Consider the following 115343-nt stretch of genomic DNA (forward strand, 5'->3'; position numbering starts at 1 on the left):
CATTTTTGCCATGATCGCAGCATTACATGATTTGTCGAATTTGTTGCAACCCAACCATGCTTAACAAACATTTTCCATTTATTTTTTAGATCATTATGATACGACTCTTTATTCATTATAAGAATATCCATTTAAGTCACTTTTAGAACTTGTATCAGAATGCTATGGCAATAAGATTGATCAAACGCAATAATATCAGGTCTACTTTGTTACAAAAACAGACTCTATCAACAATGTAATAACTCATCCATTAGAAAGAATAACCTTTAAAGCAATAAAAAACGAACGATACATTAGATAAATTTTAAAACTGCCAACAACATCTGAAATCTTTGTACTTGATATTTATAATTATCCAAACTGAAACAATATCATCATTAAAGCTGTTTCAGTGTGAAACAGTACAGCGAAAATTGTTCTGCCATTTCATTTCCTCAAAGATATTTCATCGTTAAATTCCAACATTGGCTGGCTATTCTAATCAGCGTAAATATCAGGAGAAATAATGTATGGCGAGGATGCGTGCAATCGAAGCTGCAGTAGAAATACTGAAAAAAGAAGGCATTAGCGTTGCTTTTGGTGTTCCCGGCGCAGCAATAAACCCACTCTATGCTGCGATGAAAAAATCAGGCGGTATCGATCACATTCTGGCCCGTCATGTTGAGGGCGCTTCGCATATGGCTGAAGGTTACACTCGCAGCCATAATGGCAATATTGGCGTGTGTATCGGCACATCTGGCCCTGCGGGTACTGATATGATCACCGGCCTTTATTCTGCCTCCGCGGATTCTATTCCTATTCTGTGCATTACTGGTCAGGCCCCTGTAGGAAAACTTCATAAAGAAGATTTTCAAGCCGTCGATATCGAGGCAATCGCCACGCCAGTGACTAAAATGGCACGCACTATTCTCGAAGCGGGTCAGTTACCGGGAATATTTCAAAAAGCCTTTTGGGAAATGCGTTCAGGCCGCCCTGGCCCGGTTCTTTTGGATCTCCCTTTTGATGTTCAGATGGCCGAAATTGAGTTTGATATCGATCTCTATCAGCCACTCACCCCCTGGCAACCCCAGGCAACGCTGGCCCAGGCAGTACGCGCATTAGAAATGCTAAACCGCGCCGAAAAACCGGTAATCATCGCTGGCGGTGGAATTATTAACGCCGAAGCAAGCGAACTGCTACGCGAGTTTGTCGAATTAACCGGCGTTCCCGTCATTCAAACCTTACGCGGCTGGGGTGCATTATCAGACGATCATCCGCTAATGATTGGCCGCATGGGATGTCAGGCGGGTCACCGCTATGGCAATGCCAGTTATCTGGCCTCAGATTTTGTTTTTGGTATCGGTAACCGTTGGGCAAACCGCCATACCGGAGCCCTTGAGACCTACACAGAAGGTCGCAAATTCATTCATGTTGATATCGAGCCTGCGCAAATTGGCCGAATATTTGCGCCAGATCTGGGTATTGTTTCAGATGCTGAAAGCGCCTTAACGCTATTTATTCAAGTTGCCCGTGATATGAAAGCACGCGGCGAGCTGAAAGAACGCAGTAATTGGGTTGCCGAATGTGCCGAGCGTAAACGTACAATGCTTCGTCGCTCAGACTTTGATTGTAATCCGATTAAACCGCAACGCGTTTACCATGAAATGAATAAGGTTTTCGGACCTGAAACGCGCTATATCTCGACAATTGGCCTGGCACAAATTGCTGCGAACCAATTTTTGCATGTTTACCGCCCGCGCCACTGGATTAATGCCTGCCAGGCAGGCCCGCTAGGCTGGACAATGCCCGCTGCACTGGGCGCGGTAAAAGCTGATCCAACGGTTCCCGTTGTGGCAATATCCGGTGACTACGATTTTCAATTCTTAATTGAGGAATTAGCCGTCGGCGCACAATTTAATCTTCCGTATATCCATGTATTACTTAACAACGCTTATCTTGGTTTGATTCGTCAATCACAACGCGCATTTGATATTGATTACTGCGTTCAATTGTCATTTGAAAATATTAATGCTCCAGAGATTGATGGTTATGGCGTTGATCATAAAGCGGTGGTAGAGGGATTAGGGTGTAAAGCTATTCGAGTTTTCGCACCACAGGATATTGAACCTGCACTGCAAGAAGCTCAGCGTTTGCGTGACGAATTTCACGTACCTGTGGTCGTAGAGATTATTACCGAGCGAGTGACTAATATCGCTATGGGGCCTGACATTAATAAAGTCACAGAATTTGAAGAAACTCTCGACTTATAGGGGAACGGAATTATGGCAAAATTTGCAGCAAATTTATCAATGCTTTTTACCGAGCATCCATTTATTGAACGTTTTGCGCAAGCAAGTCACGCAGGGTTCCAGGGTGTTGAATATCTTTTCCCCTATGACTTTTCCACTGACGAGTTGGCTTCGCAACTGCATCAACATAATCTGAGTCAGGTTCTGTTTAATCTTCCTGCGGGTAACTGGCAAGATGGCGAGCGAGGTATCGCATGTCATCCAGGCCGGGCAAAAGAATTTCAGGAGGGTGTTTCCAGGGCGATAATGTATGCACAAGCGCTTAACTGTTCACAAGTTAACTGTCTCGCAGGGAAACATCCCGGTGGTTATTCGCACGAACAATGCCATGAAACACTGGTCGAAAATTTACGTTATGCGGCAGATAAGCTGGCATCTCATGGGATAAAGCTGGTTCTGGAAGCCATTAATACAAAAGATATTCCCGGTTTTTTTGTTAACAACACCAGACAAGCACTCAATATTATTCATGCCGTAAATAATCCTAATTTGCGCTACCAATACGATATTTATCATATGCAAATTATGGAAGGGAATATTGCCATAACGCTCAAAAACAACCTGGAGAACATTGGACATATTCAATTAGCCGACAACCCAGGACGCCATGAGCCAGGTACGGGAGAAATTAATTATCCGTGGTTACTGAATTATATTGACCAGATAGGTTATCAGGGGTGGATTGGTTGCGAATATATTCCATCTACGACCACGGCGGAAAGTCTGGACTGGCTAAAAAATGAGACGCATATTTAAACTCTAAGGATATTTATCATGAATATTGGATTTATCGGTACAGGTATAATGGGTAAGCCGATGGCTTATAATTTACAACAAGCCGGACATACCCTTTATTTTTCAGCACATTTTGAACCCGCACCGCAAGAACTGATTGGTGAACGTGGCATTGTTTGCTCTACTCCCCGTGAAGTTGCGCAGGAATGTGAAATCATCATCACCATGCTCCCGGATACACCGCATGTTGAGGATGTTCTTTTTCATCCTCACTATGGCGTAATACACGGTTTAAGCCAGGGGAAGGTTGTGATTGATATGAGTTCAATTTCCCCGGTTGCCACCAAGGCGTTTGCGCAACGTATTATCGCGGCTGGCGCGGAATATATCGATGCGCCCGTCTCCGGAGGTGAAGTTGGTGCGAAAGCCGGGACGCTTTCCATTATGGTTGGCGGACGAGAAGAAGTTTATTTGCAGATCAAACCAATTCTGGAACTGATGGGTAAAAATATCACCCTGGTCGGCAATGCCGGTGATGGTCAAACGTGTAAAGTCGCTAACCAAATTATTGTTGCACTGAATATTGAAGCGGTGGCTGAAGCTCTGCTCTTTGCCAGTAAATCAGGTGCTGATCCCGCCCGTGTACGTGAAGCTCTGATGGGGGGGTTTGCTTCCTCTCGCGTGCTGGAAGTTCATGGCGAACGGATGATCAAAGGAACATTCGAACCCGGTTTTCGTATTAGTCTGCATCAAAAGGATCTGAATCTGGCACTGGAAAATGCCCGCCTGTTGAATACACCGCTACCTAACACGGCGCTGACACAACAATTATTTAGCGCCTGCGCTGCGCTCGGCGGCAAAGAGTGGGATCATTCTGCTTTAATTCGGGCGCTTGAAACACAAGCCAATTACACCATTCGTAAATAATGAACAAAGGGGACCACTGGTTCCCTTTGTTCACTCGTTGCCCTGCCCCATCCCCTTATTTTGAGAGACCTGCTATGAAGATAGTTATCTCCCCCGACTCCTTTAAAGAATGCCTTCCCGCATGGAAAGTAGCCGAAGCACTGGCAACTGGCTGGCGCAAGGTCCTGCCAGGCAGCCAACTGGTGTGTTTGCCCGTGGCTGACGGTGGCGAAGGCACGCTCGAAACACTCATTCATGCGACTGACGGTACGTTTTACACTAAAACCGTCACTGGACCGCTTGGCGAATCGATACATGCGCAATACGGTATTTTAGGCAACCAAACTACCGCAGTGATAGAACTGGCACAGGCTTCAGGGCTAGAGCTGGTTTCCCCAGTCCTGCGCTCGCCCCTTTATACGACGTCGTTCGGAACTGGCGAACTTATTCTCGCTGCACTGGAACACAATATTGATACCGTTATTCTGTGCCTGGGTGGTAGTGCTACTAATGATGGTGGCGTTGGATTAATGTCGGCACTGGGCGCGCTGTTCACTGATGCTGATGGAAATTCTGTTTCGGTTAATGGTATGGGGCTGTCAGCAATTCACCATATTGACTTACAACATCTCGATCCACGGTTGAAAAATGTGAAATTTATTGCGGCCTGTGATGTCACCAACCCACTAACCGGTGATAACGGCGCAACCCGGGTTTTCGGTCAGCAAAAAGGGGCCAGTGCTGATGATCTTGAGCAACTGGAGCAGGGAATGAAAAACTATGCCCATTGCATCCACCATTGCTGTGGTAAAGACGTCGACGCAATACCCGGAGCCGGGGCTGCAGGCGGCGTTGGCGCAGCGTTGATGGCGTTTCTTGATGCTCGTCTACAGCCCGGTATTTCGCTCGTGCTGGAAGCTATTCAATATACCCAGCATTTAAAATATGCGGCCCTGGCGATTGTCGGTGAAGGTAAATTAGATAGTCAGAGCCTGAATGGCAAAGCGCCTGTGGGTGCTGCCAAAATCGCCCAAATGATGGGGGTTCCGGTGATAGCAATCGCCGGGTATATCGACGATCAACTTGATCTGAATGAATTACGTCAGTGTGGAATAGAGGCCTGTTTTTCCGTCGTCAATGGCCCTTGTGATTTACCCACCGCGCTGAGTCAAGGGGAAGATAATTTAATTCGCCTTGGAGAAAATCTGGCGGGATATTTTCGTGCGGTTCTAAGTTAATTCCCGTTCGGTAAAATGCCCGATAATGCAAATTATCGGGCATTCCTGAACATCATATTCCAGCAATACTTACATTGTTTTTCTCATCAACTGCAAGTTGCGTCAAAAAACTCTTCAACAGGATAATCACGACACCGCAAAGCGGTAATCCGGCCAGAATAGAGACCGTTTGTAGCGGCTGCAAACTTTGCGCATCAAGAAGATAGAGAGTGATGGCGACGACTCCGGTCATAATCAACCAAAATGCCACATTCCAGAATGCAGGTTCACTATCACAATCTGCCCGTTTTTGCGTCGCAAAACCGAGGGCATAACCGACAGTACAGTGTCCGGTTATATATGAAATTAACGCTATAGCCCCAAAAGCAACCAAAAATATCTGACTTGCAGGTAGCTGTTCCAGCAAGCGAGAAACGACAACGCCTCGCCCTTGTTCATTCAGAATAGGAACAAAATCGATAAGATGAGTTGTCTGCAACGACAAGCCGAAATTAGCCAGTACCATATAGAAAACCATGCATCCCAATGAACCAGCGAGGGTTCCGCAAACAATCAATTGCCGGATCGTCCTTCCCTTTGAAATGCGGGCAATAAATAAACCAAATGGGATGGCATATACGACCCACCATGAAAAATAAAATACAGTCCACATTTGTGGGAATCCGCTACGGCCAATAGCATCGGTACTTAAACTCATTGCCACAAAGTTTTGTAGCATCAGGCCGAGACCATCAATTGACTGGTTAAGTATAAATGCCGTTGGTCCACAAATCAGGATTGCCATAAGCATCAAAATATCGGCACGTATATTCCAGTTACTGGCCCATGCAACACCTTTCTTAAGTCCAAAAAAGAGAATTAATAATGGCACCAGCGTCCAGATAAAAATAACCATGACATTGATAAACCGCCCTGCGGGATCCAGATTGAATACATGGCAAAATACGGCAGAAATCATCGGTGTTCCCAGCGCCAGAGACGTCACTGCGCCACCGAGTAAACCAAACATATAGAAAAAGTTTACACAATGCCCGCAAAAACCATCAGCGCGTGCCCCCAGACATCCACGACATAATTCACTGACTTTTAATGATTTGGTTTTCTTAACATGCATAAACCAGCCAATGGGAACGGCACAAATCAGATACCATGCCCATGCTGACGGTCCCCAATGAAACATGCCATAAGCAGAGGCCCAACGAGCAGCCTGAGAGCTTCCTGCTGCTGCACCAAAAGGAGGTTGTTGAATGATCCAAATCCACTCTACAGAGGCAAGATATAACAGGCTCCCCCCCGTTCCGGAGGTAAAAATAAGGCCAAGCCAGGTCAACAAGCTGAAGTCAGGTTTTTCTCCAGGCTGGCCTAACAAAATATTCCCATAACGTGAAAAGGCCAGCCACAGACAACAAAGCACAACCAAAAAAGTCATGACCAAAAAAATACCACCCATTTCCCAGGTTAGGAAATGATGCATTTCATTAATATATTTACTGGTATTTTGTGGGTATATCGTCAAACACAGAATGATTATCGCAATAAATATCATTGCTGGAATAAAAACATTCAGTTCAATCAAAGAGAAGCGTTTTTTGAAATATTGCATGTCAGTCTCCTGAATGTTTTCATTCAATGAGGACGAATATTTCGCCGTTCCTTTTTCATTTGTTGCAATTGTCGGGAAAGGCGTAAAGAAAAAAATGCGCAAATAAGTGAGAGCGCAGCAATACAATACAGGGAAAAACCACGCTGATGTTGTTGCAGCATAAACAGGAATATCCCCAAAAAGAGGCCGCAGAGAACTGTGGTTATCCAGTAATTGGCACTTAAGTGCTCCAGATCATCATCCCTCATGGTATTTCTCCTGCAAGGCGCAGAGAGACTTTTTCCCCTCTGCGCCTTGTTGTTATGCCAGACGCACACCCTGCTGTTTCAGCGTGTTTTGCAAATCAGGGATAGCAACCTGACGCACGGTGCAATGTTGCTGTAGCGATACTACCGCCGCAGTCCCTGCAGCCTCACCAGTTACAGCACAACACATCATGTTGCGCATGGAAGTATGCGCGACGACGCCTGCGGAAATACAGCGCCCGGCGACCAGCAAATTCTCCACTTTTTGCGGCACCAGGCAGCCGTAGGGAATCTGAAAGAAGCGACCGGTCGTTGGCAAAATGAGATAACCGGAACCATCAATAAATTCCGGGAAGATCCCTACGCTATCTGTGCATCGCCCCTGGTTAAGGACGTAATCGTCAGCAATACGGATTTTCCCCTCGATAAGCCGTGATTCACGTGTGCCCAGCGTGGCACCAAAATTGCGTAGCCGCACATTTTCAAAGCCCGGAACATAGTGGCGTAATGCGTCAATCGCCCATAATGCTTGCTGCCTTCCGGCGATCTCTGCTTTGGTTAAATCGAAGACATCAGTACAGTCAAAACCAAAGGCGTACACCATATTCATTTGAAAAGCTTCGCCGCTTTCAGAAAAGGTTGACCAGGTTCCGGCAATCGCCTGTGCGTCGCCTGGGATGACCCCATCCTGTTGCGCGCGGGTAAAAATATCCTCCATATACGGGCTAAACATCTGGTCTTCTTTACCCGTAGTTTGAATCGTCCAGTTTTTCCCCCAATCCGCGTAGGTTGGCTTAAGTTCTTCCTCAACAAAACGGTTAAAGCGGGCCACATCAACACCAGCGCAACTGAACATTACGGTGACGCCCATCAATTGGTCCTTGCTCCGTTTCGTCCAGGGCGCGCCAGCACGAGCGGCAATATCAGCATCCCCCGTGCAATCGACGATTCTTTTCGCCAGAATTGCCCCCCGGCCAGATTTATTCTCGACGATAACACCGCATAACGTATCCCCTTCCTTGATCACGTCCACAACCCAGGAGTGATATAACGGCTCAACGCCAGCTTCCGTTATCATCTGATCGGCAACAACTTTAAACCCCTCTGTATCTATAACTTCGCTAATTGACTGAGGTTCTGGTCGCGTAAAACCCAATGCTCGTGCGCGACCTTCATATTCACGACAGATCCCTTCACAATCTACCGTCCCCGGATGACGATACCAGGCAAAACTTTCCACACCGACCTGCGTCAATACGCCGCCAAGCGATCCGTAACGCTCAACAATCATGGTTCTGGCACCTAACCGCCCCGCGGCTATCGCCGCCGTTAAACCTGCCGGACCGCCACCGATAACCAGAACATCCGTTTGCGCAATGACTGGCGTTTGTCGCGCACTTTCGTTAATCATGTCCACTATTTATTCCCCCGTCGGACTCAGGATGCACAGTCCACATTGTTTTGAGTAATTTCATTACCTTGATTCTTACTTTTACGATTCACACGCTGGAGGACCAGCGCGGCGATAAGGCCGATGAATGCGCAAACCAGCATGAACAGGAAGACATCCTGGTAACCGGCAATACCCGGTTTACGGTCGACCATATTGCCCACCATCGTGTAGCAGTAGATTTCCGGGAAATAGGTCAGTAAAGAGATCAAGCCAGCAGCAGTCCCTGTAACTTTTGCCGGAATACGTACCTCATCAATAATTGAGAAGAACACTGCATTCGCGGAGTAAATAAACACGCCCAGGGCAACCATGTTCGCCAACGCGATGGTGACATAACGAGATTCACCAGGCAGGAAGAAATAAACGGTAGTAAAGACAATCATGCCGATGAAGGCGTAGATCATAAAACGCGTGCGTGACGCGCAGCGGTCAGCCAGTTGTCCGCCAATTAACCCGCCCATCGCAAATAACACATAGGCGCGAAGAATACTGGCAACTGCCACTTCCGATTCGCCCATATGCAGGATCTGCGTGAGATACGGCGTGACCATGCCAAAGCCGATATAAATTGACCACATACAAAAGGTCACAGCACCAGCCAGCCAAACCGTCGGCATTTTCAGCACGAATGCCATATCCGCCAGACGGAAATTGGCTTTATCTTCGCTGTGCGTTTCATCCTGACAAACAAACCAGGCTAAAACACCGGTCAGAATAGTCACTACGGAATAGAATATAATTGTCGCCCGTAAACCATCGACACCTTCACCAAATTTGGCAAATACCTGCACGGAAAGAAAACCTAGTACAATGGAGGTTAATCCCTTACCAAGAAACCAGTAACCATATAAGCGCCCTTGTTCTTCACTGGATCCCAGGGTACGAATAATACGCACACACACGGCCCAAAACGTAAATACGGTTGTCACAGCCCAAAGTGCATGTAACAGACAGATCATGGTATACGAGGGGAAAGTCGCATAATAAAAACCGCTAATTCCGGTTAATATTAATGAAAATGTCATTAATTTTCTTGCTGAAAATCTATCAGCGGCCCAACCGCCCGGTAAATATAATACAAAGTTCACCAGTCCATAGGCTGTCATTAAAAAACCAAGTTCAGCATTGGTTGCTCCGGTAGCCTGTTGCATGGCATCGTAATAGGTTTCCCGAAGATAAGGTAATTTATATATTGCACTTCCGGCAATACCGCATAACGCCAGCGTGATCCAACGTTTCCAGTTACTGGTCATATTTATTCCCGAATGAAGTATTTTAAACGTCACCAGCGGCCTGCTTTGTACAGGCCGTTTATTTTTTAAAGTCCTAAATTATGTGCGGTCAAAATTGCGGAAAGAACATCCTGCGCGGTCACCTCGAATGGCATATTATGGATAGTTTCTCCTTCAGCAGTAGCTGCTTCAGCAACTGCCAGTAATTTATCCTTGTTAATTTCTTTCACCCCCAACATATAGAGATTTGTTGGCAAGCCAACGCTACTACAGAAATTAAGTACGGTTTCAATTTCCTCCTGTGGTGCGTTTTCCAGTATGAGTTGAACCAGAACACCAAATGCCACTTTTTCACCGTGGTAGCAATGATGGCATTCCTCCAGTTGCGTCATACCATTATGGATAGCATGAGCTGCAGCCAGGCCGCTACTTTCAAATCCAATGCCACTAAGATAGGTATTAGCTTCGATAATATTCTCTACCGCTTTGGTGCTAACTCCCTGTTCAACCGCGACTTTTGCCTTAAAACCATCTTCCAACAGCGTGGTATAACAAAGCCGGGCAATAGCCAGCGCCGCCAGTGTGGACGCCCCGCCTGCCATTGTGGCTTTTCCTGATGCCTGATTGGCTCGCGCTTCAAACCAGGTTGACAGCGCATCTCCCATACCGGCTACCAACAGACGCACTGGCGCGGCTGAAATGATGCCTGTATCCATAATCACCATATCTGGATTTTTCGGGAAAAACAGATATTCACTAAACTGACCTTCCGGGGTATAAATTACCGCCAGCGAACTGGTTGGCGTATCCGTGGAAGCAATTGTCGGTACAACCACTACCGGAACTTTTTGGTAATATGCTACGGCTTTTGCTGTATCCAGCGTTTTACCACCGCCAATACCAATAACAACATTATATTTACGCTGGTTAAACTTATCACGAATTCGCGAAATTTCATTCTGCGAACATTCACCACAAAAAATATCAAAATCCGCAACGATATTTTCTTTTGCAAAGCTATTATTGACCCTGTCACCAACCAGACCGGTAACAAAATCATCTGCAATAATTAATGGTGCGGTTCCCAAACTTGCCGCATACATAGCAATATTATCCAAAGAACCATTTCCCTGAATATATTTAGCCGGACTTATAATAATCTTATCCATGTCATTCCTCGCGTAACTTGTTTTGCCTCACCGTTAACCTACTCGTTGCATCCAGTGGCGGCAAATGTTTCATTCACGAAAAATTATGTTTTATGATCATGCTGTAAAAAACATCATCCTTAGACAATAATAAAAAATATTTTTTAAGCTTTAATCACAATCCCCCAATTCCATCACAGGTTCCATTTCATTTTGAAACAACAGCATGAACTAACCGTTTCATTATGAATCTTATTATCCTTTAGTTTGTTTTGTTGCGTCTGGAGAATTAATCTCGCAAACATCCTTAGCGCGGTTTACGTAATTATCAGAACAGGAATGACTATGAAGAAATTAATTAACCAGATTGATTCTGTTGTGACAGAACAAATGGAAGGACTCATCGCCACCTGGCCACACCTGCAGGCAAATTATTCTCCCCGGTATGTGTGGTGCAAACAGAACGATAATGCGGTGGCGCTGGTTTCAGGCGGTGGCTCCGGCCACGAACCACTACATGCAGGTTTTGTTGGCATGGGTATGTTAACTGGCGCTTGCCCTGGCGAAGTCTTCACGTCACCAACACCAGATCAAATGATCGAATGTGCTAAAGCGGTTGATAATGGCTCTGGTGTTCTGTTTTTTATCAAAAATTACACTGGCGATATTCTTAATTTCGAAACCGCAGTCGAGATGCTACACGAAGAAGGCATCGCCGTTGGCACAGTCATTATTGATGATGACGTAGCGGTAAAAGACAGCTTGTACACAGCCGGGCGTCGCGGAGTTGCGGGGACGGTGTTTGTCGAAAAAATTGTCGGCGCGGCTGCGCTTCAGGGTTATGACCTTGGGCAATGCGAGCAACTTGGCAAAGATGTTAACAATGCCACCCGCTCCTTTGGCATCGCACTATCAGCCTGTACTGTTCCCGCTGCGGGAAAACCCTCATTTGAACTGGCAGATAATGAAATTGAATTTGGTGTTGGGATCCACGGTGAACCCGGTATTGAACGACGTCCCTTGCAAGACCTGAACTCTTTAATCGACGACGTGATAGCGCAGTTACTGGATAATACGCCCTGGCGACGCACATTACGCCATTGGGATCGCCATGCCGGTGGATGGATTGACGCGGCATCAATGAATGAATCATTCGATAAAAATGCTGAATATATTGTATTAATTAACGGACTTGGCAGCACACCTGAATCAGAATTATATGGTGTAACCAGGGTATTTATGCGCGCAGCACAGCGCCAGGGACTTAAGATTACACGCCAGTTGGTCGGTAATTATTGCACGTCATTAGACATGGCAGGATTTTCCATTAGCCTGCTGAAGTGTACCCCAGAGTTTTTGCAGCTTTGGGATGCCCCGGTAAATACACCGGCTCTTCGTTGGGGATGTTAATAAGGACATTATATGAAAATTCAAAACAAACATATTATCGCCTGGCTGGAGAGTTGTGCGACACATCTCACTGAACAACAAGACTTTTTAACTGCACTAGACAGAGATATTGGTGACGCCGACCACGGTCTCAATATGAATCGTGGTTTCAGTGCGGTCAAAGCGATCTTACCCGACATTGAACGTCAGCATATTGGCAACATCCTTAAAAATACCGGTATGAAACTGCTTTCCAGTGTAGGTGGAGCCAGTGGTCCCCTCTACGGCACATTATTTATTCGTGCTTCTGCGGCGGTCGGAGCCAGAACGGAGTTAAGTCTGGAAGAGTGGCTGGCGTGTCTGGAAGAAGGAATTGCCGGAGTCATCGCGCGAGGAAAAGCAGAACAAGGGGACAAAACACTGTGTGATGTCTGGGTTCCGGTACTCAACGAAGCCAAAAAAAACCTGCAAGACGGAATGTCGCATTCCCTCCTGCTGAATACGATGGTGCAAGATGCTGCAACCGCAGTTGATAACACCATCAATATGCAGGCGAAAAAAGGGCGAGCCAGCTATCTGGGCGCTCGCAGTGTGGGCCATCAGGATCCAGGCGCTACCTCCTCCTGGCTGATGATTAAGGCTATGCAGGAAGGATTCGCGGAATAAATTATGGTTGCTATTGTTATTGTTTCTCATAGCCTACGCCTCGCCCAGGGGATTGAGGAGTTAGCACTTCAAATGTCTGGTGGTGTCGTTCCTCTGGCTATTGCTGCAGGTATTGATGATCCGCAAAATCCGATTGGCACTGATGCCATAGCAATTATGTCTGCTATTGAATCGGTCTGGACGCCGGAAGGCGTTCTGGTTCTCATGGATATGGGCAGTGCATTGCTTAGTACAGAGATGGCTCTGGAATTGCTTTCTGAAGAACAGAGAAGTGCTATCTATCTTTTGGCGGCACCGATAGTGGAAGGTGCCATGTCTGCGGTGACGTCTGCGGCAGCAGGACTTTCGGCCGCGGAGATTATCGCTGAAGTGGATCTTGCCCTATGTGCCAAACAGCAGCAACTCACGCCTCATCTTGCAGACACTGCTGCACCTGCGATATCACAGGTCAATCATTCCGTCGAATGGCAAACCTTTTGCTGGACGATACGTAATCCCCACGGTATTCATGCGCGTCCGGCAGCAAGCATCCTGAAAGTATCAGCGCAATACTCTGCAAACATCATCGTCATCAAAGGGGATAAACGCGCCAGCACCAGAAGCCTCAACGAACTGGCAATGCTGGGTGTCCGCTGTGGCGATGAAATCATCTTCCAGGCCGAAGGCGTTGATGCCAGTGATGCTCTTAAGGCAATTGAAACGTTGGCGAAAGATCATTTTGGTGAGGCTCACCTGCTCGCCTCTTCTGAGATTCTGCCAACAACAATGCCGATAGTAAGCGCCCCTGTTGATGGCGCAATATCAGGCCTGTCGGTACAAAATGGTATCGCTATTGGCCCGGTAAAATGGTTTACCTGTGAACTACCGGAAATAACGCAGCGAACGGTCAATTCTCCGCAAGAAGAACTATCGCGAATTGAGTGTGCAATCGACGCTGTAGTTCGTGAACTTGCTGATAAAGCAGCAGGACCTGAAGGCGATATTTTTGCCGCCCATAAGATAATGCTTGAAGATCCCGAGATTAACCGGCAATTACAGCAAAATCTGGCAAAGGGCAAACAGGCGGAATTCGCATGGTTAGAAATCATGCAGGCATTGGCAGAACAATATTGTCAGGCAGAAACACTCTACTTACGTGAACGCGAGGCTGATATCCGTGATCTTACGCGTCAGGTACTGAACCAGCTTTGCGGGGTAAGTGAGCAACTCTTTATGACTACCGCACCCTGTATTTTGTTAGCCAACGATCTGTTGCCCTCGCAGATAACCAGCCTGAATAAAGAGCATATTCTTGGCATTTGTCTCCATCATGGGGGAACAACGTCGCATACTGCTATTCTTGCCAGAGCGATGGGTATTCCTGCGATTGTGAAGGCAGATATTACCCCGCAAAACGTCCGCGATAACGAAATGGTTATCCTTGATGGTGAAACCGGTCGCTTGTGGTTAAATCCGGATGAAATTACCCGCCTGGATTTGCTCCAACGATCTGAAGTCTGGCAGCAAAAAAGGGATCGTCAGTTAGCTGATGCTATGCTGCCCGCTATCACGCAAAGTGGTCGTAAAATTAGCGTACTGGCGAATATTGGTGACCTGCAAGACATTGAGGCAGCGCTATCTCACGGAGCTGAAGGCGTTGGTTTGCTACGCACAGAGTTTTTATTCCATGAGTCAGCGACATTACCCGATGAGGAAGAGCAATTTCGCGTGTATTGCTCTGTTGCCCGTGCTTTTGGCGATAAACCAGTAACTATCCGCACTCTGGATATTGGTGGCGATAAACCGTTGCCGTCGTACCCGCTGCCGTCAGAAGACAACCCATTCCTTGGTCTGCGCGGCATTCGGCTGTGCCTGGCGCATCCACAAATATTTATTCCTCAATTACGCGCACTTATCCGGGCGGGGAAAGAATATCCCACGCTGCAAATTATGCTGCCAATGGTTTCAACGCTTGAGGAAGTCAATGCTGTCAAAACATTGATACAAGAGCAGGCCAAATTGTTGAAGATCGCTACTGAAAATCTTCCGGCACTGGGAATTATGATTGAAGTTCCGGCCGCTGTAATGATTGCGGATAAATTAGCCAGCGAGGTTGATTTCTTCTCCATCGGCACTAACGATCTGACGCAATATATTATGGCGGCAGACAGGGGAAATAGTACCGTCGCAGAACTGGTCGATTATCGTAATGATGCGGTGATCAAAGCTATTGCTATGGTGTGTCAGGCCGGACGTAACAATGAAATTCCAGTCAGTATGTGTGGCGAAATGGCCGGAGATACCCAACAAACAACGCTTCTGCTCAACATGGGAATTGATAAACTCAGCGCCAGTTCATCCCGCCTTCCGGCCCTGAAAGCGGCAATCAGAGCTTCCCACTAATGCATACCCAATGCGATACGTCTTACACGTATCGCATTTTCCACTGTTTACTGCGGCATCAAGCAACACCAGCCATTACTCTGCCAGATCAATTCCAATGTTAGCGGTTCATCGTCGTGGTACAGCATCATCTCCAGACTGATTGCCAGATCGTGGCAATATACTTCTTTCAGACTCACCTGCAATGCTGCAATACGTGGTTCATGAAATAAAAGAGCGGAACGCAACTGGCGGCAATACCAACTCTGGAGACGTTTGTCGCACTTATTATGCCCTTGCCACTCAGGCATGCCAGAAACAAGTAATGTTGGTAGCGGTGAATGAGGAGAATTAAAAAGTTGAAAGAGATCCTGGCATACGGAATCACGCAGCAATGATGTATTGCTTCCTGTTTTTTCAGGTAATACGGTCTGAAGTAATTGGCGCATCATTTTGCGCACTCCTGACGTTTAGCGGCATCGATATCTTGCCCTGACGGCAGGATACCACTGAGTTGATGCTCATTTTCCATAGTCATTCCTTTTTGCTCATTACGTCCGTGACTGATACAGGCCTAATTCTTGCCCGCGAAGTATAAGACCCTGAACAGAAATGAAGATCCACTTACTTTTTATTTAAAAAGATATAATTTGATAAAAATCACTAAATCAGATAGAAACAAATCAATATATTTTGATTATTCCGAATGATTACTCAGATTTAAATAGAGATATAATATTTATAAAAGATATGTAATAAGTAATTATTAAATTACTCATAGTTTATTATTAATAATATATGTTATTACATGGCTACAAGACCCGGTGCAAAGCAGCTCAACTTTGCACCAGAAATAAGGGTTCAGGCGTCAACTTTATCCAATGGCCAGGAGTCAAAGAGATAACCATCAAAATAGATATCATCGACGTTGGAAAATTCCAGCAAACGCTGTTTCACATTTTCCAGATGCTGCCACATTGCCAGCTTCGCCGCACGGGCGTCTTTTTTGATTAACGCCGCGAGGATCTGTTTGTGATCGCCCAGCCACTCTTTGCGGTATAAGCTGTCATCCAGATGGCTGTGCAACTGGATCCACATCGGATTGTTTTCCCGCCACTGCCAGGACTGACGGAACAACTCCACCAGCATACTGTTATGGGTTGCTTCGGCAATGGCGAGGTGAAACTGCATGTCACCGCTTTCGCTGCTGCCCGGCGCACTGGAAGCCAGTTCGCGTTCTTCAAGCTGCAATGCCTGGCGCATTTTCACAATGTCTTCCCGTGTTGCCTGCAAGGCGGCAAACTCGGCTATGTTGCTCTCCAGCAACTGGCGCGCCTGTAACAGCTCAAAAGGACCAGCGTCGTTGCAGGCGTTAACATCTGCGCTGTCCGCACTCTTACTGGTGGAACTGTCAAGAACATAGATACCGGCACCACGGCGTACTTCTACCAGCCCTTTGATCTCCAGCATGATCAATGCTTCACGTACCACAGTACGCGTGACGTCGAGCATTTCTGCGATCTCACGCTCCGGCGGCAGCCGTTCGCCAGGATTGTACGGCGTCTTAATGATCAGATCGCGGATCATTGCCCCGACTTCCTGGTAAGGTCTTTGCGCAGAGGTGGCAGATTTCATGGTGTTGTGTCCGTTAGGTGCGGTTAATCAAATTTTTGCCGGATGCGGCATGAACGCCTTATCCGGCCTACAACGGGCAATTTTACGGCACCCGTTAATCTCAAACTATACCATTTGCACTGGAAGTTGGCACGTACAGGTGGGCAAAAAACGAAAACTGGTCAACCAAATATAAATTTGATTGACCAGTCAGTCTGTAGGGTAATCAGTCAGTTACAGAGCAGCCACGCACTCACGCGCACCACGTTCGCACAGTTGCTGATATGCAGTCGTCACCGCGCCAACAAAGTCCGCGTTCTGCGGCAGATCATCGGCAAAAATACCGCTCAGACCCAGCAGAGCTTTCACACGTTCCGCCCCCTGATATTGCGCGTTGATCTTCTGGAACTCCGCCAGCATCGGGTCGACCACGTCGATGGCGTTGCCTTGCTCATCAATCCCTTGGGTGTAACGCATCCAGCCCGCGACGCCGAGTGCCAGATGACGCCAGCTACCGCCGTTTTGCAAATGCAAGCGAACCGGATCCAGCAGACGCTGCGGCAACTTCTGGCTGCCGTCCATCGCAATCTGCCAGGTGCGATGACGCAGAGACGGGTTGCTGAAACGCTCGATCAGCAGCGTCGCATACGCGTTCAGGTCTGTACCTTCCGGCATCGACAGCGTCGGCGCTTGTTCCTGCATCATCAGAGCAAAGGCCGCTTTGCGATAATCCGCGTTGGTCATGGTATCAGCGATGGTTTCATAACCACCGAGGTAACCGAGGTACGCCAGGAAAGAGTGACTGCCGTTAAGCATACGCAGTTTCATCATTTCGAACGGAACAACGTCCGCAACGAACTGTGCGCCGACTTTATCCCAGTCCGGGCGACCATTGACGAAGTTATCTTCAATCACCCACTGACGGAACGGCTCGCAGGCAATGGCACACGAATCGTAAACGCCCAACTGGTCAGCAATTTCCTGCAATGTTTCAGGAGTAGCCGCCGGAACAATGCGGTCAACCATTGTGCACGGGAAAGTCACGTTCTCTTCAATCCATGCCGCCAGTTGCGGATCACGAGCCTGAGCCAGTCCCAGTACTGCGACTTTCGCCACATGACCGTTCTCACGCACGTTGTCGCAAGACATCACCGTAAAAGCTTTCAGCCCTTTTTCACGACGCAGACGCAGGGCTTCTACGATGTAACCAATTGCAGACTTCGGCGCGGTCGGGTTTTCCAGATCGTGCTTAATCAGCGGGTTATTGAGATCCAACTGACCGCTTGCCGCGTCGGCACAGTAGCCTTTTTCCGTGACCGTCAGGGAAACAATTGCCGTCTGCGGACGCGCCATCGCGTTCAGAATGCCTTCGCAACCGTCGATTTCCGGGTGCAGCGCTTCTTTCATCGAACCGATAATTTTCAGCTCGGTGCTTTCTGCGCCTTTTTCCGCCACGGTATACAACAGTTGCTGTTTTTTCAGGTTTTCGATCAGCACGCGGTCGTTACCTGGCATCAGGTTAACTTCGCAGATCCCCCAGTCGCTGTCGGTGCTTTCCAGCAAATGGTGGGTATACAGCGCCTGGTGCGCGCGGTGGAACGCCCCGCAACCGAGATGCACAATGCGTGATTCCAGACGAGAATGATCCCATGACGGGCGGGCAACCGGCAGATTGCTGTCAACAATAGTAGTCATCGTAAACTCCAGAATCCGTCTTCAGAGAGTGACGGCAAGGAAGAAGGAACCGGCACGGCGCGAAGCCATGCCGGTGAGTATTAACGGCTAAAGAAAGCGCGTTGGATCGCCAGTTCGACACCGCGAACTTCGGCCAGGCCTTTCAGACGACCAATAGCGGAGTAACCAGGGTTGGTTTTCTTCTTCAGGTCGTCCAGCATCTGGTGACCGTGGTCCGGACGCATCGGGATCAGGTCTTCTTTGCCTTCCGCTTTACGACGGTGCTCTTCTTCAACGATCGCTTTCACCACTTCGTACATATCAACGTCACCGTTCAGGTGCGCCGCTTCGTGGAAGGTTTTCGGGTTTTCTTCACGCATGGTGGAACGCAGATGGGTGAAGTAAATACGTGGACCGAACTGCTTGATCATATCAACCAGATCGTTGTCAGCACGCACGCCGTAAGAACCGGTACACATGGTGAAACCGTTCGCCATGCTGTTTACGGTGTCAACCATCCACTGCATATCTTCAATGGTGGAAACGATGCGCGGCAGGCCGAGGATCGGGCGCGGCGGATCGTCCGGGTGAACAGCCATGCGCACGCCAACTTCTTCCGCAACCGGAATGATCGCCTTCAGGAAGACAGCAAAGTTTTCGCGCAGTTTGGCTTTGTCGATATCGTTGTACAGTTCCAGGTGCTTACGGAACTGATCGAGGGTGTAGCCTTCTTCCGCGCCCGGCAGACCCGCAATGATGTTACGAGTCAGACGCGCTTTGTCTTCATCGCTCATGGTGGCGAAGCGTTCTGCTGCCTGAGCAATTTCTTCTTCGGTGTAATCCGCTTCTGCGCCTGGACGTTTCAGGATGTGCATTTCGAATGCAGCAAATTCGATCTGGTCGAAGCGCAGTGCTTTGGAGCCGTCCGGTAGCACATATTCGAGGTCAGTACGGGTCCAGTCGAGAACCGGCATGAAGTTGTAGCACACGGTGCGAATGCCGCACTGCGCCAGGTTGCGCAGGGTCTGCTGATAGTTAGCAATCCACTGCTCATAGTTGCCAGTGTGAGTTTTGATATCTTCGTGAATTGGCACGCTTTCCACGACAGACCACACCAGGCCCGCGTCTTCAATGATAGCCTTGCGTTTGAGGATTTCTTCAACGGACCATACTTCGCCGTTCGGGATATGGTGCAGCGCGGTAACCACGCCAGTTGCGCCCGCCTGACGGACATCAGCTAAAGAAACCGGATCGTTAGGGCCGTACCAGCGCCAGGTCTGTTCCATGATATTTCCTCTTTCACATAGCGGGTTCCACAGCGAAGAGACGCGGAACCCCGGAGTTGTTTAGGTATCCGGATGAACAACCAGACCGCAGCCGTGGCGTTGCATCGGATGAGATGGCGTATAAGTTCTACCTTTTGGTAAGACATGTCAACCCGAATTCTAAAATTGGTTAACCACATCACAAGAAATCCACTCTCACACAGGTTGATGCAAATTACAGCAAAGGGTATTCAGCGGTTATTGATCGGGGGATGTGATATTCATCGCAACAATGGTTGACCAATTTACATAACATGTCGCCCAAAATAGCAATGGTTCAACCAGGTAAGGTAAAACGTTATGCATGTGCTTAACATTCTTTGGGTGGTATTCGGCATCGGCCTGATGCTGGTACTGAATTTGAAGTTCAAGATCAACTCGATGGTGGCTTTGCTGGTGGCAGCGTTGTCCGTTGGGATGCTGGCGGGCATGGATCTGATGTCGCTGCTGCACACCATGAAAGCGGGCTTTGGCAACACGCTGGGGGAACTGGCGATCATCGTGGTGTTCGGTGCGGTCATCGGTAAGCTGATGGTTGACTCTGGTGCGGCTCACCAGATAGCGCACACGCTGCTGGCGCGTCTCGGCCTGCGCTATGTTCAGATATCGGTGATCATCATCGGCCTGATTTTCGGTCTGGCGATGTTCTATGAAGTGGCCTTTATCATGCTGGCACCGCTGGTGATCGTGATTGCCGCCGAAGCTAAAATTCCCTTCCTGAAACTGGCTATCCCGGCAGTAGCGGCTGCAACCACCGCACATTCACTGTTCCCACCGCAGCCGGGTCCGGTGGCGCTGGTCAATGCTTACGGCGCAGATATGGGGATGGTTTACATCTATGGCGTGCTGGTGACTATTCCCAGCGTTATCTGTGCGGGGCTGATCCTGCCGAAGTTTCTCGGTAATCTTGAGCGCCCAACGCCGTCATTCCTGAAAGCGGATCAACCGGTAGATATGAATAACCTGCCCTCTTTCGGCATTTCCATTCTTGTGCCGTTGATCCCGGCGATCATTATGATCTCCACCACCATCGCTAATATTTGGTTAGTAAAAGACACACCGGCATGGGAAGTGGTTAACTTTATTGGTTCCTCCCCAATTGCGATGTTTATCGCGATGGTGGTTGCGTTCGTACTCTTTGGCACCGCACGCGGCCACGACATGCAGTGGGTGATGAACGCCTTTGAAAGCGCGGTAAAAAGTATTGCGATGGTGATTCTGATCATCGGTGCAGGCGGCGTGCTGAAGCAAACCATTATCGACACAGGCATTGGTGACACCATCGGCATGCTGATGTCGCACGGCAACATTTCTCCATACATCATGGCGTGGCTGATCACCGTGCTGATTCGTCTGGCGACTGGTCAGGGTGTCGTTTCAGCGATGACCGCCGCCGGGATTATCAGTGCCGCAATTCTTGATCCGGCAACCGGTCAATTGGTTGGTGTAAATCCGGCGCTGCTGGTTCTGGCAACTGCCGCGGGTTCCAACACCCTCACCCACATTAACGATGCCTCTTTCTGGCTGTTCAAAGGTTATTTTGATCTGTCAGTAAAAGACACCCTGAAAACCTGGGGTCTGCTGGAGCTGGTCAACTCCGTGGTTGGGCTGATTATTGTGTTGATTATCAGTATGGTGGCGTAAAGGAATATCAGAGCCTGCCATTGGCAGGCTCAGTTCGGATGGTTGGCAACGTGCGCCTTGTTTATGCCAGATGCGGCGCTGGCGCGTCTTATCTGGCCTACAAAAAGCTAACATACAGGTTTTGTAAGCCTGATAGCCATCAGGCAAATATTGCGTACTCGCATTGGCAACCCCTGTGATTTCTTTATTGATAAACAAAAGTCACACCAATAATTGACTGCACATTACCTGCAGTCACCTGCCCTCCAGTACGTGCGTAATTTGCCGTTAACCCAAGACTTACCGCTGAAGTCCCTACTGCCCCTAATGACACAGTGCTATTCGCTGGAATAATCGTACCGTTGCGCGTCAACTGCACGCCGACGCCCTGTGCTGGCGAAAACGACGCCGTGTTGGTGAAAATCGAGTTGTCCGCATCTGCAGTTGTACCTGAAAGGTAATACCCCAGGTTTTGGCTTTTCGCACAATAAACGGTAAGAGGAATCGGCACCGAGCCGGGGTAGTCCGGCAGAGTGACGGTGACATCTCGCGCAGAAACATCACAACCACCGGTAGGCACCACCACATCGTTATTGGCATAAATATTCCAGACAAACTGGAAATCATCGCCGTTATAGTTGTTGGTCTGGCGCAAAATGAGCACGGCTATTAATGAACCAGCCTTAATCGCCACTCCGCCCGCACTGCTGACAGGCGTCAGATAAAGCGCCACTGGCCAGGGCTTATCCGTTCTCGAATTATAAACAACGCGTGGCGTTTCGCTGGTGGTAGGAAAAGGATAGCTACTGCCATTATATTTTACGGTTCCGGAAAAATTAGATAACACGCCGCCATAAGCTGAACCTCGTTGCAGTGTTACATAGTCTGTAATGGTTTCCGGGTAATCGTTATGGCAAAAGATCTGCGTCGAAAGATCCACAACTAGGTTTTGCCCCACATTCACTGCGGGCGCAAGGTTAACATAGACATTGGCGCTGCCGCCGCCAATAGGAATAGCCGTACCATTAGCGGTTTTACAGGCGAATGACCAGGCATTTACCGACCAGCCCATCAGCAGTACAGCAAACAAGGTAATAACGCGTTTCATTACAATCATCTCTTCGGGTTAGCTGTAGGTATAGGTGATGCTAATCACTGCCTGAATGGTTCCCTGGGTGGCACCACCATTTACCGTCAATGCTCTGACCTGCAACGGAAAGTGCGCAGATTGAGAGGAATCATCCACCTGAACAGTTTTGGTTGCGCCGGTGTTCAATGTGTTGCCGTTGTCATCCTGTAGCTCTAACTGGATGTTTTGCGCGGTTCCCTGGTTTTTATAATATCCGGTGCTGTCAGCCGCCCCGCTGAAACTGGCGGTGACTCTGGACGTTCCCACCGGACAATTTGTCAACTCAAGCGCAACATCATGCCAGGACGATGCCGCTCCGGCAGACATCAGGCTGAAAGAATAAAGATCGCCGAGATCAACCGTGGCATTGGTGGTGGAAACTGTGCACGGTTTGGCGACGACCTTACCATTCACCGTAATGGTGACATCGGCTGCCCGTACCGTCGCGCTTGCGAGCGCCAACATTGCCGCCAATAAATACCCACGTTTGCGCCATTTCATGAGCATCTCCAGTTACTGATATTCAAGAGTGAAGGTTGCCGTGGCATTGATATGCCCCGCAGTGACAGGCACCTGTGTCGCCATTAGCCGGGCGTAAAAATTCAGCGTATTTGGTTTACCCGGCGTCAGGGTCGTCCACGAAATCGCGGACGATGGGGCATTAAGTGGTATCTGATTTTGTTGCTCATTCAGAAGCTGTATTCCCAGTCCCGCAGCCGCTGACACAGTCTTTTCAAGTGCAAGCAGGTTGGAATTATGGCTATCTGCAACACCGGTAAATCCGATCTTTACAGCAGAGACGGCATTACCACAGGGTGACAGCAAAATACGAAAAGGAACGACCGGAGTCGTCGCCCCAATGTTGTTAAATTGCTTCGCCGCATTTTCCAGCAAATCAACGGTAAAATTGGTTGATTCAACTGCCACACTACAGCCGTTATCCCTGACATAGCCGCGGATAGTAATCGTGCTATCCGCAGCCAAAGCGTGACTGACAACCAGCCACAAAAAAGCGCACAGAAGATAAAAAGGTTTGCTTTTCATCACGCCCCCTTAACGACATTCAACTGATAGCTGGGTTAATAACTGCTGCTGACTCTCAGGTGGCAGTTTGTAATCTGCGACACAGTGAGCATTCTCCCCTTCTCCCCATTTCACCTGAACTTTTCCCGCTAAAGGCATCCCGCTGAGGTAAACCTGGCCATTATCCGCAACAATGCCGCTACTCTGGCTACTCTCTGATGTGACCATCGCACCAAACGGCAGCGGCTTATTATTGTGGGTCAGCGTCATGAGTAGTTTTATCCCAACGCGCGCTTTAAACTCTGCTCGCACGATTGCCCCACGGGTGGGAACAACGTTAGCGACCGCGTTATCTAAATCGACGTTATCAGCCAGGGTATTGGTATCCAGTGCCACTCTATTTTCCCGATATTCAGTGGCATAAGGCAGCACGGCATAACCGCGCCAGTCGGTACGAACACCTGTCTGGTTTTCGACTTTTACATCTTTTGCTCCAGGCGCTTTAATCAGCACAACCGTATCGTTTAACGGCTGCCCCAGCGTTACGCCATTGGCATGGGCCAATACCCCACCGCTGACTCCGTAATAGACCTGCTTAATATCATCGCTATGGCTGTAACCTATGTTGGCATTGCCATAACCGCCGCGATAATTCAGCGCTGCGTAGCCTGTACTTCCGCTATTCCCATCGCCACCTCCGGCATATCCGGTTTGTACGCTGTAGCTTAGGTTGTTGTCTTCCAGCAACGTACCGTATACACCGGCCAGGTTGGTCATCCGACCATTGAGATCGTGTGACATGCTGTAGCTGGCACTGGCATGTCGCCACTGAGATTTACTGTCAGAACGCAGCCAGTGGCTGAAAGGAATATTGACGTTAAGAGCCAACATCTGATCTCGTCCTTTTTGCCAGGCGTTTTTCGTCAGGCTATAGCTGAGCGTCCAGTTGATATCCTCGAATGCGGTATTTAATCCGGCCTGGAATTGCTCATCGACATTACTCGTTCCCCAATAAGTCTGATGGCTACCACTCAAATAAAGTGTTGATGTGCGCCCAACTTGCTGAGTGACAGTAAGTTGTAATTTTCCGCGTTTGTTATAAGCGAGGTTGTAATAGTCGGTGAATTTCGGCTTAACCTGAATAACACCATCCTGCGTTTCAATGTTGTAGCCATTCATTCGGCGGTATGTTGTATCAGCGAAATTGAAATATCCGCTGGTCGAATAGCGGTAACCCACTAACTGAATATTCGTGCCTGACTCATTGAGCGATTTGTTATAAAGAAAACGCACTGATTGTCCGTCATGCTGACTTTCATCGGGAAGTGTGGCATTAGCCTGCGTCATATCCACGGACAGAGCCCCCAATGTCCCCATGTTTTTCCCGACACCGAAATTAAAAGCACGATAACGATCCGCCAGTTGAGTACCGCCGTATATTGTCCAGCCAGCCGGGAGGCCGTGGAGTAACGTACTCTGGAAAAAGCGGGGGTTTTCCTGTTGCGCATTACCACTGCGGTACTCTCCAGCCGTAATGGAATAACGTGTATGTCCCTCACGCTGCAGGAGCGGTACTGACGAATAGGGTACGGTAAAGATCTGTGTGCTGCCGTCGGCCTCTTTAATCGTTACCTGCAAGTCACCACTATTACCTGCGGCATAGAGATCATTAATAGTAAAAGGCCCCGGTGGCACCGTACTATTATAAATGTCATACCCGTTCTGTTTAATAGATACTTGTGCAGTACCACGTGCAATACCGTGGATCACCGGGGCAAATCCTCTCTGGCTATCGGGTAACATATTGTCATCTGAGGCCAACTGTGCGCCGCGAAAGTTAATACCATCGAAAATATCGCCCTGGGTATAACCATCGCCCAACGTCAGGCGAGAACGTAACGGAATTATGTCTCGCTCAAGCCAGGTATTGATATGTTGCCATTTATTTTTGCTACCTGATGAACTGCCGCTACTGTTATAACTCCAGGTAGTATTGTCGCGTAAACGCCACGCACCAATATTTAATCCACTCTGCAGGTTTAAATATGCATAATGGCTGTTACCCCCAATCCGATTCTGCACACTATTTCCACTGAAGTTATAATTGAGTAATCCGGCATTAATACCTGAATCCCACAACTCTGGTGGAATATAGCCACGCGCACGCTGATTCATAAATGCCTGCGGGATCGTGAGGTTAAGCCGCTGCAGGCCAACATCTAAATGCGCAGTGGCTTCATTGATCATCGAAGTTAATGGTACGCAGGCATCAGCCGCCAGCAGATTCATACCGGAAACAGAGGCCGTATTCAGCCCCATACTGGCGAGTTGTGCGCGTGTCAGACAAGGGACAATCCCTTGTTCACTCTCCCCCGTATTAAACGTGACATCTCGTGTTGCCATATAACCATTATTCATATAGATATCGACACGATACGTTCCCGGCGGTAATTCTTGTCCATTTTCAAAACTCGATAAATCGGCAACAGCCTGAGGATCATCCGCTAAAAAGCGCGGGTTAAAATAGAGTTCGGCAGATGAAAAAGGTGCCTGTGCAGCAAATGCACAGGCAACAGAGAGCCGGATAAAAAAACCAGCCAGACAAGGCTTACGATTATGCAAGCATTGCGTGTTTCGCTGGTAAAATCTTAAATTCAGATATGACATTATTCCTCCGGTTTAAAATCACCCGGCAGTCAATTCTTTTTATTCAGGCGAAAAATTCCCCCTGCGTTATTCCATTACGCCCTTCATTTTTGGGGTAAGTGCACCATAATCATTTATTGTTCGATAAGTTATGCTGCTTCCGGCATCAGAAGGCAATTTAACCGTGCTTTCGCCCATTGGAGGCACCAATGCATTATCAAGAATCCGAGTTCCGGCATTAAGCTCTGTTACCGTCAGGTAATAGGGTGTCGGGTTAATCAGCGTCAGAGAATTTGTGCCGCGACGGAATCTTAATTTTTCTGCGGCCTGATCGGGTGGCAACGCTAATTTAGCCGGGCGGTAATAGAGTTTAATGCGGCTGATTATCGCGAGCTGTAACGTATTCTCGTTCAATTTTGATTTATCCATTGACGGAATCGCTTTTACATTCATCCAGAACAAACTTTCCCGATCCTGCGGCAATTGATTATTTGTGGCATCAAGAATACGCAGGGTATTCTCTTTTTTTCCCTTCATCGCAAACAGAGGTGGCGTCACAATAAAACGACCATCCTTTACACCATCAGCATTTTCTACCCATGATTGAATTAAATAAGTGCTATTTTCATCATTATTTGTCACGGCAAGTTGAACTTGTTTCTGCCCTGCCGGATAAATTACGCGAGTCGCACCTAATGCCACTCCCGCTTCAGCGCGTCCGGCAAGCATCATTGTTACGATCATCAGGATACCTGCCAGTAAGCAGAATGTTATTTCCTGCGATTTTCTTACATTGACGTTTTTATTACTCACTGTCCTGTTCCTGTTATCACAATATCTGCTGAACAATTACTGATAGGTTAAGGAGAACCAGGCCTGAGCATTAGCCATGCCGCCAGTAACCCAACGCCCTGTTGCGCGATATTTAGCAATGAAATGTAGCGAAGTCGCGCCTGAGTAAAGCCGTTTCCAGTGTATTGGTGGACGATTAATCGGTACGAGGTTTCCCTCGTCATCAAACAAGGCAATACCAACATTGGTTGCAATTCCCGGCCCCTCACCCACAGAAAGCACATCCGGATTTTTGCCATCAGCGACACCGTGAAACGCCACGCCCACACGTTCACTCACCACCGTGCTACATTCCCGTAAATGAATAACAAACGGCACCGGGGCGCTATCTTCCCCTACCGCATGAAACCGGTTACTACTGATTTGCCCCATATTGACCGTCATTTGTTTATCACCAGCTTCAATCCGGCAAGCTTCCGCAATAATGACGCCCTGAAATTGCATATTTCCACCGGGCAACGTGGTGTTCCATTTATTTCCGGCCAGTGCAAACATCGGCAGTAACGACGCTACTAGAAATAATTTCGTCCTTTTCATCGTTATTTTTATCGCGCAGGGGGCGGGCATCCTTGCCCATAATTATTTCCCTAAAACCTGAGTGGATTATTGATACTGAACCTTGAAGGTTGCATCCGCATTAGCAGCACCCGGGGTTGCCTCGCCGATTGCATAATAACGCGCCTGGAACGGAATGGTGTTAGTGCCATTATTCAGGGTTGTTTGTGCGCTAAATGTCGCACCGTCCAACGCCAGCGCAGTACCCGTTCTGTCCAGGATCTGCACACCAACATTTGTTGCGCTACCCGCGGCTGAACTCTGCAGAGCCAGTACTTTAGGATTAGTGCTGTTAATCGCTGTGCCCAAGAAGGCAACAGCGGCTGTGCTTGCAACAGAAGTATCGCAATCATTCAGTTGAATGTTAAAACCGACAGCAGAGCTGGTTGCTCCAGCCTGCTTCAGAGTAGCAGTACGAACCTGGCCCAACTGAACGGTTTGATCAACAGAACCAGCATCAACCGCACAAGCAGCATTAACGATTTCCCCTTTAAAGTGAACGGTCCCACCATTTACCGTCGTGGGAGTAGTATCGGCCAAAGCCGCTGTAGAACTGAGGGACAGCGCCGACAGAACAACAATTGCCAGAGTTTTAATTTTCATACTGCTTTCCTTTTTAAATCTACGTATAAATCGACATGGGCAGTCGTTCTGTACACTTTGTTCAGATAGATAGTTTGACTGCCAACACTGCACAGTTTTCCCCCAAAAAATGAAAAGTACCGCCTTCCATGCCGCTGACGCGGCATATGTCCTGGTTCCGTGACCAAGTTGAGGCAGGACGTCGGCAACTCGAGTGCGGTGATGTGCTTCCTCATGACATGGTCGAATTCTCTACTGCTGCATGGCGGGATAAGATGAGCAGGCCGGTAAATGATGGAGATATTCTGGACCATGCTGACCAGCCAGGACAGAAAACGCATTCGTGATTACATTGCGGAGCAGAACCTGATGGCTGCCATTGAACTGGACGAATGGATTAGTTATTCGGCCAGCAGTCTGACTGACCATATAAAGGCCGTTATGGCCGTGTGGAAGGAACCCGGGAACTGGTTATTCACCCGCATTTTGTTCTGATGTATGAAGTCGATAGCCAGTGGGGGAAAGTGTATATCTTGTGGGTTTTACATACTGCACAAAAGTAGCCATAGAGAGTTGACAAAAGAGGACAAAAATGGAGGATATAAAGTTTTATATGATTTATTGAGGTATTGTATGAATACTTTAGATGCAAAAATCGCGGGCTTAGGGATTCTTCAGTCTATTATATCCAGAATGGCATCTAATTCTTTTTATATTAAAGGCTGGGACTTGACTATATTTATAGGTGTTATTGCTTTAAAGAAAGATATCATCCATTATGGAAACGCTATTTTCTGGGCGTTAATGGTAACTTCAGTTTCTTTTTTTCTCCTTGATGCTTACTACTTACAGCAAGAAAGGATTTTTAGAAAAATTTATAATATTTTATCTGAAAAGAAAAGTGATGATGAAAATGTCAATTTTTTTAGAATTAACCCGATGCAATACGAAGAGTTAAAAGGTGTTGAAACATTAAAATATACGGAGTCACTATTTTCAAAAACAGTTATATTATTCCATGCGCCATTGTTTTTGATCATTATTGTTTTTTTTGCAATGTCTTCATAAAGGATATGTGATATGCTTTATGCGCTTAATTTTGATATTGACAACAGTTCATTTTTAATTACTAATCCTGAGTATAACCAAGGCTTAGACCCTAAACTGAAATTGGATAGTCCCGTATCAAAAATTATCAATACTACAACTAAAGAAAATGATAGTAAGTTGACTTATGAAGTGGATTATATTGATTTTGTTAATAATTGGTTTCCTGGAGTTGATGCTCATGTTTTTATATCACACAGTCATCAAGATAAACAAAAAGCCGTCGCCTTGGCAAATTTCTTATATAAGCGATTGGGGATAAAATCATTTATAGACTCAGAAGTGTGGGGGTATTTAGATGAAGCAATGTTAAAACTGAATAAGAGATTTAACGCAGTTGATGGTGAAAAAAACACCTATGTATATGAAGAGTGTAACAAGCTAGCTGGTTCCCTTAATTTGATATTATCATCTGCGTTAACAAAAATGATTGATTCTGCAGATTCTCTTTTCTTTATTAATACTGCAAATTCTGTTTATGATGGGGGTAAAACAAAATCGCCATGGATATTTACTGAAATATTGCTGAGTTCTATGTTGAGGAAAAAACCTCACGTCGACCGTCCAGATTTGAAGATGGAATCATTTGAGGGGATAGTCGGTACTGAGGTGAGAAAAAGTGTAGGTAGTGTAGGTTTTTCATTTCTGCTTGATATGAAGCATATGCATAAAGTAACATCAGAAATGTTGGAGAAAATACGAAATGATGCAGAATCTAAGATTGAAAATGGAGATTTAACTCCAAATTTTACCAATAATGATATATTCAAAAACCTTGATGCTATTTATAGCGTGGCTGCTGGCAAGTACTAACCAGGCTCGCTAACAGGTAATCAAATAATGATTACATTGGTATTGACGTGGTTTATTTTCCGAATACCAAGTGAACCCCCACGAGGTTTTCAAAATGATCGCATCAATTTCCGAAGTTTTTGGTCGTATTAATTCAGAAGGCAACGTCGATATCCTGTATGCAGACAGCGGAGAATCAGTAACGCGTCTTGACGCTGATGTTTTCCCGGTTGGTTCCGGGGTTGGCGCACGCTATGACCATCCTGAAGGGCTCGAGATTACCCTTGCTGATGCCAGGCGTATTGGAATAGAAATCGAATAATCATTAACGCCCCGGTTCGCCGGGGTATCAGGGGGCCGCTTGGAAAACGGAAATTTTCCCACGCTAAGAGAATTGAGTTGAACGAGGAGAGCATGAAAAACCTTGGGGCAGTAGCTATGCTGCCATAGCGGATAACGTCCCTCTACTCTGAGCGTCTATCGTACAACCGGGATACCAACTGGCGAATTTGTCCCGTAGTTCGTTATTCAGGACTGCAGTTCTGGTCTGTAACAAATAATGCGCGCCCTTTCTACTCCACTGCATCTGCTGCTTTTTGGCCATTCGTCGGGCGATCACTTCGTTGATTGTTGACTCGACAAACGCTGTTGAAACCGGCTCACCATACCGGCACATTTCTCCGTAGTTTGGGATCATCATCTGATTATTACGGATGTAGGTATACATCTCATCCAGCTGTTTTTGCAGGGCTTTCAGGTTTACATAGTTGAGTTCAGGGTCATCACAATACATAACGCAATCGTCAATGCGATCCAGTGCAGTGGCAACATTACCGTGCCAGAGATATCGTTTACTGCTTTCCAGAAGCGATAACACCTTACTGCCCGTCGCTGGCTCTGATGCCTGCAACCCCTTTGCATATTGCATTAACACCGTCAGCCTCATCGTTATATGAAACCAGTCAAGCACATGAATTGACTCAGGGTACATACCGAACTGCAGTTCTCTCAGATTATCCGCGCCGTCGGATAAAAAGAATATCTGCTGGTTAGCCTGCATTCCCTGAGCAGAGAGGTGTGCCATGAGCCGACGTTCCGGATGACAGTCGCTCTTCTGGACAAAACCAAAGCGACGTGCGTCGGCCGGTGCTCCGATTGAAAATGATTTACCGGCAATAATTTCAAAATTACGTTTCTTGTTATCCCGATCGCGGACATAACCGCCATCAATACCCACCACCAGAGGTTTTCCCGGTTTTGGCAGGTTTCCCCAGTCGCGGGGGCAACCTGAAATAAAGCCGGAATGTGATTCTGCCTCAGAATCAAGACGCTGTGCCACACGGCATAAATGATTCCTCACTGTTGAGGCATTCAGACTGTACCCTACCGGCAGGACATCTTTTAGTAAACGAACCGTCATTTCATACGAGATCAAAGAGGCCCAGCGGGTTTCTATATATTTCAGTGCAGGGTGAGTGTGATCTCCAGCCCAGTCACTGAGCAGACTGACTGTTTTTGTTGCACTTTCTTCACAGCGGCACCGATACACCCGAAGCCCTGATACAGGAATAACGCCAAACAACGTCCGGTATTGGATTTTTTGTTGGCCTTTGATTCTGCGCTTCGTAAGGCAGTGAGGACATCGGATATTCTGGTGAATATATTCGTCAGCCTGTTGCTGAACCAGCGACTTCTGGACTGCCCCCAACAACTGCTTCGATTCTGAAACTGATAATCCGATATCATTCAGGGCATCTCCTGATTTCTGCAGGTTCATCAGTTCTTCCGTTCGACTGGAGCCTGATTCATCGGTTATAACTATCTGAAATATCAGTTTCATTATTGCCTCCGGCGGTGGTGAGATTATCTCCTGGTTACTGGTTTTTCATCTGGTTGCGAAGCTTATAATATGTTGAAACGCCGAGACCAGCATGGTCGCAGGCGATCCTGAGTCTGACTCCACGACTTCTGAGCTCATCAATTTCCTGAACTTTTTTGATATCTGCGCAGGGACGCCCTGTTTTTTCTCCCCGCGCTTTTTTCGCTGCAATACCGTCAGCCTGCCTTTCTTTCAGTAAAGCACGTTCAAACTGACTGAATGCAGACATCATGTGCAACTGTAACTCCTGCATTGGATTGCTTATTCCTGCATTGAACGTAAGCTGTTCCTTCAGAAAAATAAGGGTAACGCCCATCTCCCGAAGCCTGGTTGTTACAGCACACATATCCATCATATTCCGACAAAGGCGATCGATGGAATGGACAAGAAGCGTATCTCCCGGGCGCAGTTGCTCAAGGAGCTTCTGCAACTCCGGTCGGTTTGTATCCTTAGCACTGGCATGTTCAACATAAATTTTATCTGGCTGAAAACCCGCCTTTAACAATGCCTCTTCCTGACGTGCTGTATTCTGGTCGGCTGAGCTCACCCTGATGTAGGCATATTGCATGTGAAACCTCCGGAATGTCTTTAAACATTATAGAGATTTAAAGAATAATTCATAAACACCGATTTATGGAGGTTTATAGATATTTTTCCGGGTAACTGAAGGACATATTGAAAACGTATACCTTTATAGAAGCAGTCAGCGACGACGCCCCAGCTAAATTACCTCAGGCTCCAGCGCTGGAGAGGCAAGGTTGAGTTTGCTTAGCCGCCGGTTGATTTTGTTGCGGTTAAACCGGACAGCGTCCAGGTCGTCAGCAAAAGGGCGAATCTCACCAATCGTTGTTTCATCATCTGCATTAACGATAGCTTCAAGAAACGCCAGGGTTTTATCAAACTCATCTGCAACTGTGGCTCCGGGCATACCATGACCACTTATACAAAATGGCGTTTTCAGCTCGGTGTTTTCATAAATGGCTTCAACGCGAATATCATGAATCCAGTGCTCAAAGAAATTGTATTCATAAGTAAAGCGATCGCCGACATCAAACTCAAAATCATCAATCACAACCTGGAACGGGTTATCTGGAAAACCAATTCCCCCCTCGTAAGTGATACCGTAATCTTTACCGTAAATATGAAACTGGTGCAGGTGGTCATCACCCCAGCCCTGAATGATCTGGATAATAAAATGAAGTGCAGCCAGTGATGTATCGGCTGCAATCCTCAGCCGACGCCAGACCATAGGACTGACACCACGAACAGCAATTTTAATGACGTAAACCTTCATAACTAACGGAGGCATCATTATAAAATTATGCCGGTTATTTTACCGCTGCTGGTCCCTCATTCAGTGACTGCCCCAGGGTTTTTCATGCCCTCCTTCCTGTGGCAAGCAGATTGCTATCAGGCCAAAAGGTTATTTCTGTACAGGATGTGAATTTAAAATCTGGAAGAACTTCTCTGGCAAGGCTCTTTCTGACAAGCAAGTAGAAACCTTACTAACAAAAGGTATTACAGGAGAGTTAAAAGGGTTTGTTAGTTCCAGGACGAATAAAGAATTTTCGGCTAAAGTTAAATTGATTGATAAAGCAACAGGAAAATTAGGGTTTGAATTTACCCCCAAAAAGTAGCAATAGTTGATTATCCCTTGTTCTCCATATTATAACATCCAATGGCACGTCTGAAGCATCCGATTAACCAGGGGTGGTTTGTCAGTCTTCAGATTGTGCCGTTAGCATGAAAAGGAGAATATGACAAAAATGAAACTTTTTGATGTGAGGAAATAAAGCTAAGGCTGAAAAGACAGCCTTAGCTTTTGTTGTATTAAATATCTTATCTGTTATACAGGTTGTACGATAACATCTGGCGATGGTTGCAATATAGCATTTACAGCATCAGTGATTGGGGTTTCTTTATTGCAAAGCGCAGTCAGATACATGACGGCTGCTGAAGCCTGATTCAAAGTTATTGCTGAATCTGGATTATCCATTCTTTTGACCATTTCCATGACAATATCTTTTTCGGTTAAACCGTTAGCTATTGCGCGTTGTAATGCCTTGCGTTCTTTACGAAATGCACCTTGTTGGGTTAATGTTTTTTTCATAAATCCCCCCTTTTATTGGTTGACATATGGGTGTGATTGTGATTTCGAGAAACAGGCTATCAGATGTTTTTGTGTAGCTCAATAGCTTGCTTTTTTATTTATCGCTATTGTCAATAAGAATAATGTAATTATTTGTATTTTTTTTGTAATTTTGTTTATGATCATTTAATGCGTTGATTACCAGAAAGTTTCGCCGGAAACGCGATGTGCGGCCGGGTTTGAGGCTAACTGATCTGATAAAATTTAGTGACTTACCACTGAATAATAGGGAGAGTTTAATATGTCTTGGAAACAAAAAGTTGCACGAGGATTTGGGGATATTGATTGTATTTTTGCCGTGCACCCGCTTGATCATAAGGATGCCCAGGAAGCCATGAGTGCGGCAAAGGCAGCAGGAGCAACCTTCCAAGATTTTGAAAAGGAAATGGTCTGGCACATTTACCAGAAAATGCCAAATTCGCCTGGGCTGCACAGCCATATCAAGGAACAGGTAGCTACAGCCAAACAAATGTGGCAGTGACATACAAGGCCGCATATGCGGCCTTTTTACTGCCTCTCATAATGTCAAAAAGGTTTTGTTTTTTATTGAAAAACCAGCATAATTCACAATGGAAGAAACATTGGAGCGAGAAGACCGATAGTTCGATCAGCCTGACGTATCAACAGATTCAGAAGACCGAAAGAACCGTCCGACAGTTGGGTGAGATTCCCTCTGACAACAAAAAACAACCGACCTTAATTGCCCAGAAAATCAAGGAAACGAGTATGAAGAAATCAACCTTCAATCTAAACTTTGTGGTTAGCTGGGCTGTTGTTCTGTCGGTTTTCGTTGGCGCTGGAGGCGCACAGTATATCTGTGCTCGATCCAATGTTTCTTCGTAGTGGTTCGCTGCTGATAGCACTTTTTGTTAAAAAAAACATAATGAATAGTGTACTATTCACCGTAACAACAGCTTCCTCCAGACTTTATGTCGTAAGAGTGGAAGCTTTTTTTTTGACTTTTTGATAGGGTTGTTGAATTGTCAGATCTCATTCCATACCAAAAACCTTACCAGTCAAGTACCGACTTGTGTCAGAAGCTGCAACGGGATGGTTTAGTTATCACTGATGTTGGTAATGCGCGGAAAGTGCTTGAGAGATGTAGCTACTATCGATTTAAAGCCTATCTGATTCCTTTTCGTGATGAAACTACTCGCAGATATTATTCGGATGCAACTTTTGATAAAGCGCATGAGCTATATCTGTTTGATCAGGATTTACGGCTGTTGGTTTTTAAGTTGATTCAAAAAATCGAAATTGCCGTGCGTAGTTCTTTTGATTATTGGGTTACTGGAATAAATAAAAACTCTTTCTGGTATCTGGATTCGTCATTATTTAATAATAGTGATAATCATATCAAAACTGTTTCTAATGTTAGTGCCTCATTCAGGAAATCAAAAGAAGAGTTCGCAAAACATTATAAAGAAAAGTATTTTAATGAATACTGTCCATTTCATCGTGGATTGCCTCCTGGTTGGGTGTCAATTGAGTTATTAACCTTCGGTAATTTAAAAAGTCTGTTAGAGGCCTTTAACTCTGAAGCTATTGAAAGTTTGAAACTGGACAGATATGCGTCCAGAATTGCAGGTGCAAAAGACTACGCAACGCTTTTAAACTGGTTAACTGTCATTCATACAGTGCGGAATGATTGCTGTCACCACACCCGACTATTTAACAGAAACAGGCTTGCACCGAAGTCGGTGAAGAATTTACTTAATCCTGAAATTTCGCTTGTGAAAATGAATGGCACAAACCAGGATCAGTGTAACCGTATATACACATCTCTTGCCGTTATTCAGAATATGTTAAGCGCATTCGGGTTTGAAAAGTTTGGAGAAGATATTCAGGCACTTTTCGACAAATATCCGGTATCTAAATTATTCTATGCATCAATGGGATTTCCTGAACGCTGGAATGAGGAACGGTTATTTTTTTAATATAAGTAGGTTTATTTACCATATGAGGCCGCTAATGCGGCCTTTTTTACGCTTCTCTCGTTTAATTCCCCGCCTCACCCTGGACGTTGCGGTCATTCTGTCCAGATAATCACAGAGGTGTGTGTGATGCCCCCAACGGAAGCGGAACTTCGTAACTATCATGTTCGCTTTCGTATCTACGGATGAAGACGTTTACCTGCCTTTCCAGTAGCTCAAACAGTGAGATAAGTTCGGTGATAAGCCCTGCCACATAGCCCTCATCAATGATAATTTTGTGTTTGTTCAGTCTGATATTTTCTTTCCTATTACAATAGATTTCTATATCAGCCAGTCGCTCCGCCCTGTGCTTTTCAATCTCTCCTTCGGAGTGAACCAGAACGTGCCGGATTTGCTCCACTTTAAGCATATCTTCCCACAGTTTCCACAAGGTGCTCCCCTGATTCATATCAAAACCGGCTTCGCGCCGAAGAAACCTGCGGTAACGCTTTATGCATATTTTCTTAAAGTATTTATCGCACCTATCCTGCGGAAGCAGTTTGTTTATTTCCTCGCACATTGTCTTTATCTGGTGTTCGAAAAAATTGTACAGTGCGATAACCATAGATTTTCGATGCATCGATGGGTAAATATCACCGAACTCCTGAAATTCCCGACTGTAACTGCAAATAATATCTTCGTGATGACTTTCATCATTATTTTTAAAATGTTTGGAAATTTCATCAGAGATCAGCTTATCACTTTGTTTTATATTGTTTTCTGTATATTGATTATATGCTGAGTAATCAAAAAGATCTGACTTAGTGAAATGACAAAGGTGAAAAAGGGTTGTGTCGAAGAAATCTATAACATTGGGGTGACGAAATTCAGTATCCAGTTCCATAAACATCCTTCATCGCATGACAGCCTTAAGCTGTTGCCAGTCGCACTGTTAAAGTAAGTATTTATCATAATTCGAGAACAGACTGAAGGTACAGCACTTTCTGTCCAGTAGACTAACGGTTACACTCAGTTTCGTGTATACTCGATATTAAAAGCATCATTCTAGATGCTTTTAATATCAATACCTATGATGCAGGAGTTTGTAATGAATAAAGAACTTGCAATGAAATTATCACAAGATATGGCATATGTTCTTCTCGAAAATCCTAAAATAAACAATAGTATTTGTGAGTGTGTTCGCGAGTTTGTTCAGTGTACAGGTATTAGCAATGACAGATTTTCAATCGAACCTTCTTCCCAAAGAATTACTATAAAATTAAATGGCAAAGAGTATGAATATGTAACTGAAGGCAAGTCATATATAGATGTATTAAAACAGGTGTTTTATGAGCTCTACTATCTTCCAGTCTTGTCCTAATTATATCCTACTATAATATTTATAATCTATAGCCGCGCTAGCGGCTTTTATACTCAGCCTTGTTAACTCCCGCATCCCTTGGACATCTCAGTAATTGGGGTCTGAAGTCCAATGGAACGAAAACGTACGTTAGTGAAGTAACTGTCTGATATATCAAAACATAATGGACATAGAAAAACGCCATCAAAACGGTGTCTTTTTAATCGAAAATTGGTACTTAACGGACGGCATTGTCTACTAATCGATTTTTAAGACGATAATTTTCCTCTTACCGTACGTTTTCGTACGGTTGGCCCTCAAACCCCTATATCACTGGCGCTGACATCGTTAGCGGCCCTGACGTCCCGCTAACGCGGAGATGTGCCCTGACTGCGGGTAAATCCTTGTCGGGACCACTCCGACCGCGCACAGAGGCATTTTCATCGCTGACAGGCCACATGGCCTCGCAGGGCCGGAGGGGGACTGGTGATATTCGGACGACCGTACCGGCTTACGCCGGGCTTCGGCGGTTTTACACCTGTGCTACATGTAACCTCCGTATGCCGCCTTACATGCGTTGACGCGCATTATTTGCCTTGTTCCGTCTGAAAGTAATCACTATGATTAAATATGATTAACAACTAATCGGATATGCAAATGAAAAACAATAGTGCACAAGCAACAAAAGTCATTACCGCGCATGTGCCATTACCTATGGCTGATAAAGTCGACCAGATGGCCGCCAGACTGGAACGCTCCCGGGGCTGGGTTATCAAACAGGCGCTTTCTGCATGGCTTGCCCAGGAGGAGGAGCGTAATCGCCTGACGCTGGAAGCCCTGGACGATGTGACATCCGGACAGGTTATCGACCATCAGGCTGTACAGGCCTGGGCGGACAGCCTCAGTACTGACAATCCTTTACCGGTGCCACGCTGATGGAACTGAAGTGGACCAGTAAGGCGCTTTCTGATTTGGCGCGGTTATATGATTTTCTGGTGCTGGCCAGTAAACCTGCTGCCGCCAGAACGGTGCAGTCCCTGACACAGGCACCGGTCATTCTGTTAACTCATCCACGTATGGGAGAACAGTTGTTTCAGTTTGAACCCAGAGAGGTCAGACGGATTTTTGCTGGCGAGTACGAAATCCGTTACGAACTTAATGGCCAGACTATTTATGTATTGCGCCTGTGGCACACACGAGAAAACAGGTAGATTGTGTGTCGGGACAACTTTAACATAGCCTGCAGGTATTAATTCTGGAGCATTATTATCAGGCCAGATATTTTGCATTCCATTAAATAATCTTGTAGGAGATAAAATGAATTACGATGAAATAACGAAAATCACTGCTGAACGTATTAGCGACTACATGACCGAAGCAGTTAATACAGACTCTAAAGCCGTTGCGGAAATGTTTCATAACGCTGCATGGGGAGTGCGAACATTGTGGTTTGAACTCGTCACAAAAATCGATATGGATATACATAAAAAGAACAGGTATGCGAGTTATGATCTTAGAAGGAAAATCGAAATGCAGCATGAAGAGTTTCAGAAAATGACAGAGCGCGAGCAAGTACCTTTATTGAAATCGCCAGAATGATGTTCAGCGGCTTCGCCCAGGTATTTTCTTTCGCCCCTTCTATGCCCTGCCGGACATTGTATAAATGTAACTCTGTCATACACGTTCATCGACAGGAATTTAAACCCTAAAAAGATTAAAAAACACCCCAAAACGGATGTTTATAAGCCGCAGCCGTCAGGCTTCCTGCTCGACCGGAACGATACACGATGCCGTTTTGCCGGACTCAGGAACCCGTAGTACAGCCGGCTGGTAGCTGGTACAAAGAGTTATTTTTCTGAGACCGAAAATCCACTGACGATGCGGGCAATAAAGACCAGTGAATAAATATAACCCGTGAGAATAACCAGAATAGTGGCATTACGAGCTGGCCAGCTGACGGCAACAATATCGCCATAGCCTACGGTCAGGATACTGATAAAAGAATAATAAAAAAGTTCATTCATCATCTGCAACTCATCATTTGACAGTCCACGGAACGCGCCAGGCATATGATTTTCTATCGCAGAAAACATGAAAAAACCTATATAGCCAATAAGCAGAAAACCACTCAGCGCAGCGCAGATGGACTCTGTGTTTACCCGGGTGGAGAAAATCACCTGGCGGAACACAATCACTGACAGAATGATGAAAAAGACCAGATAACTCCCGTAGTACAGCTGTATCATGGCATTGACGGGATGCAGCCAGTGTGTGGTGACAAACATTATCAGCAACACAATAAATGAAACGACCTGATAGCGACGCTGCAACAGATTAACGCCCGCCACAATCTGCAGCACGGTATTCAACTCGTACCCTGCAGCGCTCGGTGGAAACATATTGAGAAAGAAGGTGCTCAGCAGTGCTGTGAAAAGAAAAGCAAATTTGTGTTGTTTTATTATCTTTAACATAAAGGAAGCATTTCTGTTTGTTCAAATACCAAAGAGCAAAAGTTGTCTGTGAGTATGTGGAAAAATTGAGCAGAATTTCCCCCCCCGGGTGGCTCTCAGGTGCACCACCGCATCCGGGGCAGTGACTCATACATCTACCCCAGCTCTGCCAGACGGTAGCCCCGCCTAGGAAATAGTGTTAACAGGACGCATTAACGAACAATATAAAACAAATATATTTATAATTATTGATATTAGCAGAATTACTTGCTCTGCTAATAATGTCCAATCAAATGGCAATCTTATAATAAAAATGAAGATCATAAATTCAATAGCAATGCCTGAATATGTTATTGCAAGAACATAGAAATCTGTACGACTAACCTTGAGGTTTGCAGTAGTAATTATATTGTTATGTTTGAAATAAAAATAACATACATATGATGCCCAATAACTGTATATGATAGAAAAGAACCCACTTATGTAGATAATGTATGTGGTTGTTTCTTTGTGTTGTAAAAAGTAAGACATCATAATGGAAAATAAAGTTTTGATTCCGAAGGCAGCAAAAATAATAATCAATATGGAAAGTAATGTGCAGGCTGTAACTTTTGTGCCTTTTAGTAAACTCGTTGTTAAAATCTCTCGCTCGCGCTCCATGATTTTTTCTTTATGAAAATTCATTTTGTGTTTTTGGGAATTTTGCATTTCTTTGCTCTATCACTCTTAATTTTAATATTGCAATATTGTATGAATAACGACGGATTTGTCTATCGTTTTTTGATGATTACCCTAAAACGTTTTAAACACTTTTTTTGTTGTGAGCGTTTGTGATAATCTTTAAAAGATTATATGTCGTACATATGGTTTCAATAAAATTATTGGTAGATTTATCTATGAGCTGGTTTGAAAACATTTTTGGATTTGAAGAAACGTCATACTATGATACACAAGCTAAATTCTGCCAGCATGGTGCTGAATTATTTACGATGGATACACCATCGCGCTCCTTTCATTCTGGTTCACTTATTTTGCCAAGTCTTGCAGAACTACGAAAAGAAGTCTTAACCTTACCAGTTAAGCCTGTTGGAAAAATTAAACTGAGTGGGGTGCAGATTGATGCTTATGAACTGCATCGACGGCCTGAGGTGTGTGGTGCATTAATTCAGGTTGCCAGCCAGTTCAATCTACTGGAAATGCCAACCCAGTACACAACACCAGAGAAGGGTATCACCGGATATCAAAATGATAATACGCAAGGGCCTGCGTGCGCTATGGCTTGTGCTGCAGCAACTGTATACCGAAACTATCTGGTCAGAACGGGAGGGCAGATAGGGCAAACCAGTGATATCCAGCTTAATACCCTGGCTGACATGGATAAACTCATTGGCATTCCTGGAATCCGGATGCAAAATGGATATGCCATGATGTCACAAAAAACGTTGCTTGCTATTAGCCGTCATATTGAATCGCTGGATGAATCATTACTGGATAAATTAAGGCAATCCCTTCGTGTAGGGATGCATGTTAATACTGAAGTAACGATCCCCGGTGTCTCAAAGGAGCATCGGGTAACGCAAGTATTATGTTCTGCGTTACCAGTGGCATATCATCGTTACCCGGTTAATGACTGGAAACCTTTTGCATTATTGATACTTCAGGCATGTTATGAAGCAACCTTATTGGCCGGATTGATTAACTATCACTATACAGGAAACCCCAGAATATATTTAACCCTGGTTGGTGGTGGAGCTTTTGGCAACTCTCCAGAATGGATAACATCCGCACTCAGACGTGCTTTATGTCTTTTCAGAAATTACCCCCTGGATGTTTATCTGGTAAGCAATAGAAAATTACCTGTAGAGATATATGGATTTTTACATGAAATTGCTTGCCAATTATAAAAGATTTATATGGATTACACGATTGTAAATATATAGAGCAGGTGGTTAAATAAACCTGCTCTTTTTTTGTTATTTTTTTAACATAGAAAGATTGCGTCTGGTTTGTTCCTCGAAATCATCTTTCGGAGTGATGCTCTCTGATTTGTTTTCTGAAGATGCCTCTATAATGTTTTTTAGCGTACTTATATCAATCGATGTGGATTTGTATCCTGTTGTTTGCTCTATAAGTTTTACCAGATTTTCTGCAGTGATTTTCTCACTGAAAAAACCACTGATTAGCGTTAACAGTCGGGGGTCAACAGAATAAAGAGCTGCTCCACAAATAAGAGATTGTCTGTAGAAATCTCCCCGCATTTGTACTGGGAGAGAGTCAATTGTTTGTTGTGTCAGGCTGTCCTGCGGATAAAGTGTCGGGTGCAGGTATGCCACAACTTTCTTTCTTTTTTTCGGATCACTGCTTTCCATTACGCATGCACCATTGCTTTCACCAATGCAAACTGAGGTTCATCCACCTTGTTCACTTTCAGATTCGGGAAATATTGCTTTATGTGAGGGTAAATAAGTTCAGCTCCTCCGCCAGTGAGATAGATTCGGTTCATTCCTGAGAATGTTGAAATTTCCTGCCTGATGCTTTCTGCCAGAGATTTCACTTCACTGTCTATTACATGAGTTATGTTTTTTATTTCAGTTACATCATTTATTAATGTCTGGAGGTATTCATTATCATGTCTGTTTTTTATTAACTCATCAGCAATAAAATAATTACATGGTGTGGAGGCTTTCGTTAGCGCATTCATGACGGTATGAGTGATGCGGGATGTCCCAATTTCTGAATAACCACGGATTTCAGAAATGCCTTCAAATGCACCGAGAATTAAACCACAATCCAGAGTGGTTCCTCCAAGATCGATAATCAGGCTGCGTTCAAGTTTGTTTACTTTATCTTTCTTTAGTGATTCAAATGCAGCTGGCAAAGATTCAGGCATTACATTAACTTTTTTAATTTTAAATGTTTCCCCTTTATTCAGAGATATCTCACGGAGGACATTTGCCTTTTTCCTTTCTATTCTTTCTTCATTTGGTTGATTGTCATTATCAAAGAATTCGGTCACAGGTAATGTCACTGTCAGTTCTACATCCTGTGGCTGAAGGCCGGATGTCAGCAGTGCATGATGTATGGCAAGCAGATTGGTGGTGCTGTATTGATAACTGACATGTGTTGTACCTATGACAGCAGTGCTGCCCAAATCATAGGTGTATTTTTTCCCATCCACGACGTAATTGTAAACTTTGCCGGCATTAAACAGTCCCGGGTTCCAGCCTTCTTTAAAACTGTTTCCTGACAGACTGGTTCTTACCTCGCCATCTTCAAGCCAGGCCAGTTTTACGTTAGTTGAACCATCGTCGCATGATACTTTTAGCATTTTTCTTGCCTCATTTTGAGTTTGTATTTGGCTCAAATTGAGCATCTTTTATATCGATGCATCTTTTTGAGTTTTTGCTGTTCCTTATTGTGTCTCATTTTGGGCTTATGTCAAGCGGCGTGGCTCTTTTAGAGTCTCTACGCGTTCTTGTTGTGACTCAATTTGAGTTTTGTTGTTTTCTCATTTTGCGTCACGAACTGAGACGGAAACTACTTAACCAGGCCGTGCCGGCACGTTAACCGGGCTGCATCCGATGCAAGTGTGTCGCTGTCGCCGGCCTCCTCACCCGGTCACGTTTCGTCGTTCCTCCTCCACGCGCTGCGGCTTCGGGGCCGCACCTGCATTCGTATGCGGTCGCCCGGTTACAGGTGCGGCACGGCCTGATGGAGGCCGCATGTAAGAGGAGAATTCCCATGCCAAACTGGTGCAGTAACCGTATGTATTTTTCTGGTGAACCGGCAAAGATTGCTGAGATTAAACGACTGGCCAGCGGTGCAGTCACACCGCTTTATCGCCGCGCCACAAATGAAGGTATTCAGCTGTTTCTGGCCGGAAGTGCCGGACTTCTGCAGACTACTGAAGATATCCGGTTTGAACCGTGCCCCGGAGTGACGGCTGCCGGACGTGGTGTTGTATCGCCGGAGAATATCGCGTTCACCCGCTGGCTGACACACCTGCAGAACGGTGTGCTACTGGATGAACAAAACTGCCTGATGCTGCATGAACTCTGGCTGCAGAGTGGTACTGGCCAGCGTCGCTGGGAAGGATTACCGGATGAGGTCAGGGAAACCATCACCGTGCATTTCACCGCCAAAAGAGGTGACTGGTGTGGCTTCTGGAGTAACGAGGATGTATCGGTGTGGTGGAACCGTCTGTGTGACAACGTACTGCCGGAAAAAACCATGCCGTTTGACCTGCTGACGGTTTTGCCGACCCGCCTGGATGTTGAAGTGAATGGCTTTAACGGCGGTGTTCTGAACGGTGTTCCTTCTGCATATCACTGGTATACAGAACGGTATGGCGTGAAGTGGCCTTGTGGGTATGACCTGAATATCAGCAGTCAGGGGGAAAACTTCATTCAGGTGGATTTCGACACGCCGTGGTGTCAGCCGGAAAGCGACGTTGTTGCAGAATTAAGCCGCCGTTTCAGCTGCACGCTGGAGCACTGGTATGCCGAACAGGGCTGTGATTTCTGTGGCTGGCAGTTGTATGAGCGCGGAGAGCTCGTTGATGTGCTGTGGGGGGAACTGGAATGGTCTTCCCCGACAGATGACGATGAGCTGCCGGAAGTCACCGGACCTGCGTGGATAGTCGACAATGTGGCGCATTATGGCGGATGAAGTATGACGGAGACGGGCGGGCAACCGCCCGTTTCTTTTCCGACAAAGGATGTCGCTGTGCTCCCTTTTTACTGCGCCGGCTGACGCGGCGCGGCAGGAACGCTGCCTGTGGTCAGTGTCCCGCGTCCGGCCGGGCACGGGACGGGCGCTTTTACCGCTCCGGGCTGGCGTCGGTGACAGTGTACGCCAGCCCGTCGCCCTTTTCTGATGAACGCCCTTCAAGCCGCTTTCGCGGCATATTCTCGCCGTCAAACAGACGACGGCTGCGATATTCCACGGTCGGCCTGACCCGTTACCGGACGCGGTGAACAGCCCACAGGCAGCGGGGAACGGGCGCCACAGGGGTGCCCTCCCGGTGCCCTCTGTAAGAGGAGGAGTGCTGTTATGTCCCGTTTTATCCTGGGTGACTGCGTGCGTGTTATGGCCACGATTCCTGATAACGCCATTGATTTCATCTTAACCGACCCACCATATCTCGTCGGTTTTCGTGACCGTTCCGGGCGCACCATTGCCGGTGACGTTAACGATGACTGGCTGCAACCTGCCAGTAATGAGATGTACCGCGTACTCAAAAAAGACGCACTGATGGTCAGCTTCTATGGCTGGAACCGTATTGACCGCTTTATGGCAGCCTGGAAACGCGCCGGATTCAGCGTTGTAGGGCACCTTGTGTTCACCAAAAGCTACACATCCAAATCTGCGTATGTCGCGTACCGTCACGAATGCGCCTATATCCTGGCAAAAGGCCGTCCGGCGCTGCCTCAGAAGCCATTACCCGACGTGCTGGGCTGGAAATATTCGGGCAACCGCCATCACCCGACGGAAAAGCCTGTTACCAGCCTGCAACCGCTGATTGAGAGCTTCACACACCCGAACGCAATTGTGCTGGACCCGTTTGCAGGCAGCGGCTCAACCTGCGTGGCCGCCCTTCAGTCCGGACGCCGGTATATCGGTATCGAGCTGCTTGAACAGTATCACCGTGCCGGACAGCAACGACTGGCCGCCGTGCAACGGGCCATGCAGCAGGGGGCCGCGAATGATAACTGGTTTGAACCGGAGGCTGCGTAAATGAACTATGCCGGACACGAAAAACTGCGCGCCGAAGTGGCGGAGGTGGCCAATGCCATGTGCGACCTGCGTACAACCATGAATGAGATGGAGCAGCGGTACAGCTTTAATGCCGACACCCTGCCGGAACGTCTGGTGCGTCAGACGCTGTTTCGCGCAAACCGCCTCCTGATGGAGGCATATACCGAAATTCTTGAACTGGATGCGTGCTTCAAAGATTAAGGGGGAGACGAAATGTACGGAACATGCGAAACGCTCTGCCGTGAGCTGGCAGCAAAGTATCCGGGAGACACGCCGCTGATGCTGCTTATCTGGTCCCCGGAAGAGATTCAGGCACTGGCTGACGGTATGGAAATTTCTCTGACCGATCATGAAATCAGGACCGTCCTGGCGCGCCTGGAGGACATCCCGGAAGACCAGCGGACCGAATCCGGTATTTCTTCCGGCGTGGCGATGGAGATCATCAATAACGTGAGAGAAAACCGCCAGGTGACCGTCCCGGCTGAACTGCTGGCGTCCCTGATTCAGACCGCCGAACAGGCACTGTGGAAACGTGAATGGGCCGCCCGTGATTACGGCCTCGCCGTCCCGGAATGCGTCACCCGCCGTCAGGCGGTGGTTAATCAGGCCCGCATCCTGCTGAAAAACAACACACACGAAAACGACTGATGTTATCGCCGCCTCCGGGCGGCGATTCAGGGAGACCATGAATCATGAATAAAACGCTGAATGCACTGGTTTGTCGTCACGCCCGTAACCTGCTGCTGGCGCAGGGCTGGCCGGAAGAGACGGATATTGAACAACTGAACCCGCACTATCCGGGCTGGATCAGCATTTATGTGCGGCTGGATGCGCCCCGGCTGGCGACGTTACTTATCAACCGCCACGATGGCGTGCTGCTGCCGATCCTGGTATCTGCCGTGCAAAAAATGACCGGAACCGGGGCGGAAGTTGTACTGTCCGGTAGCCAGTGGCAGGCGCTGCCGGTACTTCCGGCAGACGGAACGCAGGTGTCTTTCCCGTATGCCGGTGAGTGGCTGGCAGAAGACGAAATCAGGGCTGTACTTGCGGCGGTGCGCGATGCAATACGAAGCATCTGTTACCAGGTGGCAGAAGATACGCGGCGTATCCGGGCGGCGCTGACCACCACCGGTCAGACGTTGCTGACCCGCCAGACGCGCCGCTTTCGTCTGGTCGTGAAGGAAAGCGATTACCCCTGCTGGCTTGATGAAGATGACGAAAATCTGCCCGAGGTGCTCAATGCCATCCTGAACCGTGGCGCACGTTTTTCGTCGGTGGAAATGTACCTGGTCAGTGAGTGTGTGGAACATATCCTGGCCAGTGGCCTGGTCTGCGATGTGCTGCGTATACCGGATGAACCGCCCCGCCGCTGGTTTGACAGGGATATTCTGCGGGAGGTGGTCCTGGAGGCACGGGATGAAATCCGCAGTATGGCGGATGCCCTGGCAAAAATCCGGAAATGATGACGTTGGCGGGGAAAATCCCCGCCTTTTTCCTGCCGGTCACCGGAAAGAGCACAAAGGAAGTCGCCGCCGGCTCCGCTTTACCCGGCCATGCGGGGCATGGCCTTGTGGATTTTCAGTTATGTGGCCGCCGTGTCGTGTGCGGGCTGTGCCGTGCCTCCATCTTAGCCGGGCTGGCGGGGATGCAAGGGTACGCTTCGCCGCTGCGGTCACCCGGTCCCTCCTTCCCGCCTGCCGTGATTTTCCGGTCGTTCGTCCGCTCAGGTTTCGCGGCCTCACCCTGCAACTCCCGTCAGCCGTGTGCGTCAGGCTGCGGCTTCCCTTGCGCCCTGTGCATCCCCGCCTTATCGCCCGGCTTTTATGGAGGCACGGCACCGCCCGGTGTCGCGGAATATGTGAACAACGGAGGAAAACATCATGCAGTATGCGAAAGCTGTCACCCTGAACGTTGAAGAGTGCGACCGCCTCTCCTTTCTGCCTTACCTGTTTGGCCAGGATTTTCTGTATGCCGAAGCGTCTGTGTACGCGCTGGCGAAAAAAATGATGCCGGAATATGAAGGCGGATTCTGGCACTTCATTCGCCTGCCGGACGGTGGCGGTTACATGATGCCGGATGGCAACCGTTTTCATCTGGTTAACGGTGAAAACTGGTTTGACCGCACGGTCAGTGCCGATGCCGCAGGCATCATTCTGACTTCCCTTGTGATTAACCGTCAGTTGTGGCTGTACCACGACAGCGGTAACGCAGGATTGACACATCTGTACCGGATGCGCGATGCGCAGTTGTGGAGCCACATCGAATTTCACCCCGAATGCAACGCGATTTACGCGGCACTGGACTGATTAACGGACGGGGCGGCAATGCCGCCCCTGTAAAGGAGACGAGAACATGTACTGTACTGTTAAAGAAATTATCCGCGATGTACTGGATACAGACGTGCCGGACAGTGAATGCGTTTTTGCCGTGGTGCTGACCCGTGGGGATGTGCGCCATATGGCTCAGGACTGGAACCTGTCAGACGATGAGCTGGAAACCGTCATGCAGCGACTGGACGATGCTTTTGTATATGGCGCATGTGACAGAGTTGTTTCCGATATTGTCAATGAACTGATGGATAATTCACAGCTCCCGATGAGGGCAACAAATGCCGCGTGGCCTGGAATTACTGATTGCACAAACAATTTTGCAGGGTTTCGATGCCCAGTATGGTCGATTCCTCGAAGTGACTTCCGGGGCGCAGCAGCGTTTCGAACAGGCCGACTGGCACGCTGTCCAGCAGGCGATGAAAAATCGTATCCATCTTTACGATCATCACGTGGGTCTGGTGGTGGAGCAGTTACGCTGCATTACTAACGGCCAAAGCACGAATGCGGCATTTTTACTGCACGTCAAAGAGCATTACACCCGGCTATTGCCGGACTACCCGCGCTTCGAGATTGCGGAGAGTTTTTTCAACTCCGTATACTGTCGGTTATTTGACCACCGCTCGCTTACTCCCGAGCGGCTTTTTATCTTTAGCTCCCAGCCGGAACGCCGCTTTCGTACCATTCCGCGCCCGCTGGCCAAAGACTTTTACCCCGATCACGGCTGGGAATCACTGCTGATGCGCGTTATTAGCGACTTGCCGCTACGCCTGTGCTGGCAGAATAAAAGCCGTGATATCAACTATATCATTCTTCATCTGACGGAAACGCTGGGGACAGATAACCTCGCTGAAAGTCATCTACAGGTGGCGAACGAACTGTTTTACCGTAATAAAGCCGCCTGGCTGGTGGGCAAACTGATAACGCCTTCCGGCACGTTGCCATTTTTGCTGCCGATCCACCAGACGGACGACGGCGAGTTGTTTATTGATACCTGCCTGACGACGACCGCCGAAGCGAGCATCGTCTTTGGCTTCGCGCGATCCTATTTTATGGTTTACGCGCCGCTGCCTGCCGCACTGGTCGAGTGGCTACGGGAGATTCTGCCGGGTAAAACTACCGCAGAACTGTATATGGCTATCGGTTGCCAGAAGCATGCCAAAACCGAAAGTTACCGTGAATATCTCGTTTATTTACAAGGATGTAATGAGCAGTTTATTGAAGCGCCGGGCATTCGTGGGATGGTCATGCTGGTGTTCACGCTGCCGGGCTTTGATCGGGTATTCAAAGTCATCAAAGACAAATTCGCCCCGCAGAAAGAGATGTCAGCGGCTCACGTCCGCGCCTGCTATCAACTGGTAAAAGAGCACGATCGCGTAGGAAGGATGGCGGATACCCAGGAGTTTGAAAACTTTGTACTGGAGAAGCGACATATTTCCCCGTCATTAATGGATTTGCTGCTTCAGGAAGCGCCAGAAAAAATCACCGATCTGGGCGAACAAATTGTGATTCGCCATCTCTATATCGAACGGCGGATGGTGCCTCTCAATATTTGGCTTGAACAGGTTGAGGGTCAGCAACTGCGTGATGCTATAGAAGAGTACGGCAACGCTATTCGCCAGCTTGCCGCCGCCAATATTTTCCCCGGTGATATGCTGTTTAAAAACTTTGGCGTCACCCGACACGGGCGCGTGGTGTTTTATGATTACGATGAAATTTGCTACATGACGGAAGTGAATTTCCGCGACATCCCACCGCCGCGCTACCCGGAAGACGAACTCGCCAGCGAACCGTGGTATAGCGTCTCGCCGGGCGATGTTTTCCCGGAAGAGTTCCGCCACTGGCTATGCGCCGACCCACGCATTGGTCCACTGTTCGAGGAAATGCACGCCGACCTGTTCCGCGCCGATTACTGGCGCGCTCTACAAAACCGCATCCGCGAAGGACATGTGGAAGATGTTTATGCATATCGGCGCAGACAGCGGTTTAGCGTGCGGTTTGTATAAATCAGAGGCGAAAAGTCACCGCATTCCACCATACGCCAGCGTTACTTCCTTCGCCGCTTTAATTACCATCGCGCCAAACTCAGTCACGCGGTCATCGGTAATACGTGAAATCGGCCCGGAAATTGAAATTGCGGCAAACGGTTCGCGGTGTTCATCGAAAATACACGCAGCCAGGCAACGCAGTCCCAGCGCATGTTCTTCATCATCAAATGAATAACCGCGTTTGCGTGTCTGCGCGAGGTCTTCTTTTAAATGCACAGGAGAAACCAGCGTCGCGTGGGTATAGGCATGTAACCCTTTGCGATGCAGCAGCTTTGTCACCTGTTCTTCACTCAGTTGAGCCAAAAAGGCTTTACCGGCACCGGAAGCATGCATCGGCAATTTACCGCCAATAGGGGCGGACATTCGCATCAGATGCGTACACTGCACCTGATCGATAATAATCGCCTCGTGATCGCTTTGATCGAGCACAGCCATATTGACCGTTTCGCCAGATTCTTCCATCAGATCGCGCAGTATAGGATGGACAATAGCTAACAAATTACGGCTCTGGAGAAAACTGCTACCGACCATAAATGCATGCGCGCCGATCGCCCAGTGACCCAGCTCACCGACCTGACGCACAAAGCCCTGTTGTTGCATAGTGGTTAGCAGACGGTGGGTGGTGGAATTGGGTAATCCGGCTTGCTGTGCCAGTTCGGTTAGTGCCACACTGCCATTGGATTCGGCAATCCACTCCAGTAATTTCAGGCCACGCGTTAAAGACTGAACCTGTCCAGTCGCGGGGGCGCTGGTTGCGGCAGGTTTTCTACCGCGTTTTGCGGGAATGGGTGCGACCATGACAGCCTCCTTTTTCTGTATCGTGGAAATCATTTTCATTTTTATTGTTAACTAATGCAACAGTTGCTGTACTGATCCGATGAGTTAATGTTGAACAAATCTCATGTTGCGTAGTGGTCGCTTTTACCACTGATGCGTTTGTGCCAGTATGGTTTGTTGAATTTTTATTAAATCTGGGTTGAGCGTGTCGGGAGCAAGTGTGAGCAGCAAAGTTGAACAACTGCGTGCGCAGTTAAATGAACGTATTCTGGTGCTGGACGGCGGTATGGGCACCATGATCCAGAATTATCGTCTGAACGAAGCCGATTTTCGCGGTGAGCGTTTTGCCGACTGGCCGTGCGATCTAAAAGGCAACAACGACCTGCTGGTACTCAGTAAACCTGATGTGATTGCCGCGATCCACAACGCTTACTTTGAAGCGGGCGCGGATATCATCGAAACCAACACCTTCAACTCCACGACTATTGCGATGGCGGATTACCAGATGGAATCCCTGTCAGCAGAAATCAACTTTGCAGCAGCGAAACTGGCACGTGCCTGCGCTGACGAGTGGACCGCCCGCACGCCGGGGAAACCACGCTACGTTGCTGGTGTTCTCGGCCCAACCAATCGCACAGCATCTATTTCTCCGGATGTAAACGATCCGGCATTTCGCAATATCACCTTTGACCAACTGGTGGCGGCTTATCGTGAATCCACCAAAGCGCTGGTGGAAGGCGGTGTAGACCTGATTCTGATTGAAACTGTTTTCGACACTCTTAACGCGAAAGCGGCGGTCTTTGCGGTGAAAACCGAGTTTGAAGCGCTGGGTGTGGAGTTGCCGATTATGATTTCCGGCACCATTACCGACGCCTCCGGGCGCACGCTCTCCGGTCAGACAACCGAGGCATTTTACAACTCCCTGCGGCATGCCGAAGCGCTGACCTTTGGCCTCAACTGCGCACTGGGGCCAGACGAACTGCGTCAGTACGTGCAGGAACTTTCGCGTATTGCCGAATGCTACGTCACCGCGCACCCGAATGCCGGACTGCCAAACGCCTTTGGTGAATACGATCTCGATGCTGACACAATGGCGAAACAGATTCGCGAATGGGCTGAATCGGGTTTCCTGAATATTGTCGGCGGCTGCTGTGGCACGACGCCACAACATATTGCTGCGATGAGCCGTGCAGTTGAAGGATTAGCACCGCGCAAACTGCCTGATATCCCCGTAGCCTGCCGTTTGTCCGGACTGGAGCCGCTGAACATTGGCGACGATAGTTTGTTTGTTAACGTTGGTGAACGAACTAACGTAACCGGTTCCGCTAAGTTCAAACGTCTGATCAAAGAAGAGAAATATAGCGAGGCGCTGGACGTGGCGCGTCAGCAGGTGGAAAACGGCGCGCAGATTATCGATATCAACATGGATGAAGGGATGCTCGACGCCGAAGCGGCGATGGTGCGTTTCCTCAGTCTGATTGCTGGCGAGCCGGATATCGCTCGCGTGCCGATTATGATCGATTCTTCGAAATGGGACGTCATCGAAAAAGGACTGAAGTGTATTCAGGGCAAAGGCATTGTTAACTCTATCTCGATGAAAGAGGGCGTTGAAACCTTTATCCATCATGCCAAATTATTACGCCGTTACGGTGCGGCGGTGGTGGTAATGGCCTTTGACGAACAGGGCCAGGCCGATACCCGCGCACGGAAAATCGAGATTTGCCGTCGGGCGTACAAAATCCTCACCGAGGAAGTCGGCTTCCCGCCGGAAGATATCATTTTCGACCCGAACATCTTCGCTGTCGCCACCGGGATTGAAGAGCATAACAATTACGCGCAGGATTTCATCGGCGCGTGCGAAGACATTAAACGCGAACTGCCGCACGCACTCATCTCCGGTGGCGTCTCCAACGTTTCCTTCTCGTTCCGTGGCAACGACCCGGTGCGCGAAGCTATTCACGCGGTGTTCCTCTACTACGCCATCCGTAACGGTATGGATATGGGGATCGTCAACGCCGGACAACTGGCGATTTACGACGATCTGCCTGCGGAACTGCGCGACGCGGTGGAAGATGTGATCCTTAACCGTCGCGACGATGGTACAGAGCGTTTACTGGAACTTGCCGAAAAATATCGCGGCAGTAAAACCGACGACACCGCCAACGCCCAACAGGCGGAGTGGCGCTCGTGGGACGTGAAGAAACGCCTGGAGTACTCGTTGGTCAAAGGCATTACTGAGTTTATCGAACAGGACACCGAAGAAGCTCGTCAACAAGCCGCTCGCCCGATTGAAGTGATTGAAGGGCCGCTGATGGACGGAATGAACGTCGTCGGTGACCTGTTTGGTGAAGGGAAAATGTTTTTGCCGCAGGTGGTGAAATCGGCACGCGTTATGAAGCAGGCGGTGGCGTATCTCGAACCGTATATTGAAGCCAGCAAAGAGCAGGGTAAAACCAACGGTAAGATGGTGATCGCCACCGTGAAGGGTGACGTGCACGATATCGGTAAAAATATTGTTGGTGTGGTGCTGCAATGTAACAACTATGAAATTGTTGATCTCGGCGTGATGGTGCCAGCGGAAAAAATCCTCCGCACTGCCAAAGAGGTGAATGCTGATTTGATTGGTCTTTCGGGGCTGATCACGCCGTCGCTGGACGAAATGGTCAACGTGGCGAAAGAGATGGAGCGTCAGGGCTTCACCATTCCGCTACTGATTGGCGGCGCGACTACCTCAAAAGCGCATACAGCGGTGAAAATCGAGCAAAACTACAGCGGCCCGACGGTTTACGTGCAAAACGCCTCGCGCACCGTTGGTGTTGTGGCGGCGCTGCTTTCCGACACTCAGCGTGACGACTTTGTCGCTCGTACCCGCAAAGAGTACGAAACCGTACGTATTCAGCACGGGCGCAAGAAACCGCGCACGCCACCGGTCACGCTGGAAGCGGCGCGCGATAACGATTTCGCTTTTGACTGGCAGGCCTATACGCCGCCTGTAGCGCACCGTCTCGGCGTGCAGGAAGTCGAAGCCAGCATCGAAACGCTGCGTAACTATATCGACTGGACGCCGTTCTTTATGACCTGGTCGCTGGCCGGAAAGTATCCGCGCATTCTGGAAGATGAAGTGGTGGGCGAAGAGGCAAAACGCCTGTTTAAAGACGCTAACGACATGCTGGATAAATTAAGCGCTGAAAAATCGCTGAATCCGCGCGGCGTGGTTGGCCTGTTCCCGGCAAACCGGGTGGGTGACGACATTGAAATCTATCGTGATGAAACACGCACGCATGTGATTAATATCAGCCACCATCTGCGCCAACAGACGGAAAAAACCGGCTTTGCTAACTACTGCCTCGCTGATTTTGTGGCACCGAAACTCTCCGGCAAAGCGGATTACATCGGTGCATTTGCCGTAACTGGCGGGCTGGAAGAGGACGCGCTGGCTGATGCCTTCGAAGCGCAGCACGATGATTACAATAAAATCATGGTGAAAGCGCTTGCCGACCGTTTAGCCGAAGCCTTTGCAGAATATCTTCATGAGCGCGTGCGTAAAGTCTACTGGGGCTACGCGCCGAATGAAAATCTCAGCAACGAAGACCTGATCCGCGAAAACTATCAGGGCATCCGCCCGGCACCAGGATATCCGGCCTGCCCGGAACATACGGAAAAAGCCACCATCTGGGAGCTGCTGGAAGTGGAAAAACACACCGGCATGAAACTCACGGAATCTTTCGCTATGTGGCCTGGCGCATCAGTTTCGGGTTGGTACTTCAGCCATCCGGACAGCAAGTACTACGCAGTGGCACAAATTCAGCGCGATCAGGTTGAAGACTATGCCCGCCGTAAAGGTATGAGCGTTTCTGATGTTGAACGCTGGCTGGCGCCGAATCTGGGGTATGACGCGGACTGATTCACAAATCTGTCACTTTTCTTTACAACAAACAGGGCACTCACGGAGTGCCCTGTCTCTTTATTGATAGTAAACACATATACTGGACTTATATCAGACCGGAAAAGCGCTTCCGGAACTGTTTCAGGCACATATAACGATAAGGAGAACCTGAACTCGTGTTAACACTGCTTCACCTGCTTTCTGCCGTCGCCCTGCTGGTCTGGGGGACGCATATTGTTCGAACAGGCGTAATGCGTGTCTTTGGCGCACGGCTGCGTACTGTCCTTAGCCGGAGCGTCGAAAAAAAGCCGCTCGCCTTCTGTGCGGGGATTGGCGTTACGGCACTGGTGCAGAGCAGTAATGCCACCACCATGCTGGTGACGTCGTTTGTTGCCCAGGATCTGGTTGCTCTCGCGCCTGCGCTGGTGATTGTGCTGGGGGCCGACGTCGGAACGGCGCTGATGGCGCGGGTTCTCACCTTCGATTTATCCTGGTTGTCGCCGCTACTTATTTTTATCGGCGTAATTTTTTCCTCGGACGCAAGCAGTCGCGCGCCGGGCAACTGGGCCGCGTCGGTATTGGCCTTGGGTTGATTTTGCTGGCACTGGAGTTGATTGTGCAGGCCGTAACGCCGATCACCCAGGCGAACGGTGTTCAGGTGATCTTTGCCTCGCTGACCGGCGATATTCTGCTGGATGCGCTGATTGGCGCGATGTTCGCCATTATCAGCTACTCCAGCCTTGCCGCGGTACTGCTGACTGCGACTCTGACTGCTGCGGGCATTATCTCTTTCCCGGTGGCGCTCTGCCTGGTTATTGGCGCTAACCTTGGTTCTGGCTTGCTGGCGATGCTCAACAATAGCGCCGCTAATGCTGCCGCACGTCGTGTCGCGTTGGGCAGCCTGCTTTTTAAGCTGGTGGGGAGCCTGATTATCCTGCCGTTTGTCCACGTTCTGGCAGAATCAATGGATAAACTGCCTTTGCCGAAAGCGGAACTGGTTATCTATTTCCACGTCTTCTATAACCTTGTGCGCTGTCTGGCGATGCTGCCATTTGTCGACCCGATGGCACGGTTTTGCAAAACCATTATTCGCGATGAACCCGAACTGGATGCCCATCTGAAACCAAAACATCTGGATGTCAGCGCGCTGGATACGCCGACCCTTGCTCTGGCGAATGCCGCCCGTGAAACACTGCGCATCGGTGACGCGATGGAACAGATGATGGAAGGGCTGAATAAAGTGATGCACGGCGAACCGCGTGAAGAGAAGGAGTTGCGCAAGCTGGCGGATGATATCAACGTCCTCTACACCGCGATTAAACTTTATCTGGCGCGGATGCCAAAAGAAGAGTTGGCGGAAGAAGAATCACGTCGCTGGGCGGAGATTATCGAAATGGCGCTCAACCTTGAGCAGGCTTCCGATATTGTCGAGCGCATGGGCAGCGAAATTGCCGACAAATCACTGGCAGCACGGCGGGCGTTTTCGCTTGATGGGTTGAAGGAACTGGATGCGCTCTATGAGCAATTGCTCAGCAATTTAAAACTGGCAATGTCGGTGTTCTTCTCTGGCGATGTCACCAGCGCTCGCCGTTTACGTCGCAGTAAGCATCGCTTTCGCATTCTTAATCGCCGCTATTCCCATGCCCACGTCGATCGCCTGCATCAGCAAAACGTGCAGAGTATTGAAACCAGTTCGCTACATTTAGGTTTATTGGGAGATATGCAGCGTCTGAACTCGCTGTTTTGTTCGGTGGCTTACAGCGTACTGGAACAGCCAGATGAAGATGAGGGACGGGACGAGTATTAATATTGTGAATCCTGTAGGCCTGATAAGACGCGTTAAGCGTCGCATCAGGCACTATGTACAAGATGCCGGATCATGCATCCGGCAATTCACTTAAAAACGGTGACCCGCTTCCAGCGGCACGGCTTCTTCACCGGCCTTAAACACATAAGTGGTATTCGGGCCGCCAAGCGTAGCGTGACCTTTACTTACGGTGATCCAGTTACCTTCCGGCAGACCAATAATCGTCAGTTCTGGCGCTACCACCAGTAATTCGCGAATACGCTGCTCGCGCGTTTCACCTTTGTGACCTTCCGGCAGCGCGTTGGTGAAGTGCGGGTTGATTTGCAGCGGGAACAGATTCAGCGCATCGAAGCCCTGCGGATCGACAATCGGCATATCGTTGGTCGTGCGAATGGTTGGGCAAGCGAGGTTAGCGCCTGCGCTCCAGCCAATATACAGCGCGCCGCGTTTCACTACGTCAACAATCGGTGCCAGCAGACCGCGCACACGGCATTCTTTCAGTAACTGGAAAGTGTTGCCACCGCCGACAATCACGATCTCCGCATTTTCAATCGCGGCAACAGGATCGGCAACGCTATGAATACCGGTGACAGAAATGCCAAGTGGGGCAAGAACTGCAGCCGTTTTGGCGGTGTAATCATCCCAGGTTTGCGTTACGCCAGCGAAAGGAATAAACACCGCGGAACGGCGACCCTGCAACTGTTCAGCAATCAGCGGCAGCGCATGTTCCAGCCAGGCTTTTCCCGGCAGCGTCGAGTTACTCAATAAAAGCAGTTCCATTACTTCTCCGGTTAGTAAGAAATCACGGAAGGCATGCTACCACTGTGAATTTAACCGCTTACTGACATGGCTCACGATGTCGCGTATTGCTTCTGGAAAGCGTCTCGCAAGTTTGAATGTTCAGGCGTGACAGGTATTCGCAACAGCGGTATTTTCCGACAAATTTCTAAGGACACTGGAGGAAAAATGCTCGCTAATTACGCTACTTTTAGACAGAGTATGCGCATCATGATGGAGGGAATTATGCGCACAATGTCGAAGGTGAAAAAATCTGTCAATGTTTCGCTGCCCCCCGAGATTCTGGAAGAGGCACGTAAATCCTGTCGCTGATGTATTAAAGCATGCCATTGTTGTCCGGCGGTCAGACTTGCTCAGCTATCTGGCGGTAAACCACCTGTAAAAGTTTGTCCGGTGGTTTCAATTGCTGGCCTGGACCACATGGTGATGACAGGAATACCGCTAAAAGAGTTGGGAGAACGTATAGCTGACCTTAGTCAACAGCGAATCGAACTGCGTGATGCTATCGATTTTCTATTAAACGGCTATTAATGCTGGTACGTAACTTATCGTATTCCGCATAAATCCTGTTTTTCCTCGCTAAGAGGTAAGGTATATTCCGTGTTTCAGAGGAGAATTTATGCTGCCCGACTCATCAGTCCGTTTAAATAAATACATCAGCGAAAGCGGAATTTGCTCACGCCGCGAAGCGGATCGCTATATCGAGCAAGGCAATGTGTTCCTTAATGGCAAGCGTGCCACTATTGGCGATCAGGTAAAGCCCGGTGACGTTGTAAAAGTAAACGGTCAGTTGATCGAGCCGCGGGAAGCCGAAGATTTAGTGCTTATCGCCCTGAATAAGCCCGTGGGCATTGTCAGCACTACGGAAGATGGCGAGCGCGATAACATCGTCGATTTCGTCAATCACAGCAAGCGCGTGTTCCCGATTGGTCGCCTGGATAAAGACTCCCAGGGGCTGATTTTCCTCACTAATCACGGCGATCTGGTCAATAAGATCCTTCGTGCTGGCAACGACCATGAAAAAGAATATCTGGTGACGGTCGATAAACCGATTACCGAGGAGTTTATTCGCAGCATGAGTGCGGGGGTGCCAATCCTCGGGACAGTGACCAAAAAGTGCAAAGTTAAAAAAGAAGCACCGTTTGTCTTTCGTATTACCCTGGTGCAAGGGTTGAACCGTCAGATCCGTCGTATGTGTGAACATTTTGGCTACGAAGTGAAAAAGCTGGAACGTACGCGCATTATGAACGTCAGCTTAAGCGGCATTCCGCTGGGTGAATGGCGTGATTTAACCGACGACGAGCTTATCGATCTCTTTAAACTCATTGAAAATTCCTCTTCCGAGGCGAAGCCCAAAGCGAAGGCCAAACCGAAAACGGCAGGCATCAAACGCTCGGTGGTGAAGGTGGAGAAAACAGCGGAAAAAGGTGGCCGCCCGGCATCAAACGGCAAGCGTTTCGCCTCGCCGGGGCGGAAGAAAAAAGGTCGTTAATCAGCGTTTGCCACGCGTCGACGTATTTGCCGACCAACTGAATGACGCTTCAGGATCCGGTTTATAAGCCTGCTTTTTCTTCAACTGGCGGGCTTTTTTCGCTTCAGCCTCACGCTCAACCATTAATTTATCGATGTACTCTTTCTTAATGCTGTTGGTTTCGGCGTTGGTCAGCACGCGGCCATGTGCAATACGCGCTCGATCCAGCAGCGTCTTCAGTTCGCGCTGTTCACGCTCAGTCATCTCTTTTTGAGTAATGCGGGGGAGTGCCATGATGGTGCCCTCTGTTAATCGGATAGCTCAGTGTACGGGAATTCATTTGCGAGCAGAACCGATAAGATTCATTTGCGTTCTCTTTTATTTTTATGTTTTTAGCTAATTAGCGATAAATACATATAAAAATTTAACGGAAATAATTCACTGGTAACTGTTCAAATTTAATTAATCTTTTATTATTCAAGGTGTTAAATCTTAGAGTCCATTTCTGGCTCGTTTCTCGCAATAACGCTATCGCATTGATAACATTTCTGTTTTCAGTGGTCTGGCGCGGGTTAGTTAATATCAAAGGATGAGTCAAATGCCATTAAATGGAGTCAGTGCTGCGATGCGTGAACGGGTATCGCAGCAGTTAAAGGAAATTGAATGGCGGTATGGCGTGAAAGTGCTGTACGCCTGCGAATCGGGGAGTCGCGGCTGGGGATTTGCCTCGCCAGACAGCGATTACGATGTGCGTTTTTTGTATGTTCACCCGCTGGAATGGTATCTGCGGGTAGAGTCACCACGCGATGTTATCGAACTGCCCATCGACGACGAGCTGGATGTTTCAGGTTGGGAGTGGCGCAAGGCGCTGGGATTATTGAAAGGCGCGAACCCGACGCTGATTGAATGGCTGGATTCGCCGGTGGTCTATCAGCAGGATGAAGAAACGATAACGGCGCTTAAGGCGATGGTGCCGAAGTGGTTTTCTCCGCTACGTGCGCGCTGGCATTACTATTCGATGGCGCAGAAAAACTTCCGCGGCTATTTGCAGGCCGACGAAGTTCGGCTGAAAAAATATTTTTACGTGCTGCGCCCGCTGCTGGCCGTGCGCTGGGTCGAAGCGGGTAAAGGCGTACCGCCAATGCGCTTTGCTGAGTTACTGGCGGGAAGTGAGTTGGATGCGGCCTTACGTGCAGAAATAGATGAATTGCTGGAACGTAAACAGCGCGCGGGAGAAGCGGAATATGGACCGCGCCGTCCATTGCTACATGCGTTTATTCGTGCGGAACTGGCGCGCGGGGAAATTCCACCAGTGTTACCGGACAGCAGGGAAGGCGATGTCAGGGAGTTGGATCGTCTGTTGATGACGACAGTGATGGGGAAATAAACACGGCCCGGGGCATATCATCCGGGCCGTACTGTTTTTACTCAAACAAATTACTATGCAGTTTCTGCACCACCTGATCGGCGTCTGCGCCTGGCACCAGGAAGCACAGGTTATGGCTGGAAGCGCCGTAGCAAATCATGCGGATGTTGAACGGTTCCAGTACGCCAAAGACCTCTTTGCCGACGCCGCAGGCTTTTGACAGGTCGTTACCAATCAGTGCCACCAGCGCCAGGCCTTCTTCCACTTCTACCCGGCACAGTGCCGAAAGCTCCATCAGTAAGGATTGCGTCAGCAACGTATCGCCGGTAGATGTTGATCCGGTAGTGTCGAGAGTTAACGCCACGCTTACTTCTGACGTCGTAATTAAATCCACCGAAATATTATGTCGCGCGAGGATGCCGAAAACCTCCGCGAGGAAGCCGCGGGAATGCAGCATATTCAGGCTATGTAGGGTTAATAGCGTTTGTTTACGGCGCAGGGCCAGTGCGCGAAATAGCGGTGGATTTTCGGTGGTATTACACACCAGCGTACCGCCAGCGCGCGGATCTTTGCTGGAGCCGACAAATACCGGAATATCGCTGCGTACTGCAGGCAACAACGTTGCCGGATGCAGCACTTTCGCGCCAAAGGTCGCCATTTCAGCGGCCTCTTCAAAAGCAATTTCATCTATGCGTTTTGCTGCGGGCACCACGCGCGGATCGGTGGTGTAGATGCCGGGGACGTCAGTCCAGATATCCACACGAGATGCGTGTAAAGCTTCCGCCAGCAAGGCTGCCGTATAATCGCTGCCGCCACGACCAAGTGTTGTGGTACGGCCTTTACTTTCTCTGCCAATAAATCCCTGAGTGATGATTAAACTTTCACTGAGTCGTGGGGCCAACTGCAACGCAGCCAGTTCCGACAGTGCAGTAACATCCGGCTCCGCACGGCCAAATCGGTCATTGGTACGCATCACTTTACGCACATCAAACCACTGTGCCTGAACATTGCGTTCGCGCAGGATCTCAACAAACAGCAGAGTAGACATCAGCTCGCCGTGGCTGACCAGTTCATCTGTTAACGCCGGAGAGGTTGCCAGTGCCGCTGCTTCGGCCAGAATGGTAATGTTCTCCAGTAGACGTTCAATCTCTTCACGGACGACGTTCGGGTAACGCAGGCGTTCCAGAATAGCGAACTGAATATTGCGAATGGCATCGAGTTTTTCGAAACGCTCAGCCGGTTCCAGACCTTCGGCTAGTGCTACCAGCAGATTGGTGATCCCTGCGGAAGCGGAAAGCACAACTAAACGCACATTCACATCAGAAAGCACAATGTCAGCGCTGCGGTTCATGGCGTCGAAATCAGCCACGCTAGTACCACCAAATTTGGAGACAACAATATCGGGCATAACAACCTCGTGTCAGGGAATGAAAGAAGCGACCATGGCACAAAGGCAAAACAGAAACCGGTGCAGGCGCAGACCGTATTTATAAATAAAAGGTGTAGCGGAGTGTGTCAACGCTGGGATTATGCGGATTATTCATGCAGCGCTGGTGGCCAGAAATTGTGCTTATAACAGCTATACTGTTTTATCCATTTCGGCGGTTGAACGAGCTAAAGACACTAAAACCATCACATTTTTCTGTGACTGGCGCTACAATCTTCCACAGTCACAATTCTCAATATCAGAAGAGTATTGCTAATGAAAAATATCAATCCAACGCAGACCGCTGCCTGGCAGGCACTACAGAAACACTTCGATGAAATGAAAGACGTTACGATCGCTGAGCTTTTTGCTAAAGACGGCGATCGTTTTTCTAAGTTCTCCGCAACCTTCGACGATCAGATGCTGGTGGATTACTCCAAAAACCGCATCACCGAAGAGACGCTGGCGAAATTACAGGATCTGGCGAAAGAGTGCGATCTGGCTGGCGCGATTAAGTCGATGTTCTCTGGCGAGAAGATCAACCGTACCGAAAACCGCGCTGTACTGCACGTGGCGCTGCGTAACCGTAGCAATACGCCGATTCTGGTTGATGGCAAAGACGTGATGCCGGAAGTCAACGCGGTGCTGGAGAAGATGAAAACCTTCTCGGAAGCGATTATTTCTGGTGAGTGGAAAGGTTATACCGGCAAGGCAATCACTGATGTGGTAAACATCGGTATCGGTGGTTCTGACCTTGGTCCGTACATGGTGACTGAAGCGCTGCGCCCGTACAAAAACCACCTGAACATGCACTTCGTTTCTAACGTCGATGGGACTCACATCGCAGAAGTACTGAAAAAAGTGAATCCGGAAACCACCCTGTTCCTGGTGGCGTCTAAAACCTTCACTACTCAGGAAACTATGACCAACGCCCACAGTGCGCGTGACTGGTTCCTGAAAGCGGCTGGCGATGAGAAGCACGTTGCGAAACACTTTGCGGCGCTCTCCACCAACGCGAAAGCTGTTGGCGAGTTTGGTATTGATACCGCTAACATGTTCGAGTTCTGGGATTGGGTCGGCGGTCGTTACTCTCTGTGGTCAGCGATTGGTCTGTCGATTGTTCTCTCCATCGGTTTTGATAACTTCGTTGAACTGCTTTCCGGTGCACACGCCATGGACAAGCATTTCTCCACTACTCCGGCAGAGAAAAACCTGCCTGTACTGCTGGCGCTGATCGGCATCTGGTACAACAATTTCTTTGGCGCGGAAACTGAAGCGATTCTGCCATACGACCAGTATATGCACCGTTTTGCGGCGTACTTCCAGCAGGGCAATATGGAATCCAACGGTAAGTACGTTGACCGTAACGGTAACGTGGTGGATTACCAGACTGGCCCGATTATTTGGGGTGAACCAGGTACGAACGGTCAGCACGCGTTCTACCAGTTGATTCACCAGGGAACCAAAATGGTGCCGTGCGATTTCATCGCCCCGGCTATCACCCATAACCCGCTCTCTGATCACCACCAGAAACTGCTGTCTAACTTCTTCGCTCAGACCGAAGCTCTGGCGTTTGGTAAATCCCGCGAAGTGGTTGAGCAGGAATACCGTGATCAGGGTAAAGATCCGGCGACGCTCGATTATGTTGTGCCGTTCAAAGTGTTCGAAGGCAACCGCCCGACCAACTCCATTCTGCTGCGCGAAATCACCCCGTTCAGTCTGGGTGCCTTGATTGCGCTGTATGAGCACAAAATCTTTACTCAGGGCGTGATCCTGAATATCTTCACCTTTGACCAGTGGGGCGTAGAGCTGGGTAAACAACTGGCGAACCGCATTCTGCCGGAGCTGAAAGATGATAAAGAAATCAGCAGCCACGATAGCTCGACCAATGGTCTGATTAACCGCTATAAAGCGTGGCGCGGTTAATCTTCGTGCATTTCTGATGCCGATATGTAGGCCGGATAAGGCGTTCACGCCGCATCCGGCAACCGGTGCCTGATGCGACGCGGTCGCGTCTTATCAGGCCTACAGGTCGATGCCGATATGTACATCGCATTCGGCAATTAATACATAGCTCGATTGACTAAATAGCCTTAAAAACAATGTCGACTATAAGTCGGCATTGTTTTATCAGATAAATCCCCTTGCCGGTGATTTAACGAAAATCATACCGTGAGGTTAATCCTAAAATATATTTTTAGTCTGTGTTAATTTCAGAAAATACGCAGGGAATTTATTTTTATATTTATTTTAACTGAATGATTTAACTGATTGTTTTCATATTATAAAAATATATAGTTGATATTCATTCCAATTATCCTAAAACCCCTTCACTAATTCCCCGCGGCGTAATTCGTATGCTTTAGTTGTGTATACTCGATCCCGCCCGAAATGTTTTTGGGTAAATCTCCATTCATTCAATGAAGGGAAATTATTATGAAAAAAGTTCTGTATGGCATTTTTGCCATATCTGCGCTTGCGGTGACTTCTGCGTGGGCTGCACCTGTACAGGTGGGCGAAGCGGCAGGGTCAGCAGCAACGTCGGTTTCAGCGGGTAGTTCCTCTGCGACCAGCGTCAGCACCGTAAGCTCGGCGGTGGGCGTCGCGCTCGCGGCAACCGGTGGCGGTGATGGTTCTAATACCGGGACCACAACAACCACGACCACCAGTACTCAGTAATAAAGTATGTATCCCCAGAATAATTCGAGTCATCGCATCTGTGGCTTGAGGTATGAAGGGATTTACCATAACCACACTCCGGTGTGGTTATTCTGCCCCTCTGGAGAAGAGTCGTGAAGCGACCTGCACTCATTCTTATCTGCCTGTTATTACAGGCCTGTTCAGCCACTACTCAAGAACTGGGCAACTCACTGTGGGACAGCCTGTTCGGTACGCCGGGCGTTCAGCTTACGGACGATGATATTCAAAATATGCCCTACGCCAGCCAGTATATGCAGCTTAATGGCGGTCCACAGTTATTTGTCGTTTTGGCCTTCGCTGAAGACGGACAACAAAAATGGGTTACTCAGGATCAGGCCACCCTCGTTACGCAACATGGTCGTCTGGTGAAAACCCTGCTCGGTGGCGACAACCTGATTGAAGTAAATAATCTTGCTGCCGATCCGCTGACCAAACCCGCACAAATCGTTGATGGCACAACCTGGACTCGCACGATGGGCTGGACCGAGTATCAGCAGGTGCGCTACGCCACAGCTCGTTCAGTCTTTAAATGGGATGGTACTGACACCGTCAAAGTCGGCAGCGATGAAACCCCGGTTCGCGTGCTGGATGAAGAAGTCTCCACCGATCAGGCGTGCTGGCATAACCGTTACTGGATCGACAGCGAAGGACAAATTCGCCAGTCGGAACAGTATCTCGGTGCAGATTATTTCCCGGTGAAAACCACGCTCATCAAGGCAGCAAAACAATGATTAAACAAACAATTGCAGCGTTGCTTTTGAGCGTAGGGATGTCATCGGTCTTGGCGGCGGGAACCGTCAAGGTGTTTAGCAATGGTAGTCGCGAGGCAAAAACGCTGACGGGCGCAGAGTATTTAATCGATCTGGTGGGGCAACCACGACTGGCAAATAGCTGGTGGCCCGGTGCGGTGATTAGCGAAGAGCTGGCAACGGCGGCGGCATTGCGTCAACAGCAGGCGTTGCTGGCACGACTGGCGGCGTTGGCCGCAGATTCCAGCGGTGATGATGCCGCCGCCATTAACACCTTACGCCAGCAAATTCAGGCGTTGAAAGTGACGGGCAGGCAAAAAATCAATCTTGATCCCGATATGGTGCGCGTTGCCGAACGCGGTAACCCGCCGTTGCAGGGCAACTACACGCTGTGGGTCGGATCTCCGCCGTCAACGGTCACGTTGTTTGGGCTTATTAGTCGTCCAGGCAATCAGCCATTTACCCTAGGTCGTGACGTGGCGAGTTACCTCTCCGGTCAGAACCTGCTTAGTGGTGCGGATCGCAGCTACGCATGGGTTATTTATCCAGACGGTCGCACGCAAAAAGCGCCGGTGGCTTACTGGAACAAGCGTCACGTAGAGCCGATGCCCGGCAGCATTATTTATGTTGGCCTGGCGGACTCCGTCTGGAGTAAGACGCCAGACGCCCTGAACGCCGACATTCTTCAGATTCTGACGCAGCGGATACCCCAATAATGAAAAAAAGACATCTGCTTAGCGTACTGGCGCTGGGCATTAGCGCGGCCTGCTACGGCGAAACGTATCCTGCGCCTATCGGGCCGTCGCAATCAGATTTCGGCGGCGTCGGTTTGTTGCAAACGCCCACCGCCCGTATGGCGCGGGAAGGGGAGCTTAGTCTCAACTACCGCGATAACGATCAGTACCGTTATTACTCAGCTTCAGTGCAACTCTTCCCGTGGCTGGAAACGACGTTGCGCTATACCGACGTGCGTACCAGACAGTACAGCAGCGTCGAAGCGTTCTCTGGCGACCAAACGTATAAAGATAAAGCCTTCGATCTTAAACTGCGTTTGTGGGAAGAGAGTTACTGGATGCCGCAGGTGGCTGTTGGCGCGCGGGATATCGGCGGTACGGGGCTGTTTGATGCGGAATATCTGGTCGCCAGCAAAGCCTGGGGGCCGTTCGATCTCACACTCGGCCTGGGTTGGGGATATCTGGGCACCAGCGGTAACGTGAAAAATCCGCTCTGTTCAGCCAGTGACAAATATTGCTATCGCGATAACAGCTATAAACAGGCGGGTTCTATCGACGGCAGCCAGATGTTCCACGGCCCGGCCTCGCTGTTTGGGGGAGTGGAATACCAGACGCCCTGGCAGCCGCTGCGCCTGAAACTGGAGTATGAAGGCAATAATTATCAGCAGGATTTTGCCGGGAAGCTGGAGCAAAAAAGTAAGTTTAACGTCGGGGCGATTTATCGCGTTACCGATTGGGCCGACGTTAACCTTAGCTATGAACGTGGCAACACCTTTATGTTTGGCGTCACGCTGCGCACCAACTTTAACGATCTGCGCCCGTCGTACAACGATAACGCCCGACCGCAATACCAGCCGCAGCCGCAGGATGCCATTTTGCAGCATTCGGTGGTGGCGAATCAGTTAACGCTGTTGAAATACAACGCCGGGCTTGCCGATCCGCAGATCCAGGTGAAAGGCGATACGCTGTATGTTACCGGCGAGCAGGTGAAATATCGCGATTCGCGCGAAGGGATCATTCGTGCCAATCGGATCGTGATGAACGATCTGCCGGATGGGATCCGCATGATCCGTATAACGGAAAATCGGCTTAATATGCCGCAGGTGACCACTGAAACGGATGTCGCCAGCCTGAAAAATCATCTTGCCGGAGAGCCGCTGGGTCATGAAACAACGTTGGCACAAAAACGCGTCGAACCGGTGGTGCCGAAGTCCACTGAACAAGGCTGGTATTTTGACAAATCGCGCTTTGATTTCCATATCGATCCAGTACTGAATCAGTCAGTTGGTGGCCCGGAAAATTTCTATATGTACCAGCTTGGCGTGATGGGGACGGCGGATTTGTGGCTAACGGATCATCTGCTGACTACCGGCAGCCTGTTTGCTAACCTGGCGAATAACTACGACAAGTTTAACTACACTAACCCGCCGCAGGACTCCCATCTGCCGCGTGTGCGTACTCATGTTCGTGAATATGTGCAGAACGATGTTTACGTCAATAACCTGCAAGCCAACTACTTCCAGCATCTGGGCAACGGCTTCTATGGCCAGGTCTACGGCGGCTATCTCGAAACCATGTTTGGCGGTGCGGGGGCAGAAGTGTTGTATCGTCCGCTGGATAGCAACTGGGCGTTTGGGCTGGATGCTAACTATGTGAAACAGCGCGACTGGCGTAGCGCGAAAGATATGATGAAGTTTACCGATTATAGCGTGAAAACCGGACATCTGACCGCGTACTGGACGCCATCTTTCGCCCAGGATGTGTTAGTCAAAGCGAGCGTCGGGCAGTATCTGGCAGGGGATAAAGGCGGTACGCTGGAGATTGCCAAACGTTTTGATAGCGGCGTGGTGGTGGGTGGCTATGCCACGATCACTAACGTTTCGAAAGAGGAGTACGGGGAAGGGGATTTCACCAAAGGCGTGTATGTCTCTGTACCGCTGGATCTCTTCTCGTCCGGCCCGACCCGCAGTCGTGCGGCAATTGGTTGGACACCGCTGACGCGCGACGGTGGTCAGCAACTTGGGCGTAAGTTCCAGTTGTATGATATGACCAGCGATCGTAGCGTAAATTTCCGTTAAGTCATGGGAAAGGTGCCAGCTTTCGCAATCACTGGCACCCTCATTCTTAATGGCCTGTCGAGCCATCAGGAACGCAGTTCACCCCCGGTTTACGATCTGGTGTGTAAAGGCGAAAACATTCTGTCTTCCTGTCCGTCGATATAGGTTGCAGGTCTGGTTGCCTGAGCGACTGAGCCATCATTGGACTGGAGACATTGCTTTGCGGAAGGTCGGCTTTATCAGCAGTACCGAGCGGACCGGCAAAAGCAGGAAGAACAGAGACTGATAACAACAAAGCAGCAAAATAAGGCTTCATTTTTACCACCTTTATCAGGTTAGGTTTCATTTGTTCCAGAGGAACATTGTCGATTTTTCGCGCTTTGTTGGTGGCTGGGAATCACCTGAATGGGTGATTTTTTGGGGGCGCGTGTCTTGCCGGAGGCACAGTCAGGCGCGGTTTATCCGGCCTACGGGGAGCCGCATCCGGCGCTGGCGGGAGGAGCCATCTAAATCCAGGTTGAACAAAACATACACAAAAAATATAGATCTCCGTCACATTTTTACGTTATACAGGAAGCTCGCCACTGAGTTGGAGGGCTGTTATGACGTCGCTATCTCGTCCCCGCGTGGAGTTTATCTCCACTATTTTGCAGACCGTACTCAATCTTGGCCTGTTGTGCCTGGGCTTGATTCTGGTTGTCTTTCTCGGCAAAGAAACGGTGCATCTGGCTGATGTGCTGTTCGCACCAGAACAAACCAGCAAATATGAGCTGGTGGAAGGGCTGGTGGTTTACTTTCTCTATTTCGAATTTATCGCCCTGATTGTGAAGTATTTTCAGTCCGGATTTCACTTTCCCTTACGTTACTTTGTCTATATCGGGATCACCGCCATTGTGCGCTTGATCATCGTCGATCATAAATCGCCACTGGATGTGTTGATCTACTCTGCAGCGATCCTGTTACTGGTGATCACTCTATGGCTGTGTAATTCGAAACGGCTGAAGCGGGAGTAAAAAAGAGGCGCTCCGAAGAGCGCCGAATAACAGTCACAAGTTAGGATAACGTAAGTTGAGGGTGCAGCGGCATAACATTGGCATAACAACATCTTTAACCTTTCACACCACCCGCCGTCAGGCCGTTGACCAGCCAGCGTTGAGCCAGCAAGAAGACGAGGGTGATCGGTAATGCAGACATCACAGCAGCGGCAGCAAAGTCACCCCACAGGTAGTTTTGTGGGTTGAGGTATTGCTGCATACCCACGGCCAGGGTGTAACTGTTCACATCACGCAGTAACAGCGACGCGACCGGAACTTCAGTAATAGCAGCGATAAATGACAGGATGAACACCACTGCCAGAATCGGTACTGACAGCGGCAGCAGGACGAGGCGGAAGGCCTGCCACGGCGTCGCGCCATCCAGCGCCGCCGCTTCTTCCAGCGAGCCATCGATAGTTTCGAAATAACCTTTGATCGTCCAGACGTGCAGCGCAATCCCCCCCAGGTAAGCAAAGATAACGCCGCCGTGGGTATTCAGGCCGATGAACGGAATGTACTCACCCAGGCGGTCAAATAACGCATACAACGCGACCAGTGAGAGTACCGCCGGGAACATCTGGAAAATCAGCATCCCTTTCAGCAGCGTCGCTTTGCCAGGGAAGCGCATACGGGCAAAGGCGTAGGCGCAGGTAGTGGAGAGCGCCACAATACCAATCGCAGAAATCCCCGCGACTTTCACCGAGTTCCACAGCCACAGCAGTACCGGGAACGGCGGTGGCGTAACGCGACCATCCGCCTGTTCAACGCTAAAACCTAACGCCAGTTTCCAGTGATCCCACGAGATTTGCTCCGGGATCAGGCTGCCGGTCGCGAAGTTCCCCTGGCGCAGCGAGATGGCGACGACCATTAGCAGCGGGAACATAATCGCCGCGATAAAAAGTAGCAGTAGCAGGTGAGTAATAAATAAACGTACTTTTTGCGATTTCGGTTGGACCATTGCCATTTTTGTTATCTCCCTTAATCAAACTTCATTCGCGTGGCTTTCAGGTTCACTATCGCCAACGCACCCACCAGCAGGAAGATCAGCGTGGCAATCGCTGCCGCCAGACCGAAGTCCTGACCACCGCCGCCTTCAAAGGCGATACGGTAGGTGTAGTTAACGAGCAGGTCGGTATAACCGGCTGGTGTGGTGGTGCCAAGACGATCCGGGCCGCCATTGGTCAACAGTTGAATTAGTACGAAGTTGTTAAAGTTAAAGGCGAAGCTGGCGATCATCAGCGGTGTTAGCGGCTTGATCAGCAGCGGCAGCGTGATTTTAAAGAAGTTCTGGAATGGGCCTGCGCCATCCATCGCAGAGGCTTCATACAGATCGTCTGGAATCGCTTTCAGCAAGCCCATGCAGAGGATCATCATGTACGGATAACCCAGCCAGGTGTTGACGATAATCAGCATCGTCCGCGCAGTGGTTGGATCGCTGAACCAGGCGGGCTTCACGCCAAACAGTGCGCTCAACATCATGTTGATTTCACCGAAGCTCTGGTTGAACAACCCTTTGAAAATCAAAATTGAAATAAATGAGGGGACGGCGTAGGGCAGAATCAGCAGTACGCGGTAGATAGCTTTGCCGCGCAACGCTTCCCATTGCACCAGACAAGCCAGCACCATGCCGACTGCCACCGTTAAAAAGACAGTGACCAGTGAGAACATCACGGTCCAGACGAAAATCGCGAGGAACGGTTTCTGAATGCCTTCGTCGGTGAAGACGCGGGTAAAGTTTTTCCAGCCGGTGGTTACGGTATAACCCGGACTTAACTTTTCGTCGCCCCAGTTGCCGTCGGCGGTAATGGACTGGTAAAAGCCTGTCTGGTCATTCGGGCGATACTTTACACCACTCTGGTTATTGGTCAGCGTACCATCATCGCCCAGCGTGTAGAGCGGCTGCGTACCGGAGAACTGGCGCAGGGAGCTCATCATCACTTTGTTGTCATCCGGGAGAATGGCGGTAATGTTGCTCAGTGCCTGACGATTTTGGGTAATCACGCGCAGATTTGCGCGCTCGCCTTCAGGCAGTGTGGCGCTTTCTTTCAACTGTAGCTTTTGCTCGCCGCCAAATTTAAAGGCGTCGGAGAGATAATTCTTGCCGGTTTCACCATCGGTAAGCGCCAGTTGCCACTCATCACCTGCCGGATAAAGACCGAAGTTATAGGTTTTTCCCGCTTGCCAGGAACGATCCAACAGAACTTCCTGGGCGCGTTCAAAAGTAAGCTGGTTGGTGCTGCTGTAGTTGGTGAAGGCGATGGCGATGGTGCAGACCAGAGGGAAGAGGACGAATAAGCCCATTCCGGCCATTCCCGGATAGACATAGCGCCAGGCATAGGCTTTACGGTTGGCGAAAATATACAGCCCCGCTGAACTCAAAATCAGCGTGGTAATGGCGAACAGGTATTCCCCTTGTGCGTACATTAAAACTACAAGGTAACCCACCAGCAGGCCAAGCAGACCTAACACTGACCATTTCAGCGCGTCGCTTTGCCACCAATGTTTCTTTTTAATGACATCCATGGGGTTCTTCCTCATTCCAGGACGGATAAATGATTACACCGCATCCGGCAACAACTGCCTGATGCGACGCTGGCGCGTCTTATCAGGCCTACATACGTTTCGTTTTTTCGGTCGGATAAGGCGTTTACGCCGCATCCGGCAACAACTGCCTGATGCGACGCTAAGGCGTCTTATCAGGCCTACATAGGTTTCGGTTTCGTAGGCCGGATAAGGCGTTCACGCCGCATCCGGCAACAACCGCCTGATGCGACGCTGGGCGTCTTATCAGGCCTACATACGCTTCGGCTTCGTAGGTCGGATAAGGCGTTTACGCCGCATCCGGCAACAACTGCCTGATGCGACGCTGGTGCGTCTTATCAGGCCTACATAGGTTTCGTTTTCCAGGCCGGATAAGGCGTTCACGCCGCATCCGGCATTTAACGGCATTACTTGGTGATACGACCCTGTGCATCTTTCAGCGCGGCATCAACAGTCTGGCGACCGCTGGCAGCGTTGATCACTGCGGTACGCACGGCATACCAGAAGGCGGACATCTGCGGGATGTTCGGCATGATTTCGCCGTTTTTGGCGTTATCCATGGTGGCGGCAATGCGTTGATCTTTCGCCAACTGATCCTGGTAAGACTTCAGCGCCACGGCACCCAGCGGTTTATCTTTATTTACCGCTTCCAGACCTTCGTCGGTCAGCAGGTAGTTTTCGAGGAACTCTTTCGCCAGTTCTTTGTTCGGGCTGGCAGCGTTAATGCCTGCACTCAGAACACCAACGAATGGTTTGGAAGGTTGTCCCTTGAAGGTCGGCAGCAGCGTCACGCCGTAGTTCACTTTGCTGGTATCGATGTTGGACCATGCCCACGGACCGTTGATGGTCATCGCAGTTTCACCTTTGTTAAAGGCTGCCTCTGCGATGGAGTAATCAGTATCCGCATTCATGTGTTTGTTTTTAACCAGATCAACCAGGAAGGTCAGACCCGCTTTCGCGCCAGCGTTATCCACACCAACGTCTTTCACGTTGTATTTATCGTTTTCATACTTGAACGCATAACCACCGTCGGCGGCAATCAGTGGCCAGGTGAAGTACGGTTCTTGCAGGTTGAACATCAGCGCGCTCTTACCTTTCGCTTTCAGTTCTTTATCCAGAGCCGGGATTTCTTCCCAGGTTTTCGGTGGGTTCGGCAGCAGGTCTTTGTTATAAATCAGCGATAACGCTTCAACTGCGATCGGATAAGCAATCAGTTTGCCGTTATAACGAACAGCATCCCAGGTGAAAGGATACAGTTTGTCCTGTAACGCTTTGTCTGGGGAGATTTCAGCCAACAGACCAGATTGGGCATAGCCGCCAAAGCGGTCGTGCGCCCAGAAAATAATGTCCGGACCATCGCCAGTTGCCGCAACCTGGGGGAATTTCTCTTCCAACTTATCTGGATGCTCAACGGTAACTTTAATTCCGGTATCTTTCTCGAATTTCTTACCCACTTCTGCGAGGCCGTTGTAGCCTTTATCGCCGTTGATCCAGATAACCAGTTTACCTTCTTCGATTTTGGCGAGAGCCGAGGCGGAAAACATCATCGTCGTTAAAACAGATAATGCGAGGATGCGTGCACCTGTTTTTATTTTCATAATCTCTGGTCCTTGTTGGTGAAGTGCTTGTGAAAACGCCTGAACGGACTCTAGTTTCTTTATACGGCAACCTCTTTCCATCCTCCTTGCCCCTACGCCCCACCCTCGCTTTGTGTGATCTGCGTCGCAGAAATAGCAGTATTGCGGGGAGGCGCACACAAAATTGCCATGTTTTTTGCAAGCAATATCACGAATTTCCTTACTTCTCCTCGGATTAGTATGCAGACACCATCTTCTCATCCTCCCGCCTCCTCCCCCATAAAAAAGCCAGGGGGTGGAGGATTTAAGCCATCTTCCGATGACGCATAGTCACTGCATCATGAATGTTGCTGTCGATGACAGGTTGTAACGAAGGGAGAAGGGCATGGCGAGCGTACAGCTACAAAATGTAACGAAGGCCTGGGGGGATGTGGTGGTATCGAAAGATATCAATCTCGACATCCACGAAGGTGAGTTCGTGGTGTTTGTCGGACCATCTGGCTGCGGTAAATCCACTTTACTGCGCATGATTGCCGGTCTTGAGACGATCACCAGCGGCGACCTGTTCATCGATGAAAAACGAATGAACGACACCCCGCCAGCAGAACGCGGCGTCGGCATGGTGTTCCAGTCCTATGCGCTCTATCCCCATCTGTCTGTGGCAGAAAATATGTCGTTTGGCCTGAAATTAGCAGGCGCAAAGAAAGAGGTCATCAACCAGCGTGTTAACCAGGTAGCGGAAGTGCTGCAACTGGCGCACTTGCTGGATCGCAAACCGAAGGCGCTCTCCGGTGGCCAGCGTCAACGTGTGGCGATTGGTCGTACGTTGGTGGCCGAGCCAAGCGTGTTTTTACTCGATGAACCACTTTCCAACCTCGATGCAGCGCTGCGCGTACAGATGCGTATCGAAATTTCCCGTCTGCATAAACGGTTGGGTCGCACAATGATTTACGTCACTCACGATCAGGTCGAAGCGATGACGCTGGCCGACAAAATCGTGGTGCTGGATGCCGGTCGCGTGGCGCAAGTCGGGAAGCCTCTTGAACTGTATCACTATCCGGCAGACCGCTTTGTCGCCGGTTTTATTGGTTCACCGAAGATGAACTTCCTGCCGGTGAAAGTAACCGCTACCGCAATCGATCAGGTCCAGGTTGAGCTGCCGATGCCAAACCTCCAGCAAGTCTGGCTTCCGGTTGAAAGCCGCGATGTTCAGGTCGGTGCCAACATGTCGCTGGGCATTCGCCCGGAACATTTACTGCCAAGCGATATCGCTGACGTCATCCTTGAGGGTGAGGTTCAGGTGGTCGAACAGCTTGGCAACGAAACGCAAATTCATATCCAGATCCCTTCTATTCGTCAAAACCTGGTGTACCGCCAGTCTGACGTGGTGTTGGTAGAAGAAGGTGCCACATTCGCTATCGGCCTGCCGCCAGAGCGTTGCCATCTGTTCCGTGAGGATGGCACTGCATGTCGTCGACTGCATCAGGAACCGGGCGTTTAAGCATCCTACAAAAGACACAGAGCCTGTGACAGGTGATGTGAAAAAAGAAAAGCAATGACTCAGGAGATAGAATGATGATTACTCTGCGCAAACTTCCTCTGGCGGTTGCCGTCGCAGCGGGCGTAATGTCTGCTCAGGCAATGGCTGTGGATTTCCACGGTTACGCTCGTTCCGGTATCGGCTGGACAGGGAGCGGCGGTGAACAACAGTGTTTCCAGACCACTGGCGCTCAAAGTAAATACCGTCTTGGCAACGAATGTGAAACTTATGCTGAATTAAAATTGGGTCAGGAAGTGTGGAAAGAGGGCGATAAGAGCTTCTATTTCGACACTAACGTGGCCTATTCCGTAGCACAACAGAATGACTGGGAGGCCACCGATCCGGCTTTCCGTGAAGCGAATGTGCAGGGGAAAAACCTGATTGAATGGCTGCCAGGTGCCACCATCTGGGCTGGTAAGCGTTTCTATCAGCGTCATGACGTTCATATGATCGACTTCTACTACTGGGATATTTCTGGTCCTGGTGCCGGTCTGGAAAACATCGACGTTGGTTTCGGTAAACTCTCTCTGGCAGCAACGCGTTCTTCTGAAGCGGGCGGTTCTTCCTCTTTCGCCAGCAACAATATTTATGACTATACCAACGAAACTGCGAACGACGTCTTTGACGTGCGTTTAGCGCAGATGGAAATTAACCCGGGCGGAACCTTAGAGCTGGGTGTCGACTACGGTCGTGCCAACCTGCGTGATAACTATCGTCTGGTTGATGGCGCATCGAAAGATGGCTGGATGTTCACTGCCGAGCATACCCAGAGCATCCTGAAAGGCTTTAACAAGTTTGTTGTTCAGTACGCAACAGACTCTATGACCTCACAGGGCAAAGGGCTGTCGCAAGGGTCTGGCGTCGCATTTGATAACGAACACTTTGCTTACAACATCAACAACAACGGTCACCTGCTGCGTATCCTGGATCACGGTGCGATTTCTATGGGTGACAATTGGGACATGATGTACGTGGGTATGTATCAGGACATCAACTGGGATAACGACAACGGCACCAAATGGTGGACCGTCGGTATTCGCCCGATGTACAAGTGGACGCCTATCATGAGTACCTTGTTGGAAGTGGGCTACGACAACGTCGAATCCCAGCGCACTGGCGACAAGAATAACCAGTATAAAATCACCCTCGCACAACAATGGCAGGCTGGCGACAGCATCTGGTCACGCCCGGCTATTCGTGTCTTCGCAACCTACGCCAAGTGGGATGAGAAATGGGGTTATGACTACAACGGTAGTTCCTCTTCTAACCCGAACTACGGCAAAGCTGTTCCGGCGAACTTCGAAGGCGGTAGTTTCGGTCGTGGCGATAGCGATGAGTGGACCTTCGGTGCCCAGATGGAAATCTGGTGGTAATAGCAAAACCTGGGCCGGATAAGGCGTTTACGCCGTATCCGGCAACCAACGCCTGATGCGACGCTGTCGCGTCTTATCAGGCCTACAACCGCTGCCGAATGTAGGCCGGATAAAGGCAGGAGAAATAATGGCATGGCAGAAAACACTGTAACGGCAGACGGCAAACTGACAAGTAGTGATACTCGTCGCCGCATTTGGGCAATTGTAGGGGCCTCATCAGGTAACCTGGTTGAGTGACTCATTTTGTTCCCTCTATTTCGCCCACATCTTCTTCCCTTCAGATAACACAACCACTCAACTACTACAAACTGCCGGTATTTTTGCCGCAGGATTTCTGATGCGTCCAATAGGCGGCTGGTTATTTGGTCGTATTGCTGACAAACATGGCCGCAAGAAATCGATGCTGCTATCGGTATGTATGATGTGTTTTGGATCACTGGTCATAGCCTGCTTGCCAGGCTATGAAACAATTGGCACCTGGGCTCCGGCGTTGTTACTTCTCGCGCGTTTATTCCAGGGATTATCTGTAGGTGGAGAATATGGCACCAGCGCCACCTATATGAGTGAAGTTGCAGTAGAAGGACGCAAAGGGTTTTACGCTTCATTTCAGTATGTCACGTTGATAGGCGGGCAACTTCTGGCATTGTTGGTTGTGGTGGTTTTACAGCATACAATGGAAGATATCGCGCTTAGAGAGTGGGGGTGGCGTATTCCCTTTGCATTAGGCGCGGTGTTAGCCGTTGTGGCGTTATGGCTACGTCGTCAGTTGGATGAAACTTCGCAACAAGAAACGCGAGCTCTAAAAGAAGCGGGTTCAATGAAGGGATTATGGCGCAATCGCCGTGCATTCATCATGGTTCTCGGCTTTACGGCTGCGGGTTCTCTTTGTTTCTATACCTTCACCACCTATATGCAGAAGTATCTGGTGAATACTGCGGGTATGCACGCCAACGTAGCAAGCGGTATTATGACGGCGGCGCTGTTTGTATTTATGCTCATCCAGCCGATAATTGGAGCATTGTCGGATAAGATTGGCCGTCGGACTTCAATGTTATGTTTCGGCTCTCTGGCCGCTATTTTTACCGTCCCCATTCTTTCGGCATTGCAGAACGTCTCCTCACCTTATGCGGCTTTTGGTTTGGTGATGTGTGCCCTGCTGATTGTGAGTTTTTACACTTCAATTAGTGGGATCCTGAAGGCGGAAATGTTCCCGGCACAGGTTCGCGCATTAGGTGTTGGTCTGTCATATGCGGTCGCGAATGCCATATTTGGTGGCTCAGCGGAGTATGTGGCGTTGTCGCTAAAATCGATAGGAATGGAAACGGCATTCTTCTGGTATGTGACATTGATGGCCGTAGTCGCGTTTCTGGTTTCTTTGATGCTACATCATAAAGGGAAGGGGATGCGTCTTTAGTGATGAGCCATTTGCCAGACCGTATAACCGGTGGTGGCACCGGCTACGTCCCAGGCAAAATCTTTCCAGCTCCAGCCGCTCCCTTCGGGGCGGCTATCCCACAGCTCTTTTGACACGCCCAGACTTACAGAGAACATCAACCCGAACATGGCGCTGCGGTCGCGGCTCATCTCCCGATGCTGTGCATATTCATTTCCTGCCGCTGAAAGCATTGCCGAGGCGATAAAGTGTTGCGCTTTATCCTGTCCGCTCCAGCCATCGTTAGCCCTATGGCTGCAACCAGAAAGCAACAATAGCGAACAGGCAAAAAGAATACGCAACGTGGCCTCCAAAAAACAAACCCCGTACAGGACGGGGTTCAGATTACAGGATACGGCTAATTAATCGGTCGATACGGATACGACGCAAGCGACGGATAAGCTTGCGAACCTTCACCGGATAATCGGCAATACTTTGCAGATCGCGGTAGTGCTTAACGATAGTGGTATGCTCGCGGATCAGATCCAACTCTTTCTCACGCTGCGGCGCAAGCTCCAGTTGCGGATCGTGGATCAAAATGGCGTTTTCCAGATCCAGACGCCAGGCGCGAGGGTTCAGGTTATTACCGGTGATCAGCATCCACTTATCATCAACCCACATCCCTTTCAGGTGATAGGTATTGTCGTCATCTTTCCATAACCGGACCACTAACTGGTCAGTATTGACGTAATACTGCAAACGGCTCAGGAAACGACGCAGATTAATCTCGTAGAGATACGGCAGTGCGCCGATAATCTTGAAAGGTTCATCTTCCGGAATGTAGAAGTCATTTGCGGTTTTATCACCGACAATAATTTCGACTTTTTTCCCTTCGCGCAGCAATTGGATGATATTGCGCACGAGGATGGCCGGTAGGTTGAAGTATGGTGTGCAGATGGTCAGTTTTTGCTCGGCACACGGCATAAGATGGAAAATAGTCTTGTTCAACAGACTCGATTTTCCCAGACCCACTAATGGCGTTACGGAGAGTTGATCGTTATCGGCATCGCCCTGGAAATGATAAGCAGCATCACGCAACTCCTGGCGGAACAGGCGGATATCGTTTTTGATTTCCGGGCTTTTCGGACGGTGAATATCATCCAGACGGTTAACACCGCGACCATTCATAATATTCTGTGTAACCCATTCAAACATAATGTCTGACATTTTACGGTTACGGATCAGATGATAGCGGTCGTAGCGGTATTTATCATGCTGATGCAGGTAAACATCGTTCAGGCTGGCACCGCTATAAAGTACGCTATCGTCGATGATAAAGCCTTTAAAGTGCAGAACGCCCAGGGCTTCACGGGTATTGATCGGAACGCCATAAACCGGAACATCTACGCCCGGGTTTTCCTGCGCCATGCGGCAGTACCAGTCAGCATTGGTATTAGATGCCGCAGCGCCAATGCGCCCACGTTGTGCACGATGCCAGTCGACCAGCACCCGCACATCCAGTTCCGGACGCTGCCGTTTAGCCTCATACAACGCGTTCAGAATGCCTTTGCCACCGTCATCCTGCTCAAGATACAGGGCGACAATGCAAATGCGCTGCTTCGCGCTGGCTATTTTTTCCAGCAGTGTCTCCCGGAAGTCGGCGGGAGCGTAAAAAAAATCGACATCATCAACTGATTGAGAAATCTTGGGTAGTTGGGCAAGGTGTTGTTGATGTTTATTACGCTTAAATTTTGACAACATCACAGTGCATTTCTTCTCTGTTCATTGAAGGGTCCTCTGTGCAATGCAGACGACATAAGCGGGCAATGATAACACCAGTCCCGATTAAGTGGTCAACATTTCCAGTACCTTACTCATGATTCCTCGCGCTGGGCAAGATTTAGCGTCAGCCCAACGATCCCCTCTTCGAGCTGGATATCGACGTTAAACCCGAGCTTGCGGGCCAGCGCCACCATGCCACGATTGTTTGGCATCGTAATACCATTCAGACGTTGCAGTCCGTGATCTCGCGTATAGGTAATCAACTTTTCCATTAAGCGTCGACCTAAGCCTAACCCTTTGAGATCCGAGCGCACCAGTACGGCAAATTCGGCATCAATGTTATCAGGATCGGAGATCGCCCGAGTGACGCCAAGGATCTCTTCTTTTTGATCAATACGCCGTACAGCCACAAACGCCATTTCCCGATCGTAGTCGATCTGCGTCATGTTAGCTAAATCTTCATGGGTGAATTCGTTGATCTCGCTAAAGTAACGGTAATAAAGATCTTCTTTGGTGACTCGCGAAATGAATTGCTGAAGTTGTGGCTCATCTTCCGGCAAGATCGGGCGGAACAAGCAACGTTCGCCGTTTTTTAATTCTACCCACTCTTCTAACTGATGTGGGTACGGGCGCACAGCAAGGCGACTTTCGTTATTGCCTTCGAACGGTGCAATATCCACCGTGACATCCAGCGCGGTAAATTCACTGCCGGAAGCCAGTAAAGGGTGAATATCCAGCCGCTGAATTTCTGGGCAATCGACAATCAGGTTGGAAACCTGCACCAGTAACTGGCTTAAGCCCGCGATGTCGAGTGGACGCAGTGCGCTGCGTGCACGAATTTTTTTACTTTTGATTCCCTGAATGACCAGATAGCGAGCCAGATTCATGTTCAGCGGTGGCAGCGCCACGACAGCTTGATCTTCAGGACGCCACTCCACACCGCCCTCACCAAGCATGATCAACGGCCCGAAAACCGGATCGTGTTCCACGACTACACGCAGCTCCTGAGCGCCAGCACGATTAGCCATACTTTGCACCAACAGGCCGTGGATCCGTGCCTGCGGCCAGGCCATTTTTACCCGATCGAAAATAGCGTTCGCGGCTTGCTGGACTTCATTAGCCGTACGTAAATAGAGCATCACGCCCTGAACTTCCGATTTATGCGGAATATCCGGCGAGCGCAATTTCAGCGCCACCGGATAACCAATCTGTTCTGCAATATGCACAGCTTCGGTGCTGTCAGTGGCAATCCAGGTGGGAAGCGTGTTCATGCCATATGCTTGCAGGATTGGCTGAACCTCATGGGTATCGAGCGATGTCGCTCCTTCGGCAATGGCCTGCTGTAGCAGAATATGCGCTTCTGCGGTATTGGAGGTCAGATTGCTGGGTAACGCCGGTGTTTCGCGTAACTGCTTCTGGTTTCGACGGTACTCAACCATATGCATAAAAGCGGTGATAGTTCCTTCCGGTGTGCGATAGGTCGGAAGCCCGGCTTCACTGAATAAACGTCGCGCCTCTTGCGAGGAGTGTTCGCCGCACCAGTTAGTCAGCAGAGAGACATACTTGCTGCGAGGATGATGTTTTACTGCTTCAATTAATGCCTGTGCGCTTTCTGTGGCAGGCGCAGCGGCGCTGGGGGAATGGATAACCATCAGCGCATCAAAATCCTGGCTGTGGAGCAGAATATCCAGCGTTTTGACATAGTGCTCGCTGCTGGCGTCATCGCGTAGATCAAGCGGGTTAGAGATTGCTACATGTTCTGGCAGGGCATCGCGTAGTTTCTGGCAGGCCTCTTCACTTAACGTTGCCAGTTTACCATTGCGCGACCATAAGGCATCCAGCGCCAGTGCGGCAGGAGCAGCACCGTTGCTGATAATCATCAGCCGGTCGCCACGCAACGGACGCATGTGGCTAAGGGTTTCCACCGCCGAAAACAGTTCGTGGGTGTCCTGCACTCGCAACAAACCGGCACGCTGAATAGCTGCATCCCACGCCGGATCCATACCCGCTGTGGTGTTCAGCAATCTTTGCGCCGCCGGACTACGTCCGCTTTTAATCACCAGAATCGGCTTATTTCGCGAGGCACTACGGGCAGCCGACACAAAGCGTCGTGCGTCGCTTAATTGTTCGAGATAGAGCAAGATGGCGCTGGTTTTGCTGTCGCGTGCCAGGTAGTCGAGCAATTCATCAACGTCGATATCCAGGCTGTCACCGAGCGCAATAAAGTATGAAAACCCCATTTCACGCTGTTGCGCCCAGTCGAGGATGGTGTTGGAGACAGCAGCCGATTGTGAAATAAACGCCAGCTTGCCGCGCTTAATTGGCACTGGCGAAAAGCTGGCATTCAGCCCTTGCCAGGGAGCGAGTAATCCCAGACTGTTTGGTCCAAGCAGGCGCATGTTATGGCGCAGAGCGCAGGCGCGTAGGTCTTCGTGTTGTGATGTCGGTGAAGAAAGAATAATGCAGGTTTTACAGCCTTTCTCTCCAAGCTCTTCCAGAAGAGCAAGATTGCGGCTGGCATTAGTACATAGCACTGCGAGGTCAGGAGTAAAAGGCAAACTGGCGATGTCTGGCCATGCCAGCACGCCCTGTACCGCCTTCCAGGCTGGCGTCACCGGCAGCACCGGTCCGTTAAAGCCTCCAGCCAGCAGGTTACGCATCATCAGGTAACCTGCGCGATTGGGTTTCATCGACGCGCCAATTACCGCAATCGATTTTGGTCGCAGTAGTGCTTCCAGTCCTCGCTGACTCATACCGGTCTCCCGCAGAAGTGACCGAATGATTTTAAACGATTTCTAACTGTTCTGCTGTGATACTACCCAGATGTTGCGTTTTTCCTGCCAGATAGCGCGTTTTAAAGCGAGTGAAATGCTCGCCTAAGCCCGTTGCGGCTTTGGTGTCACCCGCCATATCTAAAAGTGCGATGGCTACCTCAGCGGTGCAATATTGGCCTTCACTCTGAGCTTCACGCAGGCGATAGGCAGACAAACGCGAAAGATCGACGGAAATGACGGGAAGATTATCCAGATACGGACTTTTACGAAACATCTTCCGCGCTTCCGGCCAGGTGCCATCGAGCATGATAAATAGCGGTGGCTTACCAGGAGGAGGCGTAAAGATCACTTCTCGTTGCTCATCCGCATATGAGGCAGGAAAAACCACCATTGGCTGATAATACGGGTTTTGCACCAGATCCAGCAGTTCTTGCGATGGTTCGGTACGTGACCATTGAAACGCGACGGTATCTGGCAAGATATCGGCAATCAAACGTCCAGTATTGCTGGGTTTCATTGGCTCGGTGTCAAACATCAGCAAACAAAAGCGGCTTTTTGCTTCCGTTGGGGTGATGGTTGAACAGAGGCATAATTTCTCTGGCAAAAGGCAGCGTTGGCAACGACGAACGCGATTACCACGGGCAAGAAAAGGACGTGTTGCGCGCGCAATACGCTCGGCGCGTAACTGGAGAACAGCGTTTTCGGTCATAAGAGAGCGTCGAAAAAATGCCATTGTCGCAGAGGAGAAAACGGGGCACAAGATGCGCCCCGATAAGATTAAAGAGATTCGTTCAGCCAGCTATCAAACGGTGCTTTCGGCACTGCGCCGTTAAGCATGTCGACAACCTGACCATTTTTGAAAATCATGATCGTCGGAATACTGCGAATACCAAAGCGACTGCTTAATTCACGTTCAGCTTCGGTATTCACTTTTACAAAACGCACTTTACCGCTACGCTCTTGTGCAACATCTTCAAAAATCGGTGCGAAGTTACGGCAAGGGCCGCACCACGGTGCCCAGAAGTCGATCACCACAGGCAGATCGTCTTTCAGCAATTTGTCGAGTGTTTCACCGGTCGCATTAATCACCTCTCCGTCAAACAGGTCGTGACCGCAGCGTCCGCATTTTGCCGCATCGTCAATCCGTTCGTCGGGAATGCGGTTGATGGCCTGACAATGGGTACAAACGGTATTCATAACTAACCTCGGGATGAGTAAGGAGACTTATCGGCAACGACGCCGGTATGTTTCTAATATGTTACATATTATCGAGGGCATTGTTCCAGACAACAATCTGTTTTATTCAATGGGTATGATAGTCGCAGGCTTTGGAACGAAATCATGGCGAACCGCGCGCACTTCGGGTAATCTGCGCGCTTCGCGCAGCGCTGGTGGAGAAAAGCATGAACGATGAAATGAAAAGCAAAAGCGGCAAGGTCAAAGTGATGTATGTCCGCAGTGATGATGATTCTGATAAACGAACCCACAACCCGCGAACCGGGAAAGGGGGCGGGCGTCCAGGAAAATCTCGTGCCGACGGTGGCCGTCGCCCCGCCCGCGATGACAAACAGAGTCAGCCCCGTGACCGCAAGTGGGAAGAGTCGCCGTGGCGAACTGTTTCCCGCGCGCCGGGTGATGAGGCACCGGAAAAGGCCGATCACGGTGGCATCAGTGGTAAAAGTTTTATTGATCCGGAAGTGTTGCGTCGTCAGCGTGCGGAAGAAACCCGCGTCTACGGCGAAAACGCATGTCAGGCACTGTTCCAGAGCCGTCCGGAAGCGATTGTTCGCGCCTGGTTTATCCAGAGTGTAACGCCGCGTTTTAAAGAAGCATTGCGCTGGATGGCGGCAAACCGCAAAGCGTACCACGTGGTAGATGAAGCCGAGCTGGCAAAAGCGTCAGGCACGGAACATCACGGCGGCGTTTGCTTCCTGATCAAAAAGCGCAACGGCACAACCGTGCAGCAGTGGGTAAGCCAGGCAGGTGCACAGGATTGCGTACTGGCGTTGGAAAATGAATCTAACCCACATAATCTGGGCGGGATGATGCGTAGCTGTGCGCACTTCGGCGTGAAAGGTGTTGTTGTGCAGGATGCGGCGTTGCTGGAATCGGGTGCGGCTATCCGTACCGCAGAAGGTGGCGCAGAGCATGTGCAACCGATTACTGGCGACAACATTGTCAATGTGCTGGATGATTTCCGTCAGGCGGGTTACACCGTGGTGACCACTTCCAGCGAACAGGGCCAACCACTGTTCAAAACCAGTTTGCCAGCGAAAATGGTGTTGGTTTTGGGGCAGGAATATGAAGGGTTACCAGATGCTGCGCGTGATCCAAACGATCTGCGAGTGAAGATTGACGGTACTGGCAATGTTGCTGGTCTGAATATCTCTGTCGCAACGGGTGTTCTGCTTGGTGAATGGTGGCGTCAGAATAAAGCCTGATAAATCAGCCGGATGGCAGTTCTGCCATCCGGCATTTTCCCGCAAATTTACTCGCTCTCTGCCGGTAATACAGGTATCCAGTTAATCGGCTTCTCGCCACGTTGTTCCAGCCACTGATTTGCCAGTACAAAATGGTTACAGCCAAAGAATCCACGATGGGCCGATAACGGCGACGGATGCGGTGCTTTCAGTACGTGATGGCGTTGCTTATCTATAATTGCCCCTTTCTTTTGCGCATGCGACCCCCACAGTAAAAACACCACGCCTTCGCGATGCTGATTAATCAGGCTGATGACTTTATCGGTGAACGTCTCCCAGCCGAGGCTGGCGTGGGAATGCGCCTGACCTGCACGTACAGTCAATACGGTATTGAGCAGCAGCACGCCCTGGCGCGCCCAGCTTTCCAGGTAACCATGCGTCGGGCGGGTAAAGCCTGGGATGGTATTTTCCAGCTCTTTATACATATTCAGCAGTGACGGCGGTGTCGCAATACCGGGACGAACAGAAAATGCCAGACCATGTGCCTGTCCAGGTCCGTGGTAAGGATCCTGGCCGAGAATCACAACTTTGACATCGCTCAACTCAGTAAAACGGAAGGCATTAAAGACATCTTTTTGTGGCGGATAGATAGTGATGCCAGACTGCCGCTCACTGGCGACGGTCTGAAGGGTATTAAGAAAATAGGGTTGCTGCTTCTCTTCAGCCAGCACGTCATGCCAGGTTAATTCGTTAGCCATCTCGCTCTCCTGCGGATCTTCAATCCACCTAGCTTAACTGCTTCTTTCTACAGAACAAAATCAAGCTCATTTTTTAGACATAATCGAGTGCAAAAAAATGTAAATTGGTAAAATTTCGCACCCGCATAAGTTGATGTAAAACAATAAAATCTATTTGCGACCACGCTTAGTGTGTGTTTTTTATTGATTTAAATCAAAGAATCAAGGGTGTTTGAGGAGTATATATACACTCAAGCAACAATGGTTTTACCAATTGGCCGCGACAGGCTGACAAATCAAATAATTTTGCCGGGGAGGCATCACATGATTACAGGTATCCAGATTACTAAAGCCGCTAATGACGATCTGCTGAACTCTTTCTGGCTGCTGGACAGCGAAAAAGGCGAAGCGCGTTGCATCGTTGCGAAAGCAGGATTTGCAGAAGACGAAGTGGTTGCAGTAAGCAAACTGGGTGATATTGAATACCGTGAAGTTCCAGTAGAAGTTAAACCAGAAGTTCGCGTGGAAGGTGGTCAGCACCTGAACGTAAACGTTCTGCGTCGCGAAACTCTGGAAGATGCTGTTAAGCATCCGGAAAAATATCCGCAGTTGACTATCCGTGTATCCGGTTATGCAGTTCGCTTCAACTCTCTGACTCCGGAACAGCAGCGCGACGTTATCGCTCGTACCTTTACTGAAAGCCTGTAAGGCTTAAGTAGCAAGATATCGGATGCGACGCTGGCGCGTCTTATTCGACCTACGGGGAGCACATGTGTAGGCCGGATAAGGCGTTTACGCCGCATCCGGCAATGGTGTTCAAATGCAACACGTTTTATCCGTTCTGGACTTCTTCCACCAGCCAGCGAGCCGCAGCAATAACCCCCTGCCCCAGAGATAATCCACCATCACCCGCAGGTAAACTCTGCGGGAAAAGCAATGTGAAATCAGCGAGATAATGCGCCAGACGTGCACGCAGCAGGCGGTTATGAATAACCCCGCCGCTGAATACCAGCGTAGTGATACCGCGCATCGTAGCCTGCTCGCGCATCAACTCGGCAAACCCCTGCGCCAGCGCATCATGAAACGCCCACGCCCGTTGATTAACCGGAGCTTGCCAGTTCAGCCACTGCCGCCAGAAAATGGCGAGATCCAGGTGATTATTGACCAACGGCATTGTCACCGGATGCTTCACGCCGTGGCATGAAGACGCCAGCGCCTCCAGCGTACAAGCCGCTTCCCCTTCATAACTTAACGTGGCTGGCGCACAGCCCAGCGCCGCCGCCACGGCATCGAACAAACGCCCGCACGATGACGCCAGCGGCGCGTTAATGCCTCGTTCAATGGCCCGCGCCAGCACGCTCCAGTTTTGCTGTTGCACACTTACCGTTTCAGGATAATTCTGCCACTCCGGCACAAAGCGCAGGCACTGCGCCAGCAGGTTACGCCACGGCTGCTTTGCGGCAAGATCACCACCAGGAAGCGCCACTGCAGGCAAGCCGCCCAGGCGCTCGCATTCACGATAGTTCACCCGCAGGCACTCGCCGCCCCACAAAGCGCCGTTCTCGCCCATACCGATACCGTCAAGCGTCAAAGCAATGACATCACCGCCATCCAGCGGCCAGTTATGCTCCGCCAGACACGCCGCCGCATGAGCATGATGATGCAACACCGTTTGCGTCGGCAGATTCATTTCACTCGCCCACTGGCTGGAGACATAGCCCGGATGCGCGTCATGCACAACACATTGCGGGGTGAAATCGTAGATGTTGTGCATCAGGCGTAACGCTTCGCGCCACTGCATCTGGATACCATCGTCGCTTAAATCGCCCAGATGCTGACTCAACACGGCTTGTTCACCGCGCACCAGGCTGAAGGTGTTTTTCAGATCTGCGCCAAGACACAGCATCGGCGGCACATTTTTAAAACCCGGCGGCAAAGCCAGCGCATCCGGTACATAGCCACGCGAACGGCGCAACATTTCGCCACTTTCGCGCACTACCGAGTCATCCATCCGCTGCACAATATCGCGGTTATGCAACAAGAATCCGTCGGCAATGTCCTGCAAATCCTCCAGCGCCTGTTCATTGCTGATAGCCGGAGGTTTGCCACTCAGGTTGCCGGAGGTCATCACCAGCGGGCATTGCAGTTCCTGCAACAACAAATGTTGCAGTGGATTCGCAGGCAACATCACCCCAACTTCGTTAAGGCATGGGGCAATGTCGTCACAAAGTTCGGGAACGAATTTTTTATCCACCAGCACAATCGGCGCGGCAGGCGTGGTGAGCAACTGACGGACAGCCTCTGGTAGGTTTTCTACCGTTGGCAACATAACCGCCAGCGGTTTCGCCGGGCGATGTTTGCGCGCTCGTAGTGTTGCTATCGCGTCACTGTTACGTGCATCACAGGCGAGATGAAATCCGCCAATCCCTTTGATGGCGACGATTTTTCCCGCTTTTAACTGTGCTATAGCAGCCTGTAAAGCAGCCTCTTGTTTGGCATGTACATCATTACTTACCCATTCAAGATGCGGACCACATTCCGGGCAAGCCACCGGCTGGGCATGGAAGCGACGATCGAGCGGGTCGCGGTATTCTTTGTCACAGGCCGGACATAACGGAAACGCTGCCATCACGGTAAATGGGCGGTCATAAGGCATCGCGCGAATAATGGTGAAACGCGGGCCGCAGTGGGTACAGTTGATAAACGGATAACGATAACGCCGTTCGCCCAGGGTATTCATTTCAGCAAGACAGGCAGGGCACGTGGCGGCATCCGGAACAATTTGCGTATTCATGGTGCCGCCTGTGCTCTGGCGGATAGTGAACTCAGTGGGCAGTTGTGACCAGATAAACGGCTCACGATCAACGCTATCAATACGCGCCAGCGGCGGGCAGTGTTGATGCAATTGAACAAGAAACGTTTGCGGATCTTCCAGCAGCCGGACTTCCACGCCATCGCCGTCATTACAGACATCGCCGTGAAGATTTAATTGCTGTGCCAGTTGCCAGACAAACGGACGAAAACCAACGCCCTGCACTTTGCCACGAATACGCAGTTGAACACCGCAAGATGTGTTTTTTGCCATTGAGTTATTCCCGCCATCATGAATCCATAACCCACCCTACCGGATGCGACAGCATCGCATCCGGTAGTCACAGGTCAGCAATATCGCCCGCTCCGTATTCTACGAATATTTCGGGGAATTCCTTTGATGCCAGAATAGTTATGTAAGATTTTTAGAACATCATCGCCGTGCGGCGGCGTTTTTCTGCGCTCAGTTGCTCAAGTTTATTACGATCGACACAAATCAGCGCATGCGTCGGGCACGCAGCCATACACGCAGGGCCGTCTTCACGGTGGTTACACAGATCGCATTTATTGGCTTCGGCTTTATCGGCACGTACATTCAGCCCCGCGCCGCTGTTGCGAATCACCGGACGCACCACCACTTCCATCGCGCCGTACGGGCAAGCCACAACGCAGGTTTTGCAACCAATGCAGCGTTCCTGCATGACATGAACAAACCCTTTATCACGGCTGATAGCACCATTCGGGCAGACATTAGCGCACGGAGCATCTTCACACTGACGACAAACAGTAGCAGTGGAAATGTTCACACCTTTAATGACATGGATACGCGGTAAAAAAGTTTCCGGAGTCAGCGAAGCGCAATCCTGATTTTCCTGATGAGAAACCACGCACGCTACTTCACAGGTACGGCAACCAATACATTTACTCGCGTCAGCAATGATGAAACGGTTCATCAAATTCTCCAGCAATGACAGTTAATGCGCCGATACATTCATAAATCATGCCAGTTTTTAATTTGCTGTTATATAAGGAAAATAATTTTCTGGGGCCGACAAAAACACTGTCATCGACACTAGTGACGATGACATGTGATGACGGTAAGGCAATGAGAGAATCGCAGTGAATCAATTTTCTGATGAATGTTTTATCGTCGCCAGTATAAAAAAGTGATTGCCAGTAATGGTGAAGATTTAGATTAGGCAACCCTGCCGGATGCAGCTTACACGTCGCACGAACCATCCAGGCCCGATAAACGTAGCGCATCAGGCAATTTAGCGTTTGCTGTCAGAGCTGATTCACCCCATCAAGCACATCCCCCTTTATCAAACAACGCTGCGTCAGCGCCAGATCTTCCGTTTGCGGGTCGCGCCCGGCGATGGGTTTGATGATGAGTTTACGGTTGGGGGTATAAGCAAAACGCGTGAGAGCGGGATAGCTTAACTTGCCAAACCAGCCGTGAACGCGCTGCCATTTGGCGTCTTTTACCTGATACAGACTGGTTATCCAGTAACCAGAATCAAACTGCATATCCAGCAATTGCGTGTGACCATTGCCTTGCAAATCCAGCAAATCATCTACGCCAGTTTTGCTTGCGGTGTAAAAACCATCGACCTGGAAAACACACGGGCGACCTTGCTGATTAAAGGTCATCAGGATCAAAAACGAGGAAGGCGCCAGCCCGTTTCCCGAAACGCCTCGCCAGATAACCAAATCCTGAATGCCATTACGATCGAGGTCAGCACGGTAAAATTGCGCATTACCCGCCATATTTTGCAGCACACCCACAGGCACAAACCAGGATTTACCAGCACGGTCTTTAGCGGTTAATTGCCAGTAATCCTCTTCATTTGGCATCTTCTCAAGCGTCACGCCAGCAACGCCCACTTTTCTAAAATGCCAGTTTTGATCGGTAAAATAAGGCATGGTCAGGAGAGATTTCAGCGCACGCTTTTGCGCGTATTCGCTGTCACTCATCGGCAGATATTCGGTAAAGCTGGTGGCCTGCGCAGGCAGCACAAAGCCCAATAAAAAAGCGCACATCCCTGTCCTGATTTTCAATTCCCTGAACTCCTTAACGAAGAACTACTCTTCTTCCGCCGCTAACTGCGCAAATCCGCCGTTTCCTTCCCAGCCTTCCAGCCGTTGATAAACGGTTTCCACCGCATCTTTAATCGGCTGGGTCATCGGGTAGTAAAAGCCGACGATATCCGGCTGGATGCCGAGGAAAATCACTTCGCCAATATCTTCTTTCAATTGGTCGATAAGGTAATTCAACGGCATGTTATGGGTCGTCATCATAAACATCTCAGCGATGTCATCCGGGTCGATGATGCGGATCTCGCCGGGGTTTAGCCCCATATCAGTGGCGTCGACAATCAGCAGTCGTGTCGGGCGCAGCTCGCGGATGGCGACAATGTCGTTTTCCGGTGCGCTACCGCCGTCAATCACCACCCAGTTACCTTTCGGCGCGGCGGCGCACTTTTCTGCCAGCAACGGGCCCGCGCCATCATCGCCCATCATGCTATTGCCAACACAAAGTAAAACGTCAGTCACGCAATCTCCTCACCATCAAATAGATGGCGTTTTCCTGATGAATATCATGCAGCATACTTAACAGCATTGTACTCCATTCCTTCTGCTGCGAAGTTTGCGCTGCCCGGGCTTTATCGAATGCATTGGCCAGCATCGGCACATGGTTAATGTCGATGACGATCTCACCGTATTTCGGCACGCCTTCCATTTTTCGGCGGGCTTCGCTGCCCGCCTCCAGTGTCGCAATCCATGCCAGGTATTCATCCCACGGGCAGGTAAGCGCCGCTTCCAGGCAATCGATAACCCCAAGGTGGTGACCAATCGCCAGGCTGTAATAGACCACCTGCTGCGCCTCAGAAGGCGTGGCATCGTTCTCATCAATAAATTTACGGCTCAGTTGACTGAACACCACCTTTTCACTCATCGGATACGCGCCTCTTCAACAACATGATTCAGATGGCTGACAATCTCGTTCAGACGCGGATCGTTTTCCGCCTCCAGCCAGCGTGCAACCTGCTCTTCGCCCTGCCCTAACTGCGTCAGGAAATCATCAGCAATCTGGCGACCGTAACGGTAACCCGCCAGGCGGCGCGCTTCGCGATCCACTTTTACGCGCAGCGGCTGCACCATTTCCGGGTGCAGGATTTCTGCCGGTTGTTCATCCAGTTCGCCGGGGCCACGGGCGTGGATTTTCTGTTCCAGCAAACCGAGCGCCATCGCAAAGCCGTACAGCGTGGCGGCAGGCGTTGGCGGGCAACCCGGAATGTAGACATCCACCGGGACGATTTTATCTGTACCGCCCCACACGCAGTAGAGATCGTGAAAAATGCCGCCGCTGTTACCGCAGGCACCGTAGGAGATACAGATTTTCGGGTCCGGCGCGGACTGCCACGCACGCAGCGCAGGGGATCGCATTGCACGGGTGACCGCGCCGGTAAATAGCAAAATATCCGCATGACGCGGGGACGGAACGACTTTAATGCCGAAGCGTTCTGCATCGAACAGCGGCGAAAGCGTGGCGAAAATTTCGATTTCACAGCCGTTACAGCCGCCACAGTCCACGCGGTAAACGTAGGCAGAACGTTTGATTTTTTTCAGTAACGACGCCTTCATGCTGGCGATGGATTCATCCACCGTCATCGGGACCGGAATGCCGTTGGCGTCACGGGGGCCTAATAAATTGCTCATCAGATGGCCTCTTTCATATGGCGAGTCAGTTCAATACGGTCGGACGGCACCAGGCATTTCTGGCGCTTACATTCCGGGCAAGTCTCAAAGCTTTCGCGGTGGTTTTCCGCGCGGCTGTCGCCGTTGTGCTTAAGCAGCGCAATGGCGTAGTCGATCTCTTTCTGTACGGCGAAAGGACGATTGCAGACGCGGCAGTTGCACAGCGCGAAACGGGACTGTTGCAGGAAGTCTTCTTTCTTCCACACTGCCAGTTCGTACTCTTGCGACAGTTTAATCGCCGCTGTCGGGCAGACTTCTTCGCAGCGGCCACAGAAGATGCAACGACCAAGATTGAACTGCCACGCCAGCTCACCAGTGGCGAGGTCGGTTTCAACCGTTAAGGCGTTTGACGGGCAGGCATTGACACAGGCCGCACAGCCGATGCACTGCTGCGGGTTCTGCTCTGGCTTACCACGGAAGTTTTTATCAACCGCAATCGGCTCCAGCGGATAAGACGAGGTCGCCGTGCCGGTTTTGATGACTTTTTTGATAAAGGTAAACATGGCGATTCCTTATTTCAGCGGCGAGTTTTTACGCTCAATGCTGTAGCGCTCAAGTTCTTTGTACGGCACCACTTTGCTCTTCTTCTTACGCACATCGACCACGGTCATGCGGTCGGTACAGGAGTAGCAAGGGTCGAGGCTACCGATAATCAGCGGTGCATCAGAAACGGTGTTGCCACGCAGCATATAGCGTAGAGTCGGCCAGTTAGCGTAGGTTGCCGCGCGGCAGCGCCAGCGGTACAGCTTCTGGTTGTCGCCGGTCATGCTCCAGTGAATATCATCACCACGCGGCGCTTCGGCAAAGCCCAACGCAAAACGGTGTGGAATATAGGTGAATCCTTCCACCGCCAGCGGGCCACCTGGCAAGTTATCCAGGCCGTAGTCGATCATATTGAGCGAAGTAAAGACTTCGTTGATACGCACTTTCAGGCGCGAAATAACGTCACAACCCTGTTCGCTGTGTACTTCCATCGGCAGCAAGCCATAACCAACAAACGGGTGATCGGCACGGGTATCACGAGCGTGGCCGCTGGCGCGAACCATCGGCCCAACGTTACTGAAGTCGCGGGCGATTTCTGGATCAAGACGACCAATTCCGACGGTGCGCTGTTCCATGTTTGGCGTACTCAGCAGCACATCCACCAGTTCCCGCACTTCACGACGCATTTGCTGCGCCAGTTGGCGGGTCTGGATCATGTCATCTTTCAGTAGATCGCGACGAATCCCGCCGATCAAGTTCAGACCGTAAGTTTTACGCGCCCCGGTGAGGATCTCCGCCATTTTCATGGAGGATTCGCGCACGCGGAAGAACTGCATAAAGCCGGAGTCAAAGCCAGTAAAGTGGCAGGCAAGGCCGAGGTTGAGCAGATGCGAGTGCAGACGTTCCACTTCCAGCAGAATGGCGCGGATCATCTGCGCACGCTCTGGTACCTGAATGCCCATCGCGTTTTCTACCGACGTGGTGTAGGCGGTGCTGTGGGCGAAGCCGCAGATCCCGCAAACACGGTCAGAGAGGAACGTCACTTCGTTATAACCCATGCGGGTTTCCGCCAGTTTTTCCATGCCACGATGGACGTAGAACAGGCGGTAGTCGGCGTCGATAATGTTTTCACCATCGACGAACAGACGGAAGTGCCCCGGTTCGTCAGAAGTGACATGTAGCGGACCAATCGGTACAACGTTATTTTTCTTATCACCCAGTTCGTTGATGAACTCGTAGGTTTCAGCATCGGTGGTCGGTGCCGGACGCTGACGATAATCCATGCTGTCTTTACGCAGCGGGTAGAGTTCATCCGGCCAGTCATCCGGCAGCACCAGACGACGTTCATCCGGCAGGCCAACCGGAATCAAACCGTACATATCGCGCACTTCACGCTCGCCCCACACCGCCGCCGGAACGCGCGGCGTCACGGACGGATATTCTGGTTTGTTGGCGTCAACTTCGACACGCACGGTTATCCAGCACCTGGTGCCCTTCTCCATCGACAGCACGTAGTAAACGGCATAATGGCCATTCAGTTTGCGCTCGTCGTTACCAAACAGCACCGACAGCCAGCCACCCTGTTTGTAGTAGAGAAACTCCACCACTTCCGGCAGGTAGTTCACCTTTACGGTAACGGTAAGCTGATCTTTGGTCTGCCAGGCGTGGTCCAGCACGACGCCCGGAAATGCCTCATTCAGCGCGGCGAGATAATGTTGACCTAATTTTTCTTCAGACATGCTCAAACTCTCTTTAATCACGCCGCCAGCAAGGAGACGAACGCTAAAAATGCAAAGCCAAAACCAGCCCAGGTCATGCGCGGAGTAATATCAAGACGCAGACGGGCCATGCTGTTTTCGAATAGCGCGATAACCAGTACACCGACCACCAGTTTGACGATGGCAATCACCAATGCCAGCAGCAGCCCACCGGCGGTGAAGGTTTCCATTTGTCCCCACGGGATAAACACCCCGACGAACATCTGCAACACCACCAGTTGTTTCAGGCTGATACCCCATTTCATTACGCCAAAGCCGCTACCGCTGTATTCAGAGAGCGGCCCTTCCTGCAACTCCTGCTCTGCTTCCGCCAGGTCGAACGGCAGTTTGCCCATTTCGATAAAGGTGGCGAATGCACAGGCGCAGAGCGCCAGCACCAGTGGAATACTTTGGCTCAGTGGCCAGTGATAAACGGTGTCGGTGATGTTGCTGATGTTGGTGGAACCGGCAACCTGTGCGGCGACCCACAGCCCAAGCAGCAGCATCGGCTCAACCAGCACACCCAGCATCGCTTCACGGCTCGCGCCGATAGCGGTAAACGGGCTACCGGTATCCAGACCGGAAATGGCAAAGAAGAAACGCGCGATAGCGAAGAGATACAGTAAGGTGATCAAATCACCCAGTTGCGGCAGCGGAGAACCGACGGTCACTACCGGTAACGCAGTGGCGATAGTCAGCATGACGCCCACCATCACATACGGCGTCAGGCGAAACCCCCAGCCAGAGGCATCCGGGCCAACGCTCTGGCGACCCAGCAGTTTGATAATGTCGCGATACTCCTGCAGCACGCCTGGTCCGCGACGGTTATGCAGACGGGCGCGCGCCACGCGGGTAATACCGGAGAGCAGCGGCGCAACGGCAAATAACACCAGCGCCTGAATTAACGGATACAAAACACTCATTCTCAGGCTCCTCGTGAAACAATAATCACCACCAGTACCGCCAGTTCAACCAGCGCCATCCGGCGGAACAGCAACGCACTTCCCTCGCTCTGCCAGCCCGGCACCAGCGACACCGGATTCAGCACTTTGCGCAGTTTCAGCACCGGCGCAAACGCCTGTTTCACCGGCATGGCAAAACCGTGAGCAGTAATCACCATTGATTTTTCGTGGTCATAGCCACACACCCATGCCGCGCCACGGGAACGTGACGGCAGACGGTCGCCTTTGCAAATCGCCATAATGATGAATGGCAGCAGCGGGCAGGCAATCAGCAGCAACGTGATCATCGGTTGAGAAACGGTGGTGTTAGCAGGCTCCAGCGGCAGAGGTACAGCAGCAGACAGCATCGGCAGCAGCCACGGCGCAGCAACACCGCCAATCACGCAGCAAATCGCCAGTGCCACCACACTTACGCTCATCAGGATCGGCGCACAGGTGGCGTTTTCGGCTTCTTTGGTACGCGGTGCGCCGAGGAAGGTTACGCCATAGACTTTCGCCATACACATCACCGCCAGCGCACCGGTAATTGCCAGACCCACAGCGAGCAGCGGCCCCAGCAGACGGGCAACAAACGCGCCGCTATTGCTCAGTTTGAAGAAGGATTGATAGATAACCCATTCACCGGCAAACCCGTTCAGCGGCGGCAGCGCCGCCATTGCCATCAGCCCGACTAACATGGCGATGGAGATAACCGGCATTTTCTTGCCAATTCCGCCCAGTTTTTCGATATCGCGATGACCAGTACGGAACCAGACGCTACCCGCGCCGAGGAACAGTACGCTTTTGAACAGGCTATGGTTAAGCAGATGGTACAGACCACCGACCAGGCCAAGGGCAATCAGCGCCGGTTGTTCAAGCGCGATACCCGTTACACCAGCGCCCAGCCCCAGCAGGATAATGCCGATATTTTCCAGCGTGTGGTAAGCCAGCAGACGCTGGATATTGTGCTCCATCAGTGCATACAGACCGCCGACGAACGCGGTGATCATGCCGAGCACCAGCAGCGCAATCCCCCACCACAGCGGTGCGTTACCCCCCAGCAGCGACAGAGTTAAAATACCCAGCAGGCCAATTTTCATCACTACTGTGGAAAACAGCGCTGCCGCTGGCGCAGAGGCGTTGGCATGAGCCTGCGGCACCCAACCATGCAGTGGGATAATCCCGGCCAGCAGGCCAAAGCCAATCACGCCAAGCAGCCAGATATCGGAACCGAGCGGCAGTTGTTGCACGCGCATATCCAACAGGCGCAAATCCAGCGTGCCATAACGCTGCCACACCAGCCAGCAAGCGATCGCCAGCAGCAAAGTGCCAAGACGCCCCAGCGCAAACCACAGTTTGCCCTCTTTGCTATTACTGGTGAGGAACACCGCGCACAGGGCCATGATTTCAGCCATTACCACGAACATGCCCAGGTTACTGGCGATGACAGCGCACACGGCGGCAGCCATCAACATATTGATCTGCAAGCCGTTGCATTTCACCTGCGCATGGCGATGCCAGTCAATGTTGTAGAGGCTGACAAACAGGCCGCACAGACCAAGGGTAATCAGCCAAATCGCGTTAAGCGGGGAAATTTGGATATCAAAACTCACCAGCGACAGCGCACCGCTCACGCCGACCGCGCCCGTCAGCACGGTGAACCCTGCAGCAGCCGTGTACAGGCTACCGACCGCGCCGCCAATCCCGGCAATCCAGCCACTTAGCGCCTTATGAAAAGAAAAGAGAAATGCCAGAACAGCGGCGGCGGCAAACCACGCCACGCCGCTATTGATCAGTGAAATTGCGCTCATTTAGCCTCTCCACTTTGAGCCTGCTGAAACAAGGTGAGATCGCCAAAGTCCGTGTTAAAAGTCAGCTCACGCTTACGCTTGCTGACGCGGGCGATATCGGTGTTATCCACCAGATGCAGGGCTTTGGTCGGGCACATCCGCACGCAGGCCGGACCTTGTTCATCAAAACTACAGAGGTCACATTTGACGGCGATTGCGCGAATACCCGGCACCCAGTCAAGCAACGTGCTGACACGCGCCGGAGCAGGCGGTGCCGGTGGCGCTTTCGCGGTATTGGCGTTTGCCGGAATATCCAGCGGACGGCTGCCGGAAAATTCGATTGCGCCAAACGGACAGGCAATGCCGCACAGTTTGCAGCTTACGCACAGACTTTCATTAAGCTGGACTGCGCCATCAACGCGGGTGATGGCGTTAACCGGGCAGACCACCGCACAGGGCGCATCTTCGCAGTGATGGCAAAGCTGCGGTGCAGATTCTTTATCATTCAGCATCACTCGCAGGCGCGGCATAGATTGCAGGCCGTGCTGGCGATGCGTCTCTGAACAGGCTGCTTCACAGGTGTGGCAGCCGATACAGAGCGTGGAGTCAGCAATTACAAAACGATTCACCAGGCATTCCTCAGGTGATTGTCATTTTTGACGAAAACATGCCGATGAAATGTCATTTTCGACACTCATCGACACGCCCATCCCCAAACAGGCATGACGCCTGCAACACAGGCAAAGCCTCAGCTCATGCTGCCGAGCTTTGTCCCTTTACCAGTTGGCTTAAATTCACCGGGGTATTGTTTTCAATGGCGGTGTATAAGCTGTCGTAAACGCCAGCGATTTTTTCGAGATAGTGTTCCAGCACTTGTTCGCGATTGCGGATGTTGACCTTGCCATCAATCATGCCGTCAATGCCCAACTGAGCCTGTGCAATCTGCTGTTTATCTTCGCCGTCTTTCGTTTCAACGTAGTACTCGATGGTGTGGCTGTTAAAACCATCCCCGAGGGTGACGTAAATTCGAAAATGCTCAAAAAGAACGAAACAGAGTTCTTTATCTGGCGCGCAGCTCATAGCGTGATGCAAACGCGCTTTTGATAACGTGATCCCCTGAACCAGCGAATTGCAGTAAATATGCCACTGGTCCTGTAGGCGACGATGCCGCTGTGCGATGTAATCGGCTTTCTCGCTTATTTCCCAAATAGTCATTGTCAGGTTACCCGTTTAACAGAGATGCCTGCCCTCAAGCATTTTTTGTGCCAATTTTTAATCTATTGTTATTTAAGTATTTTTTATGATTCCACTGAATTTCGACGCCGTGTCGACGTGTCATTTCGACATCATCGACATTATTCACCGCAGCGATAATCAACGCTGGCACAATTATTGCTTATAGCTGGCAATAGTTAATGGGAGGCGATATGCACGAAATAACCCTCTGCCAACGGGCACTGGAATTGATCGAACAGCAGGCCGCAAAGCATGGCGCAAAACGCGTAACTGGGGTCTGGCTCAAAATTGGCGCATTTTCTTGTGTCGAAACCAGCTCTCTTGCCTTTTGTTTTGATCTGGTTTGCCGCGGCAGCGTGGCGGAAGGTTGTAAACTGCACCTCGAAGAACAAGAGGCCGAATGCTGGTGTGAAACATGCCAACAGTATGTGACGCTACTGACCCAGCGCGTCCGCCGCTGTCCACAGTGTCATGGCGACATGCTGCGTATTGTGGCAGACGACGGTTTACAGATTCGGCGGATAGAAATAGACCAGGAGTGAGCGATGTGTACAACATGCGGTTGCGGTGAAGGCAACCTGTATATCGAGGGTGATGAACATAACCCTCATTCCGCGTTTCGTAGCGCGCCTTTTGCCCCGGCAGCACGCCCGAAAATGAAAATCACCGGCATTAAAGCGCCTGAATTTACCCCCAGCCAGACTGAAGAAGGCGACCTGCATTACGGTCACGGAGAAGCTGGCACTCACGCGCCGGGCATGAGCCAGCGCCGGATGCTGGAGGTGGAAATTGACGTGCTGGACAAAAATAACCGTCTGGCTGAACGCAATCGCGCACGCTTTGCTGCCCGCAACCAACTGGTGCTCAACCTGGTTTCCAGCCCTGGTTCCGGTAAAACCACGCTGCTGACCGAAACCTTAATGCGCCTGAAAGATAGCGTTCCGTGTGCGGTTATCGAAGGTGACCAGCAGACAGTTAACGACGCCGCGCGCATTCGCGCTACCGGCACACCGGCAATTCAGGTAAACACCGGTAAAGGCTGCCATCTCGACGCACAGATGATTGCCGACGCCGCACCGCGTCTGCCATTAGACGATAACGGTATTCTGTTTATCGAAAACGTTGGCAATCTTGTATGCCCGGCCAGCTTCGATCTCGGTGAAAAACACAAAGTGGCGGTGCTCTCGGTCACTGAGGGTGAAGATAAGCCTCTGAAATATCCGCATATGTTTGCCGCTGCCTCGCTGATGTTGCTCAACAAAGTTGATCTGCTGCCGTATCTCAATTTCGACGTTGAGAAATGCATCGCCTGCGCCCGCGAAGTCAATCCAGAAATTGAAATCATCCTGATTTCCGCCACCAGCGGCGAAGGGATGGACCAGTGGTTGAACTGGCTGGAGACACAGCGATGTGCATAGGCGTTCCCGGCCAGATTCGCACCATTGACGGCAACCAGGCGAAGGTCGACATCTGCGGCATTCAACGCGATGTCGATTTAACGTTAGTCGGCAGTTGCGATGAAAACGGTCAGCCACGCGTGGGTCAGTGGGTACTGGTTCACGTTGGCTTTGCCATGAGCGTAATTAATGAAGCCGAAGCGCGCGACACCCTCGACGCCTTACAAAATATGTTTGACGTTGAGCCGGATGTCGGCGCGCTGTTGTATGGCGAGGAAAAATAATGCGTTTTGTTGATGAATATCGCGCGCCGGAACAGGTGATGCAGTTAATTGAACATCTGCGCGAACGTGCTTCACATCTCTCTTACACCGCCGAGCGCCCACTGCGCATTATGGAAGTATGCGGCGGCCATACCCACGCCATCTTTAAATTCGGTCTCGACCAGTTGCTGCCGGAAAACGTTGAGTTTATCCACGGCCCGGGTTGCCCGGTGTGCGTACTGCCGATGGGCAGAATCGACACTTGCGTAGAAATTGCCAGCCATCCGGAAGTCATCTTCTGTACCTTTGGTGACGCCATGCGCGTACCCGGTAAACAGGGGTCGCTGCTACAGGCAAAAGCGCGCGGTGCCGATGTGCGTATTGTCTACTCACCAATGGATGCGTTGAAACTGGCGCAGGAGAACCCAACCCGCAAAGTGGTGTTCTTCGGCTTAGGGTTTGAAACCACCATGCCGACCACCGCCATCACTCTGCAACAGGCGAAAGCCCGCGATGTGCAGAACTTTTACTTCTTCTGCCAGCACATTACGCTGATCCCGACTCTGCGCAGTTTGCTGGAACAACCCGACAATGGCATTGATGCGTTCCTCGCGCCGGGCCACGTCAGTATGGTTATCGGCACCGACGCCTATAATTTTATCGCCAGCGATTTTCATCGTCCGCTGGTGGTCGCTGGATTCGAACCACTTGATCTACTACAAGGCGTAGTGATGCTGGTAGAGCAGAAAATAGCGGCTCACAGCAAGGTAGAGAATCAGTATCGCCGGGTAGTACCTGATGCCGGTAATCTGCTGGCGCAACAGGCGATTGCTGATGTGTTCTGCGTTAACGGTGACAGCGAATGGCGCGGACTGGGCGTGATTGAATCTTCTGGCGTGCACCTGACGCCGGACTATCAGCGGTTTGACGCTGAAGCGCATTTCCGCCCGGCTCCGCAGCAGGTTTGCGATGATCCGCGCGCGCGCTGTGGCGAAGTATTGACGGGCAAATGTAAGCCGCATCAATGCCCGTTATTTGGGAACACCTGTAATCCTCAAACCGCGTTCGGTGCGCTGATGGTTTCCTCCGAAGGAGCCTGTGCAGCGTGGTATCAGTATCGTCAGCAGGAGAGTGAAGCGTGAATAATATCCAACTCGCCCACGGCAGCGGCGGCCAGGCGATGCAGCAATTAATCAATAGCCTGTTTATGGAAGCTTTTGCCAATCCGTGGCTGGCGGAACAGGAAGATCAGGCACGTCTTGACCTGGCGCAACTGGTGGCGGAAGGCGACCGTCTGGCCTTCTCCACCGACAGCTACGTCATTGACCCGCTATTCTTCCCTGGTGGCAATATTGGCAAGCTGGCGATTTGTGGTACGGCGAATGACGTTGCGGTCAGCGGCGCAATTCCACGTTATCTCTCCTGTGGTTTTATCCTTGAAGAAGGGTTGCCGATGGAGACGCTAAAAGCGGTCGTCACCAGCATGGCAGAAACCGCCCGCGCGGCTGGCATTGCCATTGTGACTGGCGATACCAAAGTGGTACAACGCGGTGCTGCAGACAAATTGTTTATCAACACCGCAGGAATGGGCGCAATCCCGGCGAATATTCACTGGGGCGCACAAACTCTGACCGCAGGCGATGTATTGCTGGTTAGCGGTACGCTCGGTGACCACGGTGCAACTATCCTTAACCTGCGTGAGCAACTGGGGCTGGATGGCGAACTGGTCAGCGACTGTGCAGTGCTGACGCCTCTGATTCAGACACTGCGTGACATTCCCGGCGTGAAGGCGCTGCGCGATGCCACCCGCGGTGGAGTGAACGCGGTGGTTCATGAATTCGCGGCAGCCTGCGGTTGCGGTATTGAACTTTCAGAAGCTGCACTGCCGGTTAAACCTGCCGTGCGCGGCGTTTGCGAACTGCTGGGACTGGATGCCCTCAACTTTGCCAACGAAGGCAAGCTGGTGATCGCCGTAGAGCGTAACGCGGCAGAGCAAGTGTTGGCGGCGCTGCATTCCCATCCACTGGGACAGGATGCTGCGTTAATTGGCGAAGTGGTGGAACGTAAAGGTGTTCGTCTTGCAGGGCTTTATGGTGTGAAACGAACTCTCGATCTACCACACGCCGAACCGCTGCCTCGTATATGCTAATAAAAATCTAAAGCTCCTTTAATTTGTCATTTACCTTTTGCACCGCTTAGCGGTGCTTTCCTGGAAGAACAACATGTCGTATACACCGATGAGTGATCTCGGGCAACAAGGGTTGTTCGACATCACTCGGACACTATTGCAGCAGCCCGATCTGGCCTCGCTGTGTGAGGCTCTTTCGCAACTGGTAAAGCGTTCTGCGCTCGCTGACAACGCGGCGATTGTGTTGTGGCAAGCGCAGACTCAACGTGCGACTTATTACGCGTCGCGTGACAAAGAACCCCCAATAAAATACGAAGACGAAACCGTTCTGGCGCATGGGCCGGTGCGCAGCATTTTGTCGCGTCCTGATACGCTGCATTGCAGCTACGAAGAATTTTGTGAAACCTGGCCACAACTGGCCACAAGCGGTTTATATCCCAAATTTGGTCACTATTGCCTGATGCCACAGGCAGCGGAAGGGCATATTTTTGGTGGCTGTGAATTTATTCGTTATGACGATCGCCCGTGGAGCGAAAAAGAGTTCAATCGCCTGCAAACATTTACGCAGATTGTTTCTGTTGTCACCGAGCAAATTCAGAGCCGCGTCATCAACAACGTCGACTACGAACTGTTATGTCGGGAACGGGATAACTTCCGCATTCTGGTCGCCATCACCAATGCGGTACTCTCCCGCCTGGACATGGACGAACTGGTCAGCGAAGTGGCGAAAGAGATCCACTACTACTTCGATATCGACGATATCAGTATCGTCTTACGCAGTCATCGTAAAAACAAACTCAACGTTTACTCCACTCATTATCTTGATAAACAGCATCCCACTCACGAACAGAGTGAAGTTGATGAGGCCGGAACCCTCACCGAGCGCGTATTTAAAAGCAAAGAGATGCTGCTGATTAATCTCCACGAACGAGATGATTTAGCCCCCTACGAACGCATGCTGTTCGACACCTGGGGAAACCAGATCCAGACGTTGTGCCTGCTACCATTGATGTCTGGTAATACCATGCTGGGCGTATTGAAACTGGCACAGTGTGAAGAGAAAACCTTTACCACCACCAACCTGAGTTTACTGCGCCAGATTGCCGAACGTGTGGCGATTGCCGTGGATAATGCTCTTGCCTACCAGGAAATCCACCGTCTGAAAGAGCGGCTGGTTGATGAAAACCTCGCCCTGACAGAACAACTCAACAATGTGGATAGTGAATTTGGCGAGATTATTGGTCGCAGCGAAGCCATGTATAGCGTGCTCAAACAGGTTGAGATGGTGGCGCAAAGCGACAGCACCGTACTCATTCTTGGTGAAACTGGCACAGGAAAAGAGCTGATAGCCCGCGTAATTCACAATCTGAGTGAGCGTAACGGTCGTCGAATGGTGAAAATGAACTGCGCCGCCATGCCTGCCGGATTGCTGGAAAGCGATCTGTTTGGTCATGAGCGTGGCGCCTTTACTGGTGCCAGCACCCAGCGCATCGGTCGTTTTGAACTGGCGGATAAAAGCTCGCTGTTCCTCGATGAAGTGGGTGATATGCCGCTGGAGTTACAGCCGAAGCTACTGCGCGTGTTGCAGGAACAGGAGTTTGAACGCCTCGGCAGCAACAAAATTATTCAGACGGACGTGCGTTTAATCGCCGCGACTAACCGCGATCTGAAAAAAATGGTCGCTGACCGTGAGTTCCGTAGCGATCTCTATTACCGCCTGAATGTCTTCCCGATTCATCTGCCACCGCTACGCGAGCGTCCGGAAGATATTCCGCTGTTGGCGAAAGCCTTCACCTTCAAAATAGCCCGCCGTCTGGGGCGCAATATTGACAGTATTCCAGCCGAGACTCTGCGCATATTGAGCAACATGGAATGGCCGGGTAACGTCCGCGAACTGGAAAATGTCATTGAGCGCGCGGTGCTGCTGACTCGCGGTAACGTTCTACAACTCTCTTTACCCGATATCTCACTACCGGAACCTGAAACGCCGCCTGCCGCGACGGTCGTCGCCCAGGAAGGTGAAGATGAATATCAACTGATTGTCCGTGTACTGAAAGAGACCAATGGTGTAGTCGCGGGGCCGAAAGGAGCTGCACAACGTCTGGGGCTAAAACGCACCACCCTGCTGTCACGGATGAAACGGCTGGGAATTGATAAAGCGGCATTGGTTTGACAGATTTAGTTATACTCAGTCAACATTCAATGAAAGGAGGCAGTATGGCAGTTTCAGCAAGAAATCAATTAACCGGAACCGTTAGCGCAGTAGCAATGGGCGCGGTGAATGATGAAGTAGAACTGACGCTGGCAGGTGGCGCTAAGCTGGTGGCGATTGTGACCCACAGCAGTCAGCAAGCCCTGGGGCTGGCAAAAGGGAAAGAAGCGATTGCCCTGATTAAAGCCCCGTGGGTAACGCTGGCAACGGAAGACTGTGGACTGAAATTCTCCGCTCGCAACCAGTTTGCTGGCAGCGTGTCGAAAATCACCGAAGGCGCAGTGAATGCCACTGTCCATATCAAAACGGATGCGGGTTTTGAAATTGTGGCGGTGGTAACAAATGAAAGCCAGGATGAGATGAAACTCACCGCTGGCTCGCGCGTTATTGCGTTGATCAAGGCATCAGCAATCCTGATTGCGACCAAAGCGTAAGCGCCGTATTTGCCGGAGAATATAAACTCCTCCGGCAAATTTATTTCTTCGGGCGATATTTTTCTGGCAGTTCCGGCACCGGACGCTTGTCATCAATCAGATGACGCACGGTTAAGATCGGATGACGCCACAGCATTCGCGGCCCCGCCCAACGCATAATCTGCTTCATCTCTTCACGTTTCGCAGGCTGATAACAGTGCACCGGACACTGCTTACAGGCCGGTTTCTCTTCGCCAAACACACATTTATCCAGCCGTTTTTGCGCATAAGCAAACAACGCCTCGTAATGCTCCGGCTCCGCTGACGCCTGCGGGCATTTCGCTTGATAAAGATCGATCATTTTTTTAATCGTCAGTTTTTCACGAGAGATACGCTTGCCGGACATGCTGCCTCCACACTCTTAAGGTGCATTTATATTACAACTTAATTTTAAAGGGGACTATGGCTCTGAAGGAGGAGGTTTCTTCAACCAACGCAATGTTTTCATAATCAACACGCAAAAGCTGCAAAACAGCATCTTTCCCGGAACCAGCATCAAGAACTCACCGTTCGCGTCTTCCCCTGAAATGATTAACTCCGGTATCATGTGCGCCTTATGTGATTACAACGAAAATAAAAACCATCACACCACATTTAACATCAGGGAACCGGACCTAACTCCATGAGTGTAATAGAAAATTTCGAAGCCCATACGCCTATGATGCAGCAGTATCTCAAGCTGAAAGCACAGCATCCGGAGATCCTGCTGTTCTACCGGATGGGTGACTTTTACGAGCTGTTTTATGACGACGCGAAACGGGCGTCGCAACTGCTGGATATTTCGCTGACTAAACGTGGCGCTTCCGCGGGTGAGCCAATCCCGATGGCAGGTATCCCCTATCACGCGGTAGAAAACTATCTTGCCAAACTGGTAAATCAGGGCGAATCCGTCGCTATTTGTGAACAGATTGGCGATCCGGCGACCAGCAAAGGGCCCGTTGAGCGCAAAGTTGTCCGTATCGTCACGCCGGGTACTATCAGCGATGAAGCCCTGTTGCAGGAGCGCCAGGACAACCTGCTGGCGGCTATCTGGCAGGACAGTAAAGGTTTCGGTTACGCGACGCTGGATATCAGTTCCGGGCGTTTTCGTCTGAGCGAACCGGCTGACCGCGAAACGATGGCAGCAGAACTGCAACGCACCAATCCGGCGGAACTGCTGTACGCAGAAGATTTTGCTGAAATGTCGTTAATTGAAGGTCGTCGCGGCCTGCGCCGTCGCCCGCTGTGGGAGTTTGAAATCGACACCGCGCGCCAGCAGTTAAACCTGCAATTTGGCACGCGCGATCTGGTAGGTTTTGGTGTTGAAAATGCGTCACGCGGTCTTTGTGCCGCTGGTTGCCTGTTGCAGTATGCAAAAGATACCCAGCGCACAACCTTGCCACATATCCGCTCTATCACGATGGAACGCGAGCAGGACAGCATCATTATGGATGCTGCGACGCGCCGTAATCTGGAAATCACCCAGAATCTGGCGGGTGGCGCGGAAAATACGCTGGCTTCCGTGCTTGACTGCACCGTCACGCCGATGGGTAGCCGTATGCTGAAACGCTGGCTACATATGCCAGTGCGCGACACTCGCGTGTTGCTTGAGCGCCAGCAGACCATCGGCGCATTGCAGGATTTCACCGCCGAATTACAGCCGGTACTGCGGCAGGTGGGCGATCTGGAGCGTATTCTGGCACGACTGGCGTTACGTACCGCTCGCCCACGCGATCTTGCTCGCATGCGTCACGCCTTCCAGCAACTGCCGGAACTGCGCGCACAGTTAGAAACTGTCGATAGTGCACCGGTACAGGCGCTGCGTGAGAAAATGGGCGAATTTGCCGAACTGCGCGATCTGCTGGAGCGGGCAATCATCGACACGCCGCCGGTACTGGTGCGCGACGGGGGTGTTATCGCACCGGGCTATAACGAAGAGCTGGATGAGTGGCGCGCGCTGGCTGACGGCGCGACCGATTATCTGGAGCGTCTGGAAGTCCGCGAGCGTGAACGTACCGGCCTGGACACGCTGAAAGTTGGTTTTAACGCGGTGCACGGCTATTACATTCAAATCAGCCGTGGGCAAAGCCATCTGGCACCGATTAACTACATGCGCCGCCAGACGCTGAAAAACGCTGAACGCTACATTATTCCGGAGCTGAAAGAGTACGAAGACAAAGTCCTCACCTCAAAAGGCAAAGCACTGGCGCTGGAAAAACAGCTTTATGAAGAGTTGTTTGACCTGCTGCTGCCGCATCTGGAAGCGTTGCAACAGAGTGCGAGCGCACTGGCAGAACTCGACGTGCTGGTTAACCTGGCAGAACGTGCCTATACCCTGAACTACACCTGCCCGACCTTTATTGATAAACCCGGTATTCGCATTACCGAAGGTCGCCATCCGGTGGTTGAACAGGTACTGAATGAGCCGTTTATCGCTAACCCGCTGAATCTGTCGCCACAGCGCCGCATGTTGATCATTACCGGTCCGAACATGGGCGGTAAAAGTACCTATATGCGCCAGACCGCGTTGATTGCGCTGATGGCCTATATCGGCAGTTATGTACCGGCACAAAGCGTGGAAATTGGTCCGATTGACCGTATCTTCACCCGCGTCGGCGCGGCGGATGATCTGGCTTCCGGGCGTTCAACCTTTATGGTGGAAATGACCGAAACCGCCAATATTCTGCATAATGCCACCGAGTACAGTCTGGTGTTGATGGATGAGATTGGTCGCGGGACGTCCACTTACGATGGTCTGTCGCTGGCGTGGGCGTGTGCGGAAAATCTGGCGAATAAGATTAAAGCGTTGACACTGTTTGCCACCCACTATTTCGAACTGACACAGCTACCAGAGAAAATGGAAGGCGTGGCGAACGTGCATCTTGATGCACTGGAGCACGGCGACACGATTGCCTTTATGCACAGTGTGCAGGACGGCGCGGCAAGTAAGAGCTACGGTCTGGCGGTTGCTGCGCTGGCGGGCGTACCAAAAGAGGTAATCAAGCGCGCGCGGCAGAAACTGCGTGAGCTGGAGAGCATTTCACCTAATGCGGCCGCTACGCAGGTTGATGGTACGCAGATGTCTTTGCTGTCATTACCGGAAGAAACCTCGCCAGCAGTCGAAGCACTGGAAAATCTCGATCCAGATTCACTGACCCCGCGTCAGGCGCTGGAGTGGATTTATCGGTTGAAGAGTCTGGTGTAAACCTGATATTCCCGACGGCACTATGCCGTCGGGTTGATTCACTACTTTTTCATTTGCACCCGGCAATACTGAGTCACCACATCTGAAATAGAGGGATATTTCACTTTCACCTGGTAATCAGGAAATGTCGTAAATGTGATATCTTCATGATCAATAAACACGGGGGCAGTTTTCCGTGCAGCTTCTGCTAAGATCGCTTCTTGCTCTGGTGCTAACGGATAAAATACCTTTACACTGTCAGGTACAATCTCTTCTTTTATCTTCGATTTTTCATGAGTAACAATGATATCCATCTCATGGCGGACAAAGGATATTGTGGAACCATTTAAATGATAATATTGTGTCGTGTGGTAGCGTTTTTCATTTTCTACCGAGTAAATGACTTTCATTATTCCCAAAATGCTAAGTTGATATTTTTCGTTATTCTCCGTCACACTGAAATCTGTTGTACACTTAACTACATCACCTTCAGTTATAAGTTTTTCAAAACGATTTATTTCTTCTATAGAAGCAGCTTGTACATTAGATGTAAAAAAACAGAAAGCTAACAGGAAAGCATAAAAATATCTAAGCATCTTAAAACATCCTTTTGTAATTTATTACTCCAAAGACTTCGACACTCTGGTCGGGTATAATAATACATTGCTATAATTTTGAGTCTATGCAAATGTCTACCACCCGCTATCAAAAAATTGATGCTCATAACTATCGCCATATATGGGCCGTTGGTGATATTCATGGTGACTATCAATTATTACAATCCCGCTTACATCAATTATCTTTTTGTCCCGAAACAGACTTACTTATTTCTACAGGCGATAATATTGATCGTGGGGCGGAGAGTCTTAACGTACTACGCCTGTTAAGGGCAACCACGAAGCGATGGCTCTTGATGCATTCGCGACTGGCGATGGCAATATGTGGCTGGCCAGTGGCGGTGACTGGTTTTTCGATTTAAATAAGACGGAACAAAAAGAGGCAATAGATCTGTTGCTTCGTTTTCATCATCTTCCCCATATTATTGAATTAGATAACGATAATATAAAATATATCATCGCACATGCGGATTACCCAGGAGATAAATATCAGTTTGGTAAAGAAATAGCGGAAAGTGAATTACTCTGGCCTGTTGATCGCGTGCAGAAATCGCTTAAAGGCGAATCACAAAAAATAAACGGTGCCGACCGCTTTATCTTTGGTCATATGATGTTTGATAACATTCAGACGTTCGCTAACCAGATTTATATTGATACCGGCTCACCGAAAAGCGGACGGTTATCGTTTTATAAAATAAAGTAATCTCATGCTTCCTCTGTGAAGCATGAGTATCCCGGTTTTATTTCAGGCCATTATTCGTTTTTCGCCACCAGCAAAGAGAGATCAAGCTTCGCCAGCGTGCGGCTGGCGCTTTCCGGCAGACCGCCGTCAGTAATGATCTGATCAAACTCACTTAACGGTAACGCCAGCCATGTCGCCACCTGACCATATTTCGTGGCATCACAGACCAGAATCCGCTGGCGACTGGCACTGGCAATCGCCCGTTTCACCGTGACTTTATCTTCCGCTGGCGTAGAGATCCCCCGCACACTCCATGACGATGCAGAAATAAAAGCCTGATCAATCATCAAGCTGCGCAGCATGGTCGCGGCGGCTTCTCCGACACAGGAACGGTTTTCCCGACAAACTGCACCACCAGTGTGAATAATTGTGCAATTACTGTTGTCGAGCAAGTAGTTTGCGATAACGAAATCGTTGGTGACTACAGTGAGTGGCTCCATGTGAATCAAATGCTGTGCAATCGCTAACGTGGTCGTTCCCGCATCCAGATAGATACAACTCCCCGGCTGAACGAGACTTGCCGCCAGCTTGCCAATAGCCGCTTTTTGCGTCATTGCCAGCGCAGTTTTTACCTGGTGAGAAGGTTCATGCGCCACACGTCCCGGCGACTGGACACCTCCGGACACCAACACAACAGCGCCCTGCTGCTCCAGTTTTTGCAAATCCCGACGAATGGTCATATGTGACACATTCATTCTGTCCGTCAGTTCAGCAATACTGACAATGCCTTTTTCAGCTACCATCTCAAGGATGATTTGGCGACGCTCTACGGGTATCAACTTTTGCTCCTTCCTTTGTCCTGCGGACATTCTACGCTATTTGCCTGCGAAACGTGCGCAACGCAACTATCGCTTAGTTCACATAAAATAACACACCATGTTAATTTTTGTGAATCAGCTCACCATATCGTTATCGCCTGGCGCTTATATTCACAACATCAAACAAAATATCACTTAAATTAACAAGGAGAGCAGATGAAAACGGGATCTGAGTTTCATGTCGGTATCGTTGGTTTAGGGTCAATGGGGATGGGAGCGGCGCTGTCGTGTGTCCGCGCGGGTCTTTCTACCTGGGGCGCAGACCTGAACGCCAATGCCTGCGCTACGCTGAAAGAGGCTGGCGCTTGCGGGGTTTCCGATAACGCCGCGACGTTTGCCGAAAAACTGGATGCTCTGCTGGTGCTGGTGGTAAATGCGGCCCAGGTCAAACAAGTACTGTTTGGTGATAAAGGCGTTGCACAGCATCTGAAACCCGGCACGGCTGTAATGGTTTCTTCCACTATCGCCAGTGCTGATGCGCAGGAAATTGCCACTGCTCTGGCTGCGTTCGATCTGGAAATGCTGGATGCGCCAGTTTCTGGTGGCGCGGTAAAAGCCGCTAACGGTGAAATGACCGTTATGGCCTCCGGTAGTGATCTTGCCTTTGAACGCCTGACCCCCGTGCTGGAAGCCGTCGCCGGAAAAGTTTATCGCATTGGTGCAGAGCCGGGTCTGGGTTCGACAGTAAAAATTATCCACCAGTTGTTAGCTGGCGTGCATATTGCTGCCGGGGCCGAAGCGATGGCGCTTGCTGCCCGTGCGGGGATCCCACTGGATGTAATGTATGACGTCGTAACCAATGCCGCCGGAAATTCGTGGATGTTCGAAAACCGGATGCGCCATGTGGTGGATGGCGATTACACCCCGCATTCTGCCGTAGATATTTTTGTGAAGGATCTCGGGCTGGTTGCTGATACCGCTAAAGCCCTGCACTTTCCGCTGCCGTTGGCCTCAACAGCGTTGAATATGTTCACCAGCGCCAGCAACGCAGGTTACGGAAAAGAAGACGACAGCGCAGTCATCAAGATTTTCTCTGGCATCACTCTACCGGGAGCGAAATCATGATCAAGATTGGCGTTATCGCTGATGATTTTACCGGCGCGACGGATATCGCCAGTTTTCTGGTGGAAAATAGTCTGCCAACGGTACAAATCAACGGTGTCCCGACAGGGGAAATGCCGGAAGCAATCGATGCCGTTGTGATCAGTCTGAAAACTCGCTCCTGCCCGGTGGCAGAAGCCACACAGCAATCGCTGGCGGCTCTGCGCTGGTTGCAACAACAAGGTTGCAAACAAGTCTACTTCAAATACTGCTCCACTTTCGACAGTACTGAGAAAGGCAATATCGGCCCGGTGACTGATGCATTAATGGATGCACTCGACACGCCGTTTACGGTCTTTTCCCCGGCTCTGCCAGTCAACGGGCGCACGGTTTATCAGGGTTATTTGTTCGTGATAAATCAACTGCTGGCCGAATCCGGGATGCGGCATCATCCAGTAAATCCTATGACTGACAGCTACCTTCCGCGTCTGGTTGAAGCACAATCCACAGGGCGCTGCGGCGTCGTTTCGGCGCATATTCTCGAAAAAGGTGTGGAAGCCATGCGTCAGGAACTGGCCCGTTTACAGCAAGAGGGCTATCGCTACGCGGTGCTTGATGCCCTGACCGAACGCCATCTGGAAATTCAGGGTGAAGCCTTGCGTGATGCCCCATTAGTAACCGGCGGTTCTGGCCTTGCGATAGGTCTGGCCCGGCAGTGGGCGCAAGAAAACGGTAACCAGGCACGCGAAGCAGGGCGTCCACTCGCAGGGCGCGGCGTAGTGCTCTCCGGTTCATGCTCACAAATGACCAATTGCCAGGTGGCACATTACCGTCAGATTGCGCCAGCCCGTGAAGTTGATGTGGCACGTTGTCTCACAACAGAAACACTGGTCGCTTATACACACGAACTGGCGAAATGGGTTCTGAGTCAGGAAAGTGAACTTGCTCCGCTGGTTTTTGCCACCGCCAGCACCGACGCGCTGGCCGCTATTCAACAGCAATATGGCGCACAAAAAGCCAGCCAGGCAGTGGAAGCGCTGTTTTCGCTACTGGCTGCCAGGTTAGCGGCGGAAGGTGTAACGCGTTTTATTGTCGCAGGCGGTGAAACTTCCGGAGTGGTCACGCAGAGTCTGGGCATAAAAGGGTTCCATATTGGCCCAACAATTTCCCCCGGTGTGCCGTGGGTTAACGCACTGGATAAACCTGTCTCACTGGCCCTTAAATCCGGCAATTTCGGTGACGAAGCCTTTTTTTCACGAGCCCAAAGAGAGTTTCTACCATGAGCGATTTCGCAAAAGCAGAGCAGTCTTTGCGAGAAGAGATGACGCGGATTGCCAGTTCGTTCTTTCAGCGCGGCTATGCCACCGGTTCGGCTGGCAATCTGTCGCTGCTTTTGCCTGACGGGAATTTACTGGCAACGCCGACAGGTTCATGCCTGGGTAATCTCGATCCGCAGCGGCTTTCCAAAGTCACCGCGGATGGCGAATGGCTAAGTGGTGACAAACCCTCAAAAGAAGTGCTCTTTCATCTGGCGCTGTATCGCAATAATCCGCGCTGTAAAGCTGTCGTGCATTTGCACAGTACGTGGTCGACGGCACTTTCCTGCCTTCAAGGGCTGGACAGCAGTAACGTTATTCGTCCGTTCACACCGTACGTGGTGATGCGGATGGGGAACGTCCCGTTGGTGCCCTATTATCGCCCGGGCGATAAACGCATCGCACAGGATCTGGCGGAACTGGCAGCAAATCATCAGGCCTTTTTGTTAGCAAATCATGGCCCAGTGGTTTGCGGTGAAAGCCTGCAAGAAGCTGCCAACAATATGGAAGAGCTGGAGGAAACGGCTAGGCTGATTTTTATTCTCAGCGACCGCCCGATCCGCTATCTGACCGCAGATGAAATTGCGGAATTAAGGAGTTAATGCAATGCCTCGTTTTGCAGCTAATTTATCCATGATGTTCACCGAAGTGCCTTTTATTGAACGCTTCGCCGCAGCGCGAAAAGCTGGTTTTGATGCCGTGGAATTTCTGTTTCCCTATGACTATTCCATCCAGCAAATCCAGCAACAACTGGCGCAAAACCATCTGACGCTGGCGCTGTTCAATACCGCTCCTGGGGATGTTAATGCGGGTGAATGGGGATTATCCGCCCTTCCCGGACGTGAGCACGAAGCTCGCGCGGACATCGATCTGGCTCTGGAATATGCGCTGGCGCTCAATTGCGAACAAGTTCATGTGATGGCAGGAGTAGTGCCCGCAGGCGAAGACGCTGAACGGTATCGGGCAGTGTTTATCGATAATCTCCGCTACGCTGCCGATAGCTTTGCGCCGCACGGCAAGCGAGTTTTGGTTGAAGCACTCAGCCCAGCCGTTAAACCTGGTTATCTCTTCTCCAGTCAGTATCAGGCACTGGCAATTGTTGAAGAGGTCGCTCGCGATAATGTGTTTATTCAGTTGGATACCTTCCATGCGCAAAAAGTAGATGGCGACCTGACGCATTTAATCCGCGATTACGCTGGGAAATATGCCCACGTGCAAATTGCCGGACTGCCTGACCGACATGAACCAGACGATGGCGAGATCAATTATCCGTGGCTGTTTCGCCTGTTCGATAAGGTGGGATATCAGGGTTGGATCGGTTGTGAATACAAACCCCGCGGCCTCACCGAAGAAGGGCTTGGCTGGTTTGACGCCTGGCGCTAATTCGCTAAATCCATAATTACAACGTACCCATACATCCCCCCATCTACGGATGGGGTAGGTTAACTATAACTTTCAGACAGGGTTTTCCATGTCCACAATTACATTGTTATGCATTGCGTTAGCTGGCGTAATCATGCTGTTGCTGCTGGTCATCAAGGCAAAGGTACAACCATTCGTCGCGCTGCTTCTCGTCAGCCTGTTAGTCGCACTTGCAGCGGGTATCCCGGCTGGCGAAGTAGGTAAAGTGATGATCGCCGGGATGGGTGGCGTGCTTGGCTCCGTCACCATTATCATCGGCCTTGGCGCTATGCTGGGACGCATGATCGAGCACTCTGGCGGCGCAGAATCACTGGCCAATTATTTCAGCCGCAAGTTAGGGGATAAACGAACAATCGCCGCACTGACTCTGGCAGCATTCTTCCTCGGCATCCCCGTCTTCTTTGATGTCGGCTTTATTATTCTTGCGCCAATCATTTATGGCTTTGCCAAGGTTGCAAAAATATCACCGCTTAAATTTGGTCTGCCTGTTGCTGGGATCATGCTGACCGTTCACGTAGCTGTGCCGCCACATCCTGGCCCCGTCGCCGCAGCGGGACTCCTTCACGCAGACATCGGCTGGCTGACCATAATCGGTATTGCGATTTCTATTCCAGTGGGCATTGTCGGCTATTTTGCAGCGAAAATAATCAATAAGCGCCAATATGCGATGTCGGTGGAAGTACTGGAGCAGATGCAACTGGCTCCAGCCAGTGAGGGAAACGCAACAAAATTAAGCGATAAAATAAATCCGCCAGGCGTAGCGCTGGTCACCTCGCTAATTGTTATCCCTATCGCGATTATTATGGCGGGTACGGTTTCGGCAACACTAATGCCAGCCTCGCATCCCCTGCTTGGTACGTTGCAACTGCTCGGCTCACCGATGGTAGCATTGATGATTGCGCTGGTACTGGCGTTCTGGTTATTGGCCTTACGTCGCGGCTGGAGCCTGCAACACACCAGCGATATTATGGGCTCAGCCCTTCCCACTGCGGCGGTAGTTATTCTGGTTACTGGAGCTGGTGGGGTGTTCGGCAAAGTGCTGGTGGAATCTGGCGTCGGTAAGGCTCTTGCCAACATGCTACAAATGATTGACCTGCCTCTGTTGCCTGCGGCATTTATTATTTCACTGGCGCTGCGTGCATCGCAGGGTTCGGCAACCGTAGCAATCCTGACAACAGGCGGACTGCTTTCAGAAGCGGTTGTGGGGCTGAATCCGATTCAGTGCGTACTGGTGACACTGGCGGCCTGCTTTGGTGGGCTTGGCGCATCGCACATTAACGACTCCGGTTTCTGGATCGTCACCAAATATCTGGGTTTATCGGTGGCAGATGGTCTGAAAACCTGGACAGTGTTAACGACCATCCTCGGTTTTACCGGATTCTTAATCACCTGGTGCGTGTGGGCAGTAATTTAACCTTAGCGAAAAGGTTCGATGGGTACTTGCTGCGGCGATCCCATTGGTAACCGCGTGGATGATGAATTTTTGGGGCGTTTGAGTAGAGAAGAGCAGGTGTTGTTTATGCGACTGGTGCGCAAGATGATGAACACATAGGGTGCTGATTGCCGGATGCGACGCTGTCGCATCTTATCCAGGCGACAAAATACCCCCCCCAAACAAAAGAAAAAGGCCAGCCTCATATGAGACTGGCCTTTCTGACAGATGCTTGCTTATTCGCGGAACAGCGCTTCGATATTCAGCCCCTGAGTCTGCAAAATCTCACGCAGACGGCGCAGGCCTTCAACCTGAATCTGGCGAACACGTTCTCGTGTGAGGCCTATTTCACGACCTACATCTTCCAGTGTTGCCGCTTCATACCCCAGCAAACCGAATCGACGTGCCAGCACTTCACGCTGCTTGGCGTTCAGTTCGAACAGCCATTTGACGATGCTCTGCTTCATATCGTCATCTTGCGTGGTGTCTTCCGGACCGTTCTCTTTTTCGTCGGCCAGGATGTCCAGCAACGCTTTTTCGGAATCACCACCC

At 50.1% G+C, this 115343-nt stretch carries 108 protein-coding genes and 9 pseudogenes (2 of these 117 only partly in view); 61 read left to right on the forward strand and 56 right to left on the reverse strand.

The features are described from left to right. Positions 1-116 carry the beginning of a dihydroxyacetone kinase operon transcriptional regulator DhaR gene (gene dhaR / locus ESM_RS0111780; protein ID WP_001031487.1) on the reverse strand. Its footprint begins 1819 nt before the window's first position, so only the first 116 of its 1935 coding nucleotides appear in the window; the start codon lies at positions 114-116; its stop codon lies off the left edge, out of view. A gap of 393 nt (positions 117-509) precedes the next feature. On the opposite strand from dhaR, the gene gcl reads away from it, so the two are divergent. The 4 genes from gcl to ESM_RS0111800 all read left to right on the forward strand — a co-directional run bounded on the left by gcl (position 510) and on the right by ESM_RS0111800 (position 5167). After that, on the forward strand, positions 510-2249 hold the full coding sequence (gene gcl / locus ESM_RS01000000124735) for a glyoxylate carboligase (RefSeq protein WP_010378325.1): 1740 nt from the start codon (positions 510-512) through the stop codon (positions 2247-2249). Between the two features lie 12 nt (positions 2250-2261). Further along, positions 2262-3044: a hydroxypyruvate isomerase gene (gene hyi, locus ESM_RS0111790; RefSeq protein ID WP_001051316.1), complete on the forward strand. Its 783-nt coding sequence runs from the start codon at positions 2262-2264 to the stop codon at positions 3042-3044. A gap of 18 nt (positions 3045-3062) precedes the next feature. Then, positions 3063-3950: a 2-hydroxy-3-oxopropionate reductase gene (locus ESM_RS0111795; RefSeq protein WP_001020470.1), complete on the forward strand. Its 888-nt coding sequence runs from the start codon at positions 3063-3065 to the stop codon at positions 3948-3950. 74 nt (positions 3951-4024) lie between these two features. Further along, positions 4025-5167: a glycerate kinase gene (locus tag ESM_RS0111800; protein WP_000706589.1), complete on the forward strand. Its 1143-nt coding sequence runs from the start codon at positions 4025-4027 to the stop codon at positions 5165-5167. A gap of 52 nt (positions 5168-5219) precedes the next feature. On the opposite strand, the gene ESM_RS0111805 is transcribed toward ESM_RS0111800, so the two are convergent. From ESM_RS0111805 to ESM_RS0111825, 4 genes are all read right to left on the reverse strand, one after another. Beyond that, positions 5220-6770, reverse strand: coding sequence for a BCCT family transporter (locus tag ESM_RS0111805; RefSeq protein WP_001199195.1), 1551 nt, complete (start codon positions 6768-6770; stop codon positions 5220-5222). 300 nt (positions 6771-7070) lie between these two features. Continuing rightward, positions 7071-8435, reverse strand: a complete 1365-nt coding sequence (locus ESM_RS0111815; RefSeq protein ID WP_024257680.1) for an FAD-dependent oxidoreductase — start codon at positions 8433-8435, stop codon at positions 7071-7073. A 17-nt stretch (positions 8436-8452) separates the two neighbouring features. After that, positions 8453-9721: an MFS transporter gene (locus ESM_RS0111820; RefSeq protein ID WP_000203405.1), complete on the reverse strand. Its 1269-nt coding sequence runs from the start codon at positions 9719-9721 to the stop codon at positions 8453-8455. 65 nt (positions 9722-9786) lie between these two features. Continuing rightward, complete coding sequence (locus ESM_RS0111825; protein ID WP_000357808.1) at positions 9787-10869, reverse strand: glycerol dehydrogenase; 1083 nt, start codon at positions 10867-10869, stop codon at positions 9787-9789. A gap of 324 nt (positions 10870-11193) precedes the next feature. On the opposite strand from ESM_RS0111825, the gene dhaK reads away from it, so the two are divergent. Genes dhaK through ptsP form a run of 3 tightly spaced genes read left to right on the forward strand, consistent with a single transcriptional unit; the run spans position 11194 to position 15285 of the window. Next, positions 11194-12258, forward strand: a complete 1065-nt coding sequence (gene dhaK, locus ESM_RS0111830; RefSeq protein ID WP_000733763.1) for a dihydroxyacetone kinase subunit DhaK — start codon at positions 11194-11196, stop codon at positions 12256-12258. Between the two features lie 12 nt (positions 12259-12270). Further along, on the forward strand, positions 12271-12903 hold the full coding sequence (dhaL, locus tag ESM_RS0111835; protein ID WP_000701649.1) for a dihydroxyacetone kinase subunit DhaL: 633 nt from the start codon (positions 12271-12273) through the stop codon (positions 12901-12903). A 3-nt stretch (positions 12904-12906) separates the two neighbouring features. Further along, positions 12907-15285, forward strand: coding sequence for a phosphoenolpyruvate--protein phosphotransferase (gene ptsP / locus ESM_RS0111840; protein ID WP_024257681.1), 2379 nt, complete (start codon positions 12907-12909; stop codon positions 15283-15285). Between the two features lie 47 nt (positions 15286-15332). Here the strand turns inward: ptsP and iraD are convergent, their stop codons facing one another. From iraD to uxuA, 4 genes are all read right to left on the reverse strand, one after another. Then, complete coding sequence (gene iraD / locus ESM_RS0111845) at positions 15333-15716, reverse strand: anti-adapter protein IraD (RefSeq protein ID WP_010378341.1); 384 nt, start codon at positions 15714-15716, stop codon at positions 15333-15335. A gap of 409 nt (positions 15717-16125) precedes the next feature. Then, a complete protein-coding gene (gene uxuR / locus ESM_RS0111855; RefSeq protein WP_000833695.1) occupies positions 16126-16899 on the reverse strand; it encodes a Uxu operon transcriptional regulator in 774 nt (257 codons plus the stop codon). Between the two features lie 213 nt (positions 16900-17112). Further along, positions 17113-18573, reverse strand: a complete 1461-nt coding sequence (locus ESM_RS0111860) for a fructuronate reductase (protein WP_000208207.1) — start codon at positions 18571-18573, stop codon at positions 17113-17115. 80 nt (positions 18574-18653) lie between these two features. Next, positions 18654-19838, reverse strand: a complete 1185-nt coding sequence (gene uxuA, locus ESM_RS0111865; protein WP_000438564.1) for a mannonate dehydratase — start codon at positions 19836-19838, stop codon at positions 18654-18656. Positions 19839-20177: 339 nt separating this feature from the next. On the opposite strand from uxuA, the gene gntP reads away from it, so the two are divergent. Next, positions 20178-21521, forward strand: a complete 1344-nt coding sequence (gntP, locus tag ESM_RS0111870) for a gluconate permease GntP (RefSeq protein ID WP_000558241.1) — start codon at positions 20178-20180, stop codon at positions 21519-21521. 184 nt (positions 21522-21705) lie between these two features. Here gntP and fimH read toward each other — a convergent pair whose 3' ends face one another. The 7 genes from fimH to fimA all read right to left on the reverse strand — a co-directional run bounded on the left by fimH (position 21706) and on the right by fimA (position 28308). Beyond that, positions 21706-22608 (reverse strand): type 1 fimbria D-mannose specific adhesin FimH, encoded by a 903-nt coding sequence (gene fimH, locus ESM_RS0111875; protein ID WP_010378345.1) that lies wholly within the window; start codon positions 22606-22608, stop codon positions 21706-21708. Positions 22609-22626: 18 nt separating this feature from the next. Then, positions 22627-23130 carry a type 1 fimbria minor subunit FimG gene (gene fimG / locus ESM_RS0111880; protein ID WP_000872022.1) on the reverse strand — a complete coding sequence of 168 codons (504 nt, stop codon included), beginning with the start codon at positions 23128-23130 and terminating at the stop codon, positions 22627-22629. 12 nt (positions 23131-23142) lie between these two features. Beyond that, the gene (gene fimF, locus ESM_RS0111885) at positions 23143-23673 is read right to left on the reverse strand and encodes a type 1 fimbria minor subunit FimF (RefSeq protein WP_000837649.1); all 531 of its coding nucleotides are present in this window, start codon (positions 23671-23673) and stop codon (positions 23143-23145) included. 9 nt (positions 23674-23682) lie between these two features. Further along, positions 23683-26319, reverse strand: a complete 2637-nt coding sequence (gene fimD / locus ESM_RS0111890; protein ID WP_000120906.1) for a fimbrial usher FimD — start codon at positions 26317-26319, stop codon at positions 23683-23685. Positions 26320-26385: 66 nt separating this feature from the next. Continuing rightward, positions 26386-27111: a type 1 fimbria chaperone FimC gene (fimC, locus tag ESM_RS0111895; protein WP_000066584.1), complete on the reverse strand. Its 726-nt coding sequence runs from the start codon at positions 27109-27111 to the stop codon at positions 26386-26388. A gap of 36 nt (positions 27112-27147) precedes the next feature. Continuing rightward, complete coding sequence (locus ESM_RS0111900) at positions 27148-27687, reverse strand: fimbrial protein (protein ID WP_000831509.1); 540 nt, start codon at positions 27685-27687, stop codon at positions 27148-27150. A gap of 66 nt (positions 27688-27753) precedes the next feature. Then, positions 27754-28308, reverse strand: coding sequence for a type 1 fimbrial major subunit FimA (gene fimA / locus ESM_RS0111905; protein WP_000695575.1), 555 nt, complete (start codon positions 28306-28308; stop codon positions 27754-27756). A 140-nt stretch (positions 28309-28448) separates the two neighbouring features. Between fimA and ESM_RS1000000129105 the strand changes: the two are divergent. The 5 genes and pseudogenes from ESM_RS1000000129105 to ESM_RS0111925 form a co-directional block, all read left to right on the forward strand. Then, positions 28449-28634, forward strand: a pseudogene (locus ESM_RS1000000129105) (hypothetical protein); the annotation flags it as partial. Then, positions 28582-28850, forward strand: a pseudogene (yacB, locus tag ESM_RS01000000124755) (type II toxin-antitoxin system toxin YacB). The pseudogenes ESM_RS1000000129105 and yacB, both read left to right, overlap by 53 nt. A 70-nt stretch (positions 28851-28920) precedes the next feature. After that, positions 28921-29355 carry a hypothetical protein gene (locus tag ESM_RS0111915; protein ID WP_010378354.1) on the forward strand — a complete coding sequence of 145 codons (435 nt, stop codon included), beginning with the start codon at positions 28921-28923 and terminating at the stop codon, positions 29353-29355. 12 nt (positions 29356-29367) lie between these two features. Then, positions 29368-30207: a toll/interleukin-1 receptor domain-containing protein gene (locus ESM_RS0111920; RefSeq protein ID WP_000964936.1), complete on the forward strand. Its 840-nt coding sequence runs from the start codon at positions 29368-29370 to the stop codon at positions 30205-30207. 94 nt (positions 30208-30301) lie between these two features. After that, entirely contained in the window at positions 30302-30508 is a 207-nt protein-coding gene (locus ESM_RS0111925) for a hypothetical protein (protein WP_000561970.1), read from the forward strand. Positions 30509-30622: 114 nt separating this feature from the next. On the opposite strand, the gene ESM_RS0111930 is transcribed toward ESM_RS0111925, so the two are convergent. The 3 genes from ESM_RS0111930 to ESM_RS0111940 all read right to left on the reverse strand — a co-directional run bounded on the left by ESM_RS0111930 (position 30623) and on the right by ESM_RS0111940 (position 33377). After that, positions 30623-32026, reverse strand: coding sequence for an ISKra4-like element ISEc51 family transposase (locus ESM_RS0111930; RefSeq protein WP_000766597.1), 1404 nt, complete (start codon positions 32024-32026; stop codon positions 30623-30625). 34 nt (positions 32027-32060) lie between these two features. Next, complete coding sequence (locus ESM_RS0111935; protein ID WP_001199097.1) at positions 32061-32633, reverse strand: recombinase family protein; 573 nt, start codon at positions 32631-32633, stop codon at positions 32061-32063. Between the two features lie 153 nt (positions 32634-32786). Further along, a complete protein-coding gene (locus tag ESM_RS0111940) occupies positions 32787-33377 on the reverse strand; it encodes a plasmid pRiA4b ORF-3 family protein (protein WP_000982801.1) in 591 nt (196 codons plus the stop codon). Positions 33378-33450: 73 nt separating this feature from the next. On the opposite strand from ESM_RS0111940, the pseudogene ESM_RS1000000126720 reads away from it, so the two are divergent. Then, positions 33451-33702 (forward strand): annotated as a pseudogene (locus ESM_RS1000000126720) (topoisomerase C-terminal repeat-containing protein); the annotation flags it as partial. A 209-nt stretch (positions 33703-33911) separates the two neighbouring features. Here ESM_RS1000000126720 and ESM_RS0111945 read toward each other — a convergent pair. Further along, a complete protein-coding gene (locus ESM_RS0111945; RefSeq protein ID WP_000753312.1) occupies positions 33912-34175 on the reverse strand; it encodes a hypothetical protein in 264 nt (87 codons plus the stop codon). A 280-nt stretch (positions 34176-34455) separates the two neighbouring features. Here ESM_RS0111945 and ESM_RS01000000124760 point away from each other — a divergent pair, with 280 nt between their 5' ends. Next, complete coding sequence (locus ESM_RS01000000124760) at positions 34456-34695, forward strand: hypothetical protein (protein WP_000118581.1); 240 nt, start codon at positions 34456-34458, stop codon at positions 34693-34695. Positions 34696-35194: 499 nt separating this feature from the next. Next, positions 35195-36151 carry an Abi family protein gene (locus ESM_RS0111960; RefSeq protein WP_001281419.1) on the forward strand — a complete coding sequence of 319 codons (957 nt, stop codon included), beginning with the start codon at positions 35195-35197 and terminating at the stop codon, positions 36149-36151. A gap of 109 nt (positions 36152-36260) precedes the next feature. Here ESM_RS0111960 and ESM_RS0111965 read toward each other — a convergent pair whose 3' ends face one another. Next, entirely contained in the window at positions 36261-37031 is a 771-nt protein-coding gene (locus ESM_RS0111965) for a hypothetical protein (protein ID WP_000418053.1), read from the reverse strand. A gap of 204 nt (positions 37032-37235) precedes the next feature. On the opposite strand from ESM_RS0111965, the gene ESM_RS0111970 reads away from it, so the two are divergent. From ESM_RS0111970 to ESM_RS0111985, 4 genes and pseudogenes are all read left to right on the forward strand, one after another. Further along, positions 37236-37508, forward strand: a complete 273-nt coding sequence (locus ESM_RS0111970; RefSeq protein WP_001031147.1) for a hypothetical protein — start codon at positions 37236-37238, stop codon at positions 37506-37508. Positions 37509-38138: 630 nt separating this feature from the next. Then, positions 38139-38423 (forward strand): CopG family ribbon-helix-helix protein, encoded by a 285-nt coding sequence (locus ESM_RS0111975; protein ID WP_001674495.1) that lies wholly within the window; start codon positions 38139-38141, stop codon positions 38421-38423. After that, on the forward strand, positions 38423-38698 hold the full coding sequence (locus ESM_RS0111980) for a type II toxin-antitoxin system RelE/ParE family toxin (RefSeq protein WP_000421257.1): 276 nt from the start codon (positions 38423-38425) through the stop codon (positions 38696-38698). The genes ESM_RS0111975 and ESM_RS0111980 overlap by 1 nt, the downstream gene beginning before the upstream one ends. A gap of 106 nt (positions 38699-38804) precedes the next feature. After that, positions 38805-39008, forward strand: a pseudogene (locus tag ESM_RS0111985) (hypothetical protein); the annotation flags it as partial. Between the two features lie 326 nt (positions 39009-39334). On the opposite strand, the gene ESM_RS0111990 reads toward ESM_RS0111985, so the two are convergent. Continuing rightward, positions 39335-39958, reverse strand: coding sequence for a potassium channel family protein (locus ESM_RS0111990; RefSeq protein ID WP_000912557.1), 624 nt, complete (start codon positions 39956-39958; stop codon positions 39335-39337). 875 nt (positions 39959-40833) lie between these two features. Between ESM_RS0111990 and ESM_RS0112000 the strand changes: the two genes are divergently transcribed. After that, entirely contained in the window at positions 40834-41841 is a 1008-nt protein-coding gene (locus ESM_RS0112000) for a hypothetical protein (RefSeq protein WP_000118335.1), read from the forward strand. Positions 41842-41910: 69 nt separating this feature from the next. Here ESM_RS0112000 and ESM_RS0112005 read toward each other — a convergent pair whose 3' ends face one another. Both ESM_RS0112005 and ESM_RS0112010 read right to left on the reverse strand, forming a co-directional pair. Continuing rightward, a complete protein-coding gene (locus ESM_RS0112005) occupies positions 41911-42306 on the reverse strand; it encodes a plasmid partitioning/stability family protein (RefSeq protein WP_000445940.1) in 396 nt (131 codons plus the stop codon). Further along, on the reverse strand, positions 42306-43265 hold the full coding sequence (locus tag ESM_RS0112010) for a plasmid segregation protein ParM (protein WP_000921959.1): 960 nt from the start codon (positions 43263-43265) through the stop codon (positions 42306-42308). Before ESM_RS0112010 ends, ESM_RS0112005 begins: the two co-directional genes overlap by 1 nt. A 437-nt stretch (positions 43266-43702) precedes the next feature. On the opposite strand from ESM_RS0112010, the gene ESM_RS0112015 reads away from it, so the two are divergent. From ESM_RS0112015 to aceK, 9 genes and pseudogenes are all read left to right on the forward strand, one after another. Then, positions 43703-44605: a DUF1281 domain-containing protein gene (locus ESM_RS0112015; RefSeq protein WP_138922601.1), complete on the forward strand. Its 903-nt coding sequence runs from the start codon at positions 43703-43705 to the stop codon at positions 44603-44605. Between the two features lie 3 nt (positions 44606-44608). Then, positions 44609-44913: pseudogene (locus ESM_RS1000000127805) on the forward strand (hypothetical protein). 76 nt (positions 44914-44989) lie between these two features. Beyond that, positions 44990-45673 carry a DNA methylase gene (locus ESM_RS0112025; protein WP_000085890.1) on the forward strand — a complete coding sequence of 228 codons (684 nt, stop codon included), beginning with the start codon at positions 44990-44992 and terminating at the stop codon, positions 45671-45673. After that, positions 45674-45895, forward strand: coding sequence for a hypothetical protein (locus ESM_RS0112030; protein WP_001104879.1), 222 nt, complete (start codon positions 45674-45676; stop codon positions 45893-45895). It abuts the gene before it with no gap. Between the two features lie 12 nt (positions 45896-45907). Next, positions 45908-46342, forward strand: a complete 435-nt coding sequence (locus ESM_RS0112035) for a DUF1380 family protein (protein ID WP_000274440.1) — start codon at positions 45908-45910, stop codon at positions 46340-46342. A 44-nt stretch (positions 46343-46386) separates the two neighbouring features. Further along, positions 46387-47157 carry a hypothetical protein gene (locus ESM_RS1000000128450; protein ID WP_001044391.1) on the forward strand — a complete coding sequence of 257 codons (771 nt, stop codon included), beginning with the start codon at positions 46387-46389 and terminating at the stop codon, positions 47155-47157. Positions 47158-47574: 417 nt separating this feature from the next. Continuing rightward, complete coding sequence (locus tag ESM_RS0112045) at positions 47575-48000, forward strand: antirestriction protein (protein WP_001198870.1); 426 nt, start codon at positions 47575-47577, stop codon at positions 47998-48000. Between the two features lie 46 nt (positions 48001-48046). Beyond that, positions 48047-48301, forward strand: a pseudogene (locus tag ESM_RS01000000124770) (hypothetical protein); the annotation flags it as partial. A 1-nt stretch (position 48302) separates the two neighbouring features. Next, the gene (gene aceK / locus ESM_RS0112050; protein ID WP_001137256.1) at positions 48303-50027 is read left to right on the forward strand and encodes a bifunctional isocitrate dehydrogenase kinase/phosphatase; all 1725 of its coding nucleotides are present in this window, start codon (positions 48303-48305) and stop codon (positions 50025-50027) included. 15 nt (positions 50028-50042) lie between these two features. Here aceK and iclR read toward each other — a convergent pair whose 3' ends face one another. Continuing rightward, positions 50043-50867: a glyoxylate bypass operon transcriptional repressor IclR gene (iclR, locus tag ESM_RS0112055; protein WP_000226393.1), complete on the reverse strand. Its 825-nt coding sequence runs from the start codon at positions 50865-50867 to the stop codon at positions 50043-50045. A gap of 199 nt (positions 50868-51066) precedes the next feature. On the opposite strand from iclR, the gene metH reads away from it, so the two are divergent. The 3 genes from metH (at position 51067) to ESM_RS01000000124775 (ending at position 56539) form a co-directional block, all read left to right on the forward strand. Beyond that, positions 51067-54750, forward strand: coding sequence for a methionine synthase (gene metH, locus ESM_RS0112060; RefSeq protein WP_000095945.1), 3684 nt, complete (start codon positions 51067-51069; stop codon positions 54748-54750). Positions 54751-54908: 158 nt separating this feature from the next. Further along, positions 54909-55325: a Na/Pi symporter gene (locus ESM_RS1000000129520; RefSeq protein WP_010378391.1), complete on the forward strand. Its 417-nt coding sequence runs from the start codon at positions 54909-54911 to the stop codon at positions 55323-55325. Then, on the forward strand, positions 55295-56539 hold the full coding sequence (locus ESM_RS01000000124775) for a sodium-dependent phosphate transport protein 2 (RefSeq protein WP_337442385.1): 1245 nt from the start codon (positions 55295-55297) through the stop codon (positions 56537-56539). Before ESM_RS1000000129520 ends, ESM_RS01000000124775 begins: the two co-directional genes overlap by 31 nt. A 90-nt stretch (positions 56540-56629) precedes the next feature. On the opposite strand, the gene pepE is transcribed toward ESM_RS01000000124775, so the two are convergent. Continuing rightward, positions 56630-57319: a dipeptidase PepE gene (gene pepE, locus ESM_RS0112070; RefSeq protein WP_000421749.1), complete on the reverse strand. Its 690-nt coding sequence runs from the start codon at positions 57317-57319 to the stop codon at positions 56630-56632. 411 nt (positions 57320-57730) lie between these two features. Between pepE and ESM_RS1000000129110 the strand changes: the two genes are divergently transcribed. Further along, positions 57731-57868 carry a CcdB family protein gene (locus ESM_RS1000000129110; RefSeq protein WP_228929306.1) on the forward strand — a complete coding sequence of 46 codons (138 nt, stop codon included), beginning with the start codon at positions 57731-57733 and terminating at the stop codon, positions 57866-57868. Between the two features lie 88 nt (positions 57869-57956). Next, positions 57957-58829, forward strand: a complete 873-nt coding sequence (gene rluF / locus ESM_RS0112080) for a 23S rRNA pseudouridine(2604) synthase RluF (RefSeq protein WP_000936379.1) — start codon at positions 57957-57959, stop codon at positions 58827-58829. Here rluF and ESM_RS0112085 read toward each other — a convergent pair whose 3' ends face one another. Continuing rightward, positions 58830-59102, reverse strand: a complete 273-nt coding sequence (locus tag ESM_RS0112085) for a DUF3811 domain-containing protein (RefSeq protein WP_001207629.1) — start codon at positions 59100-59102, stop codon at positions 58830-58832. It abuts the gene before it with no gap. A 304-nt stretch (positions 59103-59406) separates the two neighbouring features. On the opposite strand from ESM_RS0112085, the gene ESM_RS0112090 reads away from it, so the two are divergent. Further along, positions 59407-60195 (forward strand): nucleotidyltransferase domain-containing protein, encoded by a 789-nt coding sequence (locus ESM_RS0112090; protein WP_001130546.1) that lies wholly within the window; start codon positions 59407-59409, stop codon positions 60193-60195. Between the two features lie 37 nt (positions 60196-60232). Here the strand turns inward: ESM_RS0112090 and lysC are convergent, their stop codons facing one another. Continuing rightward, the gene (gene lysC, locus ESM_RS0112095) at positions 60233-61582 is read right to left on the reverse strand and encodes a lysine-sensitive aspartokinase 3 (protein ID WP_001112916.1); all 1350 of its coding nucleotides are present in this window, start codon (positions 61580-61582) and stop codon (positions 60233-60235) included. Between the two features lie 294 nt (positions 61583-61876). Here lysC and pgi point away from each other — a divergent pair, with 294 nt between their 5' ends. The 5 genes from pgi (at position 61877) to ESM_RS0112120 (ending at position 67861) form a co-directional block, all read left to right on the forward strand. Continuing rightward, positions 61877-63526 carry a glucose-6-phosphate isomerase gene (gene pgi / locus ESM_RS0112100; RefSeq protein WP_000790017.1) on the forward strand — a complete coding sequence of 550 codons (1650 nt, stop codon included), beginning with the start codon at positions 61877-61879 and terminating at the stop codon, positions 63524-63526. Between the two features lie 510 nt (positions 63527-64036). Continuing rightward, positions 64037-64279, forward strand: a complete 243-nt coding sequence (gene yjbE, locus ESM_RS0112105) for an exopolysaccharide production protein YjbE (RefSeq protein ID WP_000757338.1) — start codon at positions 64037-64039, stop codon at positions 64277-64279. 113 nt (positions 64280-64392) lie between these two features. Further along, the gene (locus tag ESM_RS0112110) at positions 64393-65031 is read left to right on the forward strand and encodes a YjbF family lipoprotein (RefSeq protein ID WP_001517554.1); all 639 of its coding nucleotides are present in this window, start codon (positions 64393-64395) and stop codon (positions 65029-65031) included. Then, entirely contained in the window at positions 65028-65765 is a 738-nt protein-coding gene (locus tag ESM_RS0112115; RefSeq protein ID WP_000595516.1) for a capsule biosynthesis GfcC family protein, read from the forward strand. The genes ESM_RS0112110 and ESM_RS0112115 overlap by 4 nt, the downstream gene beginning before the upstream one ends. Then, complete coding sequence (locus ESM_RS0112120) at positions 65765-67861, forward strand: YjbH domain-containing protein (RefSeq protein ID WP_000745799.1); 2097 nt, start codon at positions 65765-65767, stop codon at positions 67859-67861. Before ESM_RS0112115 ends, ESM_RS0112120 begins: the two co-directional genes overlap by 1 nt. A gap of 46 nt (positions 67862-67907) precedes the next feature. Here ESM_RS0112120 and ESM_RS0112125 read toward each other — a convergent pair whose 3' ends face one another. Further along, positions 67908-68186, reverse strand: coding sequence for a hypothetical protein (locus tag ESM_RS0112125; protein ID WP_000804022.1), 279 nt, complete (start codon positions 68184-68186; stop codon positions 67908-67910). Positions 68187-68442: 256 nt separating this feature from the next. On the opposite strand from ESM_RS0112125, the gene psiE reads away from it, so the two are divergent. Continuing rightward, complete coding sequence (psiE, locus tag ESM_RS0112135; protein WP_000202902.1) at positions 68443-68853, forward strand: phosphate-starvation-inducible protein PsiE; 411 nt, start codon at positions 68443-68445, stop codon at positions 68851-68853. Positions 68854-68947: 94 nt separating this feature from the next. Here psiE and malG read toward each other — a convergent pair whose 3' ends face one another. From malG to malE, 3 genes are all read right to left on the reverse strand, one after another. Further along, positions 68948-69838 carry a maltose ABC transporter permease MalG gene (gene malG, locus ESM_RS0112140; protein WP_001252091.1) on the reverse strand — a complete coding sequence of 297 codons (891 nt, stop codon included), beginning with the start codon at positions 69836-69838 and terminating at the stop codon, positions 68948-68950. Positions 69839-69852: 14 nt separating this feature from the next. Next, complete coding sequence (gene malF, locus ESM_RS0112145; protein ID WP_010378415.1) at positions 69853-71397, reverse strand: maltose ABC transporter permease MalF; 1545 nt, start codon at positions 71395-71397, stop codon at positions 69853-69855. A gap of 425 nt (positions 71398-71822) precedes the next feature. After that, positions 71823-73013, reverse strand: coding sequence for a maltose/maltodextrin ABC transporter substrate-binding protein MalE (malE, locus tag ESM_RS0112150; RefSeq protein ID WP_000695404.1), 1191 nt, complete (start codon positions 73011-73013; stop codon positions 71823-71825). Positions 73014-73377: 364 nt separating this feature from the next. On the opposite strand from malE, the gene malK reads away from it, so the two are divergent. From malK to kgtP, 3 genes and pseudogenes are all read left to right on the forward strand, one after another. Then, positions 73378-74493 carry a maltose/maltodextrin ABC transporter ATP-binding protein MalK gene (gene malK, locus ESM_RS0112155; RefSeq protein ID WP_000179158.1) on the forward strand — a complete coding sequence of 372 codons (1116 nt, stop codon included), beginning with the start codon at positions 73378-73380 and terminating at the stop codon, positions 74491-74493. A gap of 71 nt (positions 74494-74564) precedes the next feature. Then, positions 74565-75905, forward strand: coding sequence for a maltoporin LamB (gene lamB / locus ESM_RS0112160; RefSeq protein ID WP_000973647.1), 1341 nt, complete (start codon positions 74565-74567; stop codon positions 75903-75905). Between the two features lie 132 nt (positions 75906-76037). Further along, a pseudogene (gene kgtP, locus ESM_RS01000000124790) lies at positions 76038-77319 on the forward strand (alpha-ketoglutarate permease). On the opposite strand, the gene ESM_RS0112170 reads toward kgtP, so the two are convergent. The 5 genes from ESM_RS0112170 to trxC form a co-directional block, all read right to left on the reverse strand. Further along, on the reverse strand, positions 77316-77639 hold the full coding sequence (locus ESM_RS0112170; RefSeq protein ID WP_001516903.1) for a YfiM family lipoprotein: 324 nt from the start codon (positions 77637-77639) through the stop codon (positions 77316-77318). The pseudogene kgtP and the gene ESM_RS0112170 overlap by 4 nt on opposite strands. A gap of 43 nt (positions 77640-77682) precedes the next feature. Next, positions 77683-79038, reverse strand: coding sequence for a CDP-diacylglycerol--serine O-phosphatidyltransferase (pssA, locus tag ESM_RS0112175; protein WP_010378429.1), 1356 nt, complete (start codon positions 79036-79038; stop codon positions 77683-77685). A 113-nt stretch (positions 79039-79151) separates the two neighbouring features. After that, positions 79152-81812: a peptidyl-lysine N-acetyltransferase PatZ gene (gene patZ, locus ESM_RS0112180; RefSeq protein ID WP_000083023.1), complete on the reverse strand. Its 2661-nt coding sequence runs from the start codon at positions 81810-81812 to the stop codon at positions 79152-79154. A 31-nt stretch (positions 81813-81843) separates the two neighbouring features. Then, positions 81844-82542, reverse strand: a complete 699-nt coding sequence (tapT, locus tag ESM_RS0112185) for a tRNA-uridine aminocarboxypropyltransferase (RefSeq protein WP_001516900.1) — start codon at positions 82540-82542, stop codon at positions 81844-81846. 68 nt (positions 82543-82610) lie between these two features. After that, a complete protein-coding gene (gene trxC, locus ESM_RS0112190) occupies positions 82611-83030 on the reverse strand; it encodes a thioredoxin TrxC (RefSeq protein ID WP_001098736.1) in 420 nt (139 codons plus the stop codon). 206 nt (positions 83031-83236) lie between these two features. On the opposite strand from trxC, the gene ESM_RS0112200 reads away from it, so the two are divergent. Then, the gene (locus tag ESM_RS0112200; RefSeq protein WP_000997429.1) at positions 83237-84274 is read left to right on the forward strand and encodes a tRNA/rRNA methyltransferase; all 1038 of its coding nucleotides are present in this window, start codon (positions 83237-83239) and stop codon (positions 84272-84274) included. 47 nt (positions 84275-84321) lie between these two features. Here the strand turns inward: ESM_RS0112200 and ung are convergent, their stop codons facing one another. Further along, positions 84322-85011, reverse strand: a complete 690-nt coding sequence (gene ung, locus ESM_RS0112205) for a uracil-DNA glycosylase (RefSeq protein WP_001262704.1) — start codon at positions 85009-85011, stop codon at positions 84322-84324. 303 nt (positions 85012-85314) lie between these two features. Between ung and grcA the strand changes: the two genes are divergently transcribed. Next, the gene (gene grcA, locus ESM_RS0112210) at positions 85315-85698 is read left to right on the forward strand and encodes an autonomous glycyl radical cofactor GrcA (protein ID WP_000627804.1); all 384 of its coding nucleotides are present in this window, start codon (positions 85315-85317) and stop codon (positions 85696-85698) included. 124 nt (positions 85699-85822) lie between these two features. Here grcA and hypF read toward each other — a convergent pair whose 3' ends face one another. From hypF to hycA, 13 genes are all read right to left on the reverse strand, one after another. Further along, entirely contained in the window at positions 85823-88075 is a 2253-nt protein-coding gene (hypF, locus tag ESM_RS0112215; RefSeq protein WP_001107691.1) for a carbamoyltransferase HypF, read from the reverse strand. A 151-nt stretch (positions 88076-88226) separates the two neighbouring features. Next, entirely contained in the window at positions 88227-88754 is a 528-nt protein-coding gene (gene hydN / locus ESM_RS0112220; RefSeq protein WP_001078778.1) for an electron transport protein HydN, read from the reverse strand. Then, positions 88732-89040, reverse strand: coding sequence for a hypothetical protein (locus tag ESM_RS1000000126760; protein ID WP_133115474.1), 309 nt, complete (start codon positions 89038-89040; stop codon positions 88732-88734). Before ESM_RS1000000126760 ends, hydN begins: the two co-directional genes overlap by 23 nt. A gap of 45 nt (positions 89041-89085) precedes the next feature. Further along, positions 89086-89841 (reverse strand): hypothetical protein, encoded by a 756-nt coding sequence (locus ESM_RS0112225; RefSeq protein ID WP_001516942.1) that lies wholly within the window; start codon positions 89839-89841, stop codon positions 89086-89088. Positions 89842-89883: 42 nt separating this feature from the next. Further along, entirely contained in the window at positions 89884-90354 is a 471-nt protein-coding gene (hycI, locus tag ESM_RS0112230; RefSeq protein ID WP_000132959.1) for a hydrogenase maturation peptidase HycI, read from the reverse strand. Further along, positions 90347-90757: a formate hydrogenlyase assembly protein HycH gene (gene hycH, locus ESM_RS0112235; protein ID WP_001291934.1), complete on the reverse strand. Its 411-nt coding sequence runs from the start codon at positions 90755-90757 to the stop codon at positions 90347-90349. Before hycH ends, hycI begins: the two co-directional genes overlap by 8 nt. Beyond that, the gene (gene hycG, locus ESM_RS0112240) at positions 90754-91521 is read right to left on the reverse strand and encodes a formate hydrogenlyase subunit HycG (protein ID WP_000067394.1); all 768 of its coding nucleotides are present in this window, start codon (positions 91519-91521) and stop codon (positions 90754-90756) included. Before hycG ends, hycH begins: the two co-directional genes overlap by 4 nt. Next, on the reverse strand, positions 91521-92063 hold the full coding sequence (hycF, locus tag ESM_RS0112245) for a formate hydrogenlyase subunit HycF (protein WP_000493799.1): 543 nt from the start codon (positions 92061-92063) through the stop codon (positions 91521-91523). The genes hycG and hycF overlap by 1 nt, the downstream gene beginning before the upstream one ends. 9 nt (positions 92064-92072) lie before the next feature. Then, positions 92073-93782, reverse strand: coding sequence for a formate hydrogenlyase subunit HycE (hycE, locus tag ESM_RS0112250; RefSeq protein ID WP_001288146.1), 1710 nt, complete (start codon positions 93780-93782; stop codon positions 92073-92075). Between the two features lie 17 nt (positions 93783-93799). Further along, positions 93800-94723 carry a formate hydrogenlyase subunit HycD gene (hycD, locus tag ESM_RS0112255; protein WP_000115207.1) on the reverse strand — a complete coding sequence of 308 codons (924 nt, stop codon included), beginning with the start codon at positions 94721-94723 and terminating at the stop codon, positions 93800-93802. A gap of 2 nt (positions 94724-94725) precedes the next feature. Then, positions 94726-96552, reverse strand: a complete 1827-nt coding sequence (gene hycC, locus ESM_RS0112260; protein ID WP_001274366.1) for a formate hydrogenlyase subunit 3 — start codon at positions 96550-96552, stop codon at positions 94726-94728. After that, on the reverse strand, positions 96549-97160 hold the full coding sequence (hycB, locus tag ESM_RS0112265; RefSeq protein WP_001079169.1) for a formate hydrogenlyase subunit HycB: 612 nt from the start codon (positions 97158-97160) through the stop codon (positions 96549-96551). Before hycB ends, hycC begins: the two co-directional genes overlap by 4 nt. A gap of 124 nt (positions 97161-97284) precedes the next feature. Beyond that, the gene (gene hycA / locus ESM_RS0112270) at positions 97285-97746 is read right to left on the reverse strand and encodes a formate hydrogenlyase regulator HycA (RefSeq protein ID WP_000158067.1); all 462 of its coding nucleotides are present in this window, start codon (positions 97744-97746) and stop codon (positions 97285-97287) included. A 212-nt stretch (positions 97747-97958) separates the two neighbouring features. On the opposite strand from hycA, the gene hypA reads away from it, so the two are divergent. From hypA to ESM_RS0112310, 7 genes are all read left to right on the forward strand, one after another. Beyond that, complete coding sequence (gene hypA / locus ESM_RS0112280) at positions 97959-98309, forward strand: hydrogenase maturation nickel metallochaperone HypA (protein WP_001516945.1); 351 nt, start codon at positions 97959-97961, stop codon at positions 98307-98309. Positions 98310-98312: 3 nt separating this feature from the next. Beyond that, positions 98313-99185 (forward strand): hydrogenase nickel incorporation protein HypB, encoded by an 873-nt coding sequence (hypB, locus tag ESM_RS0112285; protein ID WP_000337678.1) that lies wholly within the window; start codon positions 98313-98315, stop codon positions 99183-99185. Further along, on the forward strand, positions 99176-99448 hold the full coding sequence (gene hypC, locus ESM_RS0112290) for a hydrogenase 3 maturation protein HypC (RefSeq protein WP_000334875.1): 273 nt from the start codon (positions 99176-99178) through the stop codon (positions 99446-99448). The genes hypB and hypC overlap by 10 nt, the downstream gene beginning before the upstream one ends. Continuing rightward, a complete protein-coding gene (gene hypD, locus ESM_RS0112295) occupies positions 99448-100569 on the forward strand; it encodes a hydrogenase formation protein HypD (protein WP_001212982.1) in 1122 nt (373 codons plus the stop codon). Before hypC ends, hypD begins: the two co-directional genes overlap by 1 nt. Next, complete coding sequence (hypE, locus tag ESM_RS0112300) at positions 100566-101576, forward strand: hydrogenase maturation carbamoyl dehydratase HypE (RefSeq protein ID WP_001059917.1); 1011 nt, start codon at positions 100566-100568, stop codon at positions 101574-101576. Before hypD ends, hypE begins: the two co-directional genes overlap by 4 nt. A gap of 73 nt (positions 101577-101649) precedes the next feature. After that, positions 101650-103728 (forward strand): formate hydrogenlyase transcriptional activator FlhA, encoded by a 2079-nt coding sequence (flhA, locus tag ESM_RS0112305; RefSeq protein ID WP_010378444.1) that lies wholly within the window; start codon positions 101650-101652, stop codon positions 103726-103728. Between the two features lie 44 nt (positions 103729-103772). Next, positions 103773-104201: a TOBE domain-containing protein gene (locus ESM_RS0112310; protein ID WP_001516948.1), complete on the forward strand. Its 429-nt coding sequence runs from the start codon at positions 103773-103775 to the stop codon at positions 104199-104201. 40 nt (positions 104202-104241) lie between these two features. Here ESM_RS0112310 and ESM_RS0112315 read toward each other — a convergent pair whose 3' ends face one another. After that, the gene (locus tag ESM_RS0112315; RefSeq protein ID WP_000015482.1) at positions 104242-104586 is read right to left on the reverse strand and encodes a nitrous oxide-stimulated promoter family protein; all 345 of its coding nucleotides are present in this window, start codon (positions 104584-104586) and stop codon (positions 104242-104244) included. A 31-nt stretch (positions 104587-104617) separates the two neighbouring features. After that, positions 104618-104787 (reverse strand): annotated as a pseudogene (locus tag ESM_RS1000000128820) (hypothetical protein). A 75-nt stretch (positions 104788-104862) separates the two neighbouring features. Between ESM_RS1000000128820 and mutS the strand changes: the two are divergent. Continuing rightward, positions 104863-107424 (forward strand): DNA mismatch repair protein MutS, encoded by a 2562-nt coding sequence (gene mutS / locus ESM_RS0112320; RefSeq protein WP_000110913.1) that lies wholly within the window; start codon positions 104863-104865, stop codon positions 107422-107424. Positions 107425-107465: 41 nt separating this feature from the next. Here mutS and ESM_RS0112325 read toward each other — a convergent pair whose 3' ends face one another. Beyond that, the gene (locus tag ESM_RS0112325; RefSeq protein ID WP_000946997.1) at positions 107466-107999 is read right to left on the reverse strand and encodes a hypothetical protein; all 534 of its coding nucleotides are present in this window, start codon (positions 107997-107999) and stop codon (positions 107466-107468) included. Between the two features lie 92 nt (positions 108000-108091). Here ESM_RS0112325 and pphB point away from each other — a divergent pair. After that, positions 108092-108723: pseudogene (gene pphB, locus ESM_RS01000000124805) on the forward strand (protein-serine/threonine phosphatase). A 50-nt stretch (positions 108724-108773) separates the two neighbouring features. On the opposite strand, the gene ygbI reads toward pphB, so the two are convergent. Beyond that, positions 108774-109541 carry a DNA-binding transcriptional repressor YgbI gene (ygbI, locus tag ESM_RS0112335; RefSeq protein ID WP_001516952.1) on the reverse strand — a complete coding sequence of 256 codons (768 nt, stop codon included), beginning with the start codon at positions 109539-109541 and terminating at the stop codon, positions 108774-108776. Between the two features lie 195 nt (positions 109542-109736). On the opposite strand from ygbI, the gene ltnD reads away from it, so the two are divergent. From ltnD to ESM_RS0112360, 5 genes are all read left to right on the forward strand, one after another. Continuing rightward, positions 109737-110645, forward strand: a complete 909-nt coding sequence (ltnD, locus tag ESM_RS0112340; RefSeq protein ID WP_000847962.1) for an L-threonate dehydrogenase — start codon at positions 109737-109739, stop codon at positions 110643-110645. After that, on the forward strand, positions 110642-111904 hold the full coding sequence (gene otnK, locus ESM_RS0112345; RefSeq protein ID WP_000590428.1) for a 3-oxo-tetronate kinase: 1263 nt from the start codon (positions 110642-110644) through the stop codon (positions 111902-111904). The genes ltnD and otnK overlap by 4 nt, the downstream gene beginning before the upstream one ends. After that, on the forward strand, positions 111901-112539 hold the full coding sequence (gene otnC / locus ESM_RS0112350; RefSeq protein WP_001278988.1) for a 3-oxo-tetronate 4-phosphate decarboxylase: 639 nt from the start codon (positions 111901-111903) through the stop codon (positions 112537-112539). Before otnK ends, otnC begins: the two co-directional genes overlap by 4 nt. 4 nt (positions 112540-112543) lie before the next feature. Continuing rightward, positions 112544-113320: an HPr family phosphocarrier protein gene (locus ESM_RS0112355; protein ID WP_001136907.1), complete on the forward strand. Its 777-nt coding sequence runs from the start codon at positions 112544-112546 to the stop codon at positions 113318-113320. Positions 113321-113408: 88 nt separating this feature from the next. Next, positions 113409-114773, forward strand: coding sequence for a GntP family transporter (locus tag ESM_RS0112360; protein WP_000104436.1), 1365 nt, complete (start codon positions 113409-113411; stop codon positions 114771-114773). Between the two features lie 254 nt (positions 114774-115027). Here ESM_RS0112360 and rpoS read toward each other — a convergent pair whose 3' ends face one another. Continuing rightward, positions 115028-115343 carry the end of an RNA polymerase sigma factor RpoS gene (gene rpoS, locus ESM_RS0112365; RefSeq protein ID WP_000081550.1) on the reverse strand. 677 nt of this gene lie beyond the right edge of the window, so the window shows 316 of its 993 coding nt (coding positions 678-993); its start codon lies off the right edge, out of view — the gene reads right to left on this strand; it ends in the stop codon at positions 115028-115030.

The sequence above is a fragment of the Escherichia sp. TW09308 genome, from assembly GCF_000208565.1.
GTDB classification, from domain to species: domain Bacteria; phylum Pseudomonadota; class Gammaproteobacteria; order Enterobacterales; family Enterobacteriaceae; genus Escherichia; species Escherichia marmotae.

Excerpts from the sequence above, each read along its gene's own strand:
- gcl (WP_010378325.1), top strand. The coding sequence starts at position 510 with ATGGCGAGGATGCGTGCAATCGAAGCTGCAGTAGAAATACTGAAAAAA.
- hyi (WP_001051316.1), top strand. The coding sequence starts at position 2,262 with ATGGCAAAATTTGCAGCAAATTTATCAATGCTTTTTACCGAGCATCCA.
- ESM_RS0111795 (WP_001020470.1), top strand. The coding sequence starts at position 3,063 with ATGAATATTGGATTTATCGGTACAGGTATAATGGGTAAGCCGATGGCT.
- ESM_RS0111800 (WP_000706589.1), top strand. The coding sequence starts at position 4,025 with ATGAAGATAGTTATCTCCCCCGACTCCTTTAAAGAATGCCTTCCCGCA.
- ESM_RS0111805 (WP_001199195.1), bottom strand. The coding sequence starts at position 6,770 with ATGCAATATTTCAAAAAACGCTTCTCTTTGATTGAACTGAATGTTTTT.
- ESM_RS0111820 (WP_000203405.1), bottom strand. The coding sequence starts at position 9,721 with ATGACCAGTAACTGGAAACGTTGGATCACGCTGGCGTTATGCGGTATT.
- ESM_RS0111825 (WP_000357808.1), bottom strand. The coding sequence starts at position 10,869 with ATGGATAAGATTATTATAAGTCCGGCTAAATATATTCAGGGAAATGGT.
- dhaK (WP_000733763.1), top strand. The coding sequence starts at position 11,194 with ATGAAGAAATTAATTAACCAGATTGATTCTGTTGTGACAGAACAAATG.
- dhaL (WP_000701649.1), top strand. The coding sequence starts at position 12,271 with ATGAAAATTCAAAACAAACATATTATCGCCTGGCTGGAGAGTTGTGCG.
- ptsP (WP_024257681.1), top strand. The coding sequence starts at position 12,907 with ATGGTTGCTATTGTTATTGTTTCTCATAGCCTACGCCTCGCCCAGGGG.
- iraD (WP_010378341.1), bottom strand. The coding sequence starts at position 15,716 with ATGATGCGCCAATTACTTCAGACCGTATTACCTGAAAAAACAGGAAGC.
- uxuR (WP_000833695.1), bottom strand. The coding sequence starts at position 16,899 with ATGAAATCTGCCACCTCTGCGCAAAGACCTTACCAGGAAGTCGGGGCA.
- ESM_RS0111860 (WP_000208207.1), bottom strand. The coding sequence starts at position 18,573 with ATGACTACTATTGTTGACAGCAATCTGCCGGTTGCCCGCCCGTCATGG.
- uxuA (WP_000438564.1), bottom strand. The coding sequence starts at position 19,838 with ATGGAACAGACCTGGCGCTGGTACGGCCCTAACGATCCGGTTTCTTTA.
- gntP (WP_000558241.1), top strand. The coding sequence starts at position 20,178 with ATGCATGTGCTTAACATTCTTTGGGTGGTATTCGGCATCGGCCTGATG.
- fimH (WP_010378345.1), bottom strand. The coding sequence starts at position 22,608 with ATGAAACGCGTTATTACCTTGTTTGCTGTACTGCTGATGGGCTGGTCG.
- fimG (WP_000872022.1), bottom strand. The coding sequence starts at position 23,130 with ATGAAATGGCGCAAACGTGGGTATTTATTGGCGGCAATGTTGGCGCTC.
- fimF (WP_000837649.1), bottom strand. The coding sequence starts at position 23,673 with ATGAAAAGCAAACCTTTTTATCTTCTGTGCGCTTTTTTGTGGCTGGTT.
- fimD (WP_000120906.1), bottom strand. The coding sequence starts at position 26,319 with ATGTCATATCTGAATTTAAGATTTTACCAGCGAAACACGCAATGCTTG.
- ESM_RS0111900 (WP_000831509.1), bottom strand. The coding sequence starts at position 27,687 with ATGAAAAGGACGAAATTATTTCTAGTAGCGTCGTTACTGCCGATGTTT.
- fimA (WP_000695575.1), bottom strand. The coding sequence starts at position 28,308 with ATGAAAATTAAAACTCTGGCAATTGTTGTTCTGTCGGCGCTGTCCCTC.
- ESM_RS0111915 (WP_010378354.1), top strand. The coding sequence starts at position 28,921 with ATGAATACTTTAGATGCAAAAATCGCGGGCTTAGGGATTCTTCAGTCT.
- ESM_RS0111920 (WP_000964936.1), top strand. The coding sequence starts at position 29,368 with ATGCTTTATGCGCTTAATTTTGATATTGACAACAGTTCATTTTTAATT.
- ESM_RS0111925 (WP_000561970.1), top strand. The coding sequence starts at position 30,302 with ATGATCGCATCAATTTCCGAAGTTTTTGGTCGTATTAATTCAGAAGGC.
- ESM_RS0111930 (WP_000766597.1), bottom strand. The coding sequence starts at position 32,026 with ATGAAACTGATATTTCAGATAGTTATAACCGATGAATCAGGCTCCAGT.
- ESM_RS0111935 (WP_001199097.1), bottom strand. The coding sequence starts at position 32,633 with ATGCAATATGCCTACATCAGGGTGAGCTCAGCCGACCAGAATACAGCA.
- ESM_RS0111940 (WP_000982801.1), bottom strand. The coding sequence starts at position 33,377 with ATGATGCCTCCGTTAGTTATGAAGGTTTACGTCATTAAAATTGCTGTT.
- ESM_RS0111945 (WP_000753312.1), bottom strand. The coding sequence starts at position 34,175 with ATGAAAAAAACATTAACCCAACAAGGTGCATTTCGTAAAGAACGCAAG.
- ESM_RS01000000124760 (WP_000118581.1), top strand. The coding sequence starts at position 34,456 with ATGTCTTGGAAACAAAAAGTTGCACGAGGATTTGGGGATATTGATTGT.
- ESM_RS0111965 (WP_000418053.1), bottom strand. The coding sequence starts at position 37,031 with ATGGAACTGGATACTGAATTTCGTCACCCCAATGTTATAGATTTCTTC.
- ESM_RS0111970 (WP_001031147.1), top strand. The coding sequence starts at position 37,236 with ATGAATAAAGAACTTGCAATGAAATTATCACAAGATATGGCATATGTT.
- ESM_RS0111975 (WP_001674495.1), top strand. The coding sequence starts at position 38,139 with ATGCAAATGAAAAACAATAGTGCACAAGCAACAAAAGTCATTACCGCG.
- ESM_RS0111980 (WP_000421257.1), top strand. The coding sequence starts at position 38,423 with ATGGAACTGAAGTGGACCAGTAAGGCGCTTTCTGATTTGGCGCGGTTA.
- ESM_RS0111990 (WP_000912557.1), bottom strand. The coding sequence starts at position 39,958 with ATGTTAAAGATAATAAAACAACACAAATTTGCTTTTCTTTTCACAGCA.
- ESM_RS0112000 (WP_000118335.1), top strand. The coding sequence starts at position 40,834 with ATGAGCTGGTTTGAAAACATTTTTGGATTTGAAGAAACGTCATACTAT.
- ESM_RS0112005 (WP_000445940.1), bottom strand. The coding sequence starts at position 42,306 with ATGGAAAGCAGTGATCCGAAAAAAAGAAAGAAAGTTGTGGCATACCTG.
- ESM_RS0112010 (WP_000921959.1), bottom strand. The coding sequence starts at position 43,265 with ATGCTAAAAGTATCATGCGACGATGGTTCAACTAACGTAAAACTGGCC.
- ESM_RS0112015 (WP_138922601.1), top strand. The coding sequence starts at position 43,703 with ATGTATTTTTCTGGTGAACCGGCAAAGATTGCTGAGATTAAACGACTG.
- ESM_RS0112025 (WP_000085890.1), top strand. The coding sequence starts at position 44,990 with ATGTCCCGTTTTATCCTGGGTGACTGCGTGCGTGTTATGGCCACGATT.
- ESM_RS0112030 (WP_001104879.1), top strand. The coding sequence starts at position 45,674 with ATGAACTATGCCGGACACGAAAAACTGCGCGCCGAAGTGGCGGAGGTG.
- ESM_RS0112035 (WP_000274440.1), top strand. The coding sequence starts at position 45,908 with ATGTACGGAACATGCGAAACGCTCTGCCGTGAGCTGGCAGCAAAGTAT.
- ESM_RS1000000128450 (WP_001044391.1), top strand. The coding sequence starts at position 46,387 with ATGAATAAAACGCTGAATGCACTGGTTTGTCGTCACGCCCGTAACCTG.
- ESM_RS0112045 (WP_001198870.1), top strand. The coding sequence starts at position 47,575 with ATGCAGTATGCGAAAGCTGTCACCCTGAACGTTGAAGAGTGCGACCGC.
- aceK (WP_001137256.1), top strand. The coding sequence starts at position 48,303 with ATGCCGCGTGGCCTGGAATTACTGATTGCACAAACAATTTTGCAGGGT.
- iclR (WP_000226393.1), bottom strand. The coding sequence starts at position 50,867 with ATGGTCGCACCCATTCCCGCAAAACGCGGTAGAAAACCTGCCGCAACC.
- pepE (WP_000421749.1), bottom strand. The coding sequence starts at position 57,319 with ATGGAACTGCTTTTATTGAGTAACTCGACGCTGCCGGGAAAAGCCTGG.
- rluF (WP_000936379.1), top strand. The coding sequence starts at position 57,957 with ATGCTGCCCGACTCATCAGTCCGTTTAAATAAATACATCAGCGAAAGC.
- ESM_RS0112085 (WP_001207629.1), bottom strand. The coding sequence starts at position 59,102 with ATGGCACTCCCCCGCATTACTCAAAAAGAGATGACTGAGCGTGAACAG.
- ESM_RS0112090 (WP_001130546.1), top strand. The coding sequence starts at position 59,407 with ATGCCATTAAATGGAGTCAGTGCTGCGATGCGTGAACGGGTATCGCAG.
- lysC (WP_001112916.1), bottom strand. The coding sequence starts at position 61,582 with ATGCCCGATATTGTTGTCTCCAAATTTGGTGGTACTAGCGTGGCTGAT.
- pgi (WP_000790017.1), top strand. The coding sequence starts at position 61,877 with ATGAAAAATATCAATCCAACGCAGACCGCTGCCTGGCAGGCACTACAG.
- yjbE (WP_000757338.1), top strand. The coding sequence starts at position 64,037 with ATGAAAAAAGTTCTGTATGGCATTTTTGCCATATCTGCGCTTGCGGTG.
- ESM_RS0112115 (WP_000595516.1), top strand. The coding sequence starts at position 65,028 with ATGATTAAACAAACAATTGCAGCGTTGCTTTTGAGCGTAGGGATGTCA.
- ESM_RS0112120 (WP_000745799.1), top strand. The coding sequence starts at position 65,765 with ATGAAAAAAAGACATCTGCTTAGCGTACTGGCGCTGGGCATTAGCGCG.
- ESM_RS0112125 (WP_000804022.1), bottom strand. The coding sequence starts at position 68,186 with ATGAAACCTAACCTGATAAAGGTGGTAAAAATGAAGCCTTATTTTGCT.
- psiE (WP_000202902.1), top strand. The coding sequence starts at position 68,443 with ATGACGTCGCTATCTCGTCCCCGCGTGGAGTTTATCTCCACTATTTTG.
- malG (WP_001252091.1), bottom strand. The coding sequence starts at position 69,838 with ATGGCAATGGTCCAACCGAAATCGCAAAAAGTACGTTTATTTATTACT.
- malF (WP_010378415.1), bottom strand. The coding sequence starts at position 71,397 with ATGGATGTCATTAAAAAGAAACATTGGTGGCAAAGCGACGCGCTGAAA.
- malE (WP_000695404.1), bottom strand. The coding sequence starts at position 73,013 with ATGAAAATAAAAACAGGTGCACGCATCCTCGCATTATCTGTTTTAACG.
- malK (WP_000179158.1), top strand. The coding sequence starts at position 73,378 with ATGGCGAGCGTACAGCTACAAAATGTAACGAAGGCCTGGGGGGATGTG.
- lamB (WP_000973647.1), top strand. The coding sequence starts at position 74,565 with ATGATGATTACTCTGCGCAAACTTCCTCTGGCGGTTGCCGTCGCAGCG.
- pssA (WP_010378429.1), bottom strand. The coding sequence starts at position 79,038 with ATGTTGTCAAAATTTAAGCGTAATAAACATCAACAACACCTTGCCCAA.
- patZ (WP_000083023.1), bottom strand. The coding sequence starts at position 81,812 with ATGAGTCAGCGAGGACTGGAAGCACTACTGCGACCAAAATCGATTGCG.
- tapT (WP_001516900.1), bottom strand. The coding sequence starts at position 82,542 with ATGACCGAAAACGCTGTTCTCCAGTTACGCGCCGAGCGTATTGCGCGC.
- trxC (WP_001098736.1), bottom strand. The coding sequence starts at position 83,030 with ATGAATACCGTTTGTACCCATTGTCAGGCCATCAACCGCATTCCCGAC.
- ESM_RS0112200 (WP_000997429.1), top strand. The coding sequence starts at position 83,237 with ATGAACGATGAAATGAAAAGCAAAAGCGGCAAGGTCAAAGTGATGTAT.
- ung (WP_001262704.1), bottom strand. The coding sequence starts at position 85,011 with ATGGCTAACGAATTAACCTGGCATGACGTGCTGGCTGAAGAGAAGCAG.
- grcA (WP_000627804.1), top strand. The coding sequence starts at position 85,315 with ATGATTACAGGTATCCAGATTACTAAAGCCGCTAATGACGATCTGCTG.
- hypF (WP_001107691.1), bottom strand. The coding sequence starts at position 88,075 with ATGGCAAAAAACACATCTTGCGGTGTTCAACTGCGTATTCGTGGCAAA.
- hydN (WP_001078778.1), bottom strand. The coding sequence starts at position 88,754 with ATGAACCGTTTCATCATTGCTGACGCGAGTAAATGTATTGGTTGCCGT.
- ESM_RS1000000126760 (WP_133115474.1), bottom strand. The coding sequence starts at position 89,040 with ATGGTTCGTGCGACGTGTAAGCTGCATCCGGCAGGGTTGCCTAATCTA.
- ESM_RS0112225 (WP_001516942.1), bottom strand. The coding sequence starts at position 89,841 with ATGTGCGCTTTTTTATTGGGCTTTGTGCTGCCTGCGCAGGCCACCAGC.
- hycH (WP_001291934.1), bottom strand. The coding sequence starts at position 90,757 with ATGAGTGAAAAGGTGGTGTTCAGTCAACTGAGCCGTAAATTTATTGAT.
- hycG (WP_000067394.1), bottom strand. The coding sequence starts at position 91,521 with ATGAGCAATTTATTAGGCCCCCGTGACGCCAACGGCATTCCGGTCCCG.
- hycF (WP_000493799.1), bottom strand. The coding sequence starts at position 92,063 with ATGTTTACCTTTATCAAAAAAGTCATCAAAACCGGCACGGCGACCTCG.
- hycE (WP_001288146.1), bottom strand. The coding sequence starts at position 93,782 with ATGTCTGAAGAAAAATTAGGTCAACATTATCTCGCCGCGCTGAATGAG.
- hycD (WP_000115207.1), bottom strand. The coding sequence starts at position 94,723 with ATGAGTGTTTTGTATCCGTTAATTCAGGCGCTGGTGTTATTTGCCGTT.
- hycC (WP_001274366.1), bottom strand. The coding sequence starts at position 96,552 with ATGAGCGCAATTTCACTGATCAATAGCGGCGTGGCGTGGTTTGCCGCC.
- hycA (WP_000158067.1), bottom strand. The coding sequence starts at position 97,746 with ATGACTATTTGGGAAATAAGCGAGAAAGCCGATTACATCGCACAGCGG.
- hypA (WP_001516945.1), top strand. The coding sequence starts at position 97,959 with ATGCACGAAATAACCCTCTGCCAACGGGCACTGGAATTGATCGAACAG.
- hypB (WP_000337678.1), top strand. The coding sequence starts at position 98,313 with ATGTGTACAACATGCGGTTGCGGTGAAGGCAACCTGTATATCGAGGGT.
- hypC (WP_000334875.1), top strand. The coding sequence starts at position 99,176 with ATGTGCATAGGCGTTCCCGGCCAGATTCGCACCATTGACGGCAACCAG.
- hypD (WP_001212982.1), top strand. The coding sequence starts at position 99,448 with ATGCGTTTTGTTGATGAATATCGCGCGCCGGAACAGGTGATGCAGTTA.
- flhA (WP_010378444.1), top strand. The coding sequence starts at position 101,650 with ATGTCGTATACACCGATGAGTGATCTCGGGCAACAAGGGTTGTTCGAC.
- ESM_RS0112310 (WP_001516948.1), top strand. The coding sequence starts at position 103,773 with ATGGCAGTTTCAGCAAGAAATCAATTAACCGGAACCGTTAGCGCAGTA.
- ESM_RS0112315 (WP_000015482.1), bottom strand. The coding sequence starts at position 104,586 with ATGTCCGGCAAGCGTATCTCTCGTGAAAAACTGACGATTAAAAAAATG.
- mutS (WP_000110913.1), top strand. The coding sequence starts at position 104,863 with ATGAGTGTAATAGAAAATTTCGAAGCCCATACGCCTATGATGCAGCAG.
- ESM_RS0112325 (WP_000946997.1), bottom strand. The coding sequence starts at position 107,999 with ATGCTTAGATATTTTTATGCTTTCCTGTTAGCTTTCTGTTTTTTTACA.
- ltnD (WP_000847962.1), top strand. The coding sequence starts at position 109,737 with ATGAAAACGGGATCTGAGTTTCATGTCGGTATCGTTGGTTTAGGGTCA.
- otnK (WP_000590428.1), top strand. The coding sequence starts at position 110,642 with ATGATCAAGATTGGCGTTATCGCTGATGATTTTACCGGCGCGACGGAT.
- otnC (WP_001278988.1), top strand. The coding sequence starts at position 111,901 with ATGAGCGATTTCGCAAAAGCAGAGCAGTCTTTGCGAGAAGAGATGACG.
- ESM_RS0112355 (WP_001136907.1), top strand. The coding sequence starts at position 112,544 with ATGCCTCGTTTTGCAGCTAATTTATCCATGATGTTCACCGAAGTGCCT.
- ESM_RS0112360 (WP_000104436.1), top strand. The coding sequence starts at position 113,409 with ATGTCCACAATTACATTGTTATGCATTGCGTTAGCTGGCGTAATCATG.